Origin of the sequence: Pseudorhodoplanes sinuspersici (assembly GCF_002119765.1) — a bacterium.
GTDB classification, from domain to species: Bacteria; Pseudomonadota; Alphaproteobacteria; order Rhizobiales; family Xanthobacteraceae; genus Pseudorhodoplanes; species Pseudorhodoplanes sinuspersici.
On record NZ_CP021112.1, the window covers coordinates 1,118,106 to 1,232,668 of the forward strand.

General features: G+C 60.7%; 102 protein-coding genes, 2 tRNA genes and 3 pseudogenes (1 of these 107 only partly in view). 43 read left to right on the forward strand and 64 right to left on the reverse strand.

Annotated elements, in window-relative coordinates:
- Positions 1-23: 23 nt before the first annotated feature.
- Entirely contained in the window at positions 24-500 is a 477-nt protein-coding gene (locus CAK95_RS05600; protein WP_086087035.1) for a hypothetical protein, read from the forward strand.
- 20 nt (positions 501-520) lie between these two features.
- On the opposite strand, the gene CAK95_RS05605 is transcribed toward CAK95_RS05600, so the two are convergent.
- From CAK95_RS05605 to CAK95_RS05615, 3 genes are all read right to left on the reverse strand, one after another.
- Complete coding sequence (locus CAK95_RS05605) at positions 521-1,288, reverse strand: GGDEF domain-containing protein (protein WP_086087036.1); 768 nt, start codon at positions 1,286-1,288, stop codon at positions 521-523.
- A 153-nt stretch (positions 1,289-1,441) separates the two neighbouring features.
- Positions 1,442-3,661, reverse strand: a complete 2,220-nt coding sequence (locus CAK95_RS05610) for an NACHT domain-containing protein (protein WP_147413687.1) — start codon at positions 3,659-3,661, stop codon at positions 1,442-1,444.
- Between the two features lie 82 nt (positions 3,662-3,743).
- The gene (locus CAK95_RS05615; RefSeq protein ID WP_086091210.1) at positions 3,744-5,564 is read right to left on the reverse strand and encodes an acyl-CoA dehydrogenase C-terminal domain-containing protein; all 1,821 of its coding nucleotides are present in this window, start codon (positions 5,562-5,564) and stop codon (positions 3,744-3,746) included.
- 235 nt (positions 5,565-5,799) lie between these two features.
- Here CAK95_RS05615 and CAK95_RS05620 point away from each other — a divergent pair, with 235 nt between their 5' ends.
- From CAK95_RS05620 to CAK95_RS05630, 3 genes are all read left to right on the forward strand, one after another.
- Positions 5,800-8,670: a tetratricopeptide repeat protein gene (locus tag CAK95_RS05620; RefSeq protein ID WP_086087038.1), complete on the forward strand. Its 2,871-nt coding sequence runs from the start codon at positions 5,800-5,802 to the stop codon at positions 8,668-8,670.
- Between the two features lie 166 nt (positions 8,671-8,836).
- Positions 8,837-9,763 (forward strand): sulfite exporter TauE/SafE family protein, encoded by a 927-nt coding sequence (locus tag CAK95_RS05625; protein WP_086087039.1) that lies wholly within the window; start codon positions 8,837-8,839, stop codon positions 9,761-9,763.
- Positions 9,760-10,521, forward strand: a complete 762-nt coding sequence (locus CAK95_RS05630) for a TIGR02186 family protein (RefSeq protein ID WP_086087040.1) — start codon at positions 9,760-9,762, stop codon at positions 10,519-10,521. The genes CAK95_RS05625 and CAK95_RS05630 overlap by 4 nt, the downstream gene beginning before the upstream one ends.
- Before the next feature lie 51 nt (positions 10,522-10,572).
- On the opposite strand, the gene pdeM is transcribed toward CAK95_RS05630, so the two are convergent.
- The 3 genes from pdeM to CAK95_RS05645 are packed head-to-tail and all read right to left on the reverse strand — an operon-like array spanning position 10,573 to position 14,849.
- Entirely contained in the window at positions 10,573-11,310 is a 738-nt protein-coding gene (gene pdeM, locus CAK95_RS05635) for a ligase-associated DNA damage response endonuclease PdeM (protein WP_086087041.1), read from the reverse strand.
- A gap of 2 nt (positions 11,311-11,312) precedes the next feature.
- On the reverse strand, positions 11,313-13,874 hold the full coding sequence (locus tag CAK95_RS05640) for a ligase-associated DNA damage response DEXH box helicase (protein ID WP_086087042.1): 2,562 nt from the start codon (positions 13,872-13,874) through the stop codon (positions 11,313-11,315).
- 9 nt (positions 13,875-13,883) lie between these two features.
- Positions 13,884-14,849 carry a class I SAM-dependent methyltransferase gene (locus CAK95_RS05645; protein WP_086087043.1) on the reverse strand — a complete coding sequence of 322 codons (966 nt, stop codon included), beginning with the start codon at positions 14,847-14,849 and terminating at the stop codon, positions 13,884-13,886.
- A 53-nt stretch (positions 14,850-14,902) separates the two neighbouring features.
- Between CAK95_RS05645 and CAK95_RS05650 the strand changes: the two genes are divergently transcribed.
- The 3 genes from CAK95_RS05650 (at position 14,903) to CAK95_RS05660 (ending at position 18,040) form a co-directional block, all read left to right on the forward strand.
- Positions 14,903-15,949, forward strand: coding sequence for a ligase-associated DNA damage response exonuclease (locus CAK95_RS05650; protein WP_086087044.1), 1,047 nt, complete (start codon positions 14,903-14,905; stop codon positions 15,947-15,949).
- Positions 15,946-17,616 carry a cisplatin damage response ATP-dependent DNA ligase gene (locus CAK95_RS05655; protein WP_086087045.1) on the forward strand — a complete coding sequence of 557 codons (1,671 nt, stop codon included), beginning with the start codon at positions 15,946-15,948 and terminating at the stop codon, positions 17,614-17,616. The genes CAK95_RS05650 and CAK95_RS05655 overlap by 4 nt, the downstream gene beginning before the upstream one ends.
- An 88-nt stretch (positions 17,617-17,704) precedes the next feature.
- Positions 17,705-18,040, forward strand: coding sequence for a DUF6460 domain-containing protein (locus tag CAK95_RS05660; RefSeq protein WP_245303780.1), 336 nt, complete (start codon positions 17,705-17,707; stop codon positions 18,038-18,040).
- A 108-nt stretch (positions 18,041-18,148) separates the two neighbouring features.
- On the opposite strand, the gene CAK95_RS05665 is transcribed toward CAK95_RS05660, so the two are convergent.
- Complete coding sequence (locus CAK95_RS05665) at positions 18,149-19,246, reverse strand: quinone-dependent dihydroorotate dehydrogenase (protein WP_086087046.1); 1,098 nt, start codon at positions 19,244-19,246, stop codon at positions 18,149-18,151.
- 281 nt (positions 19,247-19,527) lie between these two features.
- Here CAK95_RS05665 and CAK95_RS05670 point away from each other — a divergent pair, with 281 nt between their 5' ends.
- Entirely contained in the window at positions 19,528-20,157 is a 630-nt protein-coding gene (locus CAK95_RS05670) for a S24 family peptidase (protein WP_086087047.1), read from the forward strand.
- Positions 20,158-20,223: 66 nt separating this feature from the next.
- Here CAK95_RS05670 and CAK95_RS05675 read toward each other — a convergent pair whose 3' ends face one another.
- Both CAK95_RS05675 and CAK95_RS05680 read right to left on the reverse strand, forming a co-directional pair.
- Positions 20,224-21,846, reverse strand: a complete 1,623-nt coding sequence (locus CAK95_RS05675; protein WP_425349672.1) for a lysine--tRNA ligase — start codon at positions 21,844-21,846, stop codon at positions 20,224-20,226.
- Positions 21,847-21,922: 76 nt separating this feature from the next.
- A complete protein-coding gene (locus CAK95_RS05680) occupies positions 21,923-22,840 on the reverse strand; it encodes a transporter substrate-binding domain-containing protein (RefSeq protein ID WP_086087048.1) in 918 nt (305 codons plus the stop codon).
- A 308-nt stretch (positions 22,841-23,148) separates the two neighbouring features.
- Between CAK95_RS05680 and CAK95_RS05685 the strand changes: the two genes are divergently transcribed.
- Positions 23,149-24,918: a glycosyltransferase family 2 protein gene (locus tag CAK95_RS05685; protein ID WP_157699552.1), complete on the forward strand. Its 1,770-nt coding sequence runs from the start codon at positions 23,149-23,151 to the stop codon at positions 24,916-24,918.
- Here the strand turns inward: CAK95_RS05685 and CAK95_RS05690 are convergent.
- Entirely contained in the window at positions 24,909-25,505 is a 597-nt protein-coding gene (locus CAK95_RS05690) for an SCO family protein (RefSeq protein ID WP_086087050.1), read from the reverse strand. The genes CAK95_RS05685 and CAK95_RS05690 overlap by 10 nt on opposite strands.
- Positions 25,506-25,545: 40 nt before the next feature.
- On the reverse strand, positions 25,546-25,713 hold the full coding sequence (locus CAK95_RS29575) for a hypothetical protein (protein ID WP_183044304.1): 168 nt from the start codon (positions 25,711-25,713) through the stop codon (positions 25,546-25,548).
- A gap of 223 nt (positions 25,714-25,936) precedes the next feature.
- Here CAK95_RS29575 and CAK95_RS05695 point away from each other — a divergent pair, with 223 nt between their 5' ends.
- Together CAK95_RS05695 and CAK95_RS05700 are read left to right on the forward strand one after the other, a co-directional pair.
- Positions 25,937-26,677 (forward strand): TerC family protein, encoded by a 741-nt coding sequence (locus CAK95_RS05695; RefSeq protein WP_086087051.1) that lies wholly within the window; start codon positions 25,937-25,939, stop codon positions 26,675-26,677.
- Between the two features lie 92 nt (positions 26,678-26,769).
- The gene (locus CAK95_RS05700; RefSeq protein WP_086087052.1) at positions 26,770-27,039 is read left to right on the forward strand and encodes a hypothetical protein; all 270 of its coding nucleotides are present in this window, start codon (positions 26,770-26,772) and stop codon (positions 27,037-27,039) included.
- A gap of 162 nt (positions 27,040-27,201) precedes the next feature.
- On the opposite strand, the gene CAK95_RS05705 is transcribed toward CAK95_RS05700, so the two are convergent.
- Both CAK95_RS05705 and CAK95_RS05710 read right to left on the reverse strand, forming a co-directional pair.
- On the reverse strand, positions 27,202-27,621 hold the full coding sequence (locus tag CAK95_RS05705) for a CBS domain-containing protein (RefSeq protein ID WP_086087053.1): 420 nt from the start codon (positions 27,619-27,621) through the stop codon (positions 27,202-27,204).
- A 204-nt stretch (positions 27,622-27,825) separates the two neighbouring features.
- Positions 27,826-29,841, reverse strand: coding sequence for an acyltransferase family protein (locus CAK95_RS05710; protein ID WP_157699554.1), 2,016 nt, complete (start codon positions 29,839-29,841; stop codon positions 27,826-27,828).
- A 251-nt stretch (positions 29,842-30,092) separates the two neighbouring features.
- Here CAK95_RS05710 and CAK95_RS05715 point away from each other — a divergent pair, with 251 nt between their 5' ends.
- Together CAK95_RS05715 and CAK95_RS05720 are read left to right on the forward strand one after the other, a co-directional pair.
- The gene (locus tag CAK95_RS05715) at positions 30,093-30,311 is read left to right on the forward strand and encodes an alkylphosphonate utilization protein (RefSeq protein ID WP_086087055.1); all 219 of its coding nucleotides are present in this window, start codon (positions 30,093-30,095) and stop codon (positions 30,309-30,311) included.
- Positions 30,312-30,540: 229 nt separating this feature from the next.
- The gene (locus CAK95_RS05720; protein WP_086087056.1) at positions 30,541-30,825 is read left to right on the forward strand and encodes a hypothetical protein; all 285 of its coding nucleotides are present in this window, start codon (positions 30,541-30,543) and stop codon (positions 30,823-30,825) included.
- A 74-nt stretch (positions 30,826-30,899) separates the two neighbouring features.
- Here CAK95_RS05720 and CAK95_RS05725 read toward each other — a convergent pair whose 3' ends face one another.
- Positions 30,900-31,550, reverse strand: coding sequence for a DUF1236 domain-containing protein (locus CAK95_RS05725; RefSeq protein WP_086087057.1), 651 nt, complete (start codon positions 31,548-31,550; stop codon positions 30,900-30,902).
- A gap of 211 nt (positions 31,551-31,761) precedes the next feature.
- On the opposite strand from CAK95_RS05725, the gene CAK95_RS05730 reads away from it, so the two are divergent.
- Entirely contained in the window at positions 31,762-31,953 is a 192-nt protein-coding gene (locus tag CAK95_RS05730) for a hypothetical protein (protein ID WP_086087058.1), read from the forward strand.
- A gap of 270 nt (positions 31,954-32,223) precedes the next feature.
- Positions 32,224-32,634 (forward strand): hypothetical protein, encoded by a 411-nt coding sequence (locus CAK95_RS05735; RefSeq protein ID WP_086087059.1) that lies wholly within the window; start codon positions 32,224-32,226, stop codon positions 32,632-32,634.
- 71 nt (positions 32,635-32,705) lie between these two features.
- On the opposite strand, the gene CAK95_RS05740 is transcribed toward CAK95_RS05735, so the two are convergent.
- On the reverse strand, positions 32,706-33,215 hold the full coding sequence (locus CAK95_RS05740) for a DUF1993 domain-containing protein (RefSeq protein WP_086087060.1): 510 nt from the start codon (positions 33,213-33,215) through the stop codon (positions 32,706-32,708).
- Between the two features lie 234 nt (positions 33,216-33,449).
- On the opposite strand from CAK95_RS05740, the gene CAK95_RS05745 reads away from it, so the two are divergent.
- Positions 33,450-34,874 carry an APC family permease gene (locus CAK95_RS05745; RefSeq protein ID WP_086087061.1) on the forward strand — a complete coding sequence of 475 codons (1,425 nt, stop codon included), beginning with the start codon at positions 33,450-33,452 and terminating at the stop codon, positions 34,872-34,874.
- Between the two features lie 46 nt (positions 34,875-34,920).
- On the opposite strand, the gene CAK95_RS05750 is transcribed toward CAK95_RS05745, so the two are convergent.
- Positions 34,921-36,057 carry a cobalamin-independent methionine synthase II family protein gene (locus CAK95_RS05750; protein ID WP_086087062.1) on the reverse strand — a complete coding sequence of 379 codons (1,137 nt, stop codon included), beginning with the start codon at positions 36,055-36,057 and terminating at the stop codon, positions 34,921-34,923.
- 245 nt (positions 36,058-36,302) lie between these two features.
- Here CAK95_RS05750 and CAK95_RS05755 point away from each other — a divergent pair, with 245 nt between their 5' ends.
- Positions 36,303-37,460 carry an ABC transporter substrate-binding protein gene (locus tag CAK95_RS05755; RefSeq protein ID WP_086091213.1) on the forward strand — a complete coding sequence of 386 codons (1,158 nt, stop codon included), beginning with the start codon at positions 36,303-36,305 and terminating at the stop codon, positions 37,458-37,460.
- Between the two features lie 39 nt (positions 37,461-37,499).
- Here the strand turns inward: CAK95_RS05755 and CAK95_RS05760 are convergent, their stop codons facing one another.
- Both CAK95_RS05760 and CAK95_RS05765 read right to left on the reverse strand, forming a co-directional pair.
- On the reverse strand, positions 37,500-38,207 hold the full coding sequence (locus tag CAK95_RS05760) for a TetR/AcrR family transcriptional regulator (RefSeq protein WP_086087063.1): 708 nt from the start codon (positions 38,205-38,207) through the stop codon (positions 37,500-37,502).
- A 61-nt stretch (positions 38,208-38,268) separates the two neighbouring features.
- Positions 38,269-39,828 carry a caspase family protein gene (locus tag CAK95_RS05765; RefSeq protein ID WP_086087064.1) on the reverse strand — a complete coding sequence of 520 codons (1,560 nt, stop codon included), beginning with the start codon at positions 39,826-39,828 and terminating at the stop codon, positions 38,269-38,271.
- Between the two features lie 226 nt (positions 39,829-40,054).
- On the opposite strand from CAK95_RS05765, the gene CAK95_RS05770 reads away from it, so the two are divergent.
- On the forward strand, positions 40,055-41,305 hold the full coding sequence (locus tag CAK95_RS05770; RefSeq protein WP_086087065.1) for a BaiN/RdsA family NAD(P)/FAD-dependent oxidoreductase: 1,251 nt from the start codon (positions 40,055-40,057) through the stop codon (positions 41,303-41,305).
- The gene (locus CAK95_RS05775) at positions 41,302-41,739 is read left to right on the forward strand and encodes a YqaA family protein (protein WP_086087066.1); all 438 of its coding nucleotides are present in this window, start codon (positions 41,302-41,304) and stop codon (positions 41,737-41,739) included. Before CAK95_RS05770 ends, CAK95_RS05775 begins: the two co-directional genes overlap by 4 nt.
- Positions 41,740-41,757: 18 nt before the next feature.
- On the opposite strand, the gene CAK95_RS05780 is transcribed toward CAK95_RS05775, so the two are convergent.
- The 3 genes from CAK95_RS05780 to CAK95_RS05790 all read right to left on the reverse strand — a co-directional run bounded on the left by CAK95_RS05780 (position 41,758) and on the right by CAK95_RS05790 (position 43,638).
- Positions 41,758-42,000, reverse strand: coding sequence for a hypothetical protein (locus CAK95_RS05780; protein WP_147413686.1), 243 nt, complete (start codon positions 41,998-42,000; stop codon positions 41,758-41,760).
- A gap of 98 nt (positions 42,001-42,098) precedes the next feature.
- Positions 42,099-42,172, reverse strand: a tRNA-Gly gene (locus tag CAK95_RS05785).
- Positions 42,173-42,762: 590 nt separating this feature from the next.
- Positions 42,763-43,638 carry a LysR substrate-binding domain-containing protein gene (locus tag CAK95_RS05790; RefSeq protein ID WP_086087068.1) on the reverse strand — a complete coding sequence of 292 codons (876 nt, stop codon included), beginning with the start codon at positions 43,636-43,638 and terminating at the stop codon, positions 42,763-42,765.
- A 115-nt stretch (positions 43,639-43,753) separates the two neighbouring features.
- Here CAK95_RS05790 and CAK95_RS05795 point away from each other — a divergent pair, with 115 nt between their 5' ends.
- Genes CAK95_RS05795 through CAK95_RS05805 form a run of 3 tightly spaced genes read left to right on the forward strand, consistent with a single transcriptional unit; the run spans position 43,754 to position 46,179 of the window.
- Positions 43,754-44,896, forward strand: a complete 1,143-nt coding sequence (locus CAK95_RS05795) for a muconate/chloromuconate family cycloisomerase (protein WP_086087069.1) — start codon at positions 43,754-43,756, stop codon at positions 44,894-44,896.
- A 12-nt stretch (positions 44,897-44,908) separates the two neighbouring features.
- Positions 44,909-45,190 carry a muconolactone Delta-isomerase gene (gene catC / locus CAK95_RS05800; RefSeq protein ID WP_086087070.1) on the forward strand — a complete coding sequence of 94 codons (282 nt, stop codon included), beginning with the start codon at positions 44,909-44,911 and terminating at the stop codon, positions 45,188-45,190.
- Positions 45,191-45,204: 14 nt separating this feature from the next.
- Positions 45,205-46,179 (forward strand): Bug family tripartite tricarboxylate transporter substrate binding protein, encoded by a 975-nt coding sequence (locus tag CAK95_RS05805; protein WP_086087071.1) that lies wholly within the window; start codon positions 45,205-45,207, stop codon positions 46,177-46,179.
- A gap of 73 nt (positions 46,180-46,252) precedes the next feature.
- Here the strand turns inward: CAK95_RS05805 and CAK95_RS05810 are convergent, their stop codons facing one another.
- From CAK95_RS05810 to CAK95_RS05825, 4 genes are all read right to left on the reverse strand, one after another.
- The gene (locus tag CAK95_RS05810) at positions 46,253-47,362 is read right to left on the reverse strand and encodes a 2'-deoxycytidine 5'-triphosphate deaminase (protein ID WP_086087072.1); all 1,110 of its coding nucleotides are present in this window, start codon (positions 47,360-47,362) and stop codon (positions 46,253-46,255) included.
- A 103-nt stretch (positions 47,363-47,465) separates the two neighbouring features.
- Positions 47,466-48,302, reverse strand: a complete 837-nt coding sequence (locus CAK95_RS05815) for an SGNH/GDSL hydrolase family protein (RefSeq protein WP_086087073.1) — start codon at positions 48,300-48,302, stop codon at positions 47,466-47,468.
- A complete protein-coding gene (locus CAK95_RS05820) occupies positions 48,299-49,093 on the reverse strand; it encodes an SGNH/GDSL hydrolase family protein (RefSeq protein ID WP_086087074.1) in 795 nt (264 codons plus the stop codon). The genes CAK95_RS05815 and CAK95_RS05820 overlap by 4 nt, the downstream gene beginning before the upstream one ends.
- Before the next feature lie 44 nt (positions 49,094-49,137).
- Positions 49,138-50,268, reverse strand: a complete 1,131-nt coding sequence (locus CAK95_RS05825; RefSeq protein ID WP_245303640.1) for an OpgC family protein — start codon at positions 50,266-50,268, stop codon at positions 49,138-49,140.
- A 158-nt stretch (positions 50,269-50,426) separates the two neighbouring features.
- On the opposite strand from CAK95_RS05825, the gene apaG reads away from it, so the two are divergent.
- A complete protein-coding gene (gene apaG / locus CAK95_RS05830) occupies positions 50,427-50,819 on the forward strand; it encodes a Co2+/Mg2+ efflux protein ApaG (RefSeq protein ID WP_086087076.1) in 393 nt (130 codons plus the stop codon).
- An 833-nt stretch (positions 50,820-51,652) separates the two neighbouring features.
- Here apaG and CAK95_RS05845 read toward each other — a convergent pair.
- The 3 genes from CAK95_RS05845 to CAK95_RS05855 form a co-directional block, all read right to left on the reverse strand.
- Entirely contained in the window at positions 51,653-52,660 is a 1,008-nt protein-coding gene (locus CAK95_RS05845) for an Hsp33 family molecular chaperone (protein ID WP_183044303.1), read from the reverse strand.
- 148 nt (positions 52,661-52,808) lie between these two features.
- On the reverse strand, positions 52,809-53,741 hold the full coding sequence (argF, locus tag CAK95_RS05850; RefSeq protein WP_086087079.1) for an ornithine carbamoyltransferase: 933 nt from the start codon (positions 53,739-53,741) through the stop codon (positions 52,809-52,811).
- Positions 53,741-54,943 carry an aspartate aminotransferase family protein gene (locus CAK95_RS05855; protein WP_086091215.1) on the reverse strand — a complete coding sequence of 401 codons (1,203 nt, stop codon included), beginning with the start codon at positions 54,941-54,943 and terminating at the stop codon, positions 53,741-53,743. The genes argF and CAK95_RS05855 overlap by 1 nt, the downstream gene beginning before the upstream one ends.
- 361 nt (positions 54,944-55,304) lie before the next feature.
- On the opposite strand from CAK95_RS05855, the gene CAK95_RS05860 reads away from it, so the two are divergent.
- A complete protein-coding gene (locus tag CAK95_RS05860) occupies positions 55,305-55,805 on the forward strand; it encodes a GcrA family cell cycle regulator (RefSeq protein WP_086087080.1) in 501 nt (166 codons plus the stop codon).
- Between the two features lie 102 nt (positions 55,806-55,907).
- Here the strand turns inward: CAK95_RS05860 and phoB are convergent, their stop codons facing one another.
- From phoB to CAK95_RS05910, 11 genes and pseudogenes are all read right to left on the reverse strand, one after another.
- The gene (gene phoB / locus CAK95_RS05865) at positions 55,908-56,621 is read right to left on the reverse strand and encodes a phosphate regulon transcriptional regulator PhoB (RefSeq protein ID WP_245303641.1); all 714 of its coding nucleotides are present in this window, start codon (positions 56,619-56,621) and stop codon (positions 55,908-55,910) included.
- Between the two features lie 11 nt (positions 56,622-56,632).
- Positions 56,633-57,346, reverse strand: coding sequence for a phosphate signaling complex protein PhoU (phoU, locus tag CAK95_RS05870; RefSeq protein ID WP_086087081.1), 714 nt, complete (start codon positions 57,344-57,346; stop codon positions 56,633-56,635).
- A 29-nt stretch (positions 57,347-57,375) separates the two neighbouring features.
- Positions 57,376-58,179 (reverse strand): phosphate ABC transporter ATP-binding protein PstB, encoded by an 804-nt coding sequence (gene pstB, locus CAK95_RS05875; RefSeq protein ID WP_245303783.1) that lies wholly within the window; start codon positions 58,177-58,179, stop codon positions 57,376-57,378.
- A 35-nt stretch (positions 58,180-58,214) separates the two neighbouring features.
- Positions 58,215-59,036: pseudogene (gene pstA, locus CAK95_RS30280) on the reverse strand (phosphate ABC transporter permease PstA); the annotation flags it as partial.
- 537 nt (positions 59,037-59,573) lie between these two features.
- Positions 59,574-60,056: pseudogene (locus CAK95_RS30285) on the reverse strand (DUF3333 domain-containing protein); the annotation flags it as partial.
- Positions 60,049-61,416 carry a phosphate ABC transporter permease subunit PstC gene (pstC, locus tag CAK95_RS05885; RefSeq protein WP_086087084.1) on the reverse strand — a complete coding sequence of 456 codons (1,368 nt, stop codon included), beginning with the start codon at positions 61,414-61,416 and terminating at the stop codon, positions 60,049-60,051. The gene pstC and the pseudogene CAK95_RS30285, both read right to left, overlap by 8 nt.
- Before the next feature lie 132 nt (positions 61,417-61,548).
- Entirely contained in the window at positions 61,549-62,604 is a 1,056-nt protein-coding gene (locus CAK95_RS05890; RefSeq protein ID WP_245303642.1) for a PstS family phosphate ABC transporter substrate-binding protein, read from the reverse strand.
- 152 nt (positions 62,605-62,756) lie between these two features.
- Positions 62,757-64,007, reverse strand: coding sequence for an ATP-binding protein (locus tag CAK95_RS05895; protein ID WP_086087085.1), 1,251 nt, complete (start codon positions 64,005-64,007; stop codon positions 62,757-62,759).
- A gap of 58 nt (positions 64,008-64,065) precedes the next feature.
- Positions 64,066-65,157 (reverse strand): lysylphosphatidylglycerol synthase domain-containing protein, encoded by a 1,092-nt coding sequence (locus CAK95_RS05900; protein WP_086087086.1) that lies wholly within the window; start codon positions 65,155-65,157, stop codon positions 64,066-64,068.
- Positions 65,158-65,445: 288 nt separating this feature from the next.
- Positions 65,446-66,405, reverse strand: a complete 960-nt coding sequence (locus tag CAK95_RS05905) for an ABC transporter substrate-binding protein (protein WP_086087087.1) — start codon at positions 66,403-66,405, stop codon at positions 65,446-65,448.
- A 180-nt stretch (positions 66,406-66,585) separates the two neighbouring features.
- On the reverse strand, positions 66,586-67,872 hold the full coding sequence (locus tag CAK95_RS05910; protein WP_086087088.1) for a Rieske 2Fe-2S domain-containing protein: 1,287 nt from the start codon (positions 67,870-67,872) through the stop codon (positions 66,586-66,588).
- A 263-nt stretch (positions 67,873-68,135) separates the two neighbouring features.
- Here CAK95_RS05910 and CAK95_RS05915 point away from each other — a divergent pair, with 263 nt between their 5' ends.
- The 3 genes from CAK95_RS05915 to CAK95_RS05925 all read left to right on the forward strand — a co-directional run bounded on the left by CAK95_RS05915 (position 68,136) and on the right by CAK95_RS05925 (position 71,054).
- Positions 68,136-69,101 carry a PDR/VanB family oxidoreductase gene (locus CAK95_RS05915; RefSeq protein WP_086087089.1) on the forward strand — a complete coding sequence of 322 codons (966 nt, stop codon included), beginning with the start codon at positions 68,136-68,138 and terminating at the stop codon, positions 69,099-69,101.
- Between the two features lie 148 nt (positions 69,102-69,249).
- A complete protein-coding gene (locus tag CAK95_RS05920; protein WP_086087090.1) occupies positions 69,250-70,446 on the forward strand; it encodes a Gfo/Idh/MocA family protein in 1,197 nt (398 codons plus the stop codon).
- Positions 70,443-71,054 (forward strand): MarR family winged helix-turn-helix transcriptional regulator, encoded by a 612-nt coding sequence (locus tag CAK95_RS05925; RefSeq protein ID WP_086087091.1) that lies wholly within the window; start codon positions 70,443-70,445, stop codon positions 71,052-71,054. Before CAK95_RS05920 ends, CAK95_RS05925 begins: the two co-directional genes overlap by 4 nt.
- A gap of 9 nt (positions 71,055-71,063) precedes the next feature.
- Here CAK95_RS05925 and CAK95_RS05930 read toward each other — a convergent pair whose 3' ends face one another.
- Positions 71,064-72,080 (reverse strand): LLM class flavin-dependent oxidoreductase, encoded by a 1,017-nt coding sequence (locus CAK95_RS05930; protein WP_086087092.1) that lies wholly within the window; start codon positions 72,078-72,080, stop codon positions 71,064-71,066.
- 98 nt (positions 72,081-72,178) lie between these two features.
- Between CAK95_RS05930 and CAK95_RS05935 the strand changes: the two genes are divergently transcribed.
- The gene (locus CAK95_RS05935; protein ID WP_086087093.1) at positions 72,179-72,454 is read left to right on the forward strand and encodes a hypothetical protein; all 276 of its coding nucleotides are present in this window, start codon (positions 72,179-72,181) and stop codon (positions 72,452-72,454) included.
- 136 nt (positions 72,455-72,590) lie between these two features.
- On the opposite strand, the gene CAK95_RS05940 is transcribed toward CAK95_RS05935, so the two are convergent.
- A complete protein-coding gene (locus CAK95_RS05940; RefSeq protein WP_086087094.1) occupies positions 72,591-73,622 on the reverse strand; it encodes a cobalamin-independent methionine synthase II family protein in 1,032 nt (343 codons plus the stop codon).
- 114 nt (positions 73,623-73,736) lie between these two features.
- Here CAK95_RS05940 and CAK95_RS05945 point away from each other — a divergent pair, with 114 nt between their 5' ends.
- Positions 73,737-74,612: a GNAT family N-acetyltransferase gene (locus tag CAK95_RS05945; RefSeq protein ID WP_086087095.1), complete on the forward strand. Its 876-nt coding sequence runs from the start codon at positions 73,737-73,739 to the stop codon at positions 74,610-74,612.
- Between the two features lie 50 nt (positions 74,613-74,662).
- Here the strand turns inward: CAK95_RS05945 and CAK95_RS05950 are convergent, their stop codons facing one another.
- Positions 74,663-75,682, reverse strand: a complete 1,020-nt coding sequence (locus CAK95_RS05950) for an ABC transporter substrate-binding protein (protein WP_198343810.1) — start codon at positions 75,680-75,682, stop codon at positions 74,663-74,665.
- A gap of 111 nt (positions 75,683-75,793) precedes the next feature.
- On the opposite strand from CAK95_RS05950, the gene CAK95_RS05955 reads away from it, so the two are divergent.
- From CAK95_RS05955 to CAK95_RS05965, 3 genes are all read left to right on the forward strand, one after another.
- Positions 75,794-76,438 carry a TetR/AcrR family transcriptional regulator gene (locus CAK95_RS05955; RefSeq protein WP_086087096.1) on the forward strand — a complete coding sequence of 215 codons (645 nt, stop codon included), beginning with the start codon at positions 75,794-75,796 and terminating at the stop codon, positions 76,436-76,438.
- 351 nt (positions 76,439-76,789) lie between these two features.
- Positions 76,790-77,497 carry an ABC transporter permease gene (locus CAK95_RS05960; RefSeq protein ID WP_086091219.1) on the forward strand — a complete coding sequence of 236 codons (708 nt, stop codon included), beginning with the start codon at positions 76,790-76,792 and terminating at the stop codon, positions 77,495-77,497.
- An 8-nt stretch (positions 77,498-77,505) separates the two neighbouring features.
- Positions 77,506-78,270 carry an ABC transporter ATP-binding protein gene (locus tag CAK95_RS05965; protein ID WP_086087097.1) on the forward strand — a complete coding sequence of 255 codons (765 nt, stop codon included), beginning with the start codon at positions 77,506-77,508 and terminating at the stop codon, positions 78,268-78,270.
- A 60-nt stretch (positions 78,271-78,330) separates the two neighbouring features.
- Here CAK95_RS05965 and CAK95_RS05970 read toward each other — a convergent pair whose 3' ends face one another.
- The 3 genes from CAK95_RS05970 to CAK95_RS05980 form a co-directional block, all read right to left on the reverse strand.
- A complete protein-coding gene (locus CAK95_RS05970; protein ID WP_120265427.1) occupies positions 78,331-79,437 on the reverse strand; it encodes an NAD-dependent epimerase/dehydratase family protein in 1,107 nt (368 codons plus the stop codon).
- A gap of 68 nt (positions 79,438-79,505) precedes the next feature.
- On the reverse strand, positions 79,506-80,654 hold the full coding sequence (locus tag CAK95_RS05975; protein ID WP_086087098.1) for an iron-containing alcohol dehydrogenase: 1,149 nt from the start codon (positions 80,652-80,654) through the stop codon (positions 79,506-79,508).
- A 13-nt stretch (positions 80,655-80,667) separates the two neighbouring features.
- Positions 80,668-82,275: a phytoene desaturase family protein gene (locus tag CAK95_RS05980; protein WP_086087099.1), complete on the reverse strand. Its 1,608-nt coding sequence runs from the start codon at positions 82,273-82,275 to the stop codon at positions 80,668-80,670.
- Between the two features lie 187 nt (positions 82,276-82,462).
- Between CAK95_RS05980 and CAK95_RS05985 the strand changes: the two genes are divergently transcribed.
- Positions 82,463-83,524: a dihydrodipicolinate synthase family protein gene (locus tag CAK95_RS05985; protein WP_086087100.1), complete on the forward strand. Its 1,062-nt coding sequence runs from the start codon at positions 82,463-82,465 to the stop codon at positions 83,522-83,524.
- Positions 83,525-83,586: 62 nt separating this feature from the next.
- On the forward strand, positions 83,587-84,312 hold the full coding sequence (locus CAK95_RS05990) for a TetR family transcriptional regulator (RefSeq protein WP_086087101.1): 726 nt from the start codon (positions 83,587-83,589) through the stop codon (positions 84,310-84,312).
- Between the two features lie 185 nt (positions 84,313-84,497).
- Here CAK95_RS05990 and CAK95_RS05995 read toward each other — a convergent pair.
- Positions 84,498-84,574 (reverse strand) — tRNA-Arg (locus tag CAK95_RS05995).
- A gap of 132 nt (positions 84,575-84,706) precedes the next feature.
- Between CAK95_RS05995 and CAK95_RS06000 the strand changes: the two genes are divergently transcribed.
- On the forward strand, positions 84,707-86,203 hold the full coding sequence (locus tag CAK95_RS06000; RefSeq protein WP_086087102.1) for an aldehyde dehydrogenase family protein: 1,497 nt from the start codon (positions 84,707-84,709) through the stop codon (positions 86,201-86,203).
- A gap of 500 nt (positions 86,204-86,703) precedes the next feature.
- Here the strand turns inward: CAK95_RS06000 and CAK95_RS06005 are convergent, their stop codons facing one another.
- Positions 86,704-87,054, reverse strand: coding sequence for a hypothetical protein (locus CAK95_RS06005; protein ID WP_086087103.1), 351 nt, complete (start codon positions 87,052-87,054; stop codon positions 86,704-86,706).
- Positions 87,055-87,633: 579 nt separating this feature from the next.
- Here CAK95_RS06005 and CAK95_RS06010 point away from each other — a divergent pair.
- A complete protein-coding gene (locus tag CAK95_RS06010; RefSeq protein WP_086087104.1) occupies positions 87,634-88,650 on the forward strand; it encodes an aspartate/ornithine carbamoyltransferase family protein in 1,017 nt (338 codons plus the stop codon).
- A gap of 23 nt (positions 88,651-88,673) precedes the next feature.
- Here CAK95_RS06010 and CAK95_RS06015 read toward each other — a convergent pair whose 3' ends face one another.
- On the reverse strand, positions 88,674-90,677 hold the full coding sequence (locus CAK95_RS06015; RefSeq protein ID WP_086087105.1) for a putative bifunctional diguanylate cyclase/phosphodiesterase: 2,004 nt from the start codon (positions 90,675-90,677) through the stop codon (positions 88,674-88,676).
- Between the two features lie 121 nt (positions 90,678-90,798).
- A complete protein-coding gene (locus CAK95_RS06020; RefSeq protein WP_086087106.1) occupies positions 90,799-92,070 on the reverse strand; it encodes an MFS transporter in 1,272 nt (423 codons plus the stop codon).
- Positions 92,071-92,539: 469 nt separating this feature from the next.
- Between CAK95_RS06020 and CAK95_RS06025 the strand changes: the two genes are divergently transcribed.
- Complete coding sequence (locus CAK95_RS06025; RefSeq protein ID WP_086087107.1) at positions 92,540-93,127, forward strand: response regulator; 588 nt, start codon at positions 92,540-92,542, stop codon at positions 93,125-93,127.
- Positions 93,128-93,168: 41 nt separating this feature from the next.
- Positions 93,169-93,636, forward strand: coding sequence for a hypothetical protein (locus CAK95_RS06030; RefSeq protein ID WP_210190731.1), 468 nt, complete (start codon positions 93,169-93,171; stop codon positions 93,634-93,636).
- 8 nt (positions 93,637-93,644) lie between these two features.
- Here the strand turns inward: CAK95_RS06030 and CAK95_RS06035 are convergent, their stop codons facing one another.
- From CAK95_RS06035 to CAK95_RS06075, 10 genes and pseudogenes are all read right to left on the reverse strand, one after another.
- Positions 93,645-94,106, reverse strand: a complete 462-nt coding sequence (locus tag CAK95_RS06035; RefSeq protein ID WP_086087109.1) for a hypothetical protein — start codon at positions 94,104-94,106, stop codon at positions 93,645-93,647.
- On the reverse strand, positions 94,106-94,495 hold the full coding sequence (locus tag CAK95_RS06040) for a response regulator (RefSeq protein ID WP_086087110.1): 390 nt from the start codon (positions 94,493-94,495) through the stop codon (positions 94,106-94,108). Before CAK95_RS06040 ends, CAK95_RS06035 begins: the two co-directional genes overlap by 1 nt.
- 63 nt (positions 94,496-94,558) lie before the next feature.
- The gene (locus CAK95_RS06045) at positions 94,559-96,736 is read right to left on the reverse strand and encodes a chemotaxis protein CheA (RefSeq protein ID WP_086087111.1); all 2,178 of its coding nucleotides are present in this window, start codon (positions 96,734-96,736) and stop codon (positions 94,559-94,561) included.
- A gap of 28 nt (positions 96,737-96,764) precedes the next feature.
- The gene (locus CAK95_RS29850) at positions 96,765-97,130 is read right to left on the reverse strand and encodes a response regulator (protein ID WP_245303784.1); all 366 of its coding nucleotides are present in this window, start codon (positions 97,128-97,130) and stop codon (positions 96,765-96,767) included.
- Between the two features lie 138 nt (positions 97,131-97,268).
- Positions 97,269-97,478 (reverse strand): annotated as a pseudogene (locus CAK95_RS29855) (STAS domain-containing protein); the annotation flags it as partial.
- A gap of 54 nt (positions 97,479-97,532) precedes the next feature.
- Positions 97,533-98,615, reverse strand: a complete 1,083-nt coding sequence (locus tag CAK95_RS06055) for a protein-glutamate methylesterase/protein-glutamine glutaminase (RefSeq protein ID WP_086087113.1) — start codon at positions 98,613-98,615, stop codon at positions 97,533-97,535.
- A 9-nt stretch (positions 98,616-98,624) separates the two neighbouring features.
- Positions 98,625-99,275, reverse strand: coding sequence for a chemoreceptor glutamine deamidase CheD (locus CAK95_RS06060; protein WP_245303643.1), 651 nt, complete (start codon positions 99,273-99,275; stop codon positions 98,625-98,627).
- Complete coding sequence (locus tag CAK95_RS06065) at positions 99,272-100,150, reverse strand: CheR family methyltransferase (RefSeq protein ID WP_086087114.1); 879 nt, start codon at positions 100,148-100,150, stop codon at positions 99,272-99,274. Before CAK95_RS06065 ends, CAK95_RS06060 begins: the two co-directional genes overlap by 4 nt.
- A 138-nt stretch (positions 100,151-100,288) precedes the next feature.
- Complete coding sequence (locus CAK95_RS06070; RefSeq protein ID WP_086087115.1) at positions 100,289-100,831, reverse strand: chemotaxis protein CheW; 543 nt, start codon at positions 100,829-100,831, stop codon at positions 100,289-100,291.
- A gap of 174 nt (positions 100,832-101,005) precedes the next feature.
- On the reverse strand, positions 101,006-101,935 hold the full coding sequence (locus tag CAK95_RS06075; RefSeq protein WP_086087116.1) for a LysR family transcriptional regulator: 930 nt from the start codon (positions 101,933-101,935) through the stop codon (positions 101,006-101,008).
- Positions 101,936-102,053: 118 nt separating this feature from the next.
- On the opposite strand from CAK95_RS06075, the gene CAK95_RS06080 reads away from it, so the two are divergent.
- Both CAK95_RS06080 and CAK95_RS06085 read left to right on the forward strand, forming a co-directional pair.
- Complete coding sequence (locus CAK95_RS06080) at positions 102,054-102,998, forward strand: ring-cleaving dioxygenase (protein WP_086091222.1); 945 nt, start codon at positions 102,054-102,056, stop codon at positions 102,996-102,998.
- Between the two features lie 65 nt (positions 102,999-103,063).
- Positions 103,064-103,690: an alpha/beta hydrolase gene (locus CAK95_RS06085; RefSeq protein WP_086087117.1), complete on the forward strand. Its 627-nt coding sequence runs from the start codon at positions 103,064-103,066 to the stop codon at positions 103,688-103,690.
- Between the two features lie 3 nt (positions 103,691-103,693).
- Here the strand turns inward: CAK95_RS06085 and CAK95_RS06090 are convergent, their stop codons facing one another.
- On the reverse strand, positions 103,694-105,064 hold the full coding sequence (locus tag CAK95_RS06090; RefSeq protein ID WP_086087118.1) for a formimidoylglutamate deiminase: 1,371 nt from the start codon (positions 105,062-105,064) through the stop codon (positions 103,694-103,696).
- Between the two features lie 93 nt (positions 105,065-105,157).
- Here CAK95_RS06090 and hutI point away from each other — a divergent pair, with 93 nt between their 5' ends.
- Genes hutI through hutU form a run of 3 tightly spaced genes read left to right on the forward strand, consistent with a single transcriptional unit; the run spans position 105,158 to position 109,566 of the window.
- A complete protein-coding gene (hutI, locus tag CAK95_RS06095; protein WP_086087119.1) occupies positions 105,158-106,357 on the forward strand; it encodes an imidazolonepropionase in 1,200 nt (399 codons plus the stop codon).
- Positions 106,354-107,892: a histidine ammonia-lyase gene (gene hutH / locus CAK95_RS06100; RefSeq protein WP_086087120.1), complete on the forward strand. Its 1,539-nt coding sequence runs from the start codon at positions 106,354-106,356 to the stop codon at positions 107,890-107,892. Before hutI ends, hutH begins: the two co-directional genes overlap by 4 nt.
- 9 nt (positions 107,893-107,901) lie before the next feature.
- Entirely contained in the window at positions 107,902-109,566 is a 1,665-nt protein-coding gene (gene hutU / locus CAK95_RS06105; RefSeq protein WP_086087121.1) for a urocanate hydratase, read from the forward strand.
- A gap of 140 nt (positions 109,567-109,706) precedes the next feature.
- Here hutU and CAK95_RS06110 read toward each other — a convergent pair whose 3' ends face one another.
- From CAK95_RS06110 to CAK95_RS06125, 4 genes are all read right to left on the reverse strand, one after another.
- A complete protein-coding gene (locus CAK95_RS06110) occupies positions 109,707-110,816 on the reverse strand; it encodes a 5-methyltetrahydropteroyltriglutamate--homocysteine S-methyltransferase (RefSeq protein ID WP_086087122.1) in 1,110 nt (369 codons plus the stop codon).
- A 133-nt stretch (positions 110,817-110,949) separates the two neighbouring features.
- The gene (locus tag CAK95_RS06115) at positions 110,950-111,978 is read right to left on the reverse strand and encodes a uroporphyrinogen decarboxylase family protein (RefSeq protein WP_086087123.1); all 1,029 of its coding nucleotides are present in this window, start codon (positions 111,976-111,978) and stop codon (positions 110,950-110,952) included.
- Positions 111,979-112,086: 108 nt separating this feature from the next.
- The gene (locus CAK95_RS06120) at positions 112,087-113,343 is read right to left on the reverse strand and encodes an amino acid ABC transporter substrate-binding protein (RefSeq protein WP_086087124.1); all 1,257 of its coding nucleotides are present in this window, start codon (positions 113,341-113,343) and stop codon (positions 112,087-112,089) included.
- Positions 113,344-113,408: 65 nt separating this feature from the next.
- Positions 113,409-114,563, reverse strand: partial view of an amino acid ABC transporter substrate-binding protein gene (locus CAK95_RS06125; RefSeq protein WP_086087125.1) — the 3' portion only. 117 nt of this gene lie beyond the right edge of the window; only the last 1,155 of its 1,272 coding nucleotides appear in the window; the start codon falls outside the window, past its right edge; it ends in the stop codon at positions 113,409-113,411.

The window sequence follows — 114,563 nt, forward strand, 5'->3', positions numbered from 1 at the left end:
GAGCCATGTCCTTACGATTTGCAATGGCCGTCGCCGCGCTGGTTCTGATCGCGGCGCAAGACCGGCTGCTGGCAAAGCCGCTGGCCTGCCCAAACAATCCGGCCGCGGCCAACACGATCTCGGCCGAGGATCTGAAATCGCTCGCGGCCTCCGGCAACAGCATCGATCGCGCCGCCGCGCTCGATCGCATTGTCGCGACCTTGCGTGATCGCGGCATGAGCGCCGGCAACATCGTCGACAATCTGGTTTCCGCCTACTGCCCGATCGTCGCCGCCAATGCCGCACTCGACGACCGGCAGAAAGCAACGACGGTGCGCAGCTTCGCCTCGCAAGCGTCGCGCGCCGTTTACGCGCCCGAAGAGGCCGACGAAATCATCCTCGATGTCCCGCTGCCGCCCGCGGCCGCCAAGGCGATCAACGACAAGGCCAAAGCCGAGCGGATGTCACCACAGGAATGGGCGGCCAAGATCATCATCAACGATCTCAAGACGGCGCGTTAGGGCGCAGCAACGATCGAGCGTCAGGCGACCGCTGCGTCCTGCAGCCCGGCCGAAAGGCAGAGGCGGTTGCGGCCCGCGGCCTTGGCGGCATAGAGCGCGCGGTCGGCTTCGGCATAAAGCGCATCGAAGCTGCGGCCGTCGCCAATGGCCGCGCCCGCCGAGACGGTCACTGTCACGGCGATACGATGCGCCACGATCGGCGTTCCGGCGATGCGCGTGCAAAACGCCTTCACTCGGTCGATCACAAGCTCGGGCGGCGTATCGGAGGAGACCACCGCAAATTCCTCGCCGCCCAGGCGGCCGATCATGCCGAGGCCGCCAAGCTCCGCCGCCATGCGCTGGCCGATGGTCTTCAGCACGGCATCGCCGACGCGATGGCCATAGGTGTCGTTCACGCTTTTGAACTTGTCGATATCGATGATGATCAGCACCAGCGTCGTGCCGGCCGCGGCGTCGGCGCGATCGAGAATGGCTCTGCGATTGGCAAGGCCGGTGAGCGGATCGGTCAGGCTCATCAGCTCGACCTCGGCTTTCGCCTGATGCAGCGACAGATGCGTGCGGCCGATGCCGTAGAGGATCGGCACGGCAATCACGATCGCCGCGAAGATCGTCACCGCCCAGGAGCGCAGGCTGTCGCCCCAACTCACGAAAAAGACCAGCTGGTTGACGATGTCGATGACCAGCGCCACCACGACCGCAAGGGTCGTCGCACTGGCGACATAGGTGACGAGCTCTCGCCGGTTGCGGACAACAGGACGAACAAGGATGGCGGCGAGAACACGGAGCATGGCGGGTCTGAACAAACGTGATGCAAGAAAAGTTACCGGTGAGGTCCTAAGGCGGGCTTAACCGATTCAGAGTTTGTTCAACATGGAATCGATGACGCTCCTACTCCTGCGCGACTTGCATCCACCGCTCGTCCCCGCGCAGGCTTGCTAGCGCTAAAGCCCCGCAACAAAGAGCCAAATTGGATCCTTTGATAAGCTTAGCTCGGCAAGTATTTTACCTACTCTTTGCGTTTCGCTTCGTACTGGAATGTAGAGGTTACCACCATCGCCCTTTTCCTTTCTAAGCAACCCCTCACTAATCAGCTTTCCTAATATACGATCAAGAACTCCCGATTTAACGAGCTTTCCGAGGCCCCGCAACAGCGCCTCTTCTTTCCTACCGGCCCCTTTTTGAAAGAAAGTCTTGCGCAGCACTGTCACAAGAACCTTTTGAGTGGGCTCCAAGTTTGCAGCACGAATGCGAGAGGTCGTCGCAATTGAAGAAAAAACTTCAATCGAGTTTCCGCTAAGCCAAGCCGGAATTGCCCCCTGACTAGATACCCCTTCTAGAACACCAATATTTGAGGCCGTAATCTTTACGTCTCTTACTTCGACACCAGAGATAATCAGACGCTCAATCACCGAATTATCAACATGCAACCCAGCAACGCGCGCATGAGCCAAATCCAGAACCGAGGCATGACCATACTCGATATATTGGCCTCCAAAATCAACATCGGTCACGCCGGAAACAAGGACGCTACACACAAGATCAAGTAGTAACGTTTGATTTTTTACTTTTGTATTCGCCTTACAGTGAGCAATCGCATCGTCTATCAGATTAAGCATCATCAATTTACGGCCACAAATCAAAAGTCCATTCTCGCTTAAGGGATTCAACCAGACAGCGTCCGAAGCTCGAGCATCACGTCGATCAGCGATAAAAATTACATCCGTTGCGCGCAGCCCATCAAGAAGGTACGTATCTACAAACCGGCGCTCTTCGCTATCAGCCGACGCTCTTCCAAGCCCGGGCAATCGCTGAAGCAGAACACTTGCCTGCTCAATCGGCGCGTGCCCCACTACCCTCTCAAATGCTGCCTGTATTTCCGACAAAGAAAGAGGACCCACATTTGCTGGCTTCGTTCTCGTCGCAGACGCCACTTCGACCAAAATCCTTTTTATCGTATCAACGTCGAAGGATGAATGGATGCGCGCCTCACGTTCACAGACCGCGTTAATCAACAAGTCCCAGAACTGAACAAGATCCAATTCTTCGGATAATTCAGCACCAACTTCGTCAAAAACCCTGAGAAAAAACTCGCAGGTAAGCGGCTTGCGCGGCAACCATTCGGGAATATCCCCGTCCCGCCCATTAACCTTGAGGAATTCAGCTATCTCTTCAAAAGTGAATTCGTCTTTTGATCGCAACAATTCGGCAGATGAATTTGCCAACCCCAACGCTGCGAAAAGCTCATCGTTACTATCGAAATAGTGGTCGCGGCCACAAACGAGAATGCCGATCCGTTGATGCGTTATCAAATCTCGCACGCCGGATAAGGCATCGGCTCGAAGCGCTTTTAGCGCGCTCGAGTCATCGCTCCACAACTGAACACCCAACTCATCAAAGCCATCCAACAAAAGAATCAACATCCCGTTGTTGTATGCTTTTAGAAAAGCGTCGACGTGCTGTGATAGATTTAGATCCTGAAGATGCCGCCTTATGATTTCGTATCTATCCTTAAGGCCCCAGCACTTCCGCAGGTCTATGGCCACTGGGAACTCAAGATTTTCCCATGCGGACATCGCCAAAGTATTGTAAACTTGCTCAACACATTTACTTTTCCCCGTACCATACTCGCCAGTCATGACGATGATTCGACCGCCAGCAACCAACTCGGACAACTCTGCAGTGTCTATCTCGCCACCTTTTTGACGATTGAAGCTTACAAGCACATATTTTGTGTTGTCTTTGCTCCCAGTTTCAGGATCGATCGCGCTTCCAAATGGAGTCACCTTGCGCGCTTCGTTGTATTCATCGAATGGCAAGAACCGCGTTCGGAACTGCTCTATACTTAGAACATCTATATTTATCTTTTTTCCTGCCGCCTGCATGGCAAGTGTTGGCTCGTAAGCCGTCACACAGATACAAATCGTCTGGATAAAGCCCGAGTTAAAATTTACGTTTCTAATATGAATTAGCTTGTTCAAGTCCTCTTGGAGCTTATTGATGCTCTTCTGCTCTGTCACCTCGATCGCGACCGATTGCTTTTCGTCTAATTCAGCGTAGGCGTCTATCTGACGGGCATGCACCTGTGTGGACTTAAATTCCTTTCCCCAAATGGAAGCGGCAGCCTTACGAACGGTAGCTTCTAAATCCTTCCAACTACTCACAGCCCCCCCAAATTCTCTACCGTTACAACATGTTAACCGCGCACCTCGACGACACTAACATGATCGAAAAAAATGTGGCGCCCTAAAACCCCTCCATCCCCATCTCCATCACACTCCCCGCGCCCGCGCTGATGCGCGCGAGTTGCGCGGCCGTTTCCGGCAGCATCTTCTCCGCAAAAAATCTTGCGACGATCAGTTTGTTTTTCAGCGCCTGCGCATCGAGCACGTTGCCGCCGCCCGCGCCTGAAGCGTCACCGGCCGCAAGCTTCTCGTTCACCGCAACGACAATGCGGCCCCACATGTAGCCGAGCGCAACAAGCCCGAAGAGATGCATGTAGTCGGTGGCGCCGGCGCCGGCATTGTCCGGGTCCTTCATCGCGTTCTGCATGAACCACATCGTCGCCTGCTGCAGATGCCCGAGCGAGACATTCAGCGGCTCGACATAAGGCTTCATCGCGTCATCGGCCTTGTGCGCATTCACAAAGCCCTGCACCTCCGCGAAGAAGGCCATCGCGGCTCTGCCGCCATCCTTCGGCAGCTTGCGGCCGACGAGATCGAGCGCCTGGATGCCGTTCGCGCCCTCATAGATCATCGGAATGCGCGCATCGCGCACATATTGCTCCATGCCGGTCTCGGAAATGTAGCCGTGACCGCCGAACATCTGCTGCGCGTTCACGGCGCTCTCGAAGCCGAGATCGGTCAGCACGCCTTTCACCACCGGCGTCAGCAGACCCATCATGTCGTCGGCATGCTGCTTTTCTTTTTCGTCCTGCGAACGATGTGCGATGTCACCGAACAGCGAGGTCCACAGCACCAGCGCGCGGCCCGCTTCGTTGACCGCGCGAATGCTCAGCAGCGTGCGGCGCACGTCCGGATGCACGATGATCGGATCGGCCGGCTTGTCGGGAAATTTCGGTCCGGTCAGCGCGCGGCCCTGCAGCCTCTCTTTCGTATAGGTGACGGCGTTCTGATAGGTGACCTCCGACATCGCCAGGCCCTGCACGCCGACCGCCAGCCGCGCCTCGTTCATCATCGTGAACATGGCGGCGAGGCCGCGGTTCTCCTCACCGATGAGATAGCCGGTCGCGTTGTCGTAATTCATCACGCAGGTGGCATTGCCGTGAATGCCCATCTTGTGTTCGATCGAGCCGCAGACGACGCCGTTGCGATCGCCGAGCGTGCCGTCGTCATTCACCATCACCTTCGGCACGATGAACAGCGAGATGCCCTTGGTGCCGGCCGGCGCGCCTTCGATGCGCGCCAGCACGAGATGGATGATGTTCTCGGTGAGGTCCTGTTCGCCGCCGGAGATGAAGATCTTGGTGCCGGAAATCTTGTAGCTGCCGTCCGCCTGCTTCACCGCCTTGGTGCGCAACAGGCCAAGGTCGGTGCCGCAATGCGGCTCGGTCAGATTCATGGTGCCGGCCCACACGCCCTCCACCATCTTCGGCACGAATTTTTTCTTCTGTGCGTCGGAGCCGTGGGTGATGATCGCGGCCACCGCGCCCTGCACCAGACCCGAATACATCGAGAAGGCGAGATTGGATGACGCCAGGAATTCGTTGATGACGGTCGTCATCGTGGCCGGCAATCCCTGTCCGCCGAATTCGGTCGGACACGAGATGCCGATCCAGCCGCCTTCGACCATCTGGTCGTAAGCCGCCTTGAAGCCGTCCGGCGTCGTCACGCGCCCGTCGGCGTGCCGCGTACAGCCCTGAAGGTCGCCCTGACGATTGAGAGGAACGAGTATTTCCGAACAGAACTTCCCGGCTTCTACGAGGATTGCTTCGACCACGTCGGGGGTCGCTTCGCCAAATCCGGCCACATTGTTGTGGCGCTCGATGTGGAACACGTCATTGAGCAGAAACAGCACGTCCTCGACGGGCGCCTTGTAGGCCGGCATCAGCATCTCCTTAAGTTGGAGTTCGGCGAATCAATTGTCGCCGATACGCTATTGCGTTTCCGCGACGGCTGCGATGGGGGCCGGTTTTGTTAAGAAAATCCTGCGGTTAACCGGTTATTTACCCTGACAGGAAAAAGTCGGTCCTGGGGACGGGACCGCATTCCCTCGCAACCCTACGTTTACGGAAGGAGGCGGTCCCACGACGGCGCAATGCCCTTGGCGGTGGGTTTACGGCATGAATGAGCGTCAGCGGATGAACGAGAATGCCGGACGGCCGGACACCCGTTCGGCTGCGCCCGATCCCAATTATTTCCCCCCGGCAAGCTACCCGCATCCGCAGCAGGGTTATCCGCAGGGCGGGTATCCGCCGCACGCGCCCTATCCGCCTGGCCCGCCACAGCAGCCGCGTTACCCGCAGCCCGATCCGAACACCAATGTCGATGACGCGGTGGCGCAGATCGCCGCCCGCATGCGCGCGCTGGAGGGCGGCGACACGTCCGTGTCCGCCCCGGCCGCGCGGGCGCCGATCCCGCCCGCGCCTCCGCTACCGCCGCTATCACCGGTGAATTACGGTTATCCGCCGCCGGGTTATCCGCCGTATGGTTATGCGCCGTACCAGGGTTATGCGCCGCAAGGCTATGCGCCGGGGCCGGACCTGTCCGGGCTCGAAAGCCAGCTCCGGGCCATCACCGCGCAGATCGAAACGCTGCGTCAGCCGCCGGATTTCAGTCCGATTCTGAGGGAATTGCGGCAGGATCTTGCGGAAATCTCGGCGCGTCTGACCGAAGCCATGCCGCGCCGCGCCGTCGAGGCCCTGGAGGGCGAAGTGCGCCGCCTCGCCGAACGCATCGATATCAGCCGCGCGGCCGGCGTCGATCCGGACACGATTGCCGGCATGGAACGCGGCCTGAACGAGGTGCGCGACGCGCTGCGCAGCCTGAAACCGGCCGAAAGCCTGGCCGGTTTCGAAGCCGCTATCCACAATCTGTCCAGCAAGATCGATCAGGCCGGCACGGCCTATCAGGATCCCGCCTCGCTGCATCAGCTTGAGACCGCGATCACGGCCTTGCGCGGCATCGTCGCCAATGTCGCCTCGAACGAGACGCTGTCCAGCCTGTCGGAAGAGGTGCGCGGCCTGTCGGCCAAGGTCGATCGCGTCGCGGCCTCGTCGAAGATGCTCGACCCCGAGGCCCTGAAATCGCTCGAGCAGCGGATCGCCGATCTGCCCGTTCTGGGCGCCATAGAGCGCGGTTTTGCCGATCTCAACGCCCGGCTCGACTCGCTACAGATCGCGCCGCAAACCGCCATCGACCCGACGCCCGCTGTCGATTATCTCAAGCGCGATCTCGTGCGCACGCAGGATTCTCTCGAAGCGGTGCATTCGACGCTCGGTCATCTGGTCGACCGCCTGGCCATGATCGAAGGCGGCATTCGCGAGGCCCGCTTTGCCGCCGAAGCGCCGCCGTTTGCGCCAGCCATGGCACCTGCAGCGCAGCCAGCAGCGAAAGCCCCGGCCTTCACACCTCCGCCCGCTCCGGCTCCTGAAAAGCCGCGCATGCCGCAGGTCAAGCCGATGCCGGCCCCGGCTGTTGAAGTCCGCAGGGCCTCACCGTTGCCACCGGCCGAGCCGCTCCCCATCGCGCCGGCCGTCGGCACTCCACCCCCGCCCAAGACATCTCCGGCCAAGACATCTCCAGCCAAGACACCGGCGGCTCAGACACCCCCGGCCCAGACAGCCAGTCCCAAGCAGCGTGAGCGGCAGGCGATCGATCCGCAATTGCCTCCGGATTTCCCGCTCGAGCCCGGCTCCGGCGTGCCGCGCGCGCGGCCGAATGCCTCCGCTGCCGACCGCATAGCCGCGTCGGAAGCAGCGCTCGGCGGTACCGTCAGTCCCGGCAGCGCTAATCATCCGGGCCAGACCAATTTCATCGCCGCGGCCCGCCGCGCCGCGCAGGCCGCGGCTGCAACTGCGCCCGAGGCTGCCACCTCCGCTTCGGAAGAGAGCGAAGAAGAAGCATCGAAATCGATCGGCCAGAAGATGCGTTCGCTGTTTGTCGGCGCCAGCGTGATCCTGATCGTGGTCGCTGCCGGGCGGCTCACGCTCGATTATCTCGACACGGGCAATGAGCCGATATTCTCCGAGGTCAACGAGCAAACCGATATCGACGTGGCCGAAGCACCAGCGCCGAAGCCAGACGCGCCGCAAGTTTTGCCGGTGTCGCCCGCTTTGCAGCCCAAAGCGACGGACGCCTTCAGCACCGCATCCTCCGGCGTCATCCTTCCGGAGCGCCCGAAAGTGGCGCCCACACCGTCCACAGCGCCGCTGGAGCTCGACGCGACCGGGTCGGTTGGCAAGCGCAATCCCGCAGCCACAGATACCCCGCGCGAACCTCTGCCCGCCATGTCCGACAAGCTGCCGGCGCTCCTGCGCAACGCGGCAGCAAAGGGCCAGCCAGCCGCAGAATACGAAATCGGCATCCGCTATGTCGAAGGCAACGGCGTTCCGCAGAACACCGATGAGGGCGTCCGCTGGCTCGAGCGCGCCGCCAATGCCGGCCTCGCGCCCGCTCATTTCAGGCTGGGCGGGCTCTACGAAAAAGGTCTCGGTGTCAAAAAGAGCCTCGATACGGCACGCCGTCATTATGTGATTGCTGCCGACAAGGGCCATGCCAAGGCGATGCATAATCTCGCGGTGCTTTTCGCTGAAGGCGTCGAAGGCAAGCCGGATTATAAAGTGGCTTCGCAATGGTTCCGTAAAGCCGCGGAGCATGGCGTTGCCGACAGCCAATATAATCTCGGCATCCTCTATGCCCGTGGCATCGGCATCGAGCAGAACCTGCCGGAATCCTACAAATGGTTCTCGCTCGCAGCTCTACAGGGCGATCGCGATGCCGCCAAAAAGCGCGACGATGTCGGCGCCAAGCTGGACGCGGCCTCGCTGGCCGCAGCCCGATCCGCGGCACAGGCCTTCACGCCGCAACGGCAGCCGGATGAAGCCGTCGTGGTGCAGTCGCCTCCCGGCGGCTGGGACCGGCCCGCCGCCCAGAACGCGCCCGCCACCAAGAAACCGCGAACCAGTGGTGGCGCGAGAGTCACAGCGTCTTAACGCTAGACTCCAAACGCCCGAACTTCCCCACATTTCATTCGACTAATCTGCACAACTCTGTACGGATGGCTCCGAAAACGCGGCGTCATTCGGCGGCCGCGCGCCGGATTATTGCCGCATCGTCCATCGGGGCTCACGGGTGAGCCTTCAACGACGGCCTGTGCCTGTGCAAATCTATCTTCCGATCGCCGATTTACCGGTCAACATTTTCCTCCTGTTCGCGATGGGCCTTGCCGTCGGCTTCATCTCGGGAATGTTCGGCATCGGCGGCGGTTTCCTGATGACACCGCTGCTGATCTTTATCGGCATCCTGCCATCGGTCGCGGTGGCGACGGTCTCCAGCCACATCGCCGCGTCATCGGCGTCAAGCGCGATCAGCTATTGGCGGCGCAAGGCGATTGATATCCCGCTGGCGCTGATGCTGCTGATTGGAGGCATCGTCGGCACCGCCGGCGGCGTCTGGCTGTTCACGCTGCTGCGTTCAGCCGATCTGCTCGATCTTGTCATCGCGCTATCCTATGTCATCCTGCTGGTTGCCGTCGGTGGCCTCATGATCAGCGAAGCTGTTCGCGCCATCATGCGGAGTTATCAAGGGCACCCGGTCGTTCTGCGCCGCCCCGGCAGTCACACCTGGCTGCATGGGTTGCCCTTCAAGGTCCGTTTCAAACGATCGAAGATTTATGTGTCGGCGATCCCGGTTATCGGCATCGGACTGATCATCGGCTTTCTCGGCTCGCTAATGGGCATTGGCGGCGGCTTCCTTCTCGTGCCGATGCTGATCTATTTCCTAAGGGTCCCGACCGCGACCGTCATCGGCACCTCGACGGTCCTGACCCTCGTGACCATGGCTTCGGCGACGGTGATGCATGCGGCCACCAATCATCTGGTCGATGCGTTGCTGGCGCTGATCCTGATGGTCGGCGGGGTGATCGGCGCTCAATTCGGCGCTCGCGCCGGCCAGGCCATGAAAGCCGAGCGGCTGCGGCTTCTGCTCGGGCTCCTCGTGCTCGGCGTCGGCATCCGTTTCGCACTTGACCTTCTGGTACAACCGAACGAGCTGTTTTCTCTTCGCTTCGCCGGAGGTGGTGGATGAAACGCTATGCCGCGCTCACCCTTGCCTTCGTGCTGGCGACCTCGCCAGCAGCGGCCGAGCGGCTGATCACCTCGCTCAGCAGTCATCAGGTCCTGGTATCGTCCAGCTTCACCGGGACAGAGCTTGTGCTGTTCGGAGCGATCGAACGCGATAGCGCGACAGTTTCCCGGAAAGGCGGCTACGACATCATCGTCACCGTTTCCGGGCCGCGTGAAGCATTGGTCGTGCGCCGCAAGGATCGTGTCGTCGGCATCTGGACCAATGCCGAATCGAATACCTTCCTCGACGCGCCGACCTATCTGGCCGTGCTCAGCAACAAGCCGCTTGACGAGATTGCACCGGCCGAGATGCTGCGGCGTCTCGACATCGGTATGAATGTCGTTCCGCGCATGCATGTCGCAGCCGGCATCGAATCCGGTGAAGAGACATTCCGCGATGCACTGATCCGGCTGCGCAAGGAACGACACCTCTATATCGAGGACCCGGCGGGCGTGACCTTCATCACGCCAACCCTGTTCCGGGCCACCATCCGACTGCCCGCGGAATCGCCAGTCGGCATCTACGACGTCGATGTGCGCCTCTTCGCCGACAACACCAACCTGGCGCGTGCCTCATCAGCGCTGGAAGTCGTGAAAGTCGGCATCGAGCAATTCATCGTCACGGCCGCGCGCGACCACGGGATTCTGTATGGGTTATTCACCACGCTGATGGCGCTGATGACCGGGTGGTTCGCCTCGATCGTGTTCCGGCGGGATTAAAACCACCCTCTCATTCCGGGGCGTTGCAAAGCAACGAACCCGGAATGACAGTCACCCCGGCAAACAACGCGAGGCATCGACGGCATAGAGCCGGGTTGCACCAAGCATATGGGCCCGGAAGGTCAGCGCGCCGAACACAGTCATGAAAGCTGCGGCACGAATATTCAGCCCGCCCGTGAAGGCGCCGAAGGCCGGCATCACCATGCGCTCGCTGTCGATCGCAAAGCACTTGCGGCTGATCGAGCGCCCGCTGGCACTGATGCGCGCCATCGGATGCAGGTGGCCGGCGATCTCGCCAGCCTGCCCCTTCGGCTCATGCCGGAAGGTGAGCCCACCGACATTCATCTCCGGCGTGAATACGCCGCCGATGCCAACCGCCGGATCGGGATCATGATTCCCGGCAATCCAGACCCAGTCGCGGCCGTTCTGCAACGCGTTGACCGCCTCGCGATCGACATCGCCAAGCCGCTGCGGCCCGTCGCCGTCATGAAAGCTGTCACCGAGCGCAAACACCGCACGGGGCCTGTAGCGCATGATGACTTCACACAGACGTGCCAACGTCGCCGCCGTGTCGTATGGTGGAAGCAACGCACCATATCGCGCAAAGCTGGAAGCCTTTTCGAAGTGCAGATCGGCAACGGCCAGGATGCGTTCCGCCGGCCAGTAAATGACCCCGCCGGGATCGACCACGAGATGCGCGCCTGCCAGCTCCACCTCATCGACCCTGTAATCCGGGCCATTAATCGGCGACGTCGCAACCACTTCAATTCCCCCTCGAGACGTGGCCATGTTCACGACATGGCCTCCCTGACAAGCTCGTCCGCAGTCTCTGCCAGGAGTGCGTCCGAAGCTTCCCCATAAACCGTCTCGCGACCAATCTCGAGCATGACCGGCACCGCAAGCGGCGAAACATGTTCCAGCGGCTTATGAATGATTCGTCCCTGAATACGGGAGAGCATTTCCCCAAGTCGCTTGATATCGAGCAGACCTGTTGCAGCATCGGCACGCGCCGCGCGCAACAGCAGATGGTCTGGTTGATGCTTACGCAATACGTCGTAAATGAGGTCCGTTGAAATCGTCACTTGTCGTCGCGTCTTTTCTTTTCCGACTGAACGTCGCTCGATCAAGCCTGCAATAATGGCATTTGTTCGGAAGGTCCGTTTCATTAACGCCGATTCAGCAAGCCATGCTTCCAGATCATCACCAAGCATGTCTTCGGCAAACAATTCCGTGAGCGAAAGATCGCCGCGTTTGATTGCAAGGCTAAGATCGCCAAGCCCCCACACCGCCAAAGCGTATTCATTGGCAACGAAACCCAATGGCCGCATGCGCGCGCGCTCGAGCCGCCGTGTCAGCAGCATACCAAGCGTCTGGTGCGCCAGCCGTCCTTCGAACGGATAGCAAACAAGATAATTTTTTGTTGCACGCGGAAATGTTTCGACAAGCAACTCGCGCGGGCCGGGCAATACCGACCGCCACGTCTGGATTTCGAGCCATTCCCGCACCGGTTGCGGCAGCGGCGCCCATTGCGCCGGGTCGGCAAGAATGTCGCGCACGCGGGACGCAAGATAGGTCGAGAGCGGAAACTTGCCGCCTTCATAGGACGGCACTTTCGGATCGTCGTCATGCGCGCGCGAAACGTAAACCTCGTCTTCGACCATTGTTTCATAACGGAGCACTTCACCGGCAAACACGAAGGTGTCGCCGATGCTCAGCATCTCGATGAAATATTCCTCGACTTCACCGAGGATGCGTCCGCCGCGTCCGATCGGACCGCTCCGTCCGCTGCCGACAGCGCGCGAGCGCACAAGGCGCACTTTCAGCATCGAGGCTTCGACGATGGTGCCGACATTCATGCGATAGGCTTGCGCGAAACGCGGATGCGTGACGCGCCAGCGGCCATTCTTGTCCTGCCTGATCTTGGCGAAACGCTCATACGCTTTCAGCGCGTAACCGCCCGTGGCGACGAAATCGACCACGGCGTCGAAATCGGCACGCGTGAGGTCGCGATAAGGTGCAGCATTCCGCGCTTCGTCGAACAGCACATCGGCATCGAACGGCTCGCCGCAGGCGGTGCCGAGCACGTGCTGCGCCAACACATCGAGCGCGCCGGTGCGCAAGGGCGGCGTATCCTGCGCCTGTTCCGCCACCGCCTGGATGGCGGCGCGGCATTCCAGCACTTCGAAACGATTGGCCGGCACAAGGATGCCGCGCGACGGCTCATCGAGACGGTGATTGGCGCGGCCGATCCGTTGCAGCAGCCGCGACGAACCTTTCGGCGCGCCGACATTGATGACGAGATCGATATCGCCCCAGTCGATACCGAGATCGAGCGACGACGTACACACCACCGCCCGCAGTTTCGACTGCGCCATCGCAGCTTCCACCTTGCGGCGCTGAGCCACATCGAGCGAGCCGTGATGCAGGGCGATCGGCAGGTCGTCCTCGTTGATGCGCCAGAGCTCCTGGAAGATCAGTTCGGCCTGGCTGCGGGTGTTGACGAAGACCAGCGTCGTCTTGTGCTGCTTGATGAGTTCATAGATCTGCGGATAGGCGTGACGCGCGGTATGGCCCGCCCAGGGGATGCGCGCGTCCGGATCGCGCGTATCCGGCTCCAGCATGGTCACATGCGGATCGGCACCGCCCTTGGCGACGACGAGATCGGCCATCGCCGCGCCGGCCTGCGGCACGAGATAGCGGCGCAAGTCATCGGGTTCGGCCACCGTCGCCGACAAGCCGATGGTGTGCAGGCCAGGCGCCAGGCGAAACAGCCGCGCCAGTCCGAGCGACAGGAGATCGCCGCGTTTTGACAACACCAGCGCATGCAATTCGTCGAGGATCACACGCTTGAGCGTGCCGAACAGGTACGGCGCGTCGGCGGAAGCGAGCAGCAGCGCCAATTGCTCCGGCGTCGTCAGCAGGATGTCGGGCGGGTCCTTGCGCTGGCGCGTGCGCTTGGAGACGGGCGTGTCGCCGGTGCGGGTCTCGATCCGGATCGGCAGGCCCATCTCGGCGACGGGTGTTTCGAGATTGCGGGCAATGTCGACGGCCAGTGCTTTCAGCGGCGAGATGTAGAGCGTGTGCAGTCCTTGCGATCGCTTGATGTCGCGGCCGGTCGAAACGAGCGTCTTGGCTTTTGCGCCGCGTTCGCTGAGCTCCACCAGCGTCGGCAGAAAGCCGGCCAGCGTCTTGCCGCCACCGGTCGGCGCGATCAGCAGCACCGATTTGTCCTGCCGCGCGCGCGCCAGCAATTCGAGCTGATGCGGCCGCGGTGTCCAGCCGCGCGACGAAAACCAGCGCGCGAAAGCTTGCGGAAGTTCGGTGGGTGGCGCGACTGGATCGAGCAGGGTCACGCTTGAAGTCTATCGTTGCGATAACGGCGAAGGCGGGGCGAGGCCCGCGATCACAAGCAGGCCCGGCACCGGCTGGTCCGCTTCCATGCGGGTGGAAACAGGGGCGAGGTGCAGAACCGTCATGCCGGCAGCTGCGATGGCCTCGCGCACGTGCTTCTCTCCATGGGCGTAGCGCAATTTGGGACCGAGCAGGACCCCGTCATTCGGATGCGTTTCGACGGTGAAGGCGAACAGCCCGTCAAAGGCCAGGACCTGAGCGGCCATCGTTGCAATCAATGTCAGGTCCGCGCAATAAACGAAGACATCGGCAGCCACGATCAGGTTGAAACGCGCATCGGCGCGCGCGCGCTCGTCCAGGCTTTCGGTCAGGTCGCCGACATCGAGCCGGTCATAGAGGCTCTTCTTGCGCGCCTGCTCGATCATGCCGGGCGAGAGGTCGACGCCCTCCATCCAGTCAACCACCGGCCGGAATGCGTCTCCCGACAGGCCGGTGCCGCAGCCGAGATCGAGCATCGTGCCGAACTGCACCGGTCGCTTGCGGTCGCGGCACGCAGCCTCAACAGCCTGCGCCAGCATTTGCGGCGCCGAATAGGATAAGGCCGCCAGCGCATCGTCGAATTTCCGCGCATATTGGTCGAACACCGAGCGCACATAGTCCGCCGACATAGCATGCCCGCCAATGTCCAGTAGCCGCAGCCGCAATCCGGCGCCGTGACGGTCCGCCGGATCGGCCTTGAGTGCTTCCTCAAATGCCGTCACCGCGCCCTCGCGTTGCCCCGCGACTTCGCGCGCATCGCCAAGGTCGAACCATGCCGCCGCAAAGCCCGGTTGCAGCTCCACCGCCTGTTCCAGAAGATCGATCGCGGCAGGAAGATCGCCATCGCCGCGATAGGCGCGCGCCATCTCGTAGCGGCGGTCCGCCAGCAGATCGCCGGACGATGAAAACACCTTTGTTTCGTGCAATGCCTGTCTCATCTAGTACCACCGTACGAGCTCGCGAAATGGCCCCGAAAGCCTATCTGTAAAAAATGCGTCCCGAAGACCTGCTTTTGCCGACACCGTCCGGCGTTTGCTGCAAGCTTGGTGGCTTTTACATCGACCCGACCCGGGCGGTCGACAAGGCTCTGATCACGCATGGCCATTCCGACCATGCGCGGGCCGGCCATGGCGCAGTGCTGGCAACGCAGGAAACCCTCGACATCATGCGCCTGCGCTATGGCGACAACTTCGCCGGTTCCACGCAGGCGATCCGCTATGGCGAAACCGTCACCTTTGGAGGCGTCACCGCTACCTTCCATCCGGCCGGTCATGTGCTGGGTTCCGCCCAGATCGCGGTTGAGCGCAAAGGCTGCCGGATCGTGGCGTCGGGCGATTACAAGGACGTGCCCGATCCGACCTGCACGCCGTTCGAGCTGGTGAAGTGCGACGTGTTCATCACCGAGGCGACCTTCGGACTGCCGGTGTTCCGCCATCCCGACCCGGATGAGGAGATCGGGAAGCTCTTGCATTCGGTGTCGCTGTTTCCCGATCGCGCGCATCTCGTCGGCGCATACTCGCTCGGCAAGGCACAACGCGTGATCGCGCTGATCCGCAAGGCCGGCTATCGCGAGCCGATCTATCTGCATGGCGCGATGGAAACGCTATCGCGCTATTATCAGGAGCGCGGCATCGATCTCGGCGACCTGCCGCTTGTCCGCGACAAGAAGAAAGCCGAGCTGGCCGGCACCATCACGCTCTGCCCGCCGTCGGCATTGAAAGAAGTCTGGTCACGCCGCTTCCCCGATCCGGTTACCTGTTACGCTTCCGGCTGGATGCGCGTGCGGGCCCGTGCGCGGCAGAGCCTCGTGCAATTGCCGTTGGTGATTTCCGACCATGCTGACTGGGATGGTCTGCGCGCGACGGTGATCGCAACCGGCGCCAGCGAGATCTGGGTGACGCATGGACAGGAAGACGCGCTGGTTCACTGGTGCGACACCAGGGGGTTGAAAGGACGACCGCTTGATATCGTCGGCTATGGCGACGAGGACGAAACGGATGGTGTCTCGGACGAAGGCGAAGCGGGCAATCCCACATGAACCGCTTCGCCGAATTGCTCGACCGCCTCGCCTACGAGCCCGGCCGTAACAACAAGCTGCGGCTGATGACGGACTACTTCCGTCACACGCCCGATCCCGAACGCGGCTATGCGCTCGCCGCGCTCACCGGCAATCTCACATTCCAGTATGCCAAGCCCGGCATGATCCGCGGGCTGATCACCGAGCGCGCCGATCCGGTGCTGTTCGCACTCTCGCGCGATTTCGTCGGCGATACGTCGGAAACGATTGCGCTGATGTGGCCGGTGCCGGAGGCGCGTCCAAACTTCATTCCGTCGATCAGCGACGTCGTGACGACACTCAACACGCTCGGCAAGGCGCAGCTTCCGGCGCAGATCGCGCGCTGGCTCGACGCTCTCGACGAGACAGGACGCTGGGCGCTGCTCAAGCTGGTCACCGGCGCATTGCGCGTCGGCGTTTCCGCCCGCCTCGCAAAGACGGCGGCGGCGGCACTTGGCGACAAGGACGTCACCGAAATCGAACTGATGTGGTCCGGCCTCGAGCCGCCGTATACCGATCTCTTCGCCTGGCTCGAGGGCCGCGGCGATAAACCGTCGACCACCGATCCGGCGCCGTTCCGACCGGCGATGCTGGCGCATGCGATCGAAGACACCGATTTCGAAAAGCTTGATCCCGCGAACTACATGGCCGAGTGGAAATGGGACGGCATCCGCGTTCAGGCTTCTGCCGGCGTCAACGAACACGGCGACCGTATCGTGCGCATGTATTCGCGCACCGGCGAAGACATCTCGAAAGGCTTTCCTGATCTTCTGGACTCGCTGAACTTCAACGGCTCGCTCGATGGCGAACTCCTGATCCTGCGCGATAACCGCGTGCAAAGCTTCAACGTCCTGCAGCAGCGCCTCAATCGCAAAGCGGTCACGCCGAAGCTGCTGCTCGAATATCCCGCGCATCTGCGTGCCTACGATCTTCTGTTCGATGGCAGCGACGATCTGCGCGAATTGCCGTTCGAGGAGCGGCGCACGCGCCTGCAATCCTTCATCGCCCGCCACGCGCATCCGCGGCTCGATCTTTCGCCGCTCGTCGCATTCAAGACCTGGCCGGAGCTCGCCGCAGCACGGGCCGATCCGGCATCAGCCGGCGCCGGCGAGGACGCCAATGCCGTCGAAGGCATCATGCTCAAGCGCAGGGATGCGCCCTATATGCCCGGCCGTCCGAAAGGACTCTGGTGGAAATGGAAGCGCGACCCGCTGACCGTCGATGCCGTGCTGATGTATGCGCAGCGCGGCAGCGGCAAGCGCTCGTCCTATTATTCCGACTACACCTTCGGCGTCTGGAGCGTGATCGACGGCACCGACACACTGGTGCCGGTCGGCAAAGCCTATTTCGGCTTCACCGACGAGGAATTGCTGAAGATCGATAGATATGTCCGGAACAATACCGTGGAGCGTTTCGGCCCGGTACGCGCTGTCAAATATGGCCCGGACGAAGGCCTGGTGCTGGAAGTGGCGTTCGAGGGCCTGCAGCGCTCCACGCGCCACAAATCCGGCCTCGCCATGCGTTTTCCACGGATCAACCGGCTGCGCTGGGACAAGCCGCCGCGGGAAGCCGACCGTCTCGAAAACCTTGAAAAGATGCTAGAAGGAATGGAGATGGGCCGCAGCGCCTTGCAGGCGGCTGCGCCATGATTAGATGACGTCGCGTTTGACGGGCGAATGATACCGTTAACGCATTAACGAAGCTCATGTCGTCATGGGCATGGAGGCAAAGATGTCGATGAACGATCCCAGGGCTTCAACCACTGAATCCAGAGGGTCGTCTGCGCACCCGCGCGCTCAAGGCAGCGACTCGCTGACCCGCTTCTTCGGCGGCTCACCACTCGGCGTGCTCGGCCGGCTGGTGCTGCTCTCGATCCTGATCGGCTTCGTGATGCATGCCTTCGGCCTCAACCCGTTCAATATCATCGAGAGCATCCGCCACCTGATCGAGACGATCTGGAATCTCGGCTTCGATGCGCTCAACTGGCTGTGGCGCTACTTCCTGCTCGGCGCAGTGATCGTGATCCCGGTGTGGTTGATCATGCGTCTCGTCAACGCGCCGCGGGGCAAATAACCTCTCGCATCATTTTCCGTTCGTCCCCGCGAAAGCGGGGACCCAGCGTTTCTGGATTGCCGCTTTCGCGGGAATGAACGGAGAGAGTAGCGTTTGCGAAGACGATGTCTAAACCGGCCAATCCTGCGCGGTGATGTCCGCTGCATCAACGCCTGTCAGATCGGCAAGCGATTGGTGCCGCCCCTGTTTGAGCGCATCGAGCAGACCGCGCTTGATCTCCGGCAACAATGCGAGCCCATGAAACACCAGCGCACTGTAAAGCTGGATCAGTGTCGCGCCGGCCTTGATTTTGGCCACTGCAGCCTGGCCTGAATCGATGCCGCCGACACCAATGATCGGCATCGCGCCTTCCAGCCGCACATAAGTCTCCGCCAGCATCCGCGTCGACAGGGGGAACAGCGGCTTGCCGGACAAGCCGCCCTGCTCGATCGCCTTCTCACGCTCTCGCAACGACGGCGGACGGCTCACCGTCGTGTTGCCGACGATCATGCCGTCGACCTTGCGCCGGCGCGCGACGCCGACAATGTCGTCGAGATCGCCGAGCGAAACGTCCGGCGCGATCTTCAACAGCAACGGCGTCGGCCCGGCATTGGCGATGACGCGATTGCGCGCTTCGATCACACGCGCCAGCAGATCGTCGAGGCTTTTCGACTCCTGCAGATTGCGCAGGCCCGGCGTATTCGGCGACGACACATTGACAGTGATGTAGCTCACCACCGGCGCAAAGGCCTCGACCAGCCGCACATAATCCGCAGCCCGATCCTTGGTGTCGCGATTGGCGCCAATATTGATCGCGACGATGCCGCCGCGATTGGCCCGCGCCGCCAGCCGGCGCAACACCTCGGCTTCGCCATCGTTGTTGAAGCCGAGCCGGTTGATCACCGCCTGATCGGCATCGAGACGAAACAGGCGTGGCTGTGGATTGCCGGCCTGCGGACGCGGCGTCACCGTGCCGACCTCGACGAAACCAAAGCCGAGCCGCAGCAGGGCGTCCGGCACCTCGCCATTCTTGTCGAAACCCGGCGCAACGCCGACGGGATTGGGAAAATTCAGTCCGAAGGCGCGCACTCGCAGCCGCGAATCGTCTGACCGCGCCGGAGGTAACGGGGTCCATTGCAAGGCCCGCAGCGCCAGCCGGTGGGCATCCTCAGGCTCAAAAAAACGCTGGAAAAAAGGACGTGTCAGGCGCTCGAACAGGCCAATCACCGTGGGAAAACTCCGAAAGAAAGCAGGCCAACCTCGATCACGATGACTTTGGATCGAATCGATCCAAAGTCATAAACGTGATCGATTTTAATACGTTAGCGCATGATGTCGTCCGAAAACCGCTTCGCACTTTTCGGCATCATGCTCTAGCCACGCAGGACGCGAGCGACAAGAAACGGAAAGAGCAGACTAGACATGACTCGCAAAAGGCACTAATTCCTACCTTTAGGTAGGACAATAGTCACACCGGACGCGACCCGTCCACCGCCAGGGCGAACGCCATGCTGACGCATGCACAGATATGGACTGCCATCGACCGGCTCGCGGCGCGTGCCGGCTTGTCCGCGTCGGGTCTTGCCAAAAAGGCCGGACTCGATCCGACCACATTCAACAAGTCGAAGCGGGTGACGCCGGATGGTCGCGCACGCTGGCCATCGACCGAATCGGTCGCCAAATCACTGGCCGCGACCGGGACCAGCATCGAGACGTTCATCGCGCTGATTTCCGAAACCGCGCGTCCGATCACGCAAGGCCTGCCGTTGATTGGTTTTGCCGAAGCCGGCGCCCGCGGCTATTTCGACGATGGCGGCTTTCCGGTCGGCAAGGGCTGGGATGAAGTCGATGTTCCAGCGCTGAAAGACGAGCATGCTTATGCGCTGAAGGTGTCCGGCGATTCCATGCTGCCTGCCTATCGCAAGGGCGATGTGATCGTGGTGTCGCCGTCCGCTCCCGTTCGCCGGGGCGACCGTGTTGTCGTCAAGACGACCGATGGTGAGGTGATGGTGAAGCAACTCGCGCGTAAGACGGCAAAGACCGTCGAATTGCAGTCGTTCAACCCCAGTCACCCCGATCGCACGCTGGCGATGTCGGACGTGCTGTGGATCGCACGGATATTGTGGGTCAGTCAGTAAGCCGCCCCCTTCATCATGGCCGGGCTTATCCCGGCCATGACAACGGATAGTGACCATCTCAAATCATTAAGCCGACCGCGCCAGCGCACCATCGATCATGTCGACCGTGTTCTGCAATCCGTAAGCGGCGACGAAGGTGCCGAAGCGCGGACCCTTCTCCTGCCCGAGCAGCACTTGGTACAGCATGTTGAACCAGTCGAGCGAGACACCTGGCCGGCCATCTTTGCCCTTCTTCTTTTCGTCGAGATAAGGCTCGCGACGGCCGATCTCGTAGACAACATTCTGGATGTCTTCCGCGCTCGAATCGCCAGCCAGATTGGACAAGGCATCGCGCAGATCGGTCAGCGCCTTGCGATCGTCCGCGTTCGGCTCGCGGAACTTCTTTGTCGGCGCAACGAAGTCGCGATAATAGTTGATCGCATAGCCGACCATGGCATCGAGCTTGGGATGCGTCTGCGGCGTCACGCCCGGCCGATAGCGGCCGATGAAGCCCCATAGCGTCTCGGCATTCTCGGCATTCGACGACGACACCAGCGTCAGCATGAGCTGGAAGGTGAGCGGCATGTCGGCCTTCGGCGGCTCGCCCGAATGGATATGCCAAACCGGATTGCCAAGCCGCTGCTTGCCGTCCTGGCGCTGATAGCCATCGAGAAACTGGAAATACTCATCGACATTGCGCGGGATCACATCGAAATAGAGCCGCTTCGCCGCCTTAGGCTCGCGATACATGAACAGCGACAGCGATTCCGGCGATGCATAGCGCAGCCATTCCTCGATCGTCAGGCCGTTGCCTTTCGATTTCGAAATCTTCTGGCCCTTCTCGTCGAGGAACAGTTCGTAATTGAAGCCTTCCGGCGGCGTGCCGCCGATGGCGCGATTGATTTCGCCGGACAATTTCACCGAGTCGATCAGATCCTTACCGGCCATCTCATAGTCGACGCCGAGCGCAAGCCAGCGCATGGCCCAGTCTGGCTTCCATTGCAGTTTGCAATGGCCGCCCGTCACCGGTGTGGTGATGCTGTCCTTGGTGTCCGGGTCTTCGTAGGTGATCGTGCCGGCTTTCGCGTCATGGGCGGTGACCGGCACCTGCAATACGATGCCCGTCGTCTGCGAGATCGGCAGGAATGGCGAATAGCTCTGCGCCCGCTCTTCGCGCAGCGACGGCAGCATGATCGCCATCACCTTGTCGAAGTTCGCGAGGACCTGCAGCAGCGCCTTGTCGAAACGGCCAGACGTGTAACACTCCGTCGCCGACAGGAACTCGTAGTCAAATCCGAAGGTGTCGAGGAAGGCACGCAGCCGCGCGTTGTTGTGCGCGCCGAAGCTGGCATGTGTGCCGAACGGATCGCGCACGCGAGTCAGCGGCTTGCCGAGATCCTGCGCCAGCAGCTCCTTGTTTGGGACGTTGTCCGGAACTTTCCTCAAGCCATCCATGTCGTCCGAGAACGCGATCAGCCGGGTCTTGATCTTATCGTCGGTGAGCACGCGAAAGGCGTGGCGCACCATGGTGGTGCGCGCTACTTCGCCGAAGGTGCCGATATGCGGCAACCCCGACGGACCATAACCGGTCGAGAAGATGACTTCGTCCTTCGGCTTCTTCTTTAGCCGCGCAACGATCTTGCGCGCCTCCTCGAACGGCCAAGCGCCGGATTGTTCGGCCAAGGAACGCAGATCGTTAGCTTCAGTCACAGACACATCCTTCTCCGGCGCGGACACTTATTGCTCGCGCCCTTACCCGTCAATTTTTTGCACGCCAAAGACGGCGTTAAAACGGATTTACTGGGAAATAGCGGAGCCACAGGTCGGCGAAGCGCCCCTTCTCCCACAGGCGATACAGCGCCCAGTTCAGTGCCTGGCGGACGGTCTCGTTGCCCTTGCGAACCGCAATGCCGACGCCCTCGCCGAAATAGCGGCTCTCGAAAAACGGCCCGCCGGCAAAGGCGCAGCAATTCTCCGAATCCGTCCCGTTGAGCCAGAACGACAAGGCGATGCCATCGCCGAAGACGTAATCGATCTCGCCCCGGCGCAGGGCATCGCGCGCGGCATCGGCGGTGAGATACGCCACCGGCTGGGCCTCGGTGAACAGCGTCTTCAGATAGGCTTCGTGCGCACTGCCGCCAACCACCCCGACCTTCTTACCCTCGATCTGCTCAGGGATCAGGTTGGGCGTCGCCAGCTTGTGCGCCGTCACGAAGCGGGCCGGCACCCGGTAATAAGGATCGGTGAAATCCATCACTTTGCGCGTCTCAGCCGTGACGGCGATGGAGGCGATCACCGCCTCGCCGCGATTTTCATTCAGGGCCTGGATCAGCGTGTCAAAGCGACGCATCTGGATCGTGCAGGTGATCTTCAGCTCCTCGCAGATCAGCCGCGCCAATTCGACATTGAAGCCGACCGGATTGCCGTCCGCGCCCGCATAATTGAATGGCGGATAATCGGTTTCGGTCATGAAACGGATTTGCGACAGACGCGACAGGTCCGGCCGCTCGGGGCGGCGCTTCGGGTCCCAGAAGCCGGGGAAAGGCGATGGCGCCGGCGGCAGCTCCGAATGGGGCTGCACATGCGGTTGCGCGAGGGCGACCGACGGCACAAACCCCGGAGCCAAGAAACTAGCCACCCCGGCAAGCACCAGCGCCCAAACTTTAGTGTGGTAACTGGCTAGGGAAATCGACCATACTCGCATGTGTTGTTCTGCCTGAATGTCTCGCCTTTTTATAGCGAGCCACGAATACGTATTAGCATCTGTTTCGGTCGTGCGGGGGCGGCATGGCGTGGCGTGAGTTTGCGGTCAAGGCCGGGCTCGGGGGTACGGACCTTGGGGCTGTAGAGCTCGGGGACCCTGTCCGATCCCAGCGGGATGCATTCGAGTCGACGTGGCGCGGAATAAGGCCTGGCTTCGATGCTATCCGGATTCGTCACCGCCTCGCCCCCTGCCCGGAAATCGATTGTGTTCGTCACCTCATCCATCCAGCGCATATCGCGGCAGCCGAATTGCGCGCCGCAGAGATCCGCACCGGCGCCGACCGCGTCCTGATCGCTGAAGGAATTCTGACGGAGCACGAGTATGTCCACGCCTTTGCCTTTCATCACGGCATTATACTGGACACGCTGGCGGACGTGCCGCGCAGCGCCTGCACGCTGAATGATGAAGCGCTTCTGGAAAGTCTTGCAAATGGCCTGCTGCCGCTTTGCCTCAATGGTGAGTTCATCTGGATCGTTGCTCCGTGGCAATTATCAGCGCGTTTTCTTCTCAATCATCTACAACGCCACCAACAGGACCGATCCCGCCTGCGTATCACCACGATGGAATGGTTGCGCGACTTTATCCACCGCGAAACAGATGTCGCGATCGCTTGCAAGGCCGCATTCGATTTGCGCGCGACGCGGCCGGACCTTTCAGCCGGTACGACGCGAAGCCGCAGGCCTCTCGCGTTTTTCGGGGTTGGCCTTGCGGTCATGCTTCTCCTTGCCGGTCTGCAAACCAGTCTTACAATCGTTGTCGATCTCGCGCTTGCTTTCATTTTCCTCAGTTGGAGCGGTCTGCGCGTCTTCGCTATCTTTCTCTCATCGGTTCCCCAGCAATTGGCGCCTGTCCGTGACGATGCGGCCCTGCCGCTCTATTCGGTGATCGCCGCAATCTATAACGAAGCAGAATCCGTTCCGGCACTCATCGAGGCACTGAAGCGGATCGACTATCCAAGAGAACGCCTTGATATCAAAATCGTGGTCGAACGCGACGATACGCTCACGCGCCACGCGCTCAATCAGCTCAACCTTGCGGCGCCCTTCGAAATCGTTGTTGCACCATCTGCCGGCCCGCGCACCAAACCGAAAGCGCTGAATGCTGCGTTGCCCTTCTCGCGCGGGCAATATGTCGTCGTCTACGACGCGGAGGACCGGCCAGACCCGTTACAGTTGCGCATCGCGCTGGCCGCATTCGAATCCGGCGACGTACGGCTCGCCTGCGTGCAGGCGCGCCTCACGATCGACAACACCGAAGACAGTTGGCTAACGCGCCTGTTCACCGCCGAATATGCCGGTTTGTTCGATGTCTTCCTGCCGGGCCTTGCGGCCTTCCGCATGCCCTTGCCGCTCGGCGGCACATCGAATCATTTCCACACTGCCACTTTGCGCAAACTCGGCGGATGGGATCCTTATAATGTCACGGAAGATGCCGATCTCGGCATTCGCCTCGCGCGGATGGGCCTGCACACCACCGTGATTCCATCATCCACACACGAGGAAGCACCGGCCCGCGTCGCCGCCTGGATCAAGCAGCGCTCACGATGGTTCAAGGGTTATCTGCAGACCTGGGCCGTACACATGCACAATCCGCTCAAGCTCTGGCACGATCTCGGCGCCGCGGGCTTTGTTGTGTTTCAGATGGTAGTGGGTGGCGCCGTCCTCGCCGCGCTTGTGCATGGTGTTTTTATCGGCGTGCTGACCTGGCAATTGGCATCGGGCCTGTTCTGGCCTGCAAAATCTGGCGTCTTAGAAATGATGTTTTTGGGCCTGTATGTCACGACGTTGACAATGGGCTATGTACTGTCAGCCCTGCTCGGTTTCATCGGCCTGTCACGGCGTCGGGCGCTCGACAGCGTCTGGTATCTGATCTGGACACCCTTATATTGGCTGCTGCTGTCCACCGCCGCCTGGTATGCGATCTATCAATTGATTCGCGCACCCTACCACTGGGAAAAGACCCAGCATGGGCTCGCGCGCAATTCGCGGCGCGCGATGTCAAAAGAGGCTTACAAATAACGCTTCAGATCGGTCGCAGCCTCTTCCGGCTTTCGCTTCAGGTTGAATGGCGCGATGAATTGCCCGTCCTTGTTCATGAGATAAACTAGCGCGGTATGGTCCATCGTGTAACCACCGCCATCGAGCGGCACCTTCTTGGAATAGACGCGATAGGCCTTTTCCATAGCTGCGACCGCGGCAGGATCGCCGGTCAATCCGCGCAGGCGCGGATCGAAGCTCGACAGATATTCTTTCATCACGGCCGGGGTGTCCCGCTCGGGATCGACTGTCACGAAATAGGCACCGACTTTGTCGCCATCGCGGCCCAGGGCCTTGTAAAGCTCGGACATATCGAACAGTGCCGTGGGGCAAACATCCGGGCAATGCGTGAAGCCGAAGAAGATCAGCGATGGCTTGCCCTTCAACACCTCTTCCGTCACGGCCTGTCCGTTCTGATCGACAAGCTTGAACGGACCGCCGATCGCCGATGGCGTGGCAATCTGTACGGGTGTCCGTCCCACAACCAAGAGCAGCGCACCGGAAATGACCAGCAGGCCCGCCAGAAAAGCGCCGATGACGGTGACGATGCGAGTGGTTTGTGGGGTCATGGTCAGGTCCGAAGATAAACGCGGCTCTTTCGCTGGGTCATCAGAAACAAGCCGCAATGCCGGAGCGGACGATCTCGAAAAACACCGCCGTGCCGTAATAGACCCAGAGCGCGCAGGCAACTGCCAGCAGCACGCCCAACACCGCGCTCACGGCGGCGAGCGGCCAGATAGTGCGGCGAGGTGCCGCAGTAGGGAGTGTGCCTGCCATCCCTGTCAAATAAGCCGGTCTTTGGGCCGGATCAACAGCGCTCCCGCGAATTGCCGGGCTTACCCGGAGCCGATTGACATCGTTTCGTTACGAGAGCTTCGGAAAAGTGCCAGTGACAACAAGACCAACCAGCCCGCAACAGTTATGCTTTAAGACTAAAATCCGCAGACTTCGTTCTTAACACCTCTCCCTGCCCGCCTCTTTCAAAAGGCCGCCGCTCATCATGGACAGCCTCGTGACACTCGCCGCCGATCCCGCCGCATGGGTCGCCCTCGTGACTCTTGTGGTGATGGAGGTGGTGCTCGGCATCGACAACCTGATCTTCATCGCCATCCTGACCAACAAGCTTCCGGCCCACCAGCAACAGCGCGCGCGGGTCATCGGCATCGGGCTTGCCCTCATTCTGCGGCTGGCCCTGCTCGGCACAGTGGCATTCATCGTCCAGCTGACAACCCCGATCTTCACCGCCTTCGGACACGGCTTCTCATGGCGCGACTTGATTCTGCTCGCCGGTGGATTGTTCCTGGTGTGGAAGGCGACGAAGGAAATCCATCACAATGTCGATCCCGATCCAGGACCGGACATGTTCGACACGAAAACCGCCTCGCTTGGCTTCGCCTCCGCGATCGGCCAGATCCTGCTTCTTGACCTGGTCTTCTCGATCGACAGCATCATCACCGCGGTCGGAATGACCGATCACGTTCCGATCATGGTGACCGCCGTCATCATTGCCGTGCTGGTGATGCTGCTGGCGGCAACGCCATTATCGAACTTTATCAGCCGCAATCCGACCGTGGTGATGCTGGCGCTTGGCTTTCTCTTGATGATTGGCATGGCGTTGATCGCGGAAGGCTTCGGCGCGAAAATTCCGAAGGGCTATATCTACGCGGCGATGGCGTTCTCGGCTTTTATCGAGCTTCTTAATATCATGGCGCGCAATGCGCGGAAGAAGGCGGAGACGTAAATACGACGTTTTACAGCCCGCCAAAGTTTGCCGCACTATGGAACGGTGACGTCTGGCAGCGTTTATCTCCGAGACCAACCGGAGATAAACCTATGACCTACGATCCTGATCGCGACGCCCGCGCACCGGACGATGTGAACCCCAACCGACGCCCCTATGAACGCAGAGCCGGCGGAAGAAGCATGGGTCTGGTGCTGGGTCTCATTGCTCTTTTACTGGTCGGCGGATTTCTATTTTACAGCATGAGGGACGCCAACGATATCGCATCGGATAACCGGCCGACGGCGTCTCAATCGGATACGACCGGCACGGCCTCCGGCGGAAAAACGGAGCCGACAAATCCGGCCCCGGCAAAAGAATGAACGGGACGCTTTACGAGTTAGTGAGAGCGCAATCTCTCGCTTATCCCCGCCAAGGGGCGGCGAACTTCAGTCGGCTGTTGCCGGGTTGGATGGCAGGCGCCAGTGCGAAACCAGCGCAGGGGACGAGCGAATATGAAAATCCGCTCGCCCGTTCGAGGCCTATCAGCCGTGATGCGCCGACACCGCCTTCGTCACTTCGGCCGTGAGTTTTTGCGAAGCGGCATGCGAGATGTCGCCGAGCGAGATGATGCCGACCATGCGCTTGCTCTTGTCGATCACCGGCAGGCGGCGGATCTGCCGGATCTCCATCAGGTCGGCCGCCCTGTTGACATCGTCGCTGTCTTGGCACCAGACGATGCCTGGTGTCATCACGTCGCGCGCGGTAAGTTGCTCAATGCCGCGGCCGTTGGCCACGCCCTTGCAGCAGATGTCGCGGTCGGTGACCATGCCGATCAGCTTGTCGTTCTCACCCACCGGCACCGCGCCGATGTCGCTCTTGCGCATGCGTCGGGCAATCTCGGTGATCTTGGTGTCGGGGGACACCCATTCGCAACCTTCATGCATCGCGTTTTTTACTTTCATGGTGGCGCTCCTTGTATGTGTATGCAGCCGCGCAGGCGCGGCGCCGTGCTCCCCCCATGTTGTGCGAAATGCAATTGTCGGCCCGCGCGAAGCGCTTGTCCATCCCCTGACTCCGCCCCTTGGCGCGCGGGAACTCGTCGCACTGGAACACGCGCCTACGCGCGGGAACAATGCTGCACGGGGCCACAGGCGCGCGGCGGCTGACTATTGTTTCGCCAAAAGGGCCGACAAGAGCGCGGGTTTCAATCGCCCGATCAAGAAGGCCGAGCCTTCATTCGTCAGATGAGCATTGTCCCGGAAGAAGGGAAGGCCGTTGTCTCTGACCACGCAATGCGTCGAGTCGCAGAATGAGATTTTGGGATCGAGTATCGTCAGGCCGGGAACCGATGCACCGACATTGACGATCATCGCATCGATCGCGGCTGTCTTGTTGCGGGCGCTTTCGAGGCTCTGCGGCACACATTTCGGATCGGCGTCGCCGAATTGCGCGGCACATTTCGCCGTGTCGATGCCGGTATTGTAAGCCGATGATACGATGACGACGGGGCGTTCATCCGCGCCGAGTGCTTCCAAGCTGTCACGCAAGTGCGTCTCAATCCAGGCGATGTAGTCTCTACCGCTGCCCTCGAACGGCTCGCCGGACCCCGCCAGTCCGATCTCGCGATTATAGCCACCGTAATTGCCGGCGAAGATCACCGGATGCCGATCGCGCGCGAGCTGGTTGAATGCATCCGCAACATTCCTCGCGCAAGTGCGATCGGGAACACCGCGCTGAAAGCGTTGCGTGCCGCGCAGGAATAGGCAGCCATGATCGTAGATGGCAATGCCGCGAATGCCGGCCTCCTTGAACAGACGGTCGAGCCCGTAGACGAGATTGAGCGCATGGCTGTCGCCCACCAGATAAACGATCTTTTGTGATGCTGGATCGCCGAATGTGCAACGGCTTCGCGCACTGCTGCAAAGATCGCCGGCAAAGCTGAGCTCTCCGGCCGCCTTCTGCACACGGTCTCTGCTCATGCGGTCCGGAAATCCATTGCGCGCGATTACGATGCCACTGATGCAAAGCGTCAGAGCCGGCACAACAAGGAAAGATGCAAAGAGCGCTGCCTGCCGCTGCGTGACAAACGCCTCCAGTCTCGCGCCGATTGAGCGCATGCCGATGCTGCCGACAAATAGCCATGAGATCTTGGGCTCGTTCGAGACGCGGTAGAAGCGCTCGACGAAGATATAGAGCAGCGCGCCGAGCAGGATGGAGACGATCAGCAGACCCAGCAATTCAGATAGCGTTGGCGGCACGACGATCCATGTCCGGTACAGCACGATCAGCGGCCAATGGACGAGATAGACCGAGTATGAAATGCGGCCGAGAAGACGAAGAGGCTGGGCTGACAATGTTTTGTGCCAAAAGCCGTCATGGCCTGCGATCAGCAGCAGAGCGGTTGCAAGGCAAGGTAACAGCGCATTCGCTGCTGGCCAGGGGGTCCGGACATCAAAGAGTACGATGGCGGCGATCAGCAGCGCCGCCCCGATGAGGCCGTAAACCATGGATTGCGGCCTCGACGGCCGTGCAGCAAGAAGAAAAACCGCGGCGCCAATCGCAAACTCGAAGATGCGGAATGGCATCATGTAGAAGGCAAGATATGGCGCTCGGCCCGTGAAAAGGGCGCTCGCTGCCAACGACAGAAGGCCAAGCGAGATGACGCCTCTGGTCAAAGTCTTTTTGCCGCCTGCAGCCAGCAGGATCAGGAAAGCAGGCCAGATCAGATAGAATTGCTCTTCAACGCTCAGCGACCAGACATGCAGGAGCGGGTGCAGCAGACTACTCTCGTTGAAGTAGTCAACCGAAAGCAAGAAATGGATATTTGCGACGCCCAGAAGCGATGCGATTGATGACCAGGCGAGCGCTTTGAAATCGCCGGGTGTCAGTAGCCGCCAGCTGACGGCCAGGGTGATGGCCACCGTCACGGCCAGCGCGGGAAACAGCCGCCGGATCCGGCGCCAGTAGAAGGAAAGAAACTGAAATTTGCCGGCCTCGGCTTTGAGGATCTGTCCCGAGATCAGATAGCCGGAGATGACAAAGAAAATATCGACGCCGGCAAAACCGCCCGGCGCCCAGGATGGGTCGAGATGGAACAGCAGAATCGGCAGGATCGCCAAGGCCCGCAGGCCCTCGATATCGGTCCGAAACGTGTCGATCTTTGAAGCAGGTGCGAAAGGCAAGGGACAGCCGATGGAGCTCGATCAATCGTAAGGCGCCGAATTGTATAGAGCGGCGTCATATACACCAAATTACAAAATGTGACTCACGGATGGGGCGCGCGCTCGTACCCCATCTCAGCTCTGGCCGGGGACAGTTTTTGTGTCCGATCCACTGCCTTCGCGGGAACGAGCGGCAACGGGAAGGTGCCATTTGCTGCCGATCCCGGCTATAGACTGAAATCCTGCGATTCCAACTTCTTGAAAGCCTTCCCATGACCGACGAGACCCGCGACAGCAACGGCACCATTCTCAATGACGGCGACTCAGTGACGCTGATCAAGGATCTAAAGGTGAAGGGCACGTCAGAGACACTGAAGCGCGGCACGCTGGTGAAGAATATCCGGCTTACCGGCGACACCGGCGAGATCGAATGCAACACCAAGCAGGTGAAGGGACTCGTGCTGAAGACGGCCTTTCTGAAGAAGGCCTAAGGAAATCCCCGCTGATGCAGGAATGCGTTTTTTGCTTTCCTTTTTTCAGTGACGGACAGTTAGAGGGCTGTTGCAAAACGCGACATGTTGCATCGCGCTCGCTGAACGGACGTTTATCTGCGCTCACAAAATCTTTTGTCGCATGCATCAAATCGCATTTTCTTTGCCGCAATCCGGTGGAAATTCGAAACGACAATTTGCACATCTCGAACGTTAGGGAGATGCGCTCATGGTCAACTTCAAACGTGCCGTCGTTTGCGCTGCGGCTGTCGGCTTCCTTGCGCTGACAAGCGCAGCCTCGGCGATGCCGGTCGGGCAACTTGGCTCCGACAGGAATGCGGCGACAGCGGATAGCGGCGTGCAAAAGGCGCGCTGGGTGTGCGGGCCTTACGGCCGGTGCGTGTGGCGGCCGAACTACTACCGGCCTTATCCGTATTACGGCTACGGCTATTACGCGCCACGGCCGCGTTACTATGGCTATTATGGTTACGGCCCGCGCTGGCGCCGCTGGTAACATCACGACAGAAATGAAAATGGCCCGGCGCTTCTGCCGGGCCATTTTCGTTCGGATGATGCCGAAGCAATCGATCAGCGGAAGACGTAGACGATGCGCCGTGTCGCCGGATCGACCAGCACCGGCTGTCCGTCGTTCAGGTAGACATATTGATATCTGTAGTCAGGCACGGGTTGCAATTCGACCGTACGTGGCAGAGCGGCGCCGACAAAGACTTCACGTTCCAGCGTGACGGGCTCGAGCGGATTGTTCGTCACATAGGTGCCGACAGCCGGCGGCGGTGTCACGACCGCGCCAGGCGCCATCGCATAAGCGCCACGTGCGGCGTCGATCTCGGCATTGATCACGGGTTCGGCATAGGCAGCACCCGTCGTGCCGTAGCCATAGGCTGGTGCGCGATAGCTCACGGTCGGCAATGCGCCCGGTGCCAGCGGCGCCGGATCGGTCACCACAACCTGACGGTTATTGCCGGGGCTGAGCGTCATATATTGTGAATAGGCCCAGCCCTGGATGCCGCGGAAATTCACCTGGCACCAGAGGCTGCCTTCGACGCAGCCAATCACGGTGGCGCGGCGGTTGGCACCCATATTGCCGATGATCGGATGTTCCGGTCCGGGGCCGGAGCGGATATTGAGATCGGTCGTTGCGGTGGCAATGGTTTGGGCCTGCGCGGCGCCGATCATGGCCAGCGACGCGACGGCGGCAGACAAGGCGATGCGCTTCATGGGTTCCTCACAGGAGTTGGAGGCGGATGCAGGCCCAACGCCGCAGAAAATCGATCGTTCCGGTGCAACAAGCCGCCGAAAGCAGCGACTGGAGTGGGGCCGTGCGCACATTTTCGTTACGTTTTAACGACTCGTTTGATCTCCCTCAGGGCCGGACGCGCGAAGCCAGCGCAAATCATGTAAATTGATGTATCAATGAGGGAGACGCGCCGTGATCGGCTGGCTGGTACGCCTGATTTTCATCCCGTCCGGCATCATCGCCGGATGGTTCGTGGCGAAGGATGCCCCGAATTTCAGCGCCGTTCAGCTCGTAGTCGGGCTGTTGCTGATATTCTTCATCGTGCTGGTGATGATCATCGCCGCTCGTCTCGACGACATGCAGGGCAAGAGCACCGGCGATTGATGTCGAATCACTTACGAGTGCCGTGACGAGCTGAACGCGATTGGTTTCGTAATCGGCGCCAAGACCTGTAAAACTTTTATCGATGCGCAAAGGATGCATTTCAAATCAATGCATCGCCAGGATGCTTTTCATTATGCATGTTCAGCAAAGCGTGATGACCGGTAACGGCCCGGCGCTTTGAATGGTGCTATCGTCCCGATCGGAGCAGGTGCCCCCACGATGCTCCCTTTCGGTTCTATTCGGTTTGAGTGTCATGCGTAGGAGGACATCATGCGCAAAGCTTTGATGATCGTAACCGCCGCGGCCAGCATCGCGACAGCAACCATCGCTGCACCGAGCAGCGCACAGGCGCGTTGCTATGGTTGCTGGGCGGGTGCGGGACTTGCAGTAGGTGCCATTGCCGGCGCTGCTTTCGCCAGCGCGGCATATGGCGGCTATGGCTATGGCGGTTATGGCTACGGCTATGGTTACGGCGGCTACGGCAATCCGTATTACGGTGGCGTCTATTATCGCCCAGCTTATTATGGTGGCTATTATCGTCCGGCTTATTACGGCGGCTACTACCGTCCTTACTACAGGACTTATTACGCCGCGCCGCGCTATGTCGGCTATTGGGGCGGTCCGCGCTTCTGGCCGGGTTATGCCTACGGCTGGCGCCGTCCGGTCGGCTATTATTGGTAAGCTGGAATCGGATCTGGCAGATACTTCAAAAGGGCGGATGAAAATCCGCCCTTTCGGTCTTTGCGCCTCGATCAATCCTTCAGCCGCAGATAATCCATCTTGCTGAGCGGTACGCCCTTGTGCCGCAGGATGTCGTAGGCAGTGGTGACATGAAAGAAAAAGTTCGGCAGTGCGAAGGTGAACAGATAAGAGCTGCCGCTGAAGGCCGGGGTGAAGTCGCGCAGTTTGAGTTCGATCGTCCTGGTCTCGAGGCCGTCGAGCTGCGCTTCCTTGAAGCCGTCGATGTAGGTGATCGTCCTGTCGATCCGCGTATATAACTCCGCGAAGGTCTTTTCATCGTCTTCCAGCTTCGGTGATGGCGTGCCGGTGATCCGCTCCATCGCCAGCTTCGACGTGTCGCTGGCGCGCTGCACCTGACCGGCCAGTGTCAGCATGTCGGATGCGAGCCGCGCTTCTACAAACGACACCGGATCGGCACCTGTGTCCCTGGCATGGGCCTCACCCTTGCGCAGTACATGTGACAAGGTCGTCAGCCCGCGCACGAAGACCGGGACGGAAGCCTGATAGATCGAAATGGGCATGGAACGCTTTCCTCAAAAAGGCCAAGGACCGCGATCTATGGTGGGGGTGGCGCGGGTCAAGGGAACAAAGAGGCCGCAACAAAAAATGCGGAAGGCGTTGTTTCCAGGACGCCACACGCTAAGCTTCCAATTGTCGCGGTTCAGAAATTTGCTCCACCAGTTGCAGCGCGTCCTTCAAGCGAAGTTCTGAACCGCCAGACCAATACCGCCCATTTCTGCGAAAAGGACGTCCGCATGACAGTTCTCGCCGAAGGCCAGATGAGCCATGACGCCGTGGCGGAGCAGCCGGAACTGAAGCGGGTGATGGGGCCGTGGCTGCTGCTCCTGTTCATTGTCGGCGACATCCTCGGCACCGGTATCTATGCGCTGACAGGCCAGGTGGCGAAGCAGGTTGGCGGTGTGGTCTGGCTGCCCTTTCTCGTGGCCTTCGTCGTCGCGCTGCTGACAGCCTTCTCGTATCTCGAACTGGTCACGAAATACCCACGGGCTGCGGGGGCCGCGCTGTATACGCATCGCGCCTTTGGTATTCACTTCTTCACCTTCATCGTTGCTTTTGCGGTGATGTGTTCCGGCATTACCTCCTCGGCCACGGCGTCGCGTGCCTTCGCGGCGAATTTCTCGCAGGCCTTTGGTCTCAATCTCGCCGGTACCATGGGCATCACGCTGATCGGGCTCGCTTTCATGGCGTTGGTGGCAGCGATCAATTTCCGCGGCGTCGGCGAAAGCGTGAAGACGAACGTGGTGCTGACCTGTGTGGAATTGTCGGGCCTGCTGATCATCATCTTCATTGGCCTGTGGGCGATCGGGGCGGGACAAGGCGACGTTTCGCGCGCGTTCGAATTCCGCACGTCGCCTGACACCAGTTTCGTCTGGCCGGTGATTGCGGCAACGACGCTCGCCTTTTTCGCGATGGTCGGCTTTGAGGATTCCGTCAACATGGCGGAAGAAACGAAGGACCCGACCCGTATCTTCCCGAAGATATTGCTGGCCGGGCTGTTCATCACCGGCGCGATTTATGTCCTGGTTTCGATATCGGCAATCACGCTGGTCTCACCGGCCGAACTCGGCACCGGCGAAACGCCGCTCCTGAAAGTTGTGCAGGCTGGCGCGCCGAATTTCCCAGTCTGGATTTTTGGTTTTATCACCATGTTTGCAGTGGCGAACTCCGCGCTCATCAACATGCTGATGGCGAGCCGGCTGGTCTATGGCATGAGCCGGGAGCATGTGCTGCCGGGTGCGCTCGGCAAGGTGCATGTGACGCGGCGCACGCCTTATGTCGCCATCGGCTTCACCACATTGCTTGCTTTTGTACTCATCACCTTTGTCGGCGAAATCCCCGCACTCGGTGGCACCACGGCGTTGCTGCTACTCTGCGTGTTCACGGTCGTCAATGTTGCGGTGCTGGTGCTGCGCAAGGACCGTGTTGAACACAAGCATTTCAGGACACCAACGATCGTGCCGGTGTTGGGCGCACTGACCTGCGCATTTCTCGTTGGGCCGTGGACTGGCCGCGATCCGGCGCAATACCGGATTGCCGGCGTTCTGCTTGCAATCGGTGTTGTGCTGTGGGTGGTGACGGTGTTCGTCAACCGCACCACCGGTGTGAAGCCGACCGATCCGCTGATGCAGGACATCGGCGGAAGCGGGCCGCAGAATTAGTTCGTTTCCGCTTATTCCTGGGCTTTCGCGTGACGAGCGGTTACATTCAGTTAAATTTCAGCGCCTGCGTCGCCAGCGCCGCACCGTCCACCAGCGCGCGCAACTTGGCCCAGGCGATCTGCGCATGGGTGCGTTCGCCGAAGCCGCAATCGGTCCCGGCAATGACGTTCTCCTTGCCGACGAGACGCGCATATCGCTGGATGCGTTCGCTCACGAGTTCGGGATGTTCGATCGTGTCGGTGGCATGCGCGACGACACCGGGAATGAGGATCTTGCCCTTCGGCAGACGGACGTTTTCCCATACATGATATTCGTGCTCGTGGCGCGCATTGGCGCCCTCGATCAGGTAACCCTGCGCCTTCACACGCAGCAGGACATCGACGATATCGTATAGCGGAATATCGAAGGCATGGGGCCCGTGCCAGCTTCCCCAGCACAAGTGATAGCGGATACGTTCTTCCGGGATATTACGAAGCGCGTGATTGAGCGCGGCGACTCGAAGCGAGCAATATTTGATGAATGCATCGAGTCCCATTTTGACGCCGATGCGATCCCATAACGCGACAAGCCACGCATCATCGACCTGCACGATGAAGCCGGCATTGGCGATCATCTCGTATTCGGCGCGCATCGCTTCAGCAAGCGCGAAGACGAACTCTTCCGTCGTCTTATAATAGGCGTTGGTGTGATAGGGCTCGAGACTTGCTGGCGCCGTCGTCGTCAGGAAATAATCCTCCAGGTCATTGCCGGCGATCGACTGGCGATACAGATCGAGCTCCTTCTGAAGTGTCGCCTGTCCGGCATAAGCGATGGGGCCTGTGCAGACCCACCGGTTGCGGCGCACGGCCGGTGCCTTCTGCGTGACGTAAAACAGCGTCCCGCGTTCGGCCGCGTATCGATAGAAATCGCCAAAGACCTCACGATCGCGCCCCTGCCCAATCAGCGGTGGGCTGGAATCCTTGGCGACTTCAAATCCGCTCAGCCGTCCGTCGATATAGCTGAGCCAGTCGCCGCCCTTGGTGAATTCACCCTCGTTGACGATGTCGAGCCCCGTCTCTTGCTGCGCAGCAATGATGGCCGAAATATCGGCCGAAACGGGTAATTGGCCCGCAGATGCGGCTTCACCGCGGCCCGGCAAGCTGCCAACATGCGTGGTCAGGATTTTTGTCGTGCTGCGCCGCATGCAAGCGTCTCCTCATTCCTTGACGTCCATAGCGACCCGCCGCAAGCGCCATTGATTTTGGCGTTGGACAGGCGCAGAATAAACAAGCTGATTAGCTTGTTTTTATCTGTCAATCAAAAACAACCTTCGCCGTGAAAATGCGGCGGATCGCACGGGATGAAGCACGCGACGGAGAGAAGCTCATGTGCAAGGCATTCGTCAGCAAAATTTTGGTATGCAAGACATTCGCTTGCAAGACATTCATCATGGCAACGCTTGGCGCGCTCTTGGTGCTCGCAACGACCGCCCAGGCGCAGGACACGATCAAGATCGGTCTCATCATGCCGTATTCCGGACAGTTCGCCGATACGGCTGTGCAGATGGACAATGGCATCAAGCTTTATGTGCAACGCTACGGCGCGACGGTCGCCGGGAAGAAGATCGAGTTCATCCGCAAGGATACCGGTGGTGTTGCGCCGGATGTGGCAAAGCGGCTCGCGCAGGAGCTGGTTGTGCGCGATGGCGTCGATATTCTCGCCGGTTTCGTGCTAACACCGAATGCGCTGGCCGCTGCCGATGTCTCCGCCTCGGCGAAGAAGCTGATGGTGATCATGAACGCTGGCACTTCGATCATCACGACCAAGTCACCTTATGCCGTGCGAACGTCCGTAACGTTGCCGCAGGTGTCTGAAGCCTTTGGACAATGGGCGGCGAAGAACAGCGTGAAGAAGGTCTATACCATGGTGTCGGATTTCGGTCCGGGCCACGATGCGGAGCAAGGTTTTCAGCGCGCCTTCAAGGAAGCGGGCGGCGAGATCATCGGCTCGGTCCGTTTCCCGGTCGCCAATCCGGATTTCTCGGCATTCGTGCAGCGGGCCAAGGATCTCAATCCGGAAGCGATCTTCCTGTTCGTGCCGGCAGGCGCACAGCCGGCGGCTTTCGCGAAAGCGCTGGCGGAGCGCGGCCTCGACGCAAAGAAAGTCAAGGTGCTCGGCACCGGCGAAGTCACCGCCGAAGCGGCGCTCAAAGGCATGGGCGACGCTTCGCTCGGCATTCTCACCGCGTGGAATTACGATCCTCAGCATGACACCGGCAGCAACAAGGCGTTCGTGAAGGATTACGTCTCAGCTTTCGGGCGCACGCCGGACTTCATGTCAGCCGGCGGCTATGACGGCATGCACCTCATTTACGAGGCGCTGAAAAAGACTGGCGGCAAGACCGACGGCGATGCACTGATCACTGCCACCAAAGGCATGGCATGGGAGAGCCCGCGCGGCCCAATCGCGATTGATCCGGAGACGCGCGATGTGGTGCAGAACATCTATATCCGCCGCGTGGAGAAGATCGAAGGGGTGCCGGTCAACGTGATCATCGACACGATCAAGGACATGAAGGATCCGGTCCTCGCGCGGATGAGGAAATAGCGGTCATTATTTTGAGGACGGAGTCCCCATACACCCCGCTCATTCCGGCGCAAGCGAGAATCCAGCTTGCTTGACTCTGGGTCCCCGCTTTCGCGGGGACGAGCGGCGGATCTCAGGCTTCGGCGCCAGCGTGCGCAGTTCCGCGATCACCGGGCGATACAGCGACGGCGGCAGCCCCCATGCTGAGAGCATCGCCGCGCCCCGGAAAACACAATTTGCAAGATTGATGAAGCGCGCGATGTCCCTGCGGGCATATCCGGCACGTTCGAAGGCTTCGAGCCAGAGCTGATCGTGGCGCTTGCGGTTCTCCTTGAACAGCACATGCATGATGTGTTGGATTTTCCGGTCGGTCCGGGCCGCCATCGCCAGTTCGAGCAGGGCGATATAATCGTCGCTGAGGAAGAAGAAGCTGGAGCTGGTCATGAAGGCATCAAGCGGATCGGCCGTGGCCGGTGTCCGGCCCGCTTTTTGACGCGAGCGTATTTCGGCACGGCGAAGGGCGGCTTTCCAGGCCGCTTCGATCAGATCGTATTTGGTCTTGAAGTAATTCTCGCGGGCGCCGCGCGACACTCTGGCACGGGCCGCGACGGCGATGGTGCTGAAGCCGGAATAGCCGCGACGAACGAGCAGGTCGATCGCGGCCCGGAGAATTTTGTCGGTGGTCTCTTGCCGGCGCTGCGCCTGCGTGCGGCGTGATCTTGCCGTTGTGCTCGTTCGGCGCGCTTTTGTTTTCCGCGTTGTTGTCATTTCGGCTTTCGCACCCCAGAGGCCTCAAACCTAGCCTGCGGGGTGCGAAAGAGAAATGCACTCAGAACCTGAATCCCATGCCGCCGCCGCGCCCCCCGCGGGGATCATGTTGCGGGCGTGGGCGGGGCGAGTGCATACCGCCCGGCATACGCGGCGGACGCCCGCCGCCAATGCCGATCGGCGGGACGCCCTGCACCCGGGGCGGATAGCCCGGATGCCGGCCGGGTCCGGTGCAATTGCAGGGGCGTGCGGGACCGGGAACGCGGACGATCTTCACCACCTCATGCGGCACCTTCACCTCTTTCACCACCTCGCGGGTGACGGTGCGGATTTCGGGCGGTGACGGCACTTTCACTTCTTTCACGACTTCCTTTATGACCGTGCGGATCTCCGGCGGCGACGGCACCTTTATTTCCTTCACCACCGTGCGCACTTCCGGCACGCGAACTTCACGCACAATCGTGCGAATCTCGGGCTGGTTGTTCAGGGCATTGGCGGTGAGACCCAGCACCGGAGAAATGGATCGCGCGAATGACAACCGCGTTTTCGCCCGTTCCTCAAGCCGGCGCGCCGTCTCGGTCAGATCGCTGTCGGGATACCGTGCAAGGAAGGCTGCGAAAGCCGCGGGCGTATTGAGCGTCACCGCTTCCAGCCAGGCAATCATCATCTGCCGCCGATCAAGGATCGACCGGATCTGCGAGGCCAACGCATCGCTGCCATAGAGCGCGAGATATTGTTCATAGACCGTCACATCGTCTTCGCGGATGGCGACGTCAAAGGCGGCGCGCGGGGTCAGGCCTTGCAATTCCTTGCGCCAGGCATCCGTGGTCTTATCGCGGCTCGCATCCTGTTTCAGTGGGGTTGCGCCAGGGAAGAACGAGAACGGCTCGGTCAACGCCGAGACTTCCCATGGCGTCTGCCGCCCGCTGGTCACGCCATGCACCGTGAGACGCACATTCTTCAATGCCGTTTCGATCGGCAGCCCCGGCTCCTTGGCCGACTTGATGAGCGCTTGCGCGAACGGCGAATTGTTCCCCGATCCGTCTTCGGCCGTGGCACCCGGTGAGGTGGAATAGGCGACCAGTGTACCGGCCGGAGCATTGACCAGTGCCAACCCGCGTGGCGCATTCCTGGCGATATCGGCAAAGGGGTTGTCCCGGCAGGCATCGAGGATCACGATCCGCGTCTTGCTGCGGACCGTATCCAGCATCGACATCAGATCGGCAAGCCGCATGGTTTCCAGCGGCACATCGGCCTCACGGCCGATGGTGGCGTCGACCGGAATGAGAAAGTTCTCGCCGTCGACCTGCAGGCCGTGACCAGCGTAATAGATCAATGCGACCGTGTCGTCCGGCTTGCCGGAGATCTGATTGGTGAAGAAGCGGATCGCCCGGCTCATGCTGGTCTTGTCGAGATCGGTGGCCGCGGTCACTTCAAAGCCGGCATCCTTCAGCAGTGCGCTCACGGCGGTCGCATCGCGACCGGGATTGGTGAGCGGGCTGACATTTTTGTATTGCGAATTGCCGATCACAAGGGCGAAACGATCCTGAGCGGAAGCCGTGACCGCACTCGCGGACCAGGCTGCCAGCATCAGACTTAGGGAGGTCAGAACGCGAAGCATCACACTCTTCCCTTCTTCAAGATGGCGGCATCATGGCCCGATGCCGGCGCAGTTGCGTGACGGCACATCTCTCCCTGCCGCCAGAGGCAATACGGCGCGCAAATCGAGCCCGAGAATTGGTCGCGCCGGACAGATCGAAGGTTCGAAGTCAATTTCTAGCATTTGGCCGGCGTGCCGTCCCGCATGGTGCTTGCCATCATGGTCAAGTTTTTGGCAATGACCGTCGATGTCACAGGTCCCCTTGAAAGTGCTCGCCGCTTCCGTCGCCATCATTGGCGGCGGTCCTGCAGGTCTCATCGCCGCGGAGACGCTGGCGCGTCATGGCCATCACGTCACCGTGTATGAGCGCATGCCCTCGCTCGGCCGCAAATTTCTTCTCGCGGGTCGCGGCGGGCTGAACCTGACGCATTCGGAGGATTTATCGCAATTTTTAACGCGGTATGGCGCGGCGGAAAAACACCTGCGGCGCGCGATCGAGGCGTTTCCGCCGGAACGTTTGCAGGCGTTCAGCGAGGAGCTGGATCAGCCGACCTTCGTGGGTACCAGCGGGCGCGTGTTTCCGAAAGCCATGAAAGCTTCGCCCTTGCTGCGTGCGTGGCTGCGGCGGCTCGATGCGATGGGCGTGCGCTTTGCACTTCGACATCGCTGGCGTGGATGGGACGCGGACAACGCATTGCTGTTCGACACTCCCGATGGAGTGGTGGCGGTCACGGCGGATGCGACGGTGCTGGCGCTCGGCGGCGCAAGCTGGCCGCGCATGGGATCGGACGGCGGATGGGTGGCGATCCTGCGGCAGCAGGGCATCGATGTGTCGGATCTTCGTTCCGCCAATTGCGGCTTCCTTGCAGACTGGTCGGAGCATCTTCGGCGCTACGAAGGCCAACCGCTGAAGCGTGTGGCCTTGTCCGCCGACGGCGTTTCGACACGCAGCGAAGCGATGATTACGGTGTCGGGACTTGAAGGCGGAGGCATTTATGCGTTGTCGCCTTACTTGCGGAGCGCAATTGAGAAAACCGGCGAGGCTATTCTGACGGTCGATCTGCTTCCCGACATGACGGCGGCGGAGGCGGCGAAGCGCATCGGTGTGCCGCGCGGCAAGCAATCGCTGTCGAGCAGGTTGCGCAAATCGGTTTCGTTGTCGCCCGTCGCCATCGCACTGGCGCAGGAAGCGATGCAGGGCAAGCTTGCCACGCTGACGCCGGGCGTGATGGCGGCAAAGCTGAAAGCGTTACCGGTGCGGCTGACCGGCGTTGCGCCGATCGCGCGTGCGATATCGAGCGCGGGCGGCGTGACATTCGATGAACTCGACAGCCATTACATGGTGAAGCGAAAGCCCGGTCTGTTCGTCGCCGGTGAAATGCTGGATTGGGAAGCGCCGACCGGCGGTTATCTGCTGCAGGCCTGTTTTGCGACCGGTGTTGCGGCCGGCGAAGGGGCGGCGCGCTGGCTTGCCGAGGACGCGGAAGGGGCCGCGTGATCGATCTTGCCGCCTATGCCGGCCTGTTTGCTGTTGCCTTTGTTGCGGCGACGCTTCTGCCGGCGCATTCGGAGGTCGCGCTGGTCGGATTGTTGCTGACCGGCAACTATTCGCCATGGCTCCTTGTCGCTATTGCCAGCGCCGGAAATATTCTGGGTTCGCTGGTGAACTGGCTGCTCGGCCGTGCCATTGAACATTATCGCGACCGCAAATGGTTTCCGGTCTCGCCGCAGATGCTGGAGCGGGCACAGGGCTGGTATTACCGCTATGGCCGCTGGTCGCTGCTGGTGAGCTGGGCGCCGGTGATCGGCGACCCGCTCACGGTCGTCGCCGGTGTGCTGCGTGAGCCGCTGTGGAGTTTTCTGCTGCTGGTGACGGTTGCCAAGGCCGCGCGTTACACCGTGCTGGCGCTGGTGACTTTGGGATTCATCTGACGTCCGACGGATGCCTCGTCAGTGGCGGCGCGCCTTCGGCTCATCGCTGGCCTCGGGATGCTCTCCCTTTTCCAGCACGAAATGACCGAGATTGGCGATGATGTCGGCCAGCAGGGCTGCCCTGTCGTCCGGCCCGGCGCTGAGAACCAGATCGGCCAGCACTTCGGTCACTTTGGACGCGATCTGACCAAGATCGGCGCCTTCGCGGGTCAGCTCCGGCTCGAGCAGATCGTGAATGTCACAGTGAATGCAGTCTGACACGAAAGCCTCCATCCGGGCGCGCCGCTGGGCGCGTCGTTCATACGCGCGCCCATCCATATAGTCATCGACATGGTCTGTGGGAATTGGCTCGCGGGAATTGGAGCGGGCGAAGGGAATCGAACCCTCGTATGCAGCTTGGGAAGCTGCCGTTCTACCATTGAACTACGCCCGCGCCGGACCACCATAGCGAAAGGCGAATGAGGGCTGCAAGACCGTAAAGCCAACGCTCCGCCGCCCCTGTTTTTTACGGCGCGGGGTGCGCCGTCGTCCAAGCCGCCGCTTTAGACCCTTCATAATGAAGGGCGCGCGGAACGCCGGGCTCTCAGCCTGCCCGCGGCCCCATGCGCAAGTGTGGTAAGCGCATGAGATTGGTAGCACCACGGAAAAGCCGATCACTCGGCGTTCCGCGCGCGGTGTTTGAGGCTTGCTCTGCGACAACCCCGGAGGACAGACACCGTGGACCGGACGACACCGGGCGGCTCTTCTTGTTATCCTCCGCTGGTGACCCACGGCCGGTGAGCCGGATCATCGCAGCTTGGGCCTCCGTGCGGCGCTTCACGTCTCAAGCGCACACACGGCCACCGCATCCCGCCCCGCGTCTCACGACGCTCATGAAACGCCCCTTCAGCGGGACGGGATATAGGAAAAAAATCATAACTTAGGGAGGAAGTCAAGCGGGAATTTTCCACCGTCGTCATGACCGGGGGCGTCAGCCGCCGAAGACCCCCCGCGTCATCCGTCATCGAGACAGCTCCAACATCATTACGAGCGGATCAATTGTCGGGCCAAATCCAGAAATGCACGCGCCGTGGCCGTGTTGTAGCGATGGATCGGCCATAGCAGGGCGGCCTTGCGGCGGATCACCTGCGGTCCGATCGGCACGATCGCAAGATCACGCGGCGCGCCAAGACTTTTGTCCGCAAGGACTGTCGGTGCGACGCCGGCTCTGACCAGCGCAAGCAAGGCCTCGATGGAGTTCATCTCCACGCGCACGTGAAGTTTGATACGACCCTCGATGGCACGATCCAGCAGCCGCCGTGTCGCGAAGGCCCGCGTCAGCAGCACCAGGGGAATATCCGCCAGCGACGACAGAAGAACCGAACGGCTTGACGCCAGTGGATGGTCCCTGGTTGCGATCAGGGCGAGGCGCTCTTCGAACAGGATCTTGACGCCCAGCTCCGCGTGATGGGGCGGAGCGAAGGCGACACCGAGGTCATACTGGCCAGCCACAATGCCTGCTTCCACCGCGTGGGCGGTCGCCTCTTCCACGATGAGATGCACACCGGGATAGCGCCGTGTAAATTGCGCGACAACGCGCGGCAAGAAGGCCGTGTTGAATGTCGGGATCACGCCGATCCGCAATTCGCCGGCGGCGCCGCCCTCAAGTTCGGCAATGGCGACCCGCGCCGCCTCGCTCTGGGCAATCAACGGCAGCGCGTGATCGCGGAGGACACGTCCGGCCTCGGTCAATTGCATCCCGCGCCCGGTGCGATCGAAGAGAACGCTGCCGAGATCGCGCTCCAATGCCCGGATCTGCTGCGACAAGGTCGGCTGCGCGACATCGAGCACATCGGCGGCCTTGGCCATGCTGCCGTGTTCGGCCACAGCCAGAAAATATCGCAGGCGGCGCAGGTCCATGCCCAATTATAAATACCTATAGCTTCGATAGCATCAAGCATATTGAGCTATTGAAGGCTCCCGGTCACGGTGGCGCGGCCAGTCTCTCCTTTCCGCGCAGAGAAACACTCAACCCGTGAAAATCGAACGGATCGAAACCTTCCTCGTCGATGTCCCGACGCGCCGAGCCCACAAGCTGGCTTTCGCGACGGTGGCCGCACAGAACTATGTGATTGTCCGCGTGCACGCGCAGGGGCTTGTCGGCACCGGCGAAGCGGCAACCATCGGCGGCCCCCGCTGGGGCGATGAATCGACCGAGGCGATCAAGGCCAACATCGATACCTATATCGCGCCGGTCGTCATCGGGCAGGATGCACTGAACCTCAATGTCATCGAAGACCGGCTGGAGCGGTCGGTGCGCGGCAATGCCTTCGCCCGCGCCGCCGTTGCCATGGCGGTTTACGACCTTGCAGCGCGGGCCCGACATCAATCGGTTGCATCCTTGCTCGGCGGTCCGATGGCGACCGCGATCGATCTGGCCTGGACATTGGCGTCCGGACATACGGACAAGGATCTTGCCGAAGCGGAAGAACTGCTCGCCGCACGGCGGCATCGTCACTTCAAGATCAAGATCGGTTTCGGCGATCCCGACCACGATGTTGCGCATGTCGTCCGCCTGGCGGAGGCGCTTGCGGGACGCGCAACAATTCGTGTCGACGTCAATCAGGGATGGGACGAGCACACCGCGACGAGACTCATCCCGCGGCTTGAAGCGGCCGGCGTCGCGCTGGTCGAGCAGCCGCTGCCGCGATGGAACGTGGACGGCATGGCGCGCCTGACCGCGCAGTCCAAGCTCGCCATCATGGCCGATGAAGGCGTTGCAAGCATCCACGATGCGATCTTGCACGCCAAGATGCACGCGGCCGATGTCTTTGCGCTCAAGGTCACCAAGGCCGGCGGTTATGCCGAGACACGCCGCATCGCTGCCATTGCGCGCGCGGCCGGCCTGTCTCTCTACGGCGGCTGCATGCTGGAAACCGGCATCGGCACGGCCGGCTATCTGCAGCTTTTCTCGACGCTGGTTCCGTTCGCATGGGGCTGCGAATTGTTCGGTCCGCTGCTGATCGACGATGGCCTGACGACAACCGCGCTGGAGGTCAGAGATTTTGCCATTCACTTGCCGAGCGGACCGGGAATTGGCGTCGAACTCGACGAAGCCAAGCTCGATTTCTATCGGCGCGATCGCAACCGATCGAGCGTCTCCATTGCCGCCGAATAAGGGCCGACGACCATGCTGTTCCATGTCGAGATGACCGTAAAGCTGCCGGCGGACATGCCGAGGGACGAGGCGGACGCGCTCAAGTCGAAAGAGAAGGCGCTGGCGCAGCAACTGCAGCGCGATGGCAAGTGGCTGCACTTATGGCGCGTGGCAGGACGCTACGCCAACGTCTCGATTTTCGACGTCAACGATAATGACGAGTTGCACGCATTGCTCTCGTCCTTGCCGCTCTGGCCTTTCATGGACGTCAAGGTTGTTCCGCTCGCACAGCATCCATCTGCCATTAAAAACTGATACAGGGAGAGACCATGGACTTGATCAATCGACGCAATTTCATTGCCGGTGCAGGCGCGGTGACCATCGCGCCGCGTGCGGCATGGGCTCAAACCTTTCCCAGCAAGCCGCTACGCCTTATCGTTCCGTTCGCGGCGGGCGGCGCCGCCGATATCATCGGCCGCACGGTCGCCGACGGCATGGGCCCTCTCATCGGGCAGCAGGTCGTGGTGGAAAACAAGCCGGGTGCCGGTTCCAATCTCGGCATCGACACGATGGTGAAATCCGAGCCGGACGGTTACACATTTGCCCTGGCGTCGATCGCGGTCGCGGTGAATCAGTTCCTCTACAAATCCATGCCATACGATGCCGTGAAGGACCTGGCGCCGCTGACCCTGGCACTGGAAACACCGAATGTGGTGATCGTTCCGAAGGACTCGCCCATCAAGTCCATTGCCGACCTGATTGCGGCCGCAAAGACAAAGAGCGGCGGCCTTTCCTATGCGTCGGCCGGCGTCGGCTCCTCTCTGCATCTCGCCGCGGAGCTTTTCATGCAGAAGAGCGGAATTTCGCTTGCGCATATCCCTTATAAGGGCAGCAATCCTGCCTTGACCGATCTGATCGCTGGCCGGGTCGACGTCATGTTCGACAATCTGTCGACGGCTCTTCCGCAGGTGGAAGGAAACACGGTGCGCGCCATCGCCGTCACGACGGCGAAGCGCGTTGCCAGCTTGCCCAACGTGCCGACGATTGCCGAAGCCGGCGTTCCGGGTTACGAAATGGCCAATTGGTGGGCCTTTTTCGCGCCCGCGCGCACACCAGCTCCTGTCACGGCATTGCTCAGCGAAAACATTCGCAATGTCGTCAACGGCGACGCCGCGAAGAAACGATTTGCCGATATCGGCGGGACCGTGATCGCTTCAACGCAGGAATCCCTCAGCCATCGCCTCGCTGCCGAGATCGCAAAGTGGGGGACCACCATCAAGACCACAGGCCTTACGCCGACGTAAGGACCTCATAACCAACCTACAGGCCGCGCCTATTGCGGACGCCTGTAGGTTGGCTCGGCGGCTCGCACAGACGCTAGCTGCTTCGAAAGTGTTTCGATAATTTCAGGCCCTGCGCCTGATAATTCGAGCCGATGCCCTGGCCGTAGAGCGTTTCCGGTCGCGCCATCATCGTCTCGTAGACGAGACGGCCGACGATCTGGCCATGTTCGAGAATGAACGGCACTTCGCGCGAGCGCACCTCCAGCACCGCGCGCGAGCCGCGCCCGCCGGCTCCGGCATAACCGAAGCCGGGATCGAAGAAGCCCGCATAATGGACGCGGAATTCGCCGACCAGCGGATCGAACGGCACCATCTCGGCGGCGTAATCCGGCGGCACCTGCACCGCTTCCTTCGAAGCGAGGATGTAGAATTCGTTCGGATCGAGAATGAGACTGCGGTCGGCGCGGGCGCTCATCGGCTCCCAGAAATCGCCGACGCTGTAGCCGTTGCGCAGATCGACATCGATCAGACCGGTATGACGTTTGGCTCTGTAGCCGATCAGCCCGCCGGCGAAGTCACCCGACAGATCGACACCGACCGCAACACCGTCATTGAGATCTGCGTCATCAGCATCGACCAGCCGCTCGCTGGCATGCAGCGCCCGCAATTGCCCGGCATCGAGCAGCGTATCGCCGCGTCGGAAACGGATCTGCGACAGCCGTGAGCCTTGCCGCACCAGCACCGGAAAGGTGCGCGGCGAAATTTCCGCATAGAGCGGCCCCTGATAACCGGCCGCGACCTGATCGAAACCGCGCGAATGATCGGCGATCACCCGCGTGAACACATCGATGCGGCCGGTCGAGCTTTTCGGATTGGCGGTCGCGGAAATATCGGCTGGCAGCGACAGGCTTTCCATCAGCGGCACGATATAGACGCAGCCGGTTTCCAGCACCGCGCCATCGGCCAGCGGGATCGTATGCAGGTGAAGATCCTTGATCCGCCGCTCGACGGTGGCGCCGGGGCCGGGAAGAAAGCTCGCGCGCACCCGATAGGCGATTGGCCCGAGGCGCAGATCGAGGCTCGCCGGCTGCACCTGATCCTCAGCAAACGGCGCCGACGGCAGGATGTGGCCAGCCAGCGTCATCTCCGCGATCATGCGGTCGGTCAGGATGCCGTGTTCGGCGCTCGCGAAAGTGGGTGCCAAGCCGCCCGCCTCCCTTTCAGGTCAGAAGCGTCTAGAGCAGAGCGGGTGCGGCGGAAAGCCGAGAGGCCGAGAAAAGCCCAATTATCCCAGCATTTTGTGATGCTCACCGCCGTCCGGCGCTGGCCGTCAGGCTGGTGCGGGTCGCGGCTTCGGCAATGGCCCCGCCGAGAAGCTTGGCGACGCAGGCATAGCTCCAGTCGTTCATGTGCAGGTCGTCCGGCGAGATGAAGGCCTCGAACGGCAGCCGGGCGACATTGCGCCAGTGGCGCATCACCGCAAAGCGCTGGAACAGATCGACATTCTGGGTCTTGGCCGTGATCGCCAACAGATGCACCATCGCATCGGTCTCTTTCTTCGCCACCACCATCGGCGCGAATTGCGGATCGATCAGGACCACATCGGCGCCCGACGTCTTCATGCGCTTCAGGCCTTCAAGGATCTGCGCATTGGTCGCGCCCATCGGCGCATCGCGCAGCACCGCGTTGGTGCCGACCTGCCAGAGGATCAAATCGGGCTTTTCCGACAGCACTTCCGCATCAAGACGCAGCAGCATGTCGGGGGCTTCCTCGCCATTCGCGCCGCGATTGACCACCGTGATCGGCTGGCCCGGAAAACGTTCCTTCAACTCGACCGCAAGACGGTTCGGATAGGACTTGTCCGGCGAACTCGCAAAGGCACCGGCCGTCGATGATGAGCCGAAGGCGACGATCTTCACCGGCTCGCCGGCGGCGATGCGCTTCCCCGTGCGGGCCAGCGGGTTCATCAGCCGCGTCATGTCATCAGGTGCGGAGCAGACCGGCGCGGGAGCCGCTTGCGTCACAGGCGCAACCGGCGCGGGCGTTTTATCCTCCGCCTGCGCAACACTGGCGATCGTCGCGGCGCAGGCCGCAGCCATCGCCAATGTTGGAAGACAAAAAGGGCGCAGAAGAGACATCGTCATTGCGTCGGCCTCGTTTTGATACCGTCGAGATCGGCGGCTTCAACCACAAGCGAGGCCAGCGCGCGGCCAAGGCAATCATGGACCTTGTACGCGGTTGCGACATCCTTGGTGGCAAGGTTGAGATCGAAATTTCCGTTGTCGTTCCAGTAACGCATGATCTCGCGGCGATCGAACAGCGGCACGTCGCGATCGCGCGCCACGACACGCATGATGTCGGCGTAATTGCCGAGCGCGATCATGGTCTCTGTGCGCGGGCTATATTGCATGTTCATCAGGATCAGGTCGGCGCCGCTCTCGGCGATATGGTCGATGCCGTCATCGAGAGAGGCGCGAAAGCTTTCCGGATCGACGCCGCGGATCGCATCGACGGTTCCGGTCTGCCAGATCACCAGATCGGGTTTCTTTTCAGCCAGGACTTTCTCCAGACCCTGTGTCATGTCGGCTGCGGTCAGCCGGGATTTCGCCAGGGCGATCACCTTGATCGCGACATCCGGGAACCGCTTGTGCAGCAGCTCTTCCAGGCGGCCCGGATAGGATTTGTTGGCGCCGTCCGGTCCCGGCAGCACCGAGGAGCCCGATCCCAACACCAGGATTGTGAGCTTCTTGTGCTCTTCAACGGCCTTTTTGACGTGATCGAGCCTGGCGTCGCCAAACAGGATATAGCCGGGAACCTCGCAGGGATCGCTCTCCGGTGACGGGAATTCGGGCAACGGAAGCATGTCGGTCTGCGCGTGAACGGGAACCGCCGCCGCGACGACCACTGCCAGAAGCCCAACAATCACAGCTCTCATTCCCCCGCCTCCTGCGAGGTCCGTGCCAGGTCAGCCAAAAAGGCTTAACCCGAACGCGCGACGGCTTTTCGACCCGTGGCATTCTTGTACCACGATAGCATCCAGGCCACGGCAATCATTATTAAAATGCCTAACACACTGACTGCGATCTGCATCGGAATCCCCGGGGAAACTTCAACCTTTACGAAATGAGCCGCGAAGGCCAAAAAGACGCCCAGGCAGAAGATTTCCAGCGAGTGCTGCCCGCACAGGATCGCCGGCCGCAACCAGGGGGATGTCAGAGGGGCCCAGTCCCGCGGAACGAAGTAAAGGGTCACAGTGGCCAAAGCGAGGAAATGCGCGAAGCGCAGCACGTCCAGATTGGTCTTGTCGATCGGATAGATATGTTCCGCGAGCCACCGTGGCACATAAGGCGCCAGCCCGGGAATATGCCACGTCAGGGTGATGCAGAAGGCAAACAGGAGGTAAGCCACGGCAACGGCAAGCGTGATGCGCGAATGCACAAGACCATGCAACCTTGCCGCGCCGCCAAGCGCGCACCATGCACCGAACACGAAGAGAAGTTGCCAGGCGAACGGATTGAAAAACCATCCGCCGCCCGGATAGGCCGGCAGGTTCCAGCCGAATTGCCAGGCCAGCACGTAAAGCAGCACCGACAGGGCAAGCGCCAGCGTGCCGTTTCGCAGCAGCAGCCACAGCACCGGCGGAAACGTCGCCATCAGCACGATGTAGAGCGGCAGCACATCCATGTTGACGGGCTTGAATTTCAGCATCAGCGCCTGAATGAGAATGATGTCAGGCTGCTGCAGGAACTCCAGGATATTCATTTCTTCCGCATAGAGCGGATTCTGGAAACCACGCGCCACATAGGCGATCTGGCCCATATAGATCACGAACAGGAAGATATGCGCGACATAGATCTGCCAGGCGCGCTTGAGGATGCGTGCGCTCGACACCACAAATCCATAGTCGCGCATCGCGCGGCCGTAGACGAAGGCTGCGGTGAAGCCGGAAATGAAGATGAAGATTTCCGTCGCGTCGCTGAACCCGTAATTGCGGATCGTGATCCAGGCGACGATGTTCGATGGAATATGGTCGAGATAGATCAGCCACAGCGCAAGGCCGCGAAACAGGTCGAGCCGCAAGTCGCGGTCGGTCGGGATCGCTGGATCCATCAGGCGCGTCGTTCCGAAAGTCGGGAGGGTTTGGCTGGACATTTGCCGAGGCCATCGCCGGTTGCAAGCCACGAATTGATACTGGTATTTGTAGAAAAATCTTCGCCGGATTTAAGGTCTCATAGAATGGCGGATCTCTGGCCCAGGGACTTGGCTTCATGTACCGCGCCGTAACACGCAATATTGAAGTCACGGTATCGCCCCGTTTTCTGGCCGACCGCTCCGCGCCGGACAAGGGACAATTCTTTTGGGCCTATACGATCGAGATTACCAATAACGGCGGCAAGACCGTGCAACTGAAGACGCGCTACTGGCACATCACCGATGGGCAGGGCCGCGTGCAGGAGGTCCGTGGTGCGGGCGTCGTGGGCGAAGAGCCGGTGATCGAGCCCGGCAAGAGCTTCGAATATACCAGCGGTGTTCCCTTGCAGACGCCGTCCGGCTTCATGGTTGGCCGTTATGGCATGGTGACCGAGGATGGCGAGCGTTTCGATATCGACATCCCCGCCTTCTCCCTCGACTGCACACATGCCTCGCGCACGATCAATTGAGAAGGCAGGTCATCGCTCTGGATGACGCTAGATCACGATGATTTTGGATCGAATCGACCCAAAATCATAAACGTGATCGATTCTAATACGTTAGAGCATGATGTCGTCCGAAAACCGCTTCGCACTTTTCGGCATCATGCTCTAGGGCAGCAAGGTTGGGCCGCATCGAAAACCAAGAGTACAGCGATGTCCGGGCACATAGACAAATCGTGGCTCGTCTTTCGCAGCATCGAAAACAGCGACCATGACCGGTGTGTCGATCTCTTCCAACGGCCTGACGGCACCTTCGGATTCGAAGAGTTTCGCCGCGACGTTGAGGACGTGGGAGAGTGGACGCCTGTGCAATACTATTCAGACATCGCATATCCAACGAATGATGCAGCATTGAACGCAGCCATTCATGTCATCCCATGGTTGGGCGAGGCCATCAAAAGCCGACATTAAAACGAAGCGCGTCGTACCTTGGCCGGCTCATGCGATCTCGACAAGGGAATAGCTGGTGCTACGCCCGCCAGCCGCGTCTCGTTTCAGAATGTTCTTTCTGATGAGATCCTCGATATCGCGCTTGCCCGTGGGTCGCGGCCGAATTGAGAAGGCGGGCCAGCGTAGTAATTCACCCTCCCACTGAAGTCGCGTGCACGCGACTTCAGGTTTGCTGACTACGCAAGTCGGAAACATCCGACTTGCGTAGGGGGAGGGTGAAGGAAGGCAGGCGCAAGTTTTTCCCCGCATAAATTGCGGAGATCAATCGGCGTAATCTCCGCACCACCGCGCGGCCTTATCCTTTGAGATGCACGTCGTGCGCTCCTCAGGATGAGGGCGGATTAAGGGAACTACTGCGCCCCGCCCCCATTCGCACCGACCTCATCGGGCGCGAAATCGTAGGTGCGATTGCAGAACTCGCAGGTCACCGCGATCTTGCCGTCTTCGACCATGTGGTCGCGATCATCCTGCGAGAAGCTCTTGAGCATCGCTTCGACGCTGTCGCGCGAGCAGGAGCATTGCGCTTCGACATTGGCATTGTCGAAGACGCGCACGCCGCGCTCGTGGAACAGGCGATAGACCAGCCGCTCGGTCGACAGATCGGGATCGATCAGCTCGATATCCTCGACCGTTTCCACCAATGCCTTACCTTCGACCCAGGCATCGTCTTCCTCCGCCGTATGGATTTCCGCGCCTTCCGGCGCATCGCCCGGATCGAGATCGGGCACACGCATGCGGTCCTCCGACTTCGGCAGGAATTGCAGCATGATGCCGCCCGCGCGCCAGCGATGCGTCGCTCCGTTGTTGCCGGAGCGAAGCTCCTCCGCAACGGCAAGCCGCACCCGTGTCGGGATCTGCTCCGAGCGCATGAAATACTCATGCGCGGCATCCTCAAGCCCGCCGCCATCCAGCGCGACGACGCCCTGATAACGGTTCATGTCGGCACCCTGGTCGATGGTCATTGCCAGATGGCCTTTACCGAGCAATTCGCCAGGCGAATCCTTGCCCTCGGCGATGGCTGCATCGACGCGCGGGCGATCGAATCGCGCACAGGCACGAATGCGCCCGCCAGTCGCATAGTCCACGACCAGCATGCGTACCGGTCCATCGCTCTGGGTCTGCATGATGAAACGACCGTCGAATTTCAACGACGAGCCGAACAGAGCCGCGAGCGCGATGGCTTCGCCGAGAAGCTTCGACACCGGCAGCGGATAATCGTGCCGCGCCAGGATTTCATCGACCGCAGGTCCCAGCCGGACCACGCGGCCGCGCAAATCCAACGCCGCCACTTCGAATGGCAGGATGGTGTCGTCGATTGATTGGGGAGACGGTGTGCGGGTCGGGATGTCGATATTCATGGAGCGCATGCCGGAAGTTGAAACAGAGATATCCGCTGCGCGAAGCCACTCGCGCCAGCGGGTCATGGACGTGCGGACGGCACCAGGTTCGGATAAAGCAAAAAACGATCACGACGACTTTGGGGCAAGGCCCAAAATCGTCGCGGAATTACCGAATGGTGGCGTTCAGGCACCAAGTAAGGATGCCCTTCTGCGCATGCAAGCGGTTCTCCGCCTCGTCGAAAACCACCGATTGCGGACCGTCCATCACCTCATCGGTCACTTCCTCGCCACGATGGGCGGGAAGGCAATGCATGAAAATGGCGTCGGGATTGGCTTTCGCCATCAGCCGGGCGTTGACCTGATAGGGCTGCAAAAGGTTGTGCCGGTTGGCCTTTGATGCCTCGTCGCCCATCGACACCCAGGTATCGGTGACGACGCAATCGGCGCCTTTGACCGCTTCTTCGGGATCGGTGCCGATATGGATCGCCGCACCGGAACTTTCGATCCAGTCCAGCAGCCATTTCTGCGGCGCCAGTTCCGGCGGGGTCGCCACATTGAGGCGGAAATCGAACCGCTCGGCGGCATGCATCCACGAGACCAGCACGTTATTGGCATCGCCGGTCCAGGCGACGGTCCTGTTCTTGATCGCACCGAGATGCTCTTCGAAGGTCATCACATCGGCCATCACCTGGCAGGGATGCGACCGTCTGCTCAGACCGTTGATCACCGGCACGGTTGCGTATTCCGCCATCTCGGTAATGAGATCGTGCTCCAGCGTGCGGATCATCACCGCATCGACGAAGCGCGACATCACCCGCGCCGTATCGGGAATGGATTCGCCGCGGCCGAGTTGCATCTCCGCCCCGGTCAGCATGACCACGTCACCGCCAAGCTGCCGCATCGCGACCTCAAACGAGATGCGCGTACGGGTCGAGGGCTTGTCGAAAATCATGGCCAGAGTCTGACTGGCCAGCGGACGCTTGGCTCTCGTGCCGCCTTTCGATTTCTTCATGGCGCGCGCGGACGCGATAATCGCCCGCAGATCGGCCGACGGGACATCGATCAGATCGATGAAGTGGCGAAGTTTGTGCTTGGCCATCACGATGCAACCTTGTTGGCTGATGGCTGATGGGCGGTGAGGCGTGTACAGGCCCGGTCGATCATGCCGATGGCTTCGGCAATGTCGTCCTCGCTGATGATCAGCGGTGGCAACAGACGCACCACGTTATCGCCGGCCGCGACGGTCAGCAGCTTTTCGGCGCGGCAAGCGGCGACAAGGTCGCCGTTCGGCACGACGCTGCGCAGACCGATCAGCAGACCTTCGCCGCGCACTTCGGAAATGATCGACGCATGGCGATCCTTAAGCTCCGCCAGCCGCTGTTTCAGCAGCAGCGCCATCTTGCGCGAATGATCGAGGAAGCCGGGCGCCAGCACGACATCGAGTACGGCATTGCCGACACGCGTCGCCAGCGGATTGCCGCCGAAGGTCGAGCCATGCGTGCCCACGGTCATGCCCTTTGCCGCTTCGCTGGTCGCAAGGCATGCGCCGATCGGGAAACCGCCGCCGAGCGCCTTGGCCAGCGCCATGATGTCGGGAGAAATGCCGCTGCGCTGATAGCCGAACAATTCGCCGGTGCGGCCGAGACCGGTCTGCACTTCGTCGAAGACCAGCATCAAACCGTGCTCGTCGCACAGCTCGCGCATCGCCCGCATGAATTCACCCGGGACGACGCGCACGCCGCCTTCGCCCTGCACCGGCTCCATGATGATCGCCGCAGTTTCCGGCGTGATCGCCTTCTTCACTGCGTCGAGATCGCCGAAGGCAACCTGTGTGAAGCCGCCGGCCACGGGGCCGAAGCCTTCAAGATATTTCTGCTGGCCGCCGGCGGCGAGCGTCGCCAGCGTGCGGCCATGGAAGGCGCCTTCGAACGTAATGATGCCGACGCGTTCGGGCTGGCCATTGGCCGCATGGAATTTGCGCGCGGTCTTGATCGCCGCTTCCATCGCCTCCGCGCCGGAATTGGCGAAAAAGACCACATCGGCAAAGCTCGCGCTGCACAGACGCTTGGCGAGCTTTTCAGCCTCCGGCATCTGGAACAGGTTCGAGACGTGCCAGAGCTTGTGAGCCTGGTCGGTCAGCGCTTCCACGAGGACAGGATGCGCATGACCCAGCACATTGACGGCAACGCCGGACGAGAAATCCAGATAGCGCTCTCCCGTCGTGGCCGTGAGCCACACCCCTTCTCCCCGCTCAAAAGCGAGTTCGGCACGGGCGTAAGTCGGCAGAAGATGTGAGAGCACGGCGATGGTCCGGCAGAATTTGCGTCCCAAGACGCAGAACAAAAACGAAATATGCCGCCCCGGCGGGCGGCACTTATGCACATTCTAGGTGTGCTCCCCCCGCTGTCAACACACGCGAACGGTAATGCAATGCCGCATTTCGTTGAATAAAGCGAGGAAATGAACACCTTTATGGGGATGTGGCTTCGCGGACTCTTGCGGCCGAGTCCAGCCATCTTGTAGTGTCCCATCTGTCGGATACGACATCTCGTGCGGCGGACCTAAATTCAAATCTACCAGTGGTGTGCGTAGCGTCGGCGGCTTTGCGCTGCCCGATGAGGGATTCGGATTCCGCGAACACCATGCTGACAGGAGAGGCTCAATGACGTGGACGGACGAACGGGTCGAGCAACTCAAAAAGCTCTGGTCGGATGGCCTTTCAGCCAGCCAGATCGCGGCGGAACTCGGCGGAATTACCCGGAATGCGGTGATCGGCAAGGTCCACCGTCTCGGGCTTTCCGGACGGACAAAGGCGCCCTCGGCCAGCGCGCCGCGGCCGCGCAAGCCACGAACGACCCATATGCTGAGGGTCGCAAGACCCGTGGTCCGGGGGAATACGGCCCTGGCGCATGCCTACGCCTATGACTACGAAGTCGAGCCCGAACAGGCGCCGGTCGAAAATGTCGTTCCGATGGGCCAGCGCCGCACCTTGCTCGAGCTCAACGAACAGACCTGCCGGTGGCCGATCGGCGACCCCGCGACCCAGGACTTCTATTTCTGCGGCGGCCATGCACTGACCAGCCTGCCCTATTGCGCCTATCACTCGCGCATCGCCTATCAGCCGCCGGCGGCGCGGCGCGACAAGCGGCCGGCCCATCGCTGAGCATCGCGGCGGACGAGCAGACGAAAGAAAACGCCCCGGACCACAATCCGGGGCGTTTCTTTTTCAGATCATGCGGGTTCAGCGATAGCGCGGATCTATCGATCAGCTCGCCTTGCCGAAGCGATCGTCGATCGAATAGCCCGAGCCACGCACGGTCCGGATCGGATCGCCGTCACGGCCGCGATTGAGCGCCTTGCGCAGCCGACCGACATGCACATCGACCGTGCGTTCGTCGATATAGACTTCGCTGCCCCAGACGCCGTCGAGCAACTGCTCGCGCGTGAAAACGCGGCCCGGACGCTCCATCAGAAATTCCAGCAACCGGAATTCCGTCGGCCCAAGATCCACATCACGGCCACCACGCGAGACCCGCTTCTTCACCCGGTCAAGCTCGATCTCGCCGAGCGTCAGAATATCGGCCAGCCGTTCCGGCCGGGACCGGCGCAGCAGGGCGCGAATACGCGCCACAAGTTCCGGCACCGAAAACGGCTTGGTGACGTAATCGTCCGCACCGGTCGACAGACCGCGCACGCGCTCGCTCTCCTCGCCGCGCGCGGTCAGCATGATGATCGGCATCGACTTGGTTTCAGGGCGCGTCCGCAACCGCCGGCACAGCTCGATTCCCGAGAGACCCGGCAACATCCAGTCGAGCACGACAAGGTCTGGCGTGCTTTCCCGCAGCCGCGTATCGGCATCGTCGCCGCGGGTCACGGTTTCGACCTCGTAACCCTCGGTCTCAAGATTATAGCGCAACAGGAGAGAAAGCGGTTCCTCGTCTTCGACAATCAGGATGCGCGCATTCGGTCCACTCATCATCAGCGTCTCATTCAGCCTTGGATGCCGACGGGCGCAAAGCTGGTGGTGTCGGCTTTCGGACGTTCGAGCGTCAACGGCTCGCCCTTCATCATGTAATGCACCGTCTCGGCGATATTGGTCGCATGATCGCCCATCCGCTCGATATTCTTGGCCGAGAACAGAAGATGGATGCAGAAGGTGATGTTGCGCGGGTCTTCCATCATATAGGTCAGCAATTCGCGGAACAGCGACACGCACATCGCATCGATTTCCTCGTCACGCTTCCACACCTCCATCGCATCGTCGATGTTGCGGGCGGCATAGGCATCCAGCACCCGCTTGAGCTGGGTCAGAACCAGCGTGCCCATATGTTCGACGCCGCGGATCAGCTTCAGCGAGGGGTATTCGCCATTGAGATCCAGCACCCGCTTGCTGATATTCTTGGCCAGGTCGCCGATCCGCTCGATCTCGTTGGCGACGCGCATTGCGCCGACGACCTCGCGCAGGTCGACCGCCATCGGCTGGCGGCGCGCAATCGTCAGAACCGCCTTTTCCTCGATTTCCCGCTGAAGGGTGTCAACCTGCTCGTCCGATGCGATCACCTTGAGCGCCGTGGTCGTATCCCGGCGCGTCAGAGCGTGAACCGACTCGGCAATTTCCTTCTCGGCGAGGCCGCCCATTTCGGCGACCATGCGATTGAGTTCCTGCAGGTCGGCGTCGAAGGCCTTGGTAATATGGTTAGACATTGTCTCGTCCTCGCTCTTGCAGCGGCCGGTCAGCCGAAGCGACCGGTGATGTAATCCTGTGTCCGACGATCATGTGGTGTCGTGAAGACCGTTTCTGTAGGGCCCTCCTCCACCAGATTGCCGAGATGGAAGAAAGCGGTCCGCTGCGATACGCGGGCGGCCTGCTGCATCGAGTGGGTCACGATGATGATCGTGAAGTTCTGCCTCAATTCGTCGATCAGCTCTTCGATACGCGCGGTCGCGATCGGATCGAGCGCCGAACACGGCTCGTCCATCAGGATCACTTCCGGACCCACAGCGATCGCCCGGGCGATGCAAAGACGCTGCTGCTGACCGCCGGAAAGCCCGGTGCCAGGATCGGACAAGCGATCCTTCACCTCTTCGTAAAGACCGGCCCTTTTCAGACTGGCGGTGACGATTTCGTCGAGATCGGCCTTCGAGCGGGCCATGCCGTGAATGCGGGGACCATAGGCCACGTTCTCGTAGATCGACTTCGGGAACGGATTCGGCTTCTGGAACACCATGCCGACACGCGCACGCAACTGCACAACATCGAGGGATTTGTCATAGATATCGAGATTGTCGATCTCGATATTGCCCGTCACCCGCGCCGACGGGATGGTGTCGTTCATGCGGTTGATGCAACGCAGGAAGGTCGACTTGCCGCAACCCGACGGTCCGATGAATGCCATCACCGAGCGCTCGGGAATATCGACACTGACATCCTTCAAGGCGTGCTTGTCGCCGTAATAGACGTTGACGTTGCGTGCGACCACTTTGGCCGGCGCCTTCGCAGCATCGGCCACAACAGCATCGGCTGCGGGTTTAACCATGGCATTCATAGCCAGCATCTCCAACTCCCGATTTCTTACCAGCGCCGCTCGAAGCGTTTACGCAGGATGATTGCAGTACCGTTCATGACAAACAGGAAGGCCAGAAGCACCATGATCGCAGCGGCGGTGCGCGCCTGGAAACCGATTTCCGGCAAATCAGACCACAGATAGATTTGAACCGGCATCACTGTCGCAGATTGAAAGATGCTGGTGGCAGGCTCGACGATGAACGCGACCATGCCGATCATGAGGAGCGGCGCAGTCTCGCCGAGCGCATGCGCCATGCCGATGATCGTGCCGGTCATGATGCCCGGCATCGCCAGCGGCAGAACATGGTGGAAGATCGCCTGCTGTTTCGAGGCGCCAATGCCGAGGGCAGCCTCCTTGATGGAGGGTGGAACCGCCTTCAAGGCAGCACGCGATGCGATGATGATCGTCGGCAGCACCAGCAGCGCCAGGACCAGGCCGCCCACCAATGGCGCGGAGCGCGGCAGTCCGAAGAAATTGAGGAATACGGCGAGGCCCAGCAGGCCGAACACGATCGAAGGCACCGCAGCAAGATTGTTGATGTTGACCTCGATGATTTCGGTCAGCCAGTTCTTCGGCGCGAATTCTTCCAGGTAGATCGCGCCAGCGACACCAAGCGGAAGGCACAGCACCAGCGTCACGAGCAGGGTCAGCGCCGAACCCACAAGCGCACCCCGAATACCCGCCAGTTCCGGCTCGCGGCTATCGCCGGAGGAGAAGAACCGCCAGTTGAACTGGCTCTGGACAAGACCTCTTTCCTTCAGCACATCGAGCCAAGTCACCACGCGGTCGTTGAGGCGACGGCTGCCTTCCGGCGTCTGATAGTTCACGATTTGCCATGCGCCGGGCGCCGCAGGATCGGCCGAGCTCAGCGAGATCAAGGTGTCGCCCTTCACGCCATCCCCGCTGACGTCCGTAACCTTCACGACACCGCCATTGATCGCGATGAGAAGGCTCGGCATGCGATCGGTGATCGGCTCCGGCGCGGTCGGGTTCTTGTAACGCTGCTCCAGCGCGGCGACGTCCTCCCGCAATTCCTTCGCACGGCCAGACAGCGACGTCGCCTCCTCCGTGGCTGCCGCCAACTGAGATTCAAGCGCAGCGACTCGAGAAGCGTTATTGGCGCTTTTTGCCGCCGCAATGTCGGCTTCGAGCCCCTTTGCGCGCGTTTCGGCACTTGTTGCAAAACCCTGCAGGCGCTCGGCCTCACGCGCTTCATTGCGCGCCTGTGTTGTCAGTGCTTGCTTGACCAGCGCAAGCGCATTGGCGAAGTCGTTCGAGGTCGACTTGATCTCGATTTCACCGGACGTTCCACTCGGCGTGGCGGTGCCGAGGCCTGCGGCTTTGACCACCTTGGTGCCGATGCCTTTGAAATAAAGGTCGCCGTCGGACGACATCAGGACCGGCACGGTGACGGTCTGGCCGATGAGCGAAGGATCGGCGACGACACGCTCGCGCAGGTAATCGGACGCTCCCGATGACAGGATGCTGTCGAGCTGTCGCCGCGCCGTACGATCCTTGGCATCCGGGAACTCCGCCCTCAAAGCGTTGCGGACAAGCGCCTGGAAATCACCCGCACGAATATCGTCCGGGTTTCGCGATCCTTTCGGATCGATCTCTGCCGGATCAATGTTGACGTTCAGCTGGAGCGAGTTCTGCGTGAAGGCCGGAAGGCCTTTCACAATGATGTCGGTCAGAACGACCACCAGGAATATCGCCGTGAGCCCGATCGCGGCGAGACCATAGAAACGGAACCGGGCCTCGGCGCGATATCGTGCCTTGACGCGCGCTCTTGCAGCGTCGGTTCCGAGATCGATCGTGCGAACTCCGGAAAGGGTCGTATCAGTCATATTGTTCTCGATATCGCTTCACGATCTGCATCGCGATCACATTGAGTGCGAGTGTGAAGAAGAAGAGGACGAAGCCCAGAGCGAAGGCCGCCAGCGTCTTGGCGCTGTCGAATTCCTGGTCGCCGACAAGGATCGTCTTGATCTGCACGGTAAAGGTCGTCACCGCTTCGAGCGGATTGAAGGTGAGGTTGGCCGCGAGACCTGCAGCCATCACCACGATCATGGTTTCGCCGACCGCGCGGCTGATGGCGAGCATGAAAGCTGACACGATGCCGGGCAGCGCAGCCGGCAACACCACCTTTTTGATCGTTTCCGATCTCGTCGCGCCCATGCCATAGGACCCATCGCGCAACGATTGCGGCACCGCGTTGATCACGTCGTCGGACAGGGATGACACGAACGGGATGATCATCATGCCCATGACGATACCCGCGGCCAGCGCGCTTTCGGAGGCGACATTCAAACCGATGGATTCGCCAGCGCCTCGGACCCACGGCGCAAGGCTGAGCGCAGCGAAGAAGCCGAGCACCACCGTCGGAATACCGGCGAGGATTTCGAGAATGGGCTTTGCGAAAGCGCGAAAACGCGGCGTGGCGTATTCGGCCATGTATATGGCTGCAAACAAACCGACCGGACCTGCAATCAGCATCGCAATCGTGGTGATCAGGAGGGTGCCTGCGACCAGCGGCACGATGCCGAAGGCGCCTGAGGAGCCGACCTGATCCTCACGGATGGCGGTTTGCGGGCTCCAATGCGTCCCAAACAGGAAGTCCAGCGGAGAGACCTTCTGGAAGAATCGAATGGTCTCGAACAAAACCGAGAACAGGATACCGATGGTCGTCAGAACCGCCACGCATGCCGCGGCCAGCAGCACGTATTTGACAACGGTCTCGACATTATTGCGGGCACGGAACTCCGCCGACAGCATACGGAATGCGTATGCGATGCCGAGAAGGCCGAAAATCCAGCCGGCCCCGAGGATCAATGTATTGGTCCAGGACCGCAGCGACGTATAAACATCGGCTGCATTTTTCAGCGCAACACTCGGCTGCCCGGGGTAATTGCCGGACGCGACGGCCAGGATGTCGCGCATCGCCGCGCCGCGCTTGAGATCGTCGTCGAGCAGATTGGGGTCCAGCGCACTGATGGCTTGCGTATTCACGATCTTGTCGGCGATCGGAACCGCGACAAGGAAGATCAGCAGCATCGGGATCAGCACGCTGATCACCACGAAGGCGCCGTGATAAACCGGACGCGAATGCAGCTGGACGTTGCCGCCCGCAACGACCGCGCGCGAGCGCCCGAGAAAATAACCAGCGATCACCAGGACCGCGAGGCCGAGGAAATACAGCGACGTCATGGCCTCAACACCCCCCGGAAAAAACCGGCTTCGTACCTGATATCGATAGGACAGTTATCATTGCGGGCCTTTATCGGCTTCGCTTCGTTGAAGAGAGCGGCCGCGCAACCTGCGCGACCGCTCAATTGTCGCTTATGAACCGAGCGCGTCAGCCGACACAGGCTTCATGTCGGTGATCGACTTGCGCACCGCGTCTGCTTCCGCCTTCGGCAGGGTCACAAGACCTTTCTTGGCGAGATAGCCATCTTCGCCGATCGCTTTCGGGGAAACATATTCGACCGCAAACTTGTCGATGCCCGGCACGATGCCGACATGGGCCTTCTTCAGATAGACATACATCCGGCGAGCGCCCGGATATTTGCCGCTCGTGATGTTGTCGAATTCCGGCTCGGAGCCGTTGAGCGGCACGCCACGCAGCTTCGCGGCATTCTCTTCCAGGAAGGAATAGCCGAACACGCCGAAGGCATTCTTGTTCTGCTCCAGCTTGGCGACGATCAGATTGTCGTTCTCACCGGCTTCGACGTAAACGCCGTCTTCGCGAAGCGTTTTCCAAACCGAGTCAAACGCCTTCGGATCCGACTTCTTCAGTTGTGCAAGAGCGGGGATCTGCTCGGCGCCCTTTTCAAGAAGCAGCTCATGGAACGAGTCACGGGTGCCGGAGGTCGGCGGAGGACCAAGCACTTCGATCTTGAAGTTCGGCAGCGACTTGTCGATGTCGGACCAGTTCTTGTTCGGGTTCGGGATCAGTTTTCCGTCCGGTCCGGGAACCTGCTTCGCAACAGCCAGCAGCAATTGCGGGAGCGTCAGCTTGATCGGCGTGCCCTGCTTCGACTGAGCAATGGTCAGGCCGTCGAAGCCGATATTGATCTCGACGACGTCCTTGACGCCGTTCTTCTGGCACATGTCCAGTTCGGTCTTCTTCATGCGGCGCGAGGCATTGGTCGCGTCCGGATGCTCCTCGCCGACGCCAGCGCAGAACAGCTTCATGCCGCCACCGGTTCCGGTGGATTCGACGACCGGAGTCTTCACGCCGCCGGTCTTACCGAGCTGCTCGGCAACGGCTGTGGTGAACGGATAAACGGTGGACGAACCGACGATACGGATCTGGTCGCGAGCTTGGGCAGTGCCGGCAACGAGCATACCGGCCGCCACGAGCGCAAAGGCGCTGGCGAAGGTCTGGGGTTTCAAAGCATCTCTCCTTCGAGTTTGTGCGGGGCGGTCGGCATTGGAAATGAAAAAGGGGAAGACCAACCCGGTTGCACCCCGTCAGCTAGGGTGACATGCCTTCGGTTCTATGACGGCCAGATGACACCTGAATGACAATGTAACTTATTGAAAAATCAGCTATTTTTTCGCGTTGCCGGCATTAGGCCTGTGGACATCGGCAACCGGACGGTAAAAGTCGCCCCCTCGCCCGACCGGCTCTCGATATTCAGCCGGCCGCGATGGCGGTTCATGATGTGCTTGACCAAAGCGAGCCCGAGACCGGTCCCCCCCTGCGCCCGACTCTCGGTCACGTCCACGCGATAGAAGCGCTCGGTCAGCCGCGGCAGATGCTCGCCGGAAATGCCGGGGCCGTAATCGCGCACCGCCGCGACCGCTTCCTCGCCGCCACTGACATTGAACGCGCGCGACAGGGTAATTTCCACGCGCTTGCCCGACGCCCCGTATTTCAGAGCATTCTCGATCAGGTTTTCGAACACCCGCGTCAGCTCGTCCCGGTCGCCGGACACCACCAGCGGCTCCTTGGGCGCGGAAACGGTAACGGTCACGCCGCGGTCCCGTGCCAGCATCTGCAGCGCATCGACCACCTGGCGAATGATCGGCAGCAATTCCACCGGCGTCTGCGGACGCACATGCGCAGACAGCTCGATCCGCGACAACGACAGGAGATCGTCGATCAGCCGCGCCATGCGTTTGGCCTGCGCCTCCATGATGTCGAGGAAACGCTCCCGCGCGGCGGTATCGTTGCGCGCCGGCCCTTTCAGCGTCTCGATGAAACCCGAAAGCGCCGCGAGCGGGGTGCGCAATTCGTGGCTGGCATTGGCGACGAAATCGACCCGCATTTCCTCGACCCGCCGGATCGGCGAGAGATCGCGAAACGTCAGCAACAGGCGCTGGGTCGAGCGCCCCGCATGCCCGTCCTCATCCGGCATCGGTGTGACGATGACTTCGAACCACCGCTCGGACGGAACGCGCTCGGCAAACTCGGCGCGTTCGGGCCGACGGCTCACGCCAGCCCGCCGCACCGCATCGACCACCTCCGGAATGCGCAAGGCCAGCATGGCCAGTTCGCCCGGCCGGAGCGAAGGGGCGATGGTGCTGGCCATCGCATTCAGCGTCACAACGCGCCCATCCGTATCCAGCAGAATGGTCGGATCCGGAAGCGCCCCGATCACGTCGGCGAGGAAATGATCGTCCTGCGGTATGGGGAGGGCGTTGCCACTTGCGGCACTATCGTTGCTCGCCTGCAGCCGGCTGAAATACCATGCAGCAACCGCAAGGATGACGAGTGCAGGAACGGCCAGCGCCGGGCGCAGACCTCCGCTGAACAGCGGCACAGCGATAGTGACGGCTGCAATCGCCGCCATGATCCACGGGCCGTATCGGCCGAACTTTTTGCCCAGCCCTACTATTGAAGGCCTCGGATCACTGCTTTGGTCCATTACCGTGGGACGGCCTTTGACCGGCGCCGCCGCTGCTCGCAATCGTTTCACGTTCCTTCGGTTCTACCAGCACATCGGCGGTGATGGTTGCAAGGGGTGGAACGCGCGTCGTGTAAAGTCCTTTGATGATTTCGCGCCCGCCAAGGATCGCAAGCGCGAGTGCGAACGGGATGATGTAGTAAAGCAGCCGAAACAGCAGCAGACTGGCCAGCAGTTGTTCCTTGTCGAATTGCCACAACGCCACCAGCATTGCGGCATCGAACACGCCAAGACCGCCGGGCGAATGGCTCGCAAAGCCAAGCAGCGTTGCGGCAACGAAGATCACCGACAACGTGATGAAACTGATATGCGGCTCATCCGGCAACAAAAGATACATCGCGGCGGCACAGCAGGCGAGATCGACGATGCCGATGACGATCTGTAGAAGGGTCAACGGCCCGCCCGGCAAGGTGACTTTCCAGCCGCTGCGGCCGATCACGCGCGGGCGCCGCCAGACCCAGGCCACATAGGCAACAAGAACGATCAGGACCACGACGGCCAAGACCCGGTTGAACCAAGGCGGCACCTGATTGATGGCGCTCGCCGCTTCCGGCGCATAAAAGATACCAAGGCCGAGCACGGTGGCATTGCCGAGCCAGAATGTCAGGCCGGCAATGAAACAGATTTTCGCCACCTCGACCGCGCTGACGCCATGCGCGGAATAGATCCGATAACGCACCGCGCCGCCTGTGAAGACGCTGGCGCCGACATTATGCCCGACGGAATAGCTGGTGAACCCGGCCAGCGCCGCGGTCGGATAAGGCACATCGCTGCGTCCGATCGTGCGAAGGGCAAACAGATCGTAGAATGTCAGCGTGAAGTAGCCGAAGGCGACGAATAATGCGGCCAGCAGGAAGTCCTTCTCGTCGGTCGCCCGCAACGCCTTGAAGACTTCCTTGATATCGATGTTGTGCAGCATGCGGTACAGGACGACGCCCGCTGCAACAATAATGACGACACTGAGCGCAAAGCCGATCCGGTGCCAGCCGATCTTCTCGCTGATAAAACGCGCCATGGCGCGCAGCATTTCGAGCATTCGCAAAACCCCGCTGCAACGCCGGCCAGTTGCCCTTTGATCAAGATGATTTTGGGTCGAATTGACCCAAAATCATCTTGATCGATTCTCATACGTTAGAGCATGACGTCGTCCGAAAACCGCTTCGCATCCCGGATCAAGTCCGGGACAGGCTTTTTCGGCATCATGCTCTCGCGGGCCGCGATTGCGGGCGAGGTACTAGCAGAAGTCGGGGGGCGCAGGCAAAGCGGACAAAGAGACGGCCGCGGCCTGGATAGGCCGCGGCCGATGCTCGAAAAGCCCGTAATTTCAGCGCGGCGGAATCTGGATCAATTCCCCTAGCTGCTCCTTGGTCAGTTCATTGGGTGTGAATTTCAGCGCCACGGCATCCTTCACGATTTCGTCAAGGCCAGTGATCCGGTCCGGGTTGATCGAATCCTTCGGGAAGAAGTCGTCCCGCGTCCGCCGGGCCTTGGCCTCCGGGATATTCAGCCAGTTCGCGTAAACCTTGAGACCGGCATCGGTGTACATGAAATCGACCGTTTCGCGGTAAGCCTTCATGTAGCGGTCGATCGCGTCCTTCTTCGATTGCAACACCGGCGCTGTGGTCATCAGCAGACGGACGGTCTGGCCTTTGAAGGCCGCGGCATCGTTGCCGCTGGCGAGAATGCGGATCTGCTTCTGGTCGAGTTGATCGAGGCCAAAAGGCGGTGCCGCCCAGCCGATATCGATCTGACCCGACATGACCTGCGTCAAAGTGCCGGGAGGACCACCTGTCGCAGTCGGTTTGGCGGTCAGGCCATACTGCTTCATGAAGGCGGAGACGATGCCATGGGTGGACGACCCGTTGGTCGAATAGGCCAGCGTCCGGCCAGCCGTGTCCTTCAGCGTCTTGATCGGCGAATCGGCTTTGACATACCAGTAGAGATCGGCGGCGCCGGTCGTCTCCGCGCCGATGACGCGGACCGGAGCGCCTTTCGCATAGGCGCTGAGCACGCCCATGATTCCGGCGGCGACACCGATATCGACGCTGCCGGAAATCGCGGCCTGCTGGGTCTCACCCGCGCCCTGGGTGTAGACGATTTCGAGTTCGAGACCGTGCTTCTTGAATATGCCGGCCCGCTGGCCGACCTCGGACACCGATGTGTCCCAGTTGCCGCGTTGCCCGACAGCGAGTTTCAGTTTGTCTTGCGCGTCTGCCGGCGACATGCCGATCAGATAGCCAGCCGCAGCCAGCCCCAGCAAAGGGGCGAGTGCCCGTCTTTTCATTGAAGTCCTCCCAGTGTGAAACGTCTTCTTGATGAGACGTTGGTTGTTATTCTCGCGGTCTCCTCGATTGATGTCATTCCGGGACGCGCGTGAAACGCGCGGGCCCGGAATCCAGTTGAGGGGCGCTGGATTCCGGGTTCGCGGACTTACGTCCGCGCCCCGGAATGACAGTTGAAAGTGTCACGCGACCTTGCTCGCTTCGCTATCGCTAGTGACCGTGAATGTGCGCCAGTTGGTCGATTTGGCGACGATGCTTTCAGACGAGCGGATCTTGGCCTGCGGGATGTGTGGCGTCGTCCTGCCGATGGCGACGCCGGTATCACGCATCTGTCGTGCAGCATCGACCATCAGCTTGCGGAATTCCACCACAGCAAGGTCGCTGGCGCCGAGACGCTCCTTGGTCCGATCTGCAATCGGCCCCATGGTTTCCCACATGACGATATCCTGATTGGGAATCCCCTTGATGCCGGTGAAATCGCCGAGCTGCATCGCCTGACGATCCTGTTTGTAATTGTTGGCCCGGTTACGCAGATTGTTGAACGAGCGATCGAGATCGATGCCCGGCTGCGCGCCATTGAATTTGCGCCACGCTTCCTGATCGATGCCGCCCTTGTCGCTCCAGGCGATGAAGTGAAACACCGTGTTGGTGTCGTCTGCCGGCACCAGGACCGTCGCGACATTGTATGCGTTGTTCGGCGGGATCAGCGCGGTGAATGGCGCGACATACACCGTCACGCGCACATAATCATGCGTGCTGGGATTGGCGATCGGACGGCGAATGGCCGCGTAGTGAAAACCGAAGCTGGTGCGCTCGACCTGCAGCCGCGGTGCCTTGTCGGTGGAGGGACGCAGCCAATGCGTATCGACGGCCTTCGCCGCATCGACCTTGGCCGGCTTCATGTCCGACGAATGCAGGCTGGATGAATGCGCCGAATCGATTTGCCCTTCCAGGATCTGCGCCCAGTTGCAGCCGACATGAATCTTCACGATCGAGACCCGCGTATCTTCATGCGGCGCGAAAGCCGGCGGCTCGAACTCCGGCATCGTTTCCGCCGGCCCCATATAGGTCCAGACGAAGCCGCCCCATTCGCGCGCCGGATAGGCCTTGATCTTCACCTTTTCGGCGAAACCGCTCTCCGGCGGCTCCGAGGTCATTTCGATGACGTTGCCTTCAACGTCCATTTTCCAGCCGTGATAGAGGCAGCGCAGCCCGCATTCCTCGTTGCGGCCGAAGGCCAGCGACACCCGGCGGTGCGGACAATATTCATCGATGATGCCAAGCCGCCCGTCGCTGTCGCGGAACACGACTAGGTCTTCGCCCAGCAGCCGAACTTTCAGCGGCGGCCCGTCTGGCTCGGCCACCTCCTCGATCAGGCAGGCCGGCATCCAGTGCCGCCGCATGATCTGCCCCATCGGGGCGTCACCCTCGACGCGACACAAAAGGTCGTTTTCTTCACTCGTCATCATGGGCGCCTCCGGTCGGCTAAATAATATTAGCTCTCTAAGTTTTTATCCTATAATAATTCCGGACTGTTTGTCGAGACGCCCTCGATATGATTGTGCGTCCCAATAAAATTTGCGACCAAGGGACGCCGGGACCCCAGAGCATGATGCCGAAATTGCGTAGCGGTTTTCGGACGAAATCATGCTCTAACGTGTTGGAATCGATCACGTTTATGAATTTGGATCGTTCGATCCAAATTCATCGTGGTCTAAGCGACTGATGGACAATGAATAGCGCCCTGCTTGCCGACATTCCCGTTCAGATCACACGCGCCGAGGAAATCGCCGATGGCATCCATCTGTTCGAGATGCGCTGCAAGGACGGCAGCGACTTGCCGGCTTTCACCGCCGGCTCGCACATCAATCTGCGGGTGCCGAACGGTCTCGTGCGGAAATATTCGTTGTGCAGCGATCCGGCGGACCGGAGCCACTATCGCGTCGCGATCAAGCGTGAAGACAACGGACGCGGCGGTTCGGTCTACCTGATCGACAATACCAAGGTCGGCGACGAGTGGATGATTTCCACGCCGGACAACGCTTTCGCGCTGCCGCAGCGCGGTGACAATTTCATCTTCATCGCCGGCGGCATCGGCATCACGCCATTCATCGCCATGATCCATGCGCTGAAAGACGATCCGGCCAAGAAATTCAAACTCTACTACTGCTCACGCACGCCGGAGATGACGGCATTCCGCGAGGAGCTGAGCGCGCCGGAATTCAAGGGCAAGGTCGTCATTCATTATGATGGCGGCGACCCATCGAAGGCGCTTGATCTCTGGCCGATCGTCGAGGAGCGCAAGAACAGAGAACACGTTTACTGCTGCGGGCCTCGCGGCCTGATGGAAGCGGTGCGTGCAGCAACCGGCCACTGGACGCCGACATCGATTCACTTCGAGGCCTTCAGCGAGGCCGATGCGCGGCGTCCCGACGACCAGCCGTTCAAGGTGAAGCTCAACTCCACGGGCGAAGTGATCGACGTGCCGGCGGGCACGACCATTCTGGAAGCGATGCGCGCCAACGGAAAAGACGTGCCAAGCTCCTGCGAAAGCGGCACCTGCGGGACCTGCCGCACCAAGCTGCTTGAAGGCGAAGCCGACCATCGCGACCTCGTGCTCACCGAGAACGAGCGGAGCAGTCAGATCATGATCTGCGTCTCGCGGGCCAAAACGCCGGACATCACGATCGATCGCTGAGGCGTTAAGTATGGATCGATTGAACCCAATCCATCCGCTCGCACCCGGGTCCGCGCTTTGCGCGGCCCGAGCACAGGCTCCGGCGGGGGCCCAGGGCCAAGGATTCTGGATTCCCGCTTACACGGGAATGAGCGGCAGGTAGAGGGTCATGGCCGATCGCAAAATCCGTCTCGGAATTGCCGGTCTCGGGCGCGCCTTCACCTTGATGCTGCCGACCTTTACGGCTGATCCGCGGATTGAACTTGTTGCCGCGAGCGATCTGCGGGACGACGCGCGCAAACAATTCGAAAACGAATTTGGCGCGCGCAGTTACGGCGCGATCGAAGACTTGTGCCGCGATCCCGATGTGGACGCGGTGTATGTCGCCACACCGCATCAGATGCATGCGCAGCATGTGGCCATCGCCGCGCGACACGGCAAACATGTTCTGGTCGAGAAGCCGATGGCCATCGCCCTCGATCAATGCCAGGCGATGATCGATGCCGCAAAAAAGGCCGGCGTAATCCTTGTCATCGGTCACAGCCACAGCTTCAACGCGCCGATCCTGCATACGCGCGCACTGATCGACAGCGGCGCCTATGGTGCCGTCCGCATGATCCATGCGCTGAATTACACCGACTACATGGTGCGCCCGCGCCGGCCGGAGGAGATGGATACGGCGCAGGGCGGCGGCGTTTTGTTCAGCCAGGGCGCGCATCAGATCGATATCGTGCGGCTGCTCGGCGGCGGGCAAGTGCGCTCGGTGCGCGCGTTGACCGGGAACTGGGACCGATCGCGCCCGACCGAGGGCGCCTATTCGGCGCTGCTCACATTCGATGACGGCGCCTTCGCCTCCTGCACCTATAGCGGCTATGCGCATTTCGATTCCGACGAGTTTATGGGCTGGATCGGCGAAATGGGTTTGCGCAAGGATCCATCGCGTTATGGCGCTGGCCGCGCCGCCTTGCAGGCAGCAACGAATGCCGATGAGGAAGCGGCGCTGAAAGCTGAGCGCAATTATGGCGGCAAGAATTATGCGCCGTCGTCGCATGCCGTCTCGCCGGAGCGGCTGCATCAGCATTTCGGCACCATCATCGTCTCGTGCGAGCGCGCCGACCTTCGCCCGATGGCGGGCGGCGTCATGATCTATGATGACAAGGAAGCCCGGCTCGATCCCGTGCCGGTGCCGAAGGTGCCGCGCGCCGAAGTGATCGACGAATTCTACGACGCGATCGTTCATGGCAAGTCGCCGCTCCATGACGGCGCCTGGTCGATGGCGACACTCGAGGTGTGCCTTGCCATCCTGCAATCGGCGAAGACGCGGGCCGAGGTGCCGACAAAACATCCGATCGCGGTCCGGACATGACAGAACGAAAGCCGGCCAAGAACAGGACAAAGAGCGCAACAACGAGCGGCACCGACGCGCAGACCATCCTTCGTCACTGGCGCGAGGCTGTGCCCGACGATCGTCTCGCCCACCTCGTCAAGGACGCTACACGCGCACTTCTACGAGCGTTACAGATGCGGCTGACCGCGCATAATGTCTCGCTCGGCCATTGGACCTTCCTGCGCATCCTCTGGGAAAAAGACGGCCTCACGCAACGAGAACTGAGCGAGCAAGCCGGCGTGATGGAGCCGACCACCTTCTCCGCCGTCAACGCGATGGAGAAGCTCGGCTATGTCGTTCGCCGGCAAATGCCCGACAGCCGCCGCAAGGTCTATGTGTACCTCACGCCGAAAGGCCGGTTATTAAAGGAAAAACTCGTGCCGCTGGCGGAAGACGTCAATCGCGTTGCGGTCGGCGACGTGGCGACCGAACACATCGCCATCACGCGGCAGACGCTGCTCACCATCCTGGAAAATCTTGCGCGCGACGAAATCGTCGCCAACGACCCGGAGCGCCGTATCCCCTCGACCCGCGAACTCGCTTTGCGCGTTGCCGACAAGACAAGGCAAAGTCGTAAGCGGAGTTAAAAGGCGCGTTCAGACGGCTCTGATTGCAGCAGGGCGGAGGGATGCAAGCCCAGCCGCTTCCGCGATCAGTTCGATCGAACGCAAACGCAACGTATGTTCGTAGACATCCGAGACGATGATCAATTCGTCCGCCTTCGCCTCCGCAATCAGCGCGTCCATCCCGGCACGAACCGTATCGGGCGAACCGACAATGGAGCGGGCCAGCATCCGCGTCACCTGCGCCTTCTCGACAGGCGACCAGTATGTCTCGATGTCATCGATCGGCGGCTGGCTGAGACCGCGCGCGCCGCGGAAAATGCCCGTGAAGGACATCTGCTGCGTCGTCGCCAGCCGCTTCGCGTCGGCATCCGTTTCCGCGGCGATCACATTCACACCAACCATTGCGTACGGCTTGTCGAGCTGTTCGGACGGTTTGAAGCGGCTGCGATAGATCGCCAGCGCCTCGATCAGATGATCCGGCGCAAAATGTGAAGCGAAAGCATAAGGCAGCCCGAGTTCGGCCGCGAGCATGGCGCCGAAATGGCTTGAACCGAGAATCCAGAGCGGCACATTCGTGCCCGCCGCGGGCACAGCTTCGATGCGTTGTCCTGGTCCGGCCGGTGCAAGAAAAGCCTGCAATTCGAGAATGTCCTGCGGGAAATTGTCGGCCGCCTCCGGCGTGCGGCGCAGCGCCCGCAACGTCAATTGATCTGTCCCCGGCGCGCGGCCAAGACCGAGATCGATCCGGCCGGGAAAGAGCTGCGCCAAAGTGCCGAATTGCTCGGCGATGACATAGGGCGAATGATTAGGCAGCATGATGCCGCCAGCGCCGATGCGGATTGTCTTCGTACCTTCGGCAATATGAGCCAGCACAACCGAGGTCGCGGCACTGGCAATGCCGCGCATATTGTGATGTTCGGCCACCCATACACGATTGTATCCCAGGCGTTCGGCATGTGCCGCAAGGCCGCGCGCATTGTTAAGCGCGCCGCGCGCATCGACTGCCTCCGTGACACGGACGAGTTCAAGGATCGATAGGGGTGTCATGCGCCGCTTCCGGAATTGCGTGTCAATAACGTCATCGACGCAAAATAAGAGAGCGCAACGGATTTGCGAGAGGCGCGGAGGTCATCTGCATTCCCGGCATGGCAATGAAGGCAGCGCCCCATGCCAAGAGGCTCGCATTTGTCGCCGGCTTCGCGGCGATGGGCGTTTTCCTGTCCAAGGCGCTCTCTGGACTCGGCGACGGTCTCAGGCAGATCGTGGTGCCGGGCGGGGCGGAGCTCAGGCTGGAGCCGGGCCGCTACACGATCTTTCACGAGACCCGAAGCACGGTCGACGGCAAGCTCAGTCGGGTTTCTGGAGAGGCGTCGGGAAGACCACAGGCGGTGCCACCGTCACCGGCACCGTCAAGGAGGTGACACCGCGCGCCCCGCGTGGTTGGCGACATCATCGCGCTGGTGTTCCGGGCGGGCTGAACACTCGGCTTAACGTTCGCCCTGCCGGCGATGATCCGGGACGGCTTCTTCTCCTAAATGCCTGTGCCGGCTGCCGCTATCAAGCCGGCAGTGCCGTCTCCGTCTGCCGCCCCTCGTAACGGTCCCGCCCCTCAACGAGAGACCGAATTTTTCCATCAGCAATGCCGCGTTTCAGCATCCAGAAACCACAGTCGGGATGAATATACTTGATCCGGCCAACACCGAGAATGTTCTCGGCCCGCTCGATCGATCTCGCGATCTGATCGGCAGTTTCGATCTCCGTCGATTTAATATCGACGACGCCAAGCCCAAGACCGATCTCAGGACGCAACCCGCGGAATGCCGCAAGTTCTTCGGCCGGTCGGTGCGCATTCTCCATCACAATGTGATCGACATGCAGCGCATTGAGATAATCGATGAGTTTGCTCCAGTTGCCTTTCTGGATCGATTGTCCCCCGTAATTTCCAAAGCAGAGGTGCACGGCTGGCGTCGTTTTGACCGCATCAAGAACGCGATTCATCGCCGCCGCCGCCCAACTCCACTCGTCCGGGCTTCCCGGCAAGTTCGCTTCGTCAATTTGAACAATATCGGCATCAAGATAGCGAACCTGCTCCGCCAGCGCATCGGCAATAGCCATCGCCAAGTCGGGGAGATTTTTGTAATGCAGGTCGAGCAGGGTTTTCGCCAGCATATGCGGGCCGGTCAGCGTGAATTTAAACGGCTTCGCAGCCAGCGCCTTTGCGCGAGCGCAAGCCTGCGGCAGATCGAGCGTCCCTGAACCGACGGGTCCATGCACAACACCAGGCGGGCGCGTGCGAAACTTCATTGCCTTGAGACCGCGATAGCTGACCAACTCGCTGAACGCAACCTCGGACCTGATGCCTGACATCGGCTTCAGAAAATATTCGATCATGCCATTGGTTTCGGGATGATTGATATCGAAGCGCGACAACTCGCCATCGCACACGACATCGATGCCTGCATGCTCCTGCGTATGAATCACAACGCGCGTCGCATCGATCAGCGCCTGTTCGGAGGGCAGCGCCGACAGCCAATCCGGCACCGGATAGGAGCCTACGACCGTCGTTTTGATTTGCGGCTGTTGTGACATGGCGATCTCCAGCTACAGCATTCGATGAATGGACAGGCGGGCGCGTCCTTGGTATCCAACTGGTTAACTTTTTAGCATCCGACAATCGCCGTCACCAGAAAAAAACGATGCATCATGATGGCTTATTCTGATCCCGCGCTGGCGACGGAATCGCCACTCACCGCGAGCGAGTTGGGGGATGCAGACGTGCTCGTCCAGGAAGCGGGCTGGAATCAAACCGACGCGGACTGGCGCATCTTTCTCGACCTCGGCCAGGTTTATGCTGTGCGCAACAGCGATGATCGCGTCGTTGCAACCGCGGCGACGTTGCCGCATGAGGGCAAGTTTGCGTGGATCAGCATGGTTTTAGTTAGTGCTGATTACCGTCGCCAGGGACTTGCATCCCGTCTTTTGCGCCGCTGCATCGATAACCTAACAACATCGGGGCTGATCCCTGTCCTCGACGCGACACCCGACGGGCGCGCCGTCTATCGGGCGCTGGGTTTTGAGGACATATGGGGTTATCACCGGATGGCTCTGCGCGCGCCGCCGGCATCCTCCCATGATCCAAACGAACGCATCGAGGTGCATTCGATCGCCGACTCCGTATGGCCTTCGTTGTGCGATTATGACGCTGCAGCCTTCGGTGCGCGGCGCGATGCAATGCTGGGACGCTTGCGCGGTCGATTGCCGCAAGCCGAACTCTATGCGGTGCGTGGAGGGAAGATCAGCGGCCTGCTGCTCGGTCGTGACGGTCGTTCCGCCAACCAACTCGGACCGCTGATCGCGGATGACGACGAAACGGCTCTGGCTTTGCTCCAGCGCGCGATATCCGCAATTGAGCCGCCCATCTATCTCGACTTTGCCGACGCCAAAAACCGTCTGCGCGGCTGGCTCGAAACGACCGGCTTTTCCGACGTTCGCCCGCTGACCCGCATGGCGTTAGGCAACCATGGGCGTTTCGACGATCCCCGGCGAACTTACGCCGTGGCCGGCCCTGAATTCGGATAGGGCTGCAAGGCCGGTCGCTATACGTCCGGCCTTGTCATTCTCCGCCGCCCTCAATCGAGCTTCGGCGGAGTGATCGCCGGCATCTTGACGGACTTGTCGAGGAATTCGTTGGTATAGGCCGACTTCACGTCATAGCCCTTTTCCATCTTCAGATATTCATCGACCAGCTTGTAATCGGCTTCCATGCGTTTGTCGTCGTGCCAGCCAAGCGCAACATTGCGAGATGTGTCGTCACTCATCAACACCGTGACGAGTTGCCAATTCATCAGCTCATTGTTGTAAAGCAGCGCCCCGTTGGCCTCGACAAGCGCCTTGATGCAGGGCTCCGGATTCTTGGCGCAATCTGCGAACGCTTTCTGGGTAATCTTGACGAATTTTTCGGCTGTCGCCTTGTTCGCCTTCAGCCAGGGACCGTTGGCAATGATCGAGTTGCCGTAGGGATTCACGCCGGCGTCTTTCCAGGCCAGAAATCCCATGTCCTTGCCCAATTCCCGCGTGAACACATGATGCAGATTGTAAAATGACGTCGTTGCGTCGATGGTCTTGGCCTTCAGCGCCCCGAGCTTGGCATTTGCGTCGATATTGACCCAGGTCACCGAAGCAGGATCAACACCGTTGGCCTTCGCAAGGGCGGGCCACATCGTGCGGGCGCCATCGCCGGCCGGATTGCCGATTTTCTTCCCGGCCAGATCCTTGACGGATTTGATACCGCTGCTGTTCAGCCAATAAAGCCCCTGCGGCGAATTGGCATAGACGTTCATGATGCCGACAAGATCGGCTCCCTTGCCGCGAAACAGCAGCACGCCAGCCATATCGGACAGCCCCAGTTGCGAGCTTCCGGCGCCGACCTTCTGCGCCGACGCTGCCGACCCGCGACCGGTCTCAATATCGAGGTCAATTCCGGCGTTTTTGTACAGACCCATCTTCTGGGCGTAGTAATAAGGCGCGTGGTCTCCGCCAGCCACCCAATTGAGCGTAAACGTCACCCTTTGATTTTGGGCCGCGGCGGGCGCTGCAGCAAGAAACACCGCGGTCATGGCCGCGAACCCGCATTTCCAGACAATGCTCATCCTGTCCTCCCTGAAGTCACCGAACTTTCTTGTGTATTTTAACCGCACGGTTAACTTGCCAAAACGATAGGATTGCGTCTGATAGCTGTCAATCACCGCTTTTGCCCCCGAATGGCCAAATCCGCGACCCGCTCCCGTCTACCGACCCGCGACGCCATCCTCGCTGCCGCGCAGTACGAATTCGCCGCAAAGGGATTATCCGGCGCCCGCGTCAATGCGATCTCGAGCCGCGCTCGCGCCAACAAGCGATTGATCTATTATTATTTCGGCAGCAAGGAGGGCCTGTATCTGGCGGTTCTCGAGCGGACCTATGAAGGCCTCCGCGGCGCCGAGCGTAAACTCAACCTCGATCATCTTGAACCCGAAACCGCAATCCGAAGGCTGATCGAATTCAATTTTGAATACTGCCGCAAACACCCCGAACTCATCAGCCTGATCAACAACGAAAACCTGCATCAGGCAAAGCACCTGCGGAAATCGACCAAAGTGCGCGAACTGCACAGCCCGTTCGTCCGGATGATCGATGAAATTCTCAAACGCGGCGTCAGCAAAGGTGTGTTCCGGCCGGGGCTGGACCCCGTCGACGTCTACATCACCATTGCCTCAATCGGTTATTTCTACCTGGCGAACAACTGGACCCTGTCAGCGATCTTTGCGCGCGATCTCGGCGCTCGCGCAGCTCTCGAACGACGTAAAAAACACAACATCGATATGATGCTTCATGCTTTGCGCGCGAAAGCGCCGCGCGCGCGTTGACAGCGGCTTGCAAACCGGCACAATGTAACCGTTTGGTTACCACGTGGTGCAATCGACATGGATTCACGCTGCAACGGCTGGCCCATAACTGCGCGGCAAATCTTGCTTGATGGTGCCGTGGTTGCGGCGCGGCCCGAGTTTATCCGCGGGAGTTTATGGAAGCGCCGTGCGGCCAATCGTGGTCAGTGGCTGTCATGACAGGCGAGGCTGCGACCCTGTACAGTCTGGCATCTGATCGCGCCCGGCCGTACGGTTGCCGGCGCTTCCAATCGCTTCATCGATAGTGGGGACCCGGTGGACAACACGCGAAATTCCATTCAGCGCTACTCGATTGCCGTCTTCAGCCATCTGATGCTGGTGGTCGCGTGGCATTTCTTTGTCGTGCTGGGCAACGTGCCGAAATTTGTAATGCCCTCGCCTTATGCCACCCTGCAGGCATTGCTCGTTCCCAATTACCGCTGGATGGAAAACATCACTGTCACCAGCATCGAGATTTTCGGCGGATACCTTCTGGCCGTTGTTGGTGGAATTGGCATTGCGCTGATGTTTTCCTGGTTCCGCACGCTCGAAATGATCGTGATGCCGCTGCTGGTCAGTCTGAACATGATTCCGAAGGTCGCGCTGGGCCCTCTCATCCTGGTCTGGTTCAGTTACGGCATTGTCCCCAACATCGCGATGGCCTTCGCCATCTGTTTCTTCCCGATTGTGCTGACGACGGCGCGCGGTTTGCGCGAAGTGGAGCCTGACCTTCTTGACCTCGTCCGCTCGGTGAAGGGCTCGCGCTGGCAATTGTTCACGAAAATCCAGTTGCCCGGTGCCCTTCCCTATATTTTCTCCGGCATGAAGGTTGCCGCTATCCTGGCGGTAGCGGGCGCGATCGTCGGCGAATTCCTCGGCTCAGATCGAGGTCTTGGTTATCTCATGCTGCAAGTCCAGGTGACACTCGACACCGCCGCGATGTTCATGGCCGTCATTCTCATCACGCTGATCGGAATGGTGCTGTATGGTATCGTGCTCGGTCTTGAGAAGCTGCTGGTCGTACGGGACGCACGGATATAGAGGCGCGCATGTCTGACCCCTTTATCCGCCTTGTCGGCGTCCAAAAGACCTACCGAACGCGAGGGACCGAGTTTCCCGCCGTCTCCGAAGCGACGTTCAACGTTGAACAAGGCGAGCTTGTTTCTCTGGTTGGTCCATCCGGATGCGGTAAAACGACATTGCTCAAGATCATTGCCGGACTGCATTCGCACAATGCCGGCGAGGTCAAGATCGGCAATGCCAGCCAGCCTTTCGATGCGTCACGAGACGTCGGCATGGTGTTTCAGCAGCCGCTTCTGCTGAAGTGGCGCCGCATCATCGACAATGTTCTGTTGCCTGCGGAGATTCTCGGTCTGCCACTTGCCGCCAGCCGCGACCGCGCGCGTGATCTGCTCAAACTTGTCGGCCTGTCCGGCTCCGAAGACAAATACCCTTATGAATTGTCGGGAGGCATGCAGCAGCGTGCGTCGATCGCACGCGCGCTGGTGCACGATCCGAAATTGATCCTGATGGACGAGCCGTTCGGCGCCCTCGATGCGTTGACTCGCGAGAAGATGAATCTGGAGTTGCTGCGCATCTGGCAGGAATCGGGCAAAACGATCCTGTTTGTAACGCACGGGATCACGGAAGCGGTGTTCCTCGGAACGCGCGTCATCGTGCTGACTGCGGGGCCGGCGCGCATGGCCGACAACTTCTTGGTCGAGCTGCCGCATCCGCGCACGCTCGACATGAAGACGCACGAAAAATTCGGAGATTATACGCGGCGCATTTATCACCTCCTCGGCATGCACTGATGCGGGCGACAACTCTGCGCTGACGCGAAGATTGGCCCGCCACCAATGCTGCCGTAGAGGTCAATACGTTCCTGAGCGCACTTCGAAATGCGTAGCCTTGCCGAAACTGCCCATATCCCTGGCCAGCCAGTCCGCGGTCCAGTCAATCATCCTCTCGAGCGGAACGTCCGGATAACCGAACAGGCCTTCGGCCAAACTGGTATCGGCAATCCATGCGGTCGGCGCTTCTTCACCCCGCAGGATCGGCGCCTTGTCGAACCGGCGGCCGAATGCCAGCGCCAGCGCACGAATGCTCAGGGTCTCCGGTCCTGTGATGTTGAAGGGGGCCGTCGGAACCTGGCCGTGACGGAAAGTGCGAAGTGACTGGCTGCAGGCATCTCCCTGCCAGATGACGTTGACATGCCCCATGGAGAGATCGATCGGCTCGCCGCGAAGGACTTTCGTGCCGAGATCGTGCAGCACGCCGTAACGCATGTCGATCGCGTAGCTCAACCGGATGATCGAGCCGGGGGATTGGTGCTGGCGTGAAAAGTGCTGGAAGATGCGCTCCCGGCCGACGCACGACATCGCATATTCGCCCGGAGGGCCGAGTTCGTCGGTTTCGCGCGAACCGCCGTGCAGAACAGGTGCAAACGGATAGACACAGATGGTCGAGAAGACGACGAATCTGCTGCCGGCGAAATGATCGGCGATGAGCCCCGGCACGTAAACGTTCATGGCCCAAGTCAGGTCTTCACCACCTGTCGACCCGAACTTGCGGCCGGCCATGAACACGATGTTCTTGACCTTCGGCAGCGACGCAATGTCCGCCGGCTTCAGCAGATCCGCGGAAATGGTCTCAATTCCATGCGCCTCGAGATAACGCTTGACCTCAGGATCGCTGAAACGCGCCACGCCAATGACACGGCGATCTGGAACCGCGCGCTTTGCCATCCGCGCCAATGTCGGGCCCATCTTTCCCGCCACGCCAATGATCATGATGTCGCCATCGACCGCCTGCAGGTCGGCGATCAAGGCAGCCGATGGCCGCGACAAGAACTCATCGAGCATTTCGACATTATCGAAACGCACTGGCTGCCCGTCAGGCCGTGATGCAGCACCATATTGGCTGTGGCTTGGCGGCTTTGCGGCGGCCACGTCCGACGATTTCGGCTTCTGACTGGTCATTTCCGGGCGTCTCCCTGTTCCGGCATCAGTAACGTCACGACCTCGCAACAGCAACGAACATTGCAGGGTCAAGAATTGTGGGGCGGTTCGAAACTCTCTTCGAGCATTGAAAGAAAATCGGCTTCCGTTACAGGCCGCGGATTGGTCTGCGTGCTGACATCGGCGAGTGCCATGCGAGCCATATGCGGCAGGACTGACCGTGGGACGCTCATGTCACGCAGAGAGAGCGGCAAATTGAGCCGACGGTTCAGCGCGGCAAACCAACGCGCGATGTCCTCGTGCGCGCCCAAGCCGAGCGCCTGACGTATGCGCCCATATTTGCCGCCGGCACTTGGCGCGTTGTAGCGCAACACCGCAGGCAGCAAGACAGCATTCAGCGTCCCGTGATGCAGAATTGGCGCTTGCAGTGTTCCCAAAGCATGGCTGAGAGCGTGCACCGCGCCGAGACCCTTCTGGAATGCGAGGCCACCCTCCAGCGAGGCCATCATCATCTGCCAGCGCGCGTCGATATTGGCGCCATCCTCACATGCCGTTTCGATGAAGGCCGCTGCACGCGCCAATCCATCCAGCGCGATGGCCTCCGCTGGCGGATTGATCCGCGGCGAAAGCAGAGTTTCAACACAATGGGCAATGGCATCCATCCCGGTACCGGCCGTCACCGCGGCGGGCAGCCCCAATGTGAGAAGAGGATCGCAAATCGCGGCTTTAGGAACGAGATGCGGGCTGATGATGGCCCTCTTCCATCCATCGCTCATGACAATGACGGCGGCTCGCCCCACTTCGCTCCCGGTTCCGGACGTCGTCGGCACGGCGATCACCGGCGCAACGGCGGATGTAATACGCTCCATCCCTCCCCGACTTGCCGCATAATGGAACAGGTCACCTTCATGCGTCGCCTTGAGCGCAACCGCTTTAGCGAGATCGATGGGCGATCCGCCCCCGAAGGCTACAATGCCATCGCAACCCGCCTCGCGATATTGATGCACCGCCGCGTCGACAGCTGCTTCCGTCGGGTTGGGCGGCGTCTCAATAAAAAGGTGAGAATCCGGAATTGTCCCGATCGCATCACTCAGTCGCTCCATAAGACCTGCACTGACAATACCGCGGTCGGTTGCGATCATCGGCCGAATTATGCCCAGCGTCTGTAACTGGCCGGCAAGCTCGCGCAGCGCTCCGTTCTCGAACAGCACTGTTGTCAGAAAGGAGATGACTGCCATCACCAGTCGCTCGTCAAAGCGCCGACAGACGATCAGCGATCGAAGGCGGCATCCAATCCGCCTTGATCTTCATATCCGCGAGAATGACCTGGGCGGCATTGTAGCCCGGCAAGCCGGTAATATTCCCGCCGGGATGGCTGCTGGAGCCGCAAAGATACAGGCCCGGCAGGTGTCCACGATAATGGCCTGCACCGCGGAATGGACGATCATAGCCAATCTGACCGTTGGTGAACGCTCCGATCAGCAGATCGCCCTCGCGCATATTCGGCAGACAGCGCTCGACATCAAGTGCCGAGCGGGTGAACGATCCCATGACTGCATCGGCTAAATTCGGTGCGTGCTTGGTCCACAGCGCCAGCATGTCGCGGCCGTGGTCTTCACGCACGACATCCCAATTCAGGGCATCGCCATGGAGGCGATACGGCAACTTCTCCCACATGAAGGCGGTATGCTTGCCCTCGGGGGCCTGGCCGGGATCGAACAATGTCGGACAGGCTCCCCACATCACCGTCGGCGGAATCGTGCCGGCTTCATGGTGGCGCACGATGTCCGGATATTGATCGACATGATCGAGGCCCATAATCACCATGAAGGCCTGCTCGAGTTCAGGACGTTGAGCCGCCAGCGTGTAGCGGGGCGCTTCTCTCAAATTAAGGTTCAGCCCGAACAGCGGCGCGATCAGATTATACTGGAAGCGTTCGGCTTTCTCGCGAAACGCAGGAGGCAATACATCGGGATCGAGGAGATCAAGGAATGTCTGATGTGGATTGAGCGAGGAGGCAACAAAATGCCGGGCACGGATCACCTCGCCCTCCTTCGTCTCGATACCGACGGCCTTTCCTCCCTCGACGATGATCTTCTTCGGTTCCGTGAGAATGCGGATTGTTCCGCCCGCCTCATGCGCCGCGCTTTCGAGCGCGCGGGCCAACGCGGCCGTGCCGCCACGCGACATTTGCGCCTTGGCCGGGCTTGCGAGCAAAGCGGCGATGTGGTGGCCAAAGCCGCGAACCCGGAGGTCGACTTCGCGAAGGCCGTTGAAAAACAGCAAGCCGGCCTGGATGACCGGATTTTCAAATTCCCGTCGAACGAATTCGAGTGGCGACAGCGCGCTGACCTCCAACAGACGGCGTCCAGCCGAGCTGCGCTGTAGCAAAACGCGCCGTTCCTCGGGCGGCAGCGGCGGAGACATCCCCTCCCAGACGAGGATGTTCTGCACGATGGACACGAACTCTTCGTGCCAGCGGACCAAGGTATCGGCATCGCGCTTGCTGAATTGTGCGAAAGAATCGACGGTCTTGCGGAAATCGGTCCACCATTCGAGCGCGCGGCCGTCATTGGTCAGCAGAACGACGTTCAGTTCCGGCTCAATATAGACGGCGCCGTGACGCTCGAGCTCAAGATCGCGATACCACGGCATCGTCGTAATCGCGCGCTGGAAGAAAGCATGCGTGTTGTGCATGAACCCCGGAAAGCGGGGGTCCTCCATCGTTGCCGCGCCACCGCCAGCAACCGCGCGGCGCTCCACCACGAGGACATCCAGCCCAGCCTTGGCGAGATAGGTCTGGAGGATAAGGCCATTGTGCCCCGCCCCCAGGATGATGCCATCGTAAACCCGGGTCATGCCGCACCCAACGCCGTCATGGATTCAGGCCGTCTGTGGCAAGATTATCCGCCAGCATTTTTTCATGTCAACCATACGGTTGATATTTTCAACCATACGGTTGATTCCATGGCAAATATCGCTTCGCCTTGACAATCGCCGGTTTCGCGCATCAACATCGATCGGAAAGCCGAAATAGGTGAGCCTTATGAATCTTTCGGTCGCGGATCTGCCTGCGGACATCAGAAGATTGATCAGGGGCGGGCAAGCCATCCCGGCGCATCCGCTGGCTCTGACGGCCGCGCGCAAACTCGACCCGCGGCGACAACGCGCCTTGACGCGATATTATATCGATGCTGGCGCCGGCGGCCTCGCTGTCGGTGTCCACACCACCCAATTCGCCATTCGCGAAGCCGGTCTTTATCGGCCAGTGCTGGAACTTGCGCGCCAATCGGCAGAAGCCTGGAGCGATCGTCCGTTGGTGATGATTGCCGGTCTGGCGGGATCGACCGGGCAGGCCACGCGTGAAGCCGAAATCGCGGTGGGGCTCGGTTATCACGCCGGCCTTCTCAGTGTCGCCGCATTGCGCAATGCATCGGAAGACGAACTGATCGATCATTGCAAGCGCGTCGCCGAGAAAATCCCGCTATTTGGCTTCTATCTGCAAACAGCCGTCGGCGGCATTCCGCTATCGGAAAACTTCTGGCGGCGTTTTTCGCAAATCGAGAATGTCGTCGGCATCAAGATCGCGCCGTTCGACCGCTATCGCACACTGGATGTGGTCCGCGGTGTCGTCGCCGCTGGCGCCGAAGAACGGGTCACGCTGTATACCGGCAACGATGATCATATCGTTCTTGATCTGCTGACGCCGTTCGTTGCCAGACGGGATGATCGCGATGTGACCGTTCGCATCCGCGGCGGCTTGCTTGGGCACTGGAGCGTTTGGACGAAGGCGGCAGTGGATGTGTTCGAGCGCTGCAGACGCGCCGTCGAGACGGGATCTATCCCGTCCGAATTACTCGCTCTCGATTCGAAAATCACCGCCTGCAATCAGGCCGTCTTTGATGTTGCGAATAATTTTCACGGCGTGATCGCCGGCTGCCATGAAGTGCTCCGACGGCAAGGGCTGCTTGAGGGCATATGGTGCCTCGATCCGAATGAAACACTGGGACGCGGACAAGCCGATGAGATCTCGCGCGTGAGCCGCGCCTATCCGGAACTGACCGACGACGCCTTTGTGGCCGCGAACCTCGAGCGCTGGCTTGACTAGCTGTCGATCTGTGACGGCTCAGTCCGACAACCGGTATTCAAACGTCAGCCGCGAGAATTAAGATGAAGGCTGCAAAAAAACGCAAAACCAGCAAGCGTACTGGTGCGAGCCGTAAAGCGAAAGCCACCCGCAGGTCCGCAGCGGCCGCGAAATCCAGTGAGGATTCCACATCCCGGAAAATCCTGCTCGAGGTTGCCAAGAAGGAATTCGCGCGGAGCGGCCTGCATGGCAGCCGCGTCGACAAGATCGCCAAGACGGCGAAGATCAACAAGCAACTGATCTATTATTATTTTGGCGCCAAGGAAAATCTCTATCTCGCTGTTCTTGAGGGTGTCTATCGCGACATCCGCGCCCATGAGCACGCGTTGGATCTCCGCACGCTCGAGCCAATGGCCGCCATGCGAAAATTGATCGGCTTCACGTTCGACTATGTCATGGAGAACCGGGATTTTGTGCTGTTGCTGACCAACGAAAATCTGATGGAGGCTCGACATCTCAAGCGATCCAAGATCATCAAGGCAACACATTCCCCGATCGTGGATCTGCTGGCCGACACGCTCAGGCGCGGAGAAAAGGCGAACCTGTTTTGCTCAGGCATCGATCCCGTTCAGCTTTACATTTCGCTGGCTGGATTATGCTTCTTCTACAGCGCCAATATTCACACGCTGGGAATTCTGTTCGACCGCGATCTTCGAAGCCATGACGCCGTCAGTGAGCGACGTCTTCACGTGATCGATTTCGTGATCGGCTATCTCACCAAAGCTCCGACCACAAAACAGCGCGTATAGACCTCGCCTGTCTCCCGCTGCTCGGAACTGACCTTCCCCAGTCGACGAAACTTGCACCGAACGAGGCCGCAGCAGAAACGCCAGCCGCAGGCTCATCCGTAGGCGCCGCCTTTGGCGGCGCGCCCGGACAAATCTGCGGGCGCATCCGGGGGGCTGGAGCTTGGAGTCGCAGTTTTGTACGGAAATGGCGCGCCGGAAGGGATTCGAACCCCTGACCCCCAGATTCGAAGTCTGGTGCTCTATCCAGCTGAGCTACCGGCGCTGCGGGGGACTGGTCTAGCCGCCGGCCGCTCAATTTACAAACCAGAATTGCTCTCAAGGCGGCCTTCGGCATTCGCCGCCGGCGGCAATCCTTGCTATCGGTACGGCCGCAATCGTCTAGGGAGTCATTGCCATGAACACAGCCGTGCCGCCTCAGCCCGCCATTCCGACCAAGGTCAGCCTGCCCGACCACCGCGACGCCTATTATGGCGGGAAATGGCATGCGCCGAAGGACGGCCGCTATGTCGATACCATCAGTCCCGGTACGGGCGAGTCGCTCGGCAAGGTGGCCGACTGCGGCGTCGCCGACATGGATGCCGCCGTTGCCTCGGCCAAAGCGGGCTTCAAGGACTGGCGCCGGACGCCACCCCTGGAGCGCGCCCGCATCCTCAAGCGCGTCGCCCAGATCCTGCGCGAGAATGCCGGCGAACTGGCTATGATCGACGCCGCCGATTGCGGCAATCCGGTCAAGGAAATGCTCGCCGACGCCACCATCGCCGCCGCGCAGATGGAATTCTTCGCCGGCCTCGTGACCGAGGTGAAGGGGGCTTCGATCCCGATGGGTCCGGATGCCGTGAACTTCTCCGTGCGCGAGCCGCGCGGTGTGGTCGGTCGCATCATCCCGTTCAATCACCCGTTCATGTTCTGCGCCGGCAAATCTGCCGCCGCACTCGCGACCGGCAACACCATCGTCGTGAAGCCGCCGGAGCAGGCGCCGCTGTCGTCGTTGCGTCTTGCGGAATTGTGCGACGGCCTGTTCCCGCCCGGCGTGTTCAATGTCGTGCCCGGCGGCAGGGATGCGGGCGCGCGGCTGTCGGGCCATCCCGACATTGCCATGGTCGCATTGGTCGGCAGCGTGCCGACGGGACGCGCAGTGATGACAGCGGCGGCGGAAACGGTGAAGCCGGTGCTGCTCGAACTCGGCGGCAAGAATGCATTGATTGCCTATCCCGATGCCGACCCGGAAGAGGTCGCGGGCGGCGTGGTTGGCGGCATGAACTTCACCTGGTGCGGACAATCCTGCGGCTCCACCAGCCGCGCCTTCATCCATGAGAAAATCTACGACGCGGTGCTGGCGAAAGTGAAAGAGAAGGCCGCCTATTACAAGCCGGGCCTTCCGACCGATCCGGCGACGACGATGGGTGCGATCATCTCCAAGGTCCAGTATGACCGCGTGCTCTCGTATATCGATTCCGCAAAAGCCGACGGTGCGCGACTGCTTCATGGCGGCGGACGGCCGTCCGATCCGAAGCTCGCAAAAGGCTTCTATGTCGAGCCGAGCATCTATGCCGATTGCACGGCGGGCATGAAGATTGCGCGTGAGGAAATCTTCGGTCCGGTGCTCGCGATCTTCAAATGGTCGGACGAGAAGACGATGCTCGATCAGGTCAATGCCGTCGAATACGGCCTCACCTGTTCGATCTGGACCAACGACCTTAACACCGCGCATCGCACGGCGATGGACGTGGAAGCCGGCTTCATCTGGGTCAACGACACCTCCAAGCATTTCCTTGGCGCACCGTTCGGCGGCTACAAGCAATCCGGCATCGGTCGCGAGGAATGCATCGAGGAAATGTTCGCCTTCACGCAGGAGAAGAACATTCACGTGAAGCTGAAGGCGGCGAAATGATGCGGCGCTCATGATGCTGATCCCTCTCCGCGCACTGCACCCCTCCGCCTCGCAGGCAAGTTTACGCAGCCTGCGTGCACTTGGCTGCGTGCGGTGGGGAGGGCCGATCGTGCGAGCATAGCGAGTGCGATCGGGGTGGGGGTGATTGCCCTTGCACACCGCAGCTACCCCCACCCCGATCATCCTCACTTCGTTCGGATGCTCGACCCTCCCCACAAGGGGGAGGGTGAAGAAAGTGCGGGAGGGATAAAAAGAGCAAGCGCCATCACCTCCGTTGTTTGAGGCGCGGGGTACGCCTTTAGCTTGAGAGGGTACTATGAGCGGCCGGCCAACCCGGAGGCATGGCTGACAAGACCACATCCGCAGGCGCCGCACCTTGCTCCATCAACAGCGTCACCGGTTGACGCCCCTCATGAGCGAGGTGAACAGGGGCGCGTGCGCAGCACGCGAACCCGGAATGACAAAGAAAAATTTCCCGCTTTTGCGAGGACGCACGTTGTTCAACGCGATCGTCTGGGGAAATGAAGGAGAGTCGCGCTGCCGCTATGATTCAACCGTTCAGGCACCGCGAGCCAATCGCCCGACGCATTGACGGCACTTGTCTGCGCGGACCATCTAGCCGGCCGAACATCGCGGATATCGGAATAGTCCACCGCGAAATAATCGCCGGCGGAGTTGAACATCTCCGCGAAAGTGTCGCGGCAGAGGATCTTTTCGGCGGCAATCAGACTTGCCCGCGTTTCAACCATCGCGGACTCACCTTCAAGCGCATAGGAGAGGAGCGTGTTCCTCATCCTGCCGTTACGGATGTCGGTCAATGATATGACGATGCCCATCGCTGCCTTGCTCATACAGTTTTGACGCGCTTCAGTCGCAAGCGTTCCGATGCCTCGCATCGGGCTTTATCTTTTTTAGTGACGGATGACGGCCTGCGCGTTCACGGACCTTGGACCACGCATCATCCGTCTCGTGATGCCTCGGTGAGAATGACGAATCAGTCCGGCGCAGGGCCTGATGCGCGGGCGGCGACGACACCTTGAGGCGGTATCATGTAAGGACCGCAGAGCTGGCCCTTCACACAATCAAGTTATCGCCCAAGCCATCGTGGCGGTAAGGCCGCAATATCAGGACGACGCCTGCGACGGCGCTAAGGCACTAGCCTGCAAGGCAAAATCTCGTGCGAGGCGATGAAACCGCGACACCATCATCAGACATCGAGCGGTACGATATTATTTCCAGATTTTATCTGTACGAATCCGGACGTCGTTAAAAATAAATCCACCATAGATTTCAGTTGTCTACGCCTTATCTCTCCGATTAACCATTATCGACGTCGGTACAAGACAACCAGCCGCCCAACGGTTAATATTCCGTTAACAGCGACTGATAAATCCGGTTAATGCGGCGAATAAACTGGAAGTGCGGCCATCATGTACGCGTCCCTTCAGACTCCTCGTGACCTTGCCAGAACAGATCGAAACAAGAACCTCCGGGACGATCGCCCGGAATTCCAGAAGCATTTGTTAAGCGCGAAGTCGCTGTCGATCGCCGATGTCGATCGCCTCTGCCGGACGGCGGAGGATTATGAATTAGGCGCGCTGCCGCCTGCCGATGTGATCGGCAAAACGGTCGCGCTGCTGTTCTTTCAGCCGAGCACGAGAACTCGGATGGGCTTTGAGGCGGCAATCGTAGCGTTGGGCTGCCATCCCATCGGGATGGAAAACATGACGGCCTCGCGTTCCAACACCCGGTCAGGAGAAACCCTGGAAGATTGTGCGGCCGTGATATCGCGGCTGTCCGATCTGATCGTCGTGCGGCATCATGAAGTCGGCGCCGCCGAGCGGATGGCGGCGAAATCGCTCAAGCCAATCATCAATGGCGGCGACGGATGGAATGAACATCCGACGCAGGCCCTGATCGATATCTTCTCGCTGCGACGGGGGCTTGGCACGATCCGCGGCAAATCGATCTGCTTTGGCGGCGATCCGCGCGGCCGCACCGTACGCTCGCTGGTGCAGCTCCTGCGCTTCGAGAGCCCCCGCGAAGTCGTGTTCTGTCCGCCAGCGCATTATGAGGTGCCGGCCGACCTGCTCGCCACGCTGTCGGAGCATCAGATCCGCTGCCGGATCGTCCACAATCTCGATATCCCGCTCCACGAGAGTGATGCCATCATGATGGCGCCATACGACATGTCGGATATCGGCGAGCCTGCGGCTTCGGGCTACGTCTCTCCACGGATGACACCCGAGACGCATCGGCTGACGGCGGAGCGCGTTCTCAATGCGAATTCGAACGCCCTCATTTATCACCCGATGCCGCGTCTCGACGAGATTGATCCCTCGTGCGACGAACTGCCAAACGCCATGTATTTCGAGCAGGTCCGCCTGTCGAAATTCATGCGGATGGCTGTGCTCGGCGAATTGTTGTCGATCGGAACTTACCCCTGACAGCGGGGCGTTAGCGGGGGTTGTCAGCGGCCGCCGATCGCGGCCCTCAAGGCTTCCGTATCGACCGTGACCGTCCGGCCGGAGCGCTCCAGCGACCAGCTTGGAATGATTGGCTTGGCGATCACACGCCGCAATCGCGTCGCGCGCAGCGGCCTGCTGAACAGATAGCCCTGGATCGCATTGATGCCGAGGCTGCGCATATAATCGAGCTGGACGGTCTTTTCGACGCCTTCGGCGACCAGCTCGATCTGCAAATCCTTGGTGGTCTGCGCAATGCCCTTGAGGATCGCCGCGGTGCGCGTGGATTGCTCCAGATTTTGAGTGAACTTGCGGTCGATCTTCACTTTCGAGAACGGGAAATCGTTCAGATAAGCGAGCGATGCGAAGCCTGTTCCGAAATCGTCCAGTGAAATGCCGATGCCGATCTCGCGAAGCTCCTCCAGGATGGCCAGCGTCTGCTCTGTATCGTCGATCAGCACCGTTTCGGTGATTTCAAGCTCAAGCCTTCGCGCTGCAAGTCCGCTGCGCAGAAGCGCGTCGGTGACGATATCCACGATATCGTGACCTTGCTTGAATTGCAGCGGCGACAGGTTGACGGCAACTTTGATATCCGGAGACCAATGCATGGCTTCGGCACAGGCACTGACGAGCACCCAACTGCCGATGCGAGAGATCATCCCTGTTCCTTCGGCAATCGGGACGAATACCGACGGCGGGATTTCCCCCAATGTCGGGTGTTGCCAGCGCAACAGGGCTTCGCAGCAGATCGTGCGTCCCGACCGCGGATCCACGATCGGCTGATAGCGAAGTTCAAGCTCGTCGTTGTCCAAGGCGGCCTGCAGATCCTTCTCGAGCATGACGCGCTTTTCATACTCACTGGACAAAGCCGGGCTATAGGCTACCACCTGACCCCGCCCCAGCCGCTTGGCTTCATAAAGGGCAAGGTCGGCGTGGCGCAGCAGCAGATCGACGCTGAAGCCGTCGCGCGGGGCGATCGCATATCCGATGCTCGCGCCGCAGTTGATATTTGACATGTTTATCTTGAATGGGCGCTTCAGGCTTTCCAGCACTTCGCCGGCGATGACATCGGCTGCGATGTCATCGACATTGGTCAGCATGACAAGAAACTCGTCGCCACCGATGCGCGACACCTCGCTCGGAACCGAAATCGCCGCCTTGATCCGTTGCGCAGCCTCGAACAAAATCGAATCGCCAGCCGGATGACCGAGCGTGTCATTGATGTCCTTGAACCGGTCGAGGTCGATCGTGATCAGGACAACATCATTGCTTCTTTTCACTTCGTGCGAAATCTTGTCGCTCAGAAGCTTCAGAAAATAATCGCGGCTCCACAATCCGGTCAGCGCGTCTTGCTGCGCGACGCGCTCCACCTGCTTGTATGCATAATGGCGGGCGACGATATTCTCAAAAACCGTCCGGCTGATGACGATCGTGCTGATGTAAAGCGTGGCAATGAACAGCGCCAAGGTCACGTGCACGAGATCGAACTGCAGCAGCAGCGCGATACAGAACGGAATGCATGTCAGGCTGATCTGACCGATTGTGATGATCGGCCGGCTCGCGTTTCGCGACGAAATGCCGGCGATGTAACCCATCACGCAGCCGGTGATGAGATACTCCACATCCCGACCGGGATGGGCAACCGTGGTGTAGGCGCCAGTCACCCCCACAAGCGCGGAGAATGACCAGGCCCCGATCAGCGCGACGAATTCCCAGCGCTTGACGGATGCCCTGGTTCTTGGCTTGTCGCCCCACTGGAAATAGAAATAGCTCGCACTGCTTCGCCAGATGCCGATTAACGCAAAAGAAATCGCTGCGAAAATGTAAAAGTTGTCGCCGCTGAGCGTACGCGCAATGATTGTGACACCAATTGCGGCTAATGTCGCAGCAAGGATCGATTTCGGTGTGCTGTAAAGCGCACCGACGAGCTCCGAATAGATCGTCTGATCGAGAATTTTGGCCTGGATACGATTGCTCGCTTCCAACGTGGCCGATCTGAGCTTGGTCATCGACGCCGGTATGTGAATATTCACTTTCTCGTGTGTGACACTAGTCAGTATTTCTTAAAGAACGCTCCGATATTCACGCTCAAAAGTAGTTACTTCTGCTTCAGTTCTGCTGAAGCGCCGTTTACCGAAAGCCGGCCCGACGCGCGGCAAACATCGCTGCAAGGCTCACAATCCCTGCAAATGTGAGGTAGTAGCTTGGCGCCACATTGCTGCCGGTGATCTGGATTAACCAGGCGTTAATGAAGGGTGCAAAACCGCCAAAAAGCGCCACCCCGAAAGCGTAGCTGACCGACAGGCCCGTGGTGCGCAACCGCGTCGGGAACAGCTCCGACATGAAGGCCGGCAGTGAACCCATATAGCCCGCCATCAGCACGCCCATCACGCCCTGCACGATAATGAGCGTCTGCAGGGTCGGCGACGACGCCAGCCAGACGAACAGCGGATAAGCGGCGAGCGTCAGAATGATCGCCGATACGATCGCCACCGGTGTACGGCCGATCTTGTCCGACCACGCGCCGAATATCGGCAGCAAGACGAGTTGAATGGCACCGGTGATCAAGGTCGCCATGTAGCTGCCGGATGCCGGCAATCCGAGCTGGCGCGTGGCGTAAATCGGCATGAACAAAATCGTGTACATCGCAACCGTACACAGAATGACGGCACCAAGTGCGATTATGAGCATTTTCCTGCTGTCGACCAACGTCTCGCGCAACGGTGATTGACTGATGACCGACGATTTGAATTCCTTTGTCTCATCGAGATGCCGCCGGATGTAATAGCCGACAGGTCCGATCAAGAGACCGGCGAAAAAGGGAAGGCGCCAGCCCCATGCCTCGAGCTGGCTCTGATCGAGCAACCCGGCCATTGCTGCGCCAAAGCCCGTTGCCAGAATGGTGGTGACGGCCTGGCTCGCGAATTGCCAGCTCGAGTAAAAGCCGCGTCGCGAGGGGTTTTGTTCGGCAAGAAACACCGTTGCACTGCCGAATTCTCCGCCGGCCGAGAAACCTTGAATGAGACGCGCCAGGACAATCAGGAAAGTCGCAAAGATGCCGATCGACGCGTAGGTCGGTGCGAAGGCGATGATGGCTGTTCCCACCATCATGGCCAGCATCGTCAGAACCAGGGCTGCCTTGCGCCCATAACGATCGGCAAAACTGCCCAGCACGATCGCACCCAGCGGGCGCATAAAGAATGTTACGCCGAATGTCGCCAACGCAAGCAGCAACGAGATCTTTTCGTTGCCGACCGGAAAGAACAGCTTGGCAATTGTCGCTGCAAAGAATCCATAGATGACAAAATCAAACCACTCGAGAGCGTTGCCGATCGATGCCGCTATAATTGCTCGCCAATGCGTCGCTTGTCCGGCTTTCATCCGAGCGGCTGTTGCGGTCATCGCAATGTCTCGCACAATGCCCTCCTGTCTGTGCACAAATGCCGACCGGCCGTAAGGCGGTTCTGCACCAACGCGCGGGAGAGGAATTTATTCAATTCAAGGTTGCAGAGCGTCGCAAGGGCAGTTTCAACGATCGAGCAGTTCCACCATAGGGCCCAAAGGCACTTCACCGTGGCTGTATCCGCGTCAAGACGTTCTTCACTTCGGTTGCTGAAAACCTAAAACTTCCCATCGCAATAGAGGAAAATACGCATACGCCTGCTAATATTTGCCTAACGATCATGACAATGGCGGCTTCCTCCCTTTAAGGAACGAAAAAAGCTCACCTCCGGTCCGCGCCCGTTGTTAACGAACCATTATCCTTAATCAGCCATTAATCGCACGATCGCGCTGTTATCGTTGCGTCTTCGAATCGTCAAAACCCTTTCCCGGATGCGGGGTTGATCCCTCCTCGACACAATCACGAGCCATGAAAAACGGCACCGTCAATCTTCGCGATTTGACAATCCTTATCGCTGACGCCGGCTCATACACGCGCCGTATCGTCTACGGCATGCTGCGCGGCTTTGGCGCCAACAGAATTCTCGAAGTGGGTGATGCAGGCGGCGTTCTGGCCGCGCTCACACATCAGAAGATCGACATTCTGATCTGCGACGCGAAACTGCCGCCGCATGACGGACTGGCCGTGACATACGCGATCCGCCGCAATTCGGATAATGAGAATCGCACGCTGCCGATCCTGTTCATGACCAGCGATGCCCAGCAAGGCACCGTCAAGAAAGCGCGGGACGCCGGTGTCAGCATGGTGGTGGCCAAGCCGATGTCGCCGACGACGCTTTACGATCGGCTGGCCTGGGTCGCATTCGACCGCCGGCAATTCATCGATTGCCCGACATATTTCGGACCGGACCGCCGTTTCAAGATCGAAGGCTATCCCACCGGCGTCGGACGCAGAGCCAGCGACAAGAGCATCGAGATTGGTGAGAAGACCGAGCCCAATCTGGATCAGGATGATATCGACAGTCTGTTCATGGCCGCACGGGCAGGACAAGAATGACTGAAACGCCCAACCCGAATCCCAATGTCCGGATTTTTTCCGTGGACACACGCTTCCAGCAAATGGCACGGCGGCCCGGTGGTGTCCCCAAGGAGCTCGCTATCGAACAGGCACTGTCGCAGCTCGACGGCTTCAAGGACGAATTCGTCGATTGGGTTGATCGGGAGGTGAAGGAGCTGTCGGCGGCATTCAAGACCATGACAGATGGGCGTCAGAGAGCCTCGGAGCTCAACGACATCTATCGCCGATGCTGCCAGCTCCGCGATACCGGGACGACAATGGGTCTCGAACTGATCACCTTCGTTGCCGACAATCTGTGCCAGGTGCTTGATAACGTCAAAGCCGGCGCGCCTTATGACGCGGATGTGGTTGCCTGCCACACCGATGCGCTGTTGCTGGCCAAACAGAAAAACTATCGCGATCTTCGTCCCGATCAGGTGATCGAGATGACCAGCGGTTTGCAGAAAATCCTGGATCGCACGAAGAAGATCGGCGAATCGGTCGGCTAGCGTTCGCGCTAGAAAATAATATCCACCTCGAGTTCGGCCGCATTGGGCTCGGGGAATTCGAGCGGCGGCAAAGCCGTATTGTCCATCCGGTCATGAAAACGGTCTTTCAGATCGGCCAGCGATATCGCATCGATCACGCCTCGGTCGAACTGCACACGCTCCTCGCCGAAGAGCGGAACATTGGTGGTCGAAGCGGCGTAACGCGCCAGCGCGCCGCTCAATGCTTCAAATTCCTGCTTGAGACGGTCGAAACTCTGCAGCGTGACGATCAATTCGCGGCTCGGGCGGCCTTCCCGCATGACGAGATCGGTCACCTGCGTGACGGTGTCATCCAGATTGCGCACATTGTCCAGAAACAGCGTCGCCAGCACACCCAGCAACGCTGCGATATCCGCTGTCGGACTGCCTTGCGCCGCCACCGGCTCCGGCGATTGCGTCATATCGGCCAACCGGGCCGCATCCGCCGTCATTACGCCAGCTTCCCCATGACCTGTTCGATCTTCTGCTTCAGAATGGCAACGGTGAAGGGTTTGATCAGATAGTTATTGACGCCGGCTTGCGCGGCCTTGACGACAAGCTCGCGGTCGCCGCGTCCGGTCAAAAGGATGAACGGCACCCGCCGCACCACCGGATGACCGCGCACGGCGCGCAGCAGATCCAGTCCGTCCATCTGGTCCATGTAATAGTCCGAAATGATCAGGTCGAGCGGCTGGAGCGATGCGATTTCCATCGCCTTGATTCCATTCTCCGCTTCATGGATATGCCGGATGCCCATTTGCTCCAGCGTCAAACAGGTCATCTTGCGGACGCTGTCCTGATCGTCGACCACCAGAACTTTCAGTGCCACAGCATTTGGCATCGTTGTTGTTCCCTTATCAACGGACGACACGTGATGTGGTCGACCCGAATAGCCTATTGATCTTTACGCAACCTTTGCGGCGACGCCGCCGCGCAGCGCCGTCACCGTGCCTTGAACAGGATCGCCCGCCAGATCGGAGAGTTTTTCGACGTCAAGAATTAACGCAACGCTTCCGTTACCGAGAATCGTGGCAGCGGCCACGCCCGGAACCGGCCCGTAACTTTCCTCGATGCTCTTCACGACAACCTGCTGGTGTCCGCAAAGCTCGTCGGCAACCAGGCCGAGCCGCGCCCCCTCACCTGCGTCGGTGATGATGACAACGCTTTCGCCGGCGACTTCCGAAGACGAGATATCCAGAAGGTCGCCGAGATAGACCAGCGGCACCAGTTCGCCGCGCAGTTGCAGCATGCCGCGTGTGCCGACGAGATTGTTGATGTATGAGCGCGGCGGCCGCAGGCATTCGACGATCGCCGACATCGGCATCACATAGGTTTCACGACCGACCTTGATCACCATGCCGTCCATGACCGCCAGCGTCAGCGGCAGTGAGAACTGGATGGTCATGCCCTTGCCGCGGACCGAACTCAGCGACAGCCGCCCGCCAATTTCCTGGATATTGGTGCGCACCACATCCATGCCGACGCCGCGGCCTGAAATGTCGGAAATCGTCTCGGCGGTCGAGAAGCCCGGCATCATGATGAGATTGTTGATCTCGTCTTCGCTCAGCACGGCATCGGCGGCGACCAGACCCTTCTCGCGCGCCTTGTTCAGGACGCGCTCGGTATTGATGCCGGCGCCATCGTCGCTGACTTCGATGACGATGCGGCTGCCGCGATGACCGGCAGAGAGGCGGATGGTTCCTTCTTCATGCTTGCCGGCCGCAAGACGGGCCGCCGGCGCTTCGATACCGTGGTCCACCGAGTTGCGGATGATGTGCGTCAGCGGATCGCTCAGGCGCTCGATGATCGAACGATCCACTTCCGTGGTTTCGCCGGACAATTCGAGCCGGACCTTTTTGCCGACCTTCACCGCCGTCTCGCGCACCAGCCGTGGCATGCGCTGGAACACCGTGCCGACAGCCTGCGCCCGCATCGACATCAGGCCGTCTTTCAGCTCGCGCGTGTGATGGACAACTTCATCGAGAATCTGCGACAGACGATCGCTCACGCCTTCCGGCAGGTCGTGAACGATTTGCCCCAGCATCGCCTGGGCGATGACGAGCTCGCCGACCATGTTGACGACACGGTCGATCTTCTCGAGTTCAATACGCGTCGTGGTCGCCGCCGGCTTGGTGGCGCGGGCTTGCGCCTTCGGCTCGGCCGATTCCATGGCCACAGGCGTGGATGCGGCCGGACGCGGCGCAGGCGGCGGAGCCTCACGTTCGAATGCGATGGGCTGCACGACCGCTTCGGTCAGGTTCGGACCTGTTGCGACCGGCTGCAGCGGCGGAGAGATGATCGCCTCGGCCATGCCAGGCATTTCAACCGGCTCGAAACCACCGATTTCGGTGATCGTCACGTCGCAGTCGGAAGCAAATTCGAAAACTTCCTCGACCTGCGCTTTCGACGACGTGGAGCGCAGCGTACCAGTCCATGCGACATACGGAACGTCCAGCTGCAGCGACGCAAGAGCCGGCAGCCTGTCGCTGTTTGCCTGGAGTTCGAGTTCGCCCAGTTGGCGCAACTGGCGGATGAGAAGAAGCGGATCGGTGCCGTTCTTCAGCATGTCCGGCTGCGGCGTGAACGCGATCTCGTAGCTGCGCATGCCATCGTCGTCGCCCATGGCATCGACCATGACCGGAACGAAGTCGAGATCGTCGAAATCGGCGGGCGCTGCCTCTTCCTCCGCGGCGCTGTCTTGTCCGATCAAACGTTCCAGCGCCTGGCGGCATTCGGTTCCGAAACCGTCGGGAATGGCCTCGCCCGCACGCGAGAACTGCACGAGATCGGACAGAATGTCGCTCGACATGAGCAGAACGTCGATGACGTCCGTGGTCGCCGCCAGATCGCCGCGCCGGATCGCATCCAGCGTCGTCTCGAAGACGTGGGCGAAACCGACCAGGCCTTCGAAGCCGAAGATGCCAGCCCCGCCCTTGACGGAATGAACGGCGCGGAAAACCGCGTTGACCGTATCGTCAGCGCCGAGGCCGTCGCGAATGTCGCTCAGGCCCTGCTCGATCTGCTGCATCCCTTCGGCGCATTCGTCGAAGAAGGTGTGCTTTAACTGCTCCAAACTGGCCATGGTTTGATTCCTTAATTCGTTCGGAGGATTAGCAGGCGACCTTGCGGACGGTTTCGACAAGGCGATCCGGATCGAACGGCTTCACCAGCCAGCCGGTTGCGCCGACATCCCTGCCCATTTTCTTCTTCTCGATTTCGCTTTCGGTCGTCAGCACCAGGATCGGGGTCTTCTGATGCTCCGGTCGCATCCGCAACTGGCGGACGACCTCGTAGCCATCCATCCGCGGCATGTTGATGTCGGTGATGACGACATCGACTTTCTCTTTCTCGAGCATGTCGACACCTTCCTGGCCGTCGACAGCCTGGAGCACTTCGAAACCGGCATCGGCCAGTGTCAGCATCAGCATGTCGCGCATGGTCTTGGAATCGTCGATGGTCATGATGCGAAGGCTCATCGCTTCGCCGCTCGAAGTGTCGGACGTTTCGATACCCGGAGCCGCTTGCATGGGCTCCTGGATGAGCTCCTGGACAGGCTCTTCGATCGGCGCCGGATCGCTCCGGAACTCGACGGCCGTCGCCAGATCGAGCGCCAATGTTTCGAAGGCTTCCGAAAAAGCCGGCGACGGATTGACGATCACCGCGCCTTCGCGCGTTGCCGCCAGAATGACCTGCATGCAGGGCAACGAAATCAGCTCGACTCCGGAAGCGTCGATTTGCACACGGCCGGACGCCTTCAATTCTCCCAATACAGATTGGTGAAGACCCGCGGCGGCGGCGAAGTCCAATACATTTGGCAACTTCATGACCGAACCATCCTTTCGTCCGTCAAGTGCGGACGCCCTTTGAAATTCCACACATCATCCAGCCTGCGCCGCGCGATGCGGACGGGTTGCGTCCGCTTCGCCTTCACAGGCATCGAGAATCGCATCCGCAACATTCACGAGCGAGCATTGGCGCATGACGCCGCCGCGTTCGAAGGCGACATGCGGCATGCCATAGATCAGGGATGACGCTTCATCCTGGCCAATGGTTTTGGCGCCGGCATTGCGCATCTCGAGCATGCCTTCGGCGCCGTCCTTGCCCATGCCGGTCAGAATGACTCCGATCGCCGAGCGGCCGACAACGCGGGCCATCGATCTGAACAGCACATCGACGGAAGGACGATGGCCGGTCATCGGCGGACCGTCATTCAGACTGCAGCGAAATTCCATGCCGTGCTTGACGATTTCGAGGTGATGGGAGCCGGGTGCGATGTAGACATGTCCGGCCTCGATCACATCGTTATGAACGGCTTCAGAGACCTTCATGGCGCATTCACGATTGAGCCGCTGGGCGAAGGCCGCCGTGAAGCGCGGCGGCATATGCTGCGTCACCAGGATCGGCGGGCATTCGGCGGGCAGGTTCATCAGCACGACTTTCAGCGCTTCGACACCGCCCGTCGACGCGCCGATGGCGACGATCTTGTCGCGCGCGCGAACGGTGCGCACGCGTTTCGGCGCGGCGGCATTGGCGATCATGCCAGGGCGTGCACCGACCCGCGTCCGGGCTGCGGCTTTGACCTTGGCCTGCAATTCGGCCGCCAAGGCCGGCATGGCATTCGCCGCGTCATGCGAGGGCTTGGCGATGAAATCGACGGCGCCGATTTCCAGCGCCTCCAGCGTCACATCGGCGCCGGCCTGCGTGAGCGTGGAAATCATCAGCACCGGCATCGGCCGCAGGGTCATGATTTTGCGCAGGAAGGTGATGCCGTCCATATTCGGCATCTCAATATCCAGCGTCACGACATCCGGATTGAGCGTCTTGATGCGCTCGCGTGCGATATACGGATCGCCCGCGGTGCCGACGACCTCGATCTCCGGATCGGAAGCCAATAATGTCGACAGCAACTGACGGATCAGCGCGGAGTCGTCGACAATCAAAACGCGTACCGGTTTTCCCATGGTCAGCCCCTAATCGCCGAACAACTCGATCTCGCCCGCCGGTGCACGCGACGACAGACGCTGTGCATGTTCCATTTCCTCCCGCACCACCGCACCGGACGCATCGCGGCCCAGAAGACGCCGCACGACTTTTCCATCGGCCGGCGAATAATGGATGCGACGGGGGAAACGGCCGCCGAGATCCTGCGCGACACAGCGCAACTTTTCGTCGTCGACATAGCGCAAGGCGAACTCGGCATTTCCGGTGCCGACGGCGATGTTGCTGTCGGTCACATTGCCGCCGCCGAACAGCTTGACTTCGAGCGAGTCGCGGGAACACCCGGCCTTCAGCAATTCGTTGATCAGCTTTTCCATCGCGAAATTGCCGAACCGCGTCGATTGCGAGTCTTTTCCCCAACCGCCGGAACGGCCTTGCGGCAGCATGAAGTGATTCATACCGCCGATGCCGAGGCGCGGATCGCGAATGCACGCCGCGACGCAGGAGCCGAGCACGGTGACAAGCGTCTCTTCGGCATTCGCGGTGATGTAGAACTCGCCCGGAAAGATCTTCACCATCCAGGTGTTGGTGTTTGCATCGAAGATGCGCCGGGTGCCGACGCTGCCGAAATCCTGTTCGAACTTGCCCCTGTCCGGCGCACGGGCCGCCACGGCGCTCATCATGGCTTTCTCCTGTAGGTCGTGCGGCCCACAAGCTGGAGCTCGGGATGCGTTCCGTGGAAGGATTCCGAATGGCCGATATACAACCATCCGCCCGGTTTGATGCTTTGGATGAAGCGATCGATGAGGCTGGCCTTGGTCGCCGCATCGAAATAGATCATCACGTTGCGGCAGAAGATCGCGTCGAACTTGCCCTGGAACGGCCAGCGATCCATCAGATTGAGCTGACGAAAGACGATGAGCGAACGGATATCTTCGGTGGCGAAGACACTGGCCGCATTGCGGTTGCCGTCAGCCGGTTGAAAATAGTCGCGATATGGCCGCGGAATATCATCGAGAGATTTCGCCGGATATTCGCCGCTTGCGGCTTTCCTCAGCACGTCGGTATCGATATCGGTCGCGAGAATGCGCGCATCGAGACGGCAGCCATCGCCGATTTCGCGCCTCAGGACAGCGGCGATCGTGTAGGGCTCCTCGCCCGTCGAACACCCGGCCGACCAGACACGGAAGCGTCCGCCATTGCGCTGAGCGCCGGCAAGAAACGGGACGACGACATGCCGGCTGAAATGTTCGAAATGATGCGATTCGCGAAAGAAGCGCGTCAGGTTCGTGGAGATGGCGTTGACGAAATTTTCGCGCTCGGGAGCGTTCTCGGAGAGATAGGCCCGGTATTCGCGAAAGCTGCTTAAACGAAGCGCGCGCAAACGGCGCGACACCCGCGTATAGACCAGATTGCGTTTGGTGTCGGACAGCGCGATGCCCGCATATTCATAGGCGAGCTGAACGAGGTTCCGGAAGTCCGCGTCTGAGAATGTAAATTCCCGCTCCGGTTCATCGACCGCAATTCCCGGAGCCACGTTATGTACGGAGCGCGACATAGATTCCCTGAAATTCTCTCCGACGACGTCTGATCGCGGCGGACGATGATTGAGACACACGGATGCCTTCGATCGCAGCCAGGCTCGAACCGCTTGGCTTTCAACGACCGGAGAAACGCAGGACTACTTGGAGAGCGATTAGTTCGTCAGCGGACGCTCCGCGTCGCCGACGGGCAAGGAGAGAAGATTGTTGAGGTCGATCAGCGCGATCATCGACGTATCGACCGTGACCAGCCCTGACAGGAAATCGATCCGCGAGGCTTGTGCGATCTTGGGGACCGGCTGCACCTGAGCAGCATCGAAGGAAACGATGTCCAGCACGCGATCGGCGAGGAGACCGACCACGCGGGCGCCAACCTGCACGATAATGACAACGTGGATGGCTGAGGCTTCCGTCAGTCCCTGCCCAAAGCGGCAGCGCAGGTCGATGATGGGGACGATGGCGCCGCGGAGATTGAGCACGCCGCGCACCGAATCAGGCTGCCGCGGAAGATGCGTGATCTCCGACCAGCCCTTGATCTCGCGCACCGCCATGATGTCGACGCCGTATTGATCGTCGCCGATGGCGAAGCTGATGATCTGTGTCGGGATCGATGCCGCGCGTGCGGCAGCGGCATTGTCCCATGTTCCGGGATTTGAAAGCTCTGCGGCCGCTTCGGGCCGGGCTGCACTGGGATTCATCTGCGTAACCTGTTGCTCTGGCCCTTCTGAGCCAACTTCGATGAACCGATCTGCGAGACAGGCCCGCCTTTGTGCGCTGCGAACCAGACTCAGGTACCGATTCCGATTAAGGAAATTCGGTCAAAACCATTAGTATTGGGTTAACTACGACTGTCCGCCGTTAACGCTGGTGGTTTATTTTTGAACTGGGCCCCCGCTTTGGCCTGTTTCATCCCGCCGGGTAAACCGGAGCCGCAAGAATTCGGTCAAGGCTTCGACCCGCGCCGGCCGCGGGCCGCCGGGCGGCAAAACAAGATGCAGCGCAATTTCGGGCAGCGACCAGTCGGCCATCACGACGACCAGCGTCTTGTTGGCAAGTTCATCGCGCACCAGAAATTCCGGCTGCACGGCGAGGCCATGACCCGCGACTAATGCCGGCATCAATGCGTCTGCATTATTGGCGCGCAGCGGTCCCGATGGACGCACCGCGACCTCTTCGCCCTTCCTGTTTCGAAAGCGCCAGATATCCGGCACCGGCAGATACGCATAGCCAAGACACACGTGAGTCTGCAGCTCGCGCGGATGTTTCGGTGTGCCGTGCGATTTCAGATAGGACGGCGCGGCAACAAGCACACGCGGCACGGCGCAGAGACGGCGCGCCAGCAGTGACGAATCGGGCAGCGCCGCAATACGGAGCGCAGCGTCAAAGCCCTCGCCGATCAGATCGACAACATCGTCGCTGAGATGCAGATCGATCGAGACGTCGGGATATTGCGCAAGGAAGTCCGGCAGCGCGGTCGCCACTTCGCGAAGGCCGAAGGACATTGGCACCGCAAGCCGCACGAGGCCGCGCGGCACGGCGGATTGCGCCCGCGCTTCGCTTTCCGCTGCTTCGGCTTCGGCCACCATCCGCGTGGCGCGCTCCAGCAGGCTGCGGCCGGCATCGGTCAATGCGAGACGGCGCGAGGTGCGGTTGAACAGCCGGGTGCCGAGCCGGGCTTCCAGCCGGCTGATGGCCTTCGAGACCGTGGGTTTGGACAGACCAAGTTCGTCGGCTGCGCCCGCGAACGAGCGCAGTTCAGCCACTTTGGCGAAGATCGCGAGCCCTTCGAGGTCCGGCAGCATGGCTTAAATTTTGGAAACTATGAGTTTCCATAGTTTCTATTTATTATTCAATGGAGGTCAATAGCTTTTGGTCATGAAATTCGACGCCCGGAACGGCGCCTCGCACTGGAGGGATATCATGACCACCAAGACCAACACCCACGGCATCCACCACGTCACCGCCATTGCCGGCCCGGCTCAGCGCAATCTCGATTTCTACACGCGCGTTCTCGGCCTGCGGCTGGTGAAGAAGACGGTGAATTTCGACGATCCCGGCACCTATCACTTCTATTTCGGTGACGAAGCCGGTTCGCCCGGCACCATCCTCACATTCTTCCCATGGGAGCATGTTGCGCCCGGCCGGCTCGGCGTCGGCGAGACGCAGGAGACGGTTTTTCGCGTGCCGGAAGGCGCAGTCGGCTACTGGACCCATCGCTTCGTCGAGAAGGGTGTGGCGCATGACGCGCCGGCCCGGCGCTTTGGTGAGAGCATCGTGTCCTTCCGCGATCCGGACGGCATGCGGCTGGCGATCGTCGGCGTTCCCGGCATCGAGAATGAACCTGCCTGGACAGGCGGCGACGTTCCTGCGGAATTCGCCATCCGCGGCTTCCACAGCGTCAATCTGCTGCTGAAGGATGCGGCACCGACGGGTGCGATCCTGACCGACGTGCTCGGCTTCACCGAGATCGGACGGGAGGAAAGCCTCGTGCGCTTCAAGGCCGGCGATACCGCGATCGGCGGCATTGTCGATATCCATGTGGCCGGCTCGTTCCTGCCGGGACGCATGGGCGGCGGATCGGTGCATCACATCGCCTTCCGTGCGGCAGACGATGCCGAAGAACTGGCGATGGTGAAGAAGCTTGCAGAAAACCACGGCCTGCACACCACGGAGCAGAAGGACCGCAACTACTTCCGCTCGGTCTATTTCCGCGAGCCCGGACATGTGCTGTTCGAGATCGCAACTGACGTGCCGGGCTTTGCCATCGACGAGCCCCTCGCTTCGCTCGGGCAATCGCTGAAGCTCCCGCCGGTTTACGAAAGCCGCCGCAGCGACATCGAAAAGGTGCTGCCCGAGGTTGCCTGACTCTGATCGTTTCTCCTCCCGCATTATCGCGGGAGGAGATCTCTTTCGAAATAATGAGGTCTGCCATGACCACCGCGACCAAACTGTCTTTCATCCATCGTTTCGAACCAGCGACCGACAAAGACCGGCCGCCGCTTTTGCTGCTGCATGGCACCGGTGGCGACGAGAATGATCTGATCGATCTCGGCCGCATCGTCGCACCGGGCGCGGCATTGCTGTCGCCGCGCGGAAAAGTGCTGGAAGGCGGCATGCCGCGCTTCTTCAAGCGATTGGCCGAAGGCGTGTTCGACGAGGCCGATGTGAAGCGCCGCGCGAACGAGCTTGCGGATTTCGTCAGCGAAGCCCGCGAGGAATACGGCCTGCCGGCGCCGATCGCGCTCGGTTTCTCGAACGGTGCCAACATTGCGGCGGCGACTTTGCTGCTGCGGCCGGAGGCGCTTGCGGGCGCCGCATTGCTGCGCGCCATGGTGCCGCTATCGCAACCGCCCGCGACGGACCTGAGCGGCAAGCCGGTGCTCATCCTGTCCGGTGCAATGGACCCCATCGTACCGACGGCCAATGCCGCGCATCTGGCGCGGCAGTTGCAGCACGCAGGCGCCAATGTCGATCACCGAACGCTGCCGGCAAGCCACGGCCTGTCGCAAGCCGATGTGACGTTGACGCGCGACTTTCTCGCCAGGCTGGCGGCGTGATCGTCAGGCGTTCGACAGACGCGACACGACCTGGCGGTAGCGGCGCGCGATGGCCTCGCGCGCCCGGTGCCGTCCATCACTCACGACATCGACACCGCCGGCCATGACCTTGTTGACCAGAGAACGCCCGGCTGAAAACACATAGACATCCAGCACCATATCGTCGCGCGCTCCAGCCAGATCGGGATGATCCGCATTCAGGATCACAATGTCCGCGCGACGGCCTGGCGCCAATGCACCGATCTTGCGGCCAAGCGCCTGCGCACCGCCGGCCAATGCCGTCGTATAAAGGCACCGCCCGGTCGACTGGCCTTCGAGCTGTGTCATGATGTTGCGGCCGCGATGTTTCAAGCGCTGCGAATATTCGAGCTGGCGCAACTCCGCCGGTGCATCGATCTGGATATTGGAATCGGTGCCGACACCAAAGCGCCCCTGTGCATGCAGGAACATCTCGCCGTTAAAGATGCCGTCGCCCAGGCTGCCCTCAGTCAGCGGACACAGGCCGGCCACTGCGCCCGAATGCGCAAGACGCCGCGTTTCATCGTCGGTCATGTGCGTTGCATGGATCAGGCACCAGCGTTGATCGACGTTTGCGTTGTCGAGCAGCCATTCCACCGGACGCGCGCCAAGGGCCGCAACACAGTCATCGACCTCGCGCGTCTGCTCCGCTGCGTGGATGTGGATCGGTCCGTCCGTGACGGCCTGCATCATATCCTTGAGTTGCTGCGGCGACACCGCGCGCAACGAATGCGGCGCGATACCGACCGCCGCATGAGGAACCACCGCGACGATCTCACGCGAACGCGCGAGCAGCTTCAGGAAGCGGTCGGTCGGGTTGATGAAGCGCGCCTGCCCCGGGTTGGGTGCAGCGTCGCCGAAGCCGCCATATGTATAAAGAGACGACAGCAGCGTCAGACCGATGCCGGTTTCACTGCTGGCGGCCGCAATGCGCGCGGCCATCTCGCCGAGATCGGCATAAGGCTGTCCGCCGATGTCGTGGTGCAGATAATGGAATTCGCCGACCGAGGTGAACCCGGCCTCCAGCATGTCCATGTAGGCGTAAGCGGCGATGGCTTCGACGTCGTCCGGCGTCAGTGCGCCGAGGAACCGGTACATCACCTCGCGCCAGGTCCAGAAACTGTCATGGGCCGGACCGCGCCGCTCGGCGAGGCCGGCCATGCCTTTCTGGAAGGCGTGGCAATGCAGGTTCGGCAGCCCCGGCAAGGCGACGCCCTTGATGCGCTCGGCGCCGTCCGGTGCGGCACCCGGCTGGACGCGCGCGATCGTGCCGTCTGCGGCGATGTCGATGCGGACATTGTCCGCCCAGCCATCCGGCAGCAAGGCTTTGTCTAGAATACAGGACCGCACAGTCATTCTTCCGCCTTGCATCCTTTCGCCTCGCTCGACATCCGGCATTTGCCGCCGATATAGATGTACATCAGCCTCGTTAGAACCGGGCGATAATCCATGCGTTTTGACACAATCTGGCGCGATGCCCGCATTGCCACCTTGTCCCCGCATCGGCAGGGCCTGGGTGAAATAACCGGCGCGGTGGCCGAAAAGGACGGACGGATCGCTTTCGTCGGCGCGGAAGCGGAACTGCCCGTCGGCTGGGAGGCCGCGGACACCATCAAGCTCGACGGCCGCTGGATCACGCCGGGGCTGATCGACTGCCATACCCACATCGTCTATGGCGGCGATCGCGCCCATGAATTCGGACTCCGCCTGAAGGGCGCGAGCTACGAGGAGATTGCGCGCGCCGGCGGCGGTATTGTTTCGACGGTGAAAGCGACGCGCGCCGCGAGTGAGACCGAGCTTGTCGCGCAGGCTTTGCCGCGGCTGGACGCGCTGCTCCGCGAAGGCGTGACCACGATCGAGATCAAGTCGGGCTATGGGCTCGACCTTGTCAGCGAAACGAAAATGCTGCGGACGGCACGGCATCTCGGACGCGAGCGCAAAGTGTCGGTCGTGACGAGCTTTCTCGGCGCGCATGCGCTGCCGCCGGAAGCCCACGACAAGGACTCCTTTATCGCCAAGGTCTGCGCCATGATCCCGCAATTGAAACAGGCCGGCCTTGTCGATGCTGTCGATGGATTCTGCGAAGGCATCGCCTTTTCGCCGGAACAGATCGCGCTCGTCTTCGATGCGGCCAAGGCGAGCGGGCTTCCGGTCAAGCTGCATGCCGACCAGTTGTCCAACCTGCATGGCGCAGCGCTGGCGGCGCGATACGATGCCTTGTCCGCCGATCACCTCGAATATACCGATGAGACCGGCGTCGCCGCGATGGCGCAAGCCGGCACCGTCGCAGTTCTGCTGCCCGGCGCCTTCTACATGCTGCGCGAGAAGCAGCTGCCGCCGGTCGATGTGATCCGTCGTCATCGCGTGCCGATCGCGATTGCGACCGACTGCAATCCCGGCACGTCGCCGATGACATCGCTGTTGCTGACCATGAACATGGCGGCAACGCTATTCCGCCTGACCGTGGATGAATGCATCGCCGGCGTGACACGCGAAGCGGCACGTGCGCTCGGCAAATTGTCGGATATCGGTACCATCGAAACCGGAAAATCCTGCGACCTCGCGATCTGGGATATCGAACGTCCGGCAGAGCTTGTCTACCGGCTCGGCTTCAATCCGCTGCACAAGCGCGTCTGGCAGGGCCGATGACGGAGACGATCACGTTCAGCGGCGCGGCGCTTTCGCTTGCGGACTGGCGCAAGCTTGCGCGTGGCGCGGGCTTCGCCTTGGCGCCAGCGGTGCTTGCGCAAGTCGATATCGGCGCGGCCGTTGTCGCCTCCATCGTCGCACGCGGCGAAGCCGTCTACGGCATCAATACCGGCTTCGGCAAGCTCGCCAATGTGCGGATCGCCGACCGTGACCTCGCAACATTACAGCGCAATCTCGTGTTGTCGCATGCGGCGGGCGTCGGCGATCCCGTCCCCGCCGCCATCGTGCGATTGATGATGGCGCTGAAACTGGTCAGCCTTGGCCGCGGCGCATCGGGTGTGCGGCGCGAGACGTTGCAGCTTCTGCATGGCATGCTGACGGGCCATGTCATTCCCGTCGTGCCGGCGCGCGGGTCGGTCGGCGCGTCTGGCGATCTCGCGCCGCTTGCCCACATGGCCGCGACCATGATCGGCGAAGGCGATGCCTTCTATGGCGGCGAGCGTATGCCGGCGGTGTACGCACTCGGCCGCGCCGGGCTTGAGCCGGTCGTGCTCGGCCCGAAGGAAGGCCTGGCGCTCCTCAACGGCACGCAATTCTCCACCGCGCATGCGCTGCAGGCCCTGTTCGCGATCGAGCGTGTGTTCCAATCGGCGCTGATTACCGGCGCGCTGTCCACCGATGCGGCCCGCGGCTCCGACACGCCATTCGACGCGCGGATCCAAGCCTTGCGCGGCCATCGGGGACAGATCGATGTCGCGGCAGCGTTGCGCGCTTTGATGGAGAACAGCAAGATCCGCGCCTCGCATCGCACGCTCGACGATCGCATTCAGGATCCCTATTGCCTGCGCTGCCAGCCGCAGGTGATGGGCGCCGCGCTCGATGTGATGCGGCAGGCGGCGACGACATTGACCATCGAAGCCGATGGCGTGTCCGACAATCCGCTGGTGATGACCGATACCGGCGACGTCATTTCCGGCGGCAATTTCCACGCCGAGCCTGTCGCCTTCGCCGCCGACATGCTGGCGATGGCGATCTGCGAGGTCGGCTCGATTGCCGAGCGGCGCATTGCCATGTTGACCGATCCGGCTTTGTCGGGCCTGCCGGCATTCCTCACGCCGCAGCCGGGACTGAATTCCGGGTTCATGATCGCGCAGGTGACCGCCGCGGCACTTGTCTCCGAGAACAAGCAGATGGCCTATCCCGCGAGCGTCGATTCGATCCCCACCTCCGCCAACCAGGAAGATCATGTGTCGATGGCCGCGCATGGCGCGCGCCGGCTGACGCAGATGGCGCAGAATGCCGCCGGCATCGTCGGCATTGAATTACTGGCGGCGGCGCAGGGCTGCGACTTCCATGCGCCTTTGGTATCGAGCCCCGTGCTGGAAAAAGTGCGGCAGTTCTTGCGTCGGCATGTGCCGAAACTCGAGAATGACCGGAAAATGGCGCCGGATCTCGAAGCCGCGACCGAAATGGTGACATCCGGCGCATTGATCGAGGCGGCCGGTGCGGTCACACTGCCTGCGCTCGATAATTGAGGTTTCCGCATGCTCAAGCGTCTCGACAATGATCGCATCATCCGCGCGCCACGCGGCCCCGTTCTCAGCGCCAAGAGCTGGCAAACCGAAGCGCCCATGCGCATGCTGATGAACAACCTCGATCCCGATGTCGCCGAGAAGCCGCATGAGCTGGTGGTCTATGGCGGCATTGGCAGGGCGGCACGCGACTGGGAAAGCTATGACCGCATCGTCTCCTCGCTGAAGGCGCTGGAGGGCGACGAAACCTTGTGTGTGCAATCGGGCAAGCCTGTCGGCATTTTCAAGACCCATGCCGATGCGCCGCGCGTGCTGATCGCCAATTCCAACATCGTGCCGCATTGGGCGACGCTCGATTACTTCAACGAGCTCGATCGCAAGGGCCTGATGATGTACGGTCAGATGACCGCGGGCTCGTGGATCTATATCGGCTCGCAGGGCATCGTTCAGGGCACCTACGAGACTTTCGTCGAAATTGGCCGGCGCCATTACAACGGCGATCTGTCGGGCCGCTGGATTCTCACCGCTGGTCTCGGCGGCATGGGCGGCGCGCAGCCGCTGGCCGCGACCATGGCCGGCGCATCGATGCTGGCGATCGAATGCCAGCCCTCGCGCATCGAGATGCGGCTGCGCACCGGCTATGTCGACATGCAGGCGAAGGATCTCGATGAGGCGCTGACCATCATCGAGCGTGCCGGCAAGGAGAAGAAAGCGGTTTCGGTGGCCGTGCTCGGCAACGCAGCCGAGATGTATCCTGAACTCGTGCGGCGCGGCGTGAAGCCCGACGCCGTCACCGACCAGACCTCGGCGCATGATCCGATCAACGGCTATCTCCCGGCCGGATGGACATTGGCGGAGTGGCAGGAGAAGCGCGAACGCGATCCGAAAGCCGTCGAGCAGGCGGCGAAGGAATCCATGGCCGTGCATGTTCGCGCGATGCTGGACTTCTGGAAGCAGGGCATCCCGACGCTCGACTACGGCAACAACATCCGCCAGCGCGCTTTCGACATGGGCGTGAAGGATGCGTTCGATTTTCCGGGCTTCGTGCCCGCTTACATTCGTCCGCTATTCTGCCGCGGCGTCGGACCGTTCCGCTGGGCCGCACTCTCGGGCGATCCCGAAGATATCTACAAGACCGACGCCAAGGTGAAGGAGCTGATGCCGCACGACAAGCATCTGCATCACTGGCTCGACATGGCGCGGCAACGCATTCACTTTCAAGGGCTGCCGGCGCGCATCTGCTGGGTCGGGCTCGGCGACCGCCATCGCATTGGCCTTGCCTTCAACGAAATGGTGGCGAAGGGCGAACTGAAAGCGCCGGTGGTGATCGGCCGCGATCATCTCGATTCCGGTTCGGTCGCCTCGCCCAATCGCGAAACCGAAGCGATGAAGGATGGCTCGGACGCGGTGTCGGACTGGCCGCTCCTCAACGCGCTTTTGAATTGCGCCAGCGGCGCCACCTGGGTGTCGATCCATCACGGCGGCGGCGTCGGCATCGGCTACTCGCAGCATGCCGGCATGGTGATCGTTTGCGACGGCACGCCGGAAGCGGCCAAGCGCGTCGAACGCGTGCTCTGGAACGACCCGGCAACCGGCGTCATGCGCCATGCCGATGCCGGTTACGATGAGGCGATCGACTGGGCGAAGCAGCAGGGCCTGAATTTGCCGAGTCTTTAAAGATGGTCGTCCCCGCGCAGGCGGGGACCCATAACCACCGGTCAACATGATGCGGCGCAAGGCCGGCGTTCATTGAAAGCCACGGCGTATGGGTCCCCGCCTGCGCGGGGACGACCGTTCGCTTGTAGCGGCGTTGTCGCTTAATTCTTCCCCCACACCTCGTCCGCGACCTCGACGATCATCCGCAGCTTGGCCCATTGCTGCTCTTCAGTCAGCGCGTTGCCTTCCTCAGTCGAGGCGAAGCCGCATTGCGGCGACAGGCAGAGCTGATCGAGGTCGATATATTTCGTCGCCTCGTCGATGCGGCGCTTGATGAGATCCTTGCTCTCGAGCTCGCCGGTCTTGGTGGTGACAAGGCCGAGCACGACCTTGCGATCCTTCGGCACCAGCCGCAGCGGCTCGAAGCCGCCGGCGCGCTCGGTGTCGTATTCCATGAAATAGCCGTGCACCTTGATGCGGTCGAACAATACTTCGGCTTCGGCATCGTAACCGCCCGCGCCCATGAAGGTCGATTTGTAGTTGCCGCGGCACAGATGCATGGTGATGGTCATGTCGGACGGAATGTCCGACATCGCCGCGTTGATCAGATCGCCATAGAGCGGACCGAGCTTCTCCGGATCGTCGCCGCGCTTGACCATCTGGTCGCGATATTTCGGATCGCACAGCATGGCGATGAAGACTTCATCAAGCTGGAGATAGCGGCAGCCGGCATCGGCGAAGCTGCGCACTGCCTTTTTGTAGGCATTGCCGAGATCGTCCCAGAAGGCCTCCATCGCCGGATAGGCGTTCTTGTCGATTGGCGTCGGGATCGGCCGACCATAGATCGCGGACGGCGCCGGGATCGTGATCTTCGGCGTGCGTGTCGTATGCGCGGCCAGAAACTTGAAATGCTCGACCATCGGGTGCGGCCCGGCCATGCCGAGCTTGCCGGTCACCGCGACGCCGTCGTTGCGCGTATTCACTGCGGCGAACTTGATGCCGGACTCCATGACGTGCTTTTCAGCGCCGTCCAGGCCCCAGAGAAAATCGAGATGCCACCAGGACCTGCGGAATTCACCATCGGTAATCGATTGCAGCCCGACCTCTTCCTGCTTCTTGATCAGGCGCTCGATCTCGCGATCCTCGACCTCTTTCAATTGCTCGGCCGTGATCTCGCCCTTGGCCTTCTTTGCGCGCGCGTCATGAATGGCCTGCGGCCGCAACAGGCTGCCGACGTGATCAGCACGGAACGGGCCTTTTCGGGTGGTCATGCAATCACTCCCATTCTCTTTCAGTCTTCTTGAAGTCTGGCTCCATTCTCCGTTCATTCCCGCGCAAGCGGGAATCCAGAATGTGTGGCTCTGGGTTCCCGCTTGCGCGGGGACGAACGGATGAGGGATCGCGTCAACGCGATCCCGTCAATTCACCACGCACGATCTTCGTGCCATCGACCATCGCCTTCATCTTGGCGAAGGCCACCTCGCGCGGCAGATATTTCATGCCGCAATCGGGCGCGATGACGAGGCGTTCCGCCGGCACGACCTTCAGCGCCGCACGAATGCGATCAGCGACGGTCTCGGGATGCTCCACCGTCAGGTCGGCGAGATCGATGACGCCAAGAATGATCGTCTTCGACGGCAAGGCCTTCAGCACATCGAGATCGAGTTTCGGCTGCGCCGCTTCGATCGACACCTGCTGCACGCCGCTATTCTCCAGTTCGGACAGGAACGAATAGCCGGTCGGCTTCTCATGCACCACGGCGGCATAGCCGAAGCACAGATGGATGGCGATGGTGCCGCTGACGCCGTCGAGCGCGCGCGCCAGTGTCTTGAGGCCGTATTGCCGCGCCTTTTCCGGATGCTGCTGCATCCACGGCTCATCGATCTGCACGATATCGGCGCCGGCGGCGAACAGATCCTTGATCTCCTCGTTCACCGCGGCGGCGTAGTCCATCGCGACGCCTTCCTCGTCCTTGTAGAAATCGTCCTGCGCCTGTTTGCCCATCGTGAAGGGACCGGGCACGGTCGCCTTGACGGTGCGGTCGGTATTGGCACGCAGGAGCTTTACGTCGCGCACCTCCACCGGATGCATGCGGCGGATCTTGCCGGCGACGCGCGGCACCGGGATCGGCTTGCCGGACCGGTTGATGGTCGTGCCCGGCTGGTCGAGATCGATGCCCTCCAGCGCCGTGGCGAAGCGGTTGGAATAGCTTTCGCGGCGCTGCTCGCCGTCACAGATGATATCGAGACCGGCCCGTTCCTGATCGCGGATCGCCAACAGCGTCGCGTCGTCCTGCGCGGCCTCGAGATGCTCCGGCGCGACGAGCCACAGATCGTGCATGCGCACGCGCGGCACTTGCTTGGACAGCCGCTGGCGGTCGATCAGCCATTCGGGTTGTGGGTAGGAGCCGACTAAACTGGTGGGAAGCAACATGCGATGAAACTCCAAGGATGTTTAGGCCCACATTTGCGCCCACTCGGCCTCTTCATGCAAACAGCGCCGCGCAGGTCTTGCGCGGCGCTGCGTCTTGTCAGCAATCGGCTACCGCAGTTTTTCGAACGGCACGACCGCTTCGCCGGTCGCGAGCTTGGCAGGCGCCACCACCGTCTGCACATCCATTCCGCGGAACTGATCGATATCGTTGCCTTTGATGCCCTTGTACTGGACCTGCATCATGCCGGACTCGGCCCATTCGCCGTTTTTGCCGAACTTGATCGGACCCATGATGGTCGGGATCGTATGGGTCCGAAGATACTTGGCGATCTTGTCGTCGTTGAGGGACTTGGCGCCCTCCACCGCCTTGCCGAGCAGTTCGACATAGGCATAACCCCAGGTGCCGAGATAATAGCCGAGCGGATCGACGCCCGCGGCCTTGGCGCGAGACTGATATTCCTTCAGAAACGCCTCGACTTCGGGATTGAGGAAGTGCTTGGAGGGCACCCAAGTCTCGTAATTGATGATGCCGTTCAGCAATGGACCAAGCTGCGTCTTGAACACCGTTGCCTGCAGCCCGACCATCGCGCCGCCGATCATCTTCGGTTTGAAGCCGATTTCGTTGACGGCGCGCACCATGCCGACCGAGTCAAGCGGATAGGAGCACACCACCACGGCGTCCGGATTGGCCGCCTGGATCGCGCGCACGATCGGCGTGAAGTCCGTCGTCGCTGGCGGATAGGTCCGGTCGTAGACGATCTTCATATTGAACTTCTTGGCATTCTCGCGCGCGCCCTCGCAGGCATTGCGGGAGAATTCCGCATCCGCTGCGACCAGCGCCACTGTGCCGAGCTTGTTCTTCGCCGCGACGTCGAAGAAGCCTTCGGTGAAGGACGGCTTGGTGTTCTGACCCGTCGGGATCATCGAGAAGTATTTCGGGTAATTGAACTCGCTGTTCACCGCGAGGCCGAACAGCGAGATATACACCTTGCCCTTCTGCATGATCACCGGCATCGACGGCGCGATCATGTTGGTCGCATACGGGCCCACCACAAGATCGACCTTGTCGACGTCGAGCAGCTTCGTATAGAGGCCGGGCACCGTCGAAGGATTGGTCTGATCGTCGTAATAGACGAGCTTCACCGGGCGGCCGAGCAGCCCGCCCTTCTTGTTGATCTGGTCTTCCCAGATCTGCATGCCGAGCAGCGCCTGCTTGCCGTTGGCGGCGAGCGGGCCGGTCAACGCCATACCAAACCCGATTTTGATCGGTTCGCCAGACTGAGCCTGCGCCGGCGACCCCAACGCAAAAGCGGCCGTCGCGACAATCGCGGCGGCCATTCCACACACTTTCCGAATGAGAGCCATGTCATCCTCCCAGATTGAACGGCCGACACATCTTCGTATCGGCCGTTGTTTTTTTCGGGCGATTTTTAGTTCTTCGCCTTCTCGTATGGATAGATCAGCTTGCCGGATTCAAAAGCCGGCGGCGCGACAACGACCTGAGTCGACACGTCACGGAACTGGTCAAGGCCGTTGCCCTTGATGTTCTGGAACTGCACGTGCACGACGCGTTCGTCGGCCCATTCACCGGCCTTGCCGAACTTCACGTCACCGACGATGAGCTTGTGGGTGTTGTTGCGGATGTAATCGGCGATCTTGCCCTGATCCAGACTCTTGGTGCCTTCCACGGCCTTGCCGAGCAGCTCGATATAGGCATAGCCGTAGGGCGCCATGTAATAGCCGAGCGGATCGACGCCCTCGGCACCGGCGCGCGCCTGATACTTCTTCAACATTTCGAGTGCGGCCGGCGTCGAAAGCTGCGCCGTCGGCTGCCAGAAGTCATACATGACGACGCCATTCAGCAGCGGACCAAGCTGGGTCTTGAATGTGGTCGCCTGCAGGCCGACCATGCTGCCGCCGAACAGTTTCGGCTTCAGGCCGATTTCATTGGCAGCCCGGATCAGACCGACCGAATCGAGCGGGTAGGAGCCGACGAACACGATATCGGCATTGGCCGCCTGGATGGCACGGACGATCGGCGCATAGTCGGTCGTCGACGGCGGATAGGAGCGGTCGTAGACGATCTTCAAGCCGGCAGCCTTGGCATTGTCGCGCGCACCATCAGCGGCGTTTTTCGAGAATTCCGCGTCGGCGGCAACGATCGCCACCGTCTTCGGTTTCGGGTCTTGCTTCATCGCCAGATCGAAGAAACCGCGCGACAATGCCTTCTTCGGATCCTGACCCGTCGGCATCATCACAAAGAAGCGGTCATAGTTGAATTCGGAATTCACGCCGAGACCGTAGAGACCGATGAAGGTCATCTTCTTCTGCATCATCAGCGGCATCGCCGGCGCGAGCATATTGGTCGCATAGCCGCCGATCACGAGATCGACTTTGTCGACATCGATCAGCTTGGTGTAGAGGCCCGGCACGGTGGATGGATTGGTCTGATCGTCATAATAGACGAGCTTGACCGGACGGCCGAGCAGACCGCCCTTCGCATTGGTGTCCTCTTCCCAGATTTTCATCGCCAGCAACGCCGACTTGCCGTTCGCTGCCAGCGGGCCGGTCAGCGACATTCCGAA

Bases quoted from the DNA above. Each gene is read 5' to 3' on its own strand.
- CAK95_RS05705 (WP_086087053.1), bottom strand. From the start codon at position 27,621: ATGAAAGTAAAAAACGCGATGCATGAAGGTTGCGAATGGGTGTCCCCC.
- CAK95_RS05980 (WP_086087099.1), bottom strand. From the start codon at position 82,275: ATGACCCGGGTTTACGATGGCATCATCCTGGGGGCGGGGCACAATGGC.
- pdeM (WP_086087041.1), bottom strand. From the start codon at position 11,310: ATGGCCACGTCTCGAGGGGGAATTGAAGTGGTTGCGACGTCGCCGATT.
- catC (WP_086087070.1), top strand. From the start codon at position 44,909: ATGCTGTTCCATGTCGAGATGACCGTAAAGCTGCCGGCGGACATGCCG.
- CAK95_RS05905 (WP_086087087.1), bottom strand. From the start codon at position 66,405: ATGAAAAGACGGGCACTCGCCCCTTTGCTGGGGCTGGCTGCGGCTGGC.
- CAK95_RS05925 (WP_086087091.1), top strand. From the start codon at position 70,443: ATGACAGAACGAAAGCCGGCCAAGAACAGGACAAAGAGCGCAACAACG.
- CAK95_RS05820 (WP_086087074.1), bottom strand. From the start codon at position 49,093: ATGAGAGCTGTGATTGTTGGGCTTCTGGCAGTGGTCGTCGCGGCGGCG.
- CAK95_RS05615 (WP_086091210.1), bottom strand. From the start codon at position 5,564: ATGCCGGCCTACAAGGCGCCCGTCGAGGACGTGCTGTTTCTGCTCAAT.
- CAK95_RS06035 (WP_086087109.1), bottom strand. From the start codon at position 94,106: ATGACGGCGGATGCGGCCCGGTTGGCCGATATGACGCAATCGCCGGAG.
- CAK95_RS05815 (WP_086087073.1), bottom strand. From the start codon at position 48,302: ATGACGATGTCTCTTCTGCGCCCTTTTTGTCTTCCAACATTGGCGATG.
- CAK95_RS05845 (WP_183044303.1), bottom strand. From the start codon at position 52,660: ATGAATATCGACATCCCGACCCGCACACCGTCTCCCCAATCAATCGAC.
- CAK95_RS05740 (WP_086087060.1), bottom strand. From the start codon at position 33,215: ATGCCCATTTCGATCTATCAGGCTTCCGTCCCGGTCTTCGTGCGCGGG.
- CAK95_RS05660 (WP_245303780.1), top strand. From the start codon at position 17,705: ATGAACGATCCCAGGGCTTCAACCACTGAATCCAGAGGGTCGTCTGCG.
- CAK95_RS05715 (WP_086087055.1), top strand. From the start codon at position 30,093: ATGACCGACGAGACCCGCGACAGCAACGGCACCATTCTCAATGACGGC.
- CAK95_RS06070 (WP_086087115.1), bottom strand. From the start codon at position 100,831: ATGAATCCCAGTGCAGCCCGGCCCGAAGCGGCCGCAGAGCTTTCAAAT.
- CAK95_RS05725 (WP_086087057.1), bottom strand. From the start codon at position 31,550: ATGAAGCGCATCGCCTTGTCTGCCGCCGTCGCGTCGCTGGCCATGATC.
- CAK95_RS05670 (WP_086087047.1), top strand. From the start codon at position 19,528: ATGCTGACGCATGCACAGATATGGACTGCCATCGACCGGCTCGCGGCG.
- CAK95_RS05965 (WP_086087097.1), top strand. From the start codon at position 77,506: ATGTCTGACCCCTTTATCCGCCTTGTCGGCGTCCAAAAGACCTACCGA.
- hutI (WP_086087119.1), top strand. From the start codon at position 105,158: ATGCGTTTTGACACAATCTGGCGCGATGCCCGCATTGCCACCTTGTCC.
- CAK95_RS06060 (WP_245303643.1), bottom strand. From the start codon at position 99,275: ATGATGAGCGCCGTGGCGGCCCGTGCGCCGGACAGGGGCAAGTTCGAA.
- CAK95_RS05620 (WP_086087038.1), top strand. From the start codon at position 5,800: ATGAATGAGCGTCAGCGGATGAACGAGAATGCCGGACGGCCGGACACC.
- CAK95_RS05930 (WP_086087092.1), bottom strand. From the start codon at position 72,080: ATGACACCCCTATCGATCCTTGAACTCGTCCGTGTCACGGAGGCAGTC.
- CAK95_RS05690 (WP_086087050.1), bottom strand. From the start codon at position 25,505: ATGACCCCACAAACCACTCGCATCGTCACCGTCATCGGCGCTTTTCTG.
- CAK95_RS06085 (WP_086087117.1), top strand. From the start codon at position 103,064: ATGACCACCGCGACCAAACTGTCTTTCATCCATCGTTTCGAACCAGCG.
- pstB (WP_245303783.1), bottom strand. From the start codon at position 58,179: ATGGTTAAACCCGCAGCCGATGCTGTTGTGGCCGATGCTGCGAAGGCG.
- CAK95_RS05955 (WP_086087096.1), top strand. From the start codon at position 75,794: ATGGCCAAATCCGCGACCCGCTCCCGTCTACCGACCCGCGACGCCATC.
- CAK95_RS05790 (WP_086087068.1), bottom strand. From the start codon at position 43,638: ATGGACCTGCGCCGCCTGCGATATTTTCTGGCTGTGGCCGAACACGGC.
- CAK95_RS05695 (WP_086087051.1), top strand. From the start codon at position 25,937: ATGGACAGCCTCGTGACACTCGCCGCCGATCCCGCCGCATGGGTCGCC.
- CAK95_RS06025 (WP_086087107.1), top strand. From the start codon at position 92,540: ATGAAAAACGGCACCGTCAATCTTCGCGATTTGACAATCCTTATCGCT.
- CAK95_RS05645 (WP_086087043.1), bottom strand. From the start codon at position 14,849: ATGAGACAGGCATTGCACGAAACAAAGGTGTTTTCATCGTCCGGCGAT.
- phoU (WP_086087081.1), bottom strand. From the start codon at position 57,346: ATGTCTAACCATATTACCAAGGCCTTCGACGCCGACCTGCAGGAACTC.
- CAK95_RS05985 (WP_086087100.1), top strand. From the start codon at position 82,463: ATGAATCTTTCGGTCGCGGATCTGCCTGCGGACATCAGAAGATTGATC.
- CAK95_RS05750 (WP_086087062.1), bottom strand. From the start codon at position 36,057: ATGCGGCGCAGCACGACAAAAATCCTGACCACGCATGTTGGCAGCTTG.
- CAK95_RS05990 (WP_086087101.1), top strand. From the start codon at position 83,587: ATGAAGGCTGCAAAAAAACGCAAAACCAGCAAGCGTACTGGTGCGAGC.
- CAK95_RS06020 (WP_086087106.1), bottom strand. From the start codon at position 92,070: ATGACCGCAACAGCCGCTCGGATGAAAGCCGGACAAGCGACGCATTGG.
- CAK95_RS06110 (WP_086087122.1), bottom strand. From the start codon at position 110,816: ATGACCACCCGAAAAGGCCCGTTCCGTGCTGATCACGTCGGCAGCCTG.
- CAK95_RS06120 (WP_086087124.1), bottom strand. From the start codon at position 113,343: ATGGCTCTCATTCGGAAAGTGTGTGGAATGGCCGCCGCGATTGTCGCG.
- CAK95_RS06075 (WP_086087116.1), bottom strand. From the start codon at position 101,935: ATGCTGCCGGACCTCGAAGGGCTCGCGATCTTCGCCAAAGTGGCTGAA.
- CAK95_RS06115 (WP_086087123.1), bottom strand. From the start codon at position 111,978: ATGTTGCTTCCCACCAGTTTAGTCGGCTCCTACCCACAACCCGAATGG.
- CAK95_RS06005 (WP_086087103.1), bottom strand. From the start codon at position 87,054: ATGAGCAAGGCAGCGATGGGCATCGTCATATCATTGACCGACATCCGT.
- CAK95_RS06080 (WP_086091222.1), top strand. From the start codon at position 102,054: ATGACCACCAAGACCAACACCCACGGCATCCACCACGTCACCGCCATT.
- CAK95_RS06090 (WP_086087118.1), bottom strand. From the start codon at position 105,064: ATGACTGTGCGGTCCTGTATTCTAGACAAAGCCTTGCTGCCGGATGGC.
- CAK95_RS05600 (WP_086087035.1), top strand. From the start codon at position 24: ATGGCCGTCGCCGCGCTGGTTCTGATCGCGGCGCAAGACCGGCTGCTG.
- CAK95_RS29575 (WP_183044304.1), bottom strand. From the start codon at position 25,713: ATGGCAGGCACACTCCCTACTGCGGCACCTCGCCGCACTATCTGGCCG.
- CAK95_RS05765 (WP_086087064.1), bottom strand. From the start codon at position 39,828: ATGCTTCGCGTTCTGACCTCCCTAAGTCTGATGCTGGCAGCCTGGTCC.
- CAK95_RS05680 (WP_086087048.1), bottom strand. From the start codon at position 22,840: ATGCGAGTATGGTCGATTTCCCTAGCCAGTTACCACACTAAAGTTTGG.
- CAK95_RS05915 (WP_086087089.1), top strand. From the start codon at position 68,136: ATGAATAGCGCCCTGCTTGCCGACATTCCCGTTCAGATCACACGCGCC.
- CAK95_RS05770 (WP_086087065.1), top strand. From the start codon at position 40,055: ATGTCACAGGTCCCCTTGAAAGTGCTCGCCGCTTCCGTCGCCATCATT.
- CAK95_RS05760 (WP_086087063.1), bottom strand. From the start codon at position 38,207: ATGACAACAACGCGGAAAACAAAAGCGCGCCGAACGAGCACAACGGCA.
- CAK95_RS05860 (WP_086087080.1), top strand. From the start codon at position 55,305: ATGACGTGGACGGACGAACGGGTCGAGCAACTCAAAAAGCTCTGGTCG.
- pstC (WP_086087084.1), bottom strand. From the start codon at position 61,416: ATGACGTCGCTGTATTTCCTCGGCCTCGCGGTCCTGGTGATCGCTGGT.
- CAK95_RS06040 (WP_086087110.1), bottom strand. From the start codon at position 94,495: ATGCCAAATGCTGTGGCACTGAAAGTTCTGGTGGTCGACGATCAGGAC.
- CAK95_RS06045 (WP_086087111.1), bottom strand. From the start codon at position 96,736: ATGGCCAGTTTGGAGCAGTTAAAGCACACCTTCTTCGACGAATGCGCC.
- CAK95_RS05950 (WP_198343810.1), bottom strand. From the start codon at position 75,682: ATGAGCATTGTCTGGAAATGCGGGTTCGCGGCCATGACCGCGGTGTTT.
- CAK95_RS05700 (WP_086087052.1), top strand. From the start codon at position 26,770: ATGACCTACGATCCTGATCGCGACGCCCGCGCACCGGACGATGTGAAC.
- CAK95_RS06000 (WP_086087102.1), top strand. From the start codon at position 84,707: ATGAACACAGCCGTGCCGCCTCAGCCCGCCATTCCGACCAAGGTCAGC.
- CAK95_RS05805 (WP_086087071.1), top strand. From the start codon at position 45,205: ATGGACTTGATCAATCGACGCAATTTCATTGCCGGTGCAGGCGCGGTG.
- CAK95_RS05960 (WP_086091219.1), top strand. From the start codon at position 76,790: ATGCTGGTGGTCGCGTGGCATTTCTTTGTCGTGCTGGGCAACGTGCCG.
- CAK95_RS05940 (WP_086087094.1), bottom strand. From the start codon at position 73,622: ATGTCACAACAGCCGCAAATCAAAACGACGGTCGTAGGCTCCTATCCG.
- apaG (WP_086087076.1), top strand. From the start codon at position 50,427: ATGTACCGCGCCGTAACACGCAATATTGAAGTCACGGTATCGCCCCGT.
- hutU (WP_086087121.1), top strand. From the start codon at position 107,902: ATGCTCAAGCGTCTCGACAATGATCGCATCATCCGCGCGCCACGCGGC.
- CAK95_RS05630 (WP_086087040.1), top strand. From the start codon at position 9,760: ATGAAACGCTATGCCGCGCTCACCCTTGCCTTCGTGCTGGCGACCTCG.
- CAK95_RS05910 (WP_086087088.1), bottom strand. From the start codon at position 67,872: ATGATGACGAGTGAAGAAAACGACCTTTTGTGTCGCGTCGAGGGTGAC.
- phoB (WP_245303641.1), bottom strand. From the start codon at position 56,621: ATGATGAGTGGACCGAATGCGCGCATCCTGATTGTCGAAGACGAGGAA.
- CAK95_RS05825 (WP_245303640.1), bottom strand. From the start codon at position 50,268: ATGGATCCAGCGATCCCGACCGACCGCGACTTGCGGCTCGACCTGTTT.
- CAK95_RS05900 (WP_086087086.1), bottom strand. From the start codon at position 65,157: ATGCTCGAAATGCTGCGCGCCATGGCGCGTTTTATCAGCGAGAAGATC.
- CAK95_RS05975 (WP_086087098.1), bottom strand. From the start codon at position 80,654: ATGGCAGTCATCTCCTTTCTGACAACAGTGCTGTTCGAGAACGGAGCG.
- CAK95_RS05745 (WP_086087061.1), top strand. From the start codon at position 33,450: ATGACAGTTCTCGCCGAAGGCCAGATGAGCCATGACGCCGTGGCGGAG.
- CAK95_RS06015 (WP_086087105.1), bottom strand. From the start codon at position 90,677: ATGACCAAGCTCAGATCGGCCACGTTGGAAGCGAGCAATCGTATCCAG.
- CAK95_RS06055 (WP_086087113.1), bottom strand. From the start codon at position 98,615: ATGGGAAAACCGGTACGCGTTTTGATTGTCGACGACTCCGCGCTGATC.
- CAK95_RS29850 (WP_245303784.1), bottom strand. From the start codon at position 97,130: ATGAGCCTTCGCATCATGACCATCGACGATTCCAAGACCATGCGCGAC.
- CAK95_RS05720 (WP_086087056.1), top strand. From the start codon at position 30,541: ATGGTCAACTTCAAACGTGCCGTCGTTTGCGCTGCGGCTGTCGGCTTC.
- CAK95_RS05735 (WP_086087059.1), top strand. From the start codon at position 32,224: ATGCGCAAAGCTTTGATGATCGTAACCGCCGCGGCCAGCATCGCGACA.
- argF (WP_086087079.1), bottom strand. From the start codon at position 53,741: ATGGCCAAGCACAAACTTCGCCACTTCATCGATCTGATCGATGTCCCG.
- CAK95_RS05655 (WP_086087045.1), top strand. From the start codon at position 15,946: ATGAACCGCTTCGCCGAATTGCTCGACCGCCTCGCCTACGAGCCCGGC.
- CAK95_RS05970 (WP_120265427.1), bottom strand. From the start codon at position 79,437: ATGACCAGTCAGAAGCCGAAATCGTCGGACGTGGCCGCCGCAAAGCCG.
- CAK95_RS06010 (WP_086087104.1), top strand. From the start codon at position 87,634: ATGTACGCGTCCCTTCAGACTCCTCGTGACCTTGCCAGAACAGATCGA.
- CAK95_RS05920 (WP_086087090.1), top strand. From the start codon at position 69,250: ATGGCCGATCGCAAAATCCGTCTCGGAATTGCCGGTCTCGGGCGCGCC.
- CAK95_RS05605 (WP_086087036.1), bottom strand. From the start codon at position 1,288: ATGCTCCGTGTTCTCGCCGCCATCCTTGTTCGTCCTGTTGTCCGCAAC.
- CAK95_RS06065 (WP_086087114.1), bottom strand. From the start codon at position 100,150: ATGTCGCGCTCCGTACATAACGTGGCTCCGGGAATTGCGGTCGATGAA.
- CAK95_RS05945 (WP_086087095.1), top strand. From the start codon at position 73,737: ATGATGGCTTATTCTGATCCCGCGCTGGCGACGGAATCGCCACTCACC.
- CAK95_RS05895 (WP_086087085.1), bottom strand. From the start codon at position 64,007: ATGGCGGCGATTGCAGCCGTCACTATCGCTGTGCCGCTGTTCAGCGGA.
- hutH (WP_086087120.1), top strand. From the start codon at position 106,354: ATGACGGAGACGATCACGTTCAGCGGCGCGGCGCTTTCGCTTGCGGAC.
- CAK95_RS05650 (WP_086087044.1), top strand. From the start codon at position 14,903: ATGCGTCCCGAAGACCTGCTTTTGCCGACACCGTCCGGCGTTTGCTGC.
- CAK95_RS05935 (WP_086087093.1), top strand. From the start codon at position 72,179: ATGGCAATGAAGGCAGCGCCCCATGCCAAGAGGCTCGCATTTGTCGCC.
- CAK95_RS05755 (WP_086091213.1), top strand. From the start codon at position 36,303: ATGGCAACGCTTGGCGCGCTCTTGGTGCTCGCAACGACCGCCCAGGCG.